Origin of the sequence: Streptomyces monomycini, assembly GCF_022271435.1 — a bacterium.
GTDB classification, from domain to species: domain Bacteria; phylum Actinomycetota; class Actinomycetes; order Streptomycetales; family Streptomycetaceae; genus Streptomyces; species Streptomyces monomycini.
Genome location: NZ_JAFIQY010000001.1, coordinates 403,701 through 519,043, shown reverse-complemented (window position 1 = coordinate 519,043; position 115,343 = coordinate 403,701). Strand labels below are relative to the sequence as shown.

Annotated in this window: 93 protein-coding genes and 6 pseudogenes (1 of these 99 only partly in view); 50 read left to right on the top strand and 49 right to left on the bottom strand. The window is 73.0% G+C overall.

The features are described 5' to 3' along the window. A protein-coding gene (locus JXZ78_RS02130) for a DUF7144 family membrane protein (protein ID WP_030018548.1) crosses the window boundary here: on the bottom strand, positions 1–266 show its 5' portion. The gene continues 157 nt to the left of window position 1, outside the view; only the first 266 of its 423 coding nucleotides appear in the window; the start codon lies at positions 264–266; its stop codon lies off the left edge, out of view. A 188-nt stretch (positions 267–454) separates the two neighbouring features. Here JXZ78_RS02130 and JXZ78_RS02125 point away from each other — a divergent pair, with 188 nt between their 5' ends. Further along, entirely contained in the window at positions 455–1,864 is a 1,410-nt protein-coding gene (locus JXZ78_RS02125; protein WP_030018547.1) for an MFS transporter, read from the top strand. 159 nt (positions 1,865–2,023) lie between these two features. Here the strand turns inward: JXZ78_RS02125 and JXZ78_RS40980 are convergent. From JXZ78_RS40980 to JXZ78_RS02110, 3 genes and pseudogenes are all read right to left on the bottom strand, one after another. Continuing rightward, positions 2,024–2,257 (bottom strand): annotated as a pseudogene (locus JXZ78_RS40980) (RDD family protein); the annotation flags it as partial. Positions 2,258–2,358: 101 nt separating this feature from the next. Beyond that, positions 2,359–2,988 (bottom strand): hypothetical protein, encoded by a 630-nt coding sequence (locus JXZ78_RS02115; RefSeq protein ID WP_157851484.1) that lies wholly within the window; start codon positions 2,986–2,988, stop codon positions 2,359–2,361. A gap of 101 nt (positions 2,989–3,089) precedes the next feature. After that, positions 3,090–4,400 (bottom strand): phytase, encoded by a 1,311-nt coding sequence (locus JXZ78_RS02110; protein WP_030018544.1) that lies wholly within the window; start codon positions 4,398–4,400, stop codon positions 3,090–3,092. A gap of 336 nt (positions 4,401–4,736) precedes the next feature. Between JXZ78_RS02110 and JXZ78_RS02105 the strand changes: the two genes are divergently transcribed. After that, complete coding sequence (locus JXZ78_RS02105) at positions 4,737–4,973, top strand: hypothetical protein (protein WP_238782619.1); 237 nt, start codon at positions 4,737–4,739, stop codon at positions 4,971–4,973. Between the two features lie 94 nt (positions 4,974–5,067). Here the strand turns inward: JXZ78_RS02105 and JXZ78_RS02100 are convergent, their stop codons facing one another. Next, positions 5,068–6,249 (bottom strand): PP2C family protein-serine/threonine phosphatase, encoded by a 1,182-nt coding sequence (locus JXZ78_RS02100; RefSeq protein ID WP_030018542.1) that lies wholly within the window; start codon positions 6,247–6,249, stop codon positions 5,068–5,070. Between the two features lie 81 nt (positions 6,250–6,330). Between JXZ78_RS02100 and JXZ78_RS02095 the strand changes: the two genes are divergently transcribed. Beyond that, positions 6,331–6,873 (top strand): MarR family winged helix-turn-helix transcriptional regulator, encoded by a 543-nt coding sequence (locus JXZ78_RS02095; protein ID WP_030018541.1) that lies wholly within the window; start codon positions 6,331–6,333, stop codon positions 6,871–6,873. Positions 6,874–7,057: 184 nt separating this feature from the next. Beyond that, positions 7,058–7,474: an STAS domain-containing protein gene (locus tag JXZ78_RS02090; protein WP_078624025.1), complete on the top strand. Its 417-nt coding sequence runs from the start codon at positions 7,058–7,060 to the stop codon at positions 7,472–7,474. Positions 7,475–7,566: 92 nt separating this feature from the next. Here the strand turns inward: JXZ78_RS02090 and JXZ78_RS02085 are convergent, their stop codons facing one another. Then, positions 7,567–7,992 carry an SRPBCC family protein gene (locus JXZ78_RS02085; RefSeq protein ID WP_030018539.1) on the bottom strand — a complete coding sequence of 142 codons (426 nt, stop codon included), beginning with the start codon at positions 7,990–7,992 and terminating at the stop codon, positions 7,567–7,569. A gap of 312 nt (positions 7,993–8,304) precedes the next feature. On the opposite strand from JXZ78_RS02085, the gene JXZ78_RS02080 reads away from it, so the two are divergent. Continuing rightward, positions 8,305–8,742, top strand: a complete 438-nt coding sequence (locus tag JXZ78_RS02080) for an ATP-binding protein (RefSeq protein WP_030018538.1) — start codon at positions 8,305–8,307, stop codon at positions 8,740–8,742. On the opposite strand, the pseudogene JXZ78_RS02075 reads toward JXZ78_RS02080, so the two are convergent. The 5 genes and pseudogenes from JXZ78_RS02075 to JXZ78_RS02055 form a co-directional block, all read right to left on the bottom strand. Next, positions 8,734–9,900, bottom strand: a pseudogene (locus tag JXZ78_RS02075) (PP2C family protein-serine/threonine phosphatase); the annotation flags it as partial. The gene JXZ78_RS02080 and the pseudogene JXZ78_RS02075 sit on opposite strands and share 9 nt — an antisense overlap. Positions 9,901–10,475: 575 nt before the next feature. Next, positions 10,476–11,477 (bottom strand): SpoIIE family protein phosphatase, encoded by a 1,002-nt coding sequence (locus JXZ78_RS02070; protein WP_030018536.1) that lies wholly within the window; start codon positions 11,475–11,477, stop codon positions 10,476–10,478. A 14-nt stretch (positions 11,478–11,491) separates the two neighbouring features. Beyond that, positions 11,492–11,980 (bottom strand): ATP-binding protein, encoded by a 489-nt coding sequence (locus JXZ78_RS02065; RefSeq protein ID WP_030018535.1) that lies wholly within the window; start codon positions 11,978–11,980, stop codon positions 11,492–11,494. Next, positions 11,964–12,374 carry an STAS domain-containing protein gene (locus JXZ78_RS02060; RefSeq protein ID WP_030018534.1) on the bottom strand — a complete coding sequence of 137 codons (411 nt, stop codon included), beginning with the start codon at positions 12,372–12,374 and terminating at the stop codon, positions 11,964–11,966. Before JXZ78_RS02060 ends, JXZ78_RS02065 begins: the two co-directional genes overlap by 17 nt. Then, the gene (locus tag JXZ78_RS02055) at positions 12,371–13,255 is read right to left on the bottom strand and encodes an STAS domain-containing protein (RefSeq protein ID WP_030018533.1); all 885 of its coding nucleotides are present in this window, start codon (positions 13,253–13,255) and stop codon (positions 12,371–12,373) included. Before JXZ78_RS02055 ends, JXZ78_RS02060 begins: the two co-directional genes overlap by 4 nt. Before the next feature lie 283 nt (positions 13,256–13,538). Here JXZ78_RS02055 and JXZ78_RS02050 point away from each other — a divergent pair, with 283 nt between their 5' ends. Continuing rightward, positions 13,539–14,423 (top strand): RNA polymerase sigma factor SigF, encoded by an 885-nt coding sequence (locus JXZ78_RS02050; protein WP_078624055.1) that lies wholly within the window; start codon positions 13,539–13,541, stop codon positions 14,421–14,423. A 174-nt stretch (positions 14,424–14,597) separates the two neighbouring features. On the opposite strand, the gene narI is transcribed toward JXZ78_RS02050, so the two are convergent. The 9 genes from narI to JXZ78_RS02000 form a co-directional block, all read right to left on the bottom strand. Next, on the bottom strand, positions 14,598–15,308 hold the full coding sequence (gene narI / locus JXZ78_RS02045) for a respiratory nitrate reductase subunit gamma (protein WP_030018531.1): 711 nt from the start codon (positions 15,306–15,308) through the stop codon (positions 14,598–14,600). Beyond that, a complete protein-coding gene (narJ, locus tag JXZ78_RS02040) occupies positions 15,305–15,919 on the bottom strand; it encodes a nitrate reductase molybdenum cofactor assembly chaperone (RefSeq protein ID WP_030018530.1) in 615 nt (204 codons plus the stop codon). Before narJ ends, narI begins: the two co-directional genes overlap by 4 nt. Further along, a complete protein-coding gene (narH, locus tag JXZ78_RS02035) occupies positions 15,916–17,517 on the bottom strand; it encodes a nitrate reductase subunit beta (protein WP_030018529.1) in 1,602 nt (533 codons plus the stop codon). The genes narJ and narH overlap by 4 nt, the downstream gene beginning before the upstream one ends. Next, positions 17,517–21,224 (bottom strand): nitrate reductase subunit alpha, encoded by a 3,708-nt coding sequence (locus JXZ78_RS02030; RefSeq protein ID WP_030018528.1) that lies wholly within the window; start codon positions 21,222–21,224, stop codon positions 17,517–17,519. Before JXZ78_RS02030 ends, narH begins: the two co-directional genes overlap by 1 nt. 559 nt (positions 21,225–21,783) lie before the next feature. After that, the gene (locus tag JXZ78_RS02025) at positions 21,784–22,365 is read right to left on the bottom strand and encodes an acetoacetate decarboxylase family protein (protein ID WP_078624054.1); all 582 of its coding nucleotides are present in this window, start codon (positions 22,363–22,365) and stop codon (positions 21,784–21,786) included. Between the two features lie 807 nt (positions 22,366–23,172). Beyond that, positions 23,173–24,273, bottom strand: coding sequence for an aminotransferase-like domain-containing protein (locus JXZ78_RS02015; protein WP_030018525.1), 1,101 nt, complete (start codon positions 24,271–24,273; stop codon positions 23,173–23,175). A gap of 185 nt (positions 24,274–24,458) precedes the next feature. Further along, complete coding sequence (locus JXZ78_RS02010) at positions 24,459–25,562, bottom strand: alpha-hydroxy acid oxidase (protein ID WP_030018524.1); 1,104 nt, start codon at positions 25,560–25,562, stop codon at positions 24,459–24,461. Positions 25,563–25,752: 190 nt separating this feature from the next. Then, positions 25,753–26,520: a TSUP family transporter gene (locus JXZ78_RS02005; RefSeq protein ID WP_030018523.1), complete on the bottom strand. Its 768-nt coding sequence runs from the start codon at positions 26,518–26,520 to the stop codon at positions 25,753–25,755. 137 nt (positions 26,521–26,657) lie between these two features. Beyond that, positions 26,658–27,647 carry a TauD/TfdA family dioxygenase gene (locus JXZ78_RS02000; protein ID WP_030018522.1) on the bottom strand — a complete coding sequence of 330 codons (990 nt, stop codon included), beginning with the start codon at positions 27,645–27,647 and terminating at the stop codon, positions 26,658–26,660. 697 nt (positions 27,648–28,344) lie between these two features. Here JXZ78_RS02000 and JXZ78_RS01995 point away from each other — a divergent pair. Both JXZ78_RS01995 and JXZ78_RS01990 read left to right on the top strand, forming a co-directional pair. Further along, positions 28,345–28,719: an STAS domain-containing protein gene (locus tag JXZ78_RS01995; protein WP_050502149.1), complete on the top strand. Its 375-nt coding sequence runs from the start codon at positions 28,345–28,347 to the stop codon at positions 28,717–28,719. Positions 28,720–28,796: 77 nt separating this feature from the next. Then, positions 28,797–29,723 (top strand): DUF5995 family protein, encoded by a 927-nt coding sequence (locus JXZ78_RS01990; RefSeq protein ID WP_050502148.1) that lies wholly within the window; start codon positions 28,797–28,799, stop codon positions 29,721–29,723. On the opposite strand, the gene JXZ78_RS01985 is transcribed toward JXZ78_RS01990, so the two are convergent. From JXZ78_RS01985 to JXZ78_RS01960, 5 genes are all read right to left on the bottom strand, one after another. After that, entirely contained in the window at positions 29,678–30,208 is a 531-nt protein-coding gene (locus JXZ78_RS01985) for a hypothetical protein (RefSeq protein WP_063726033.1), read from the bottom strand. The genes JXZ78_RS01990 and JXZ78_RS01985 overlap by 46 nt on opposite strands. Continuing rightward, positions 30,189–31,499, bottom strand: a complete 1,311-nt coding sequence (locus tag JXZ78_RS01980) for a phenylacetate--CoA ligase family protein (protein WP_030018517.1) — start codon at positions 31,497–31,499, stop codon at positions 30,189–30,191. The genes JXZ78_RS01985 and JXZ78_RS01980 overlap by 20 nt, the downstream gene beginning before the upstream one ends. Next, positions 31,496–32,818, bottom strand: coding sequence for an FAD-dependent oxidoreductase (locus tag JXZ78_RS01975; protein ID WP_275127321.1), 1,323 nt, complete (start codon positions 32,816–32,818; stop codon positions 31,496–31,498). The genes JXZ78_RS01980 and JXZ78_RS01975 overlap by 4 nt, the downstream gene beginning before the upstream one ends. 392 nt (positions 32,819–33,210) lie before the next feature. Next, positions 33,211–36,003, bottom strand: coding sequence for an AfsR/SARP family transcriptional regulator (locus tag JXZ78_RS40090; RefSeq protein ID WP_050502145.1), 2,793 nt, complete (start codon positions 36,001–36,003; stop codon positions 33,211–33,213). A gap of 238 nt (positions 36,004–36,241) precedes the next feature. Then, entirely contained in the window at positions 36,242–37,117 is an 876-nt protein-coding gene (locus tag JXZ78_RS01960) for a LysR family transcriptional regulator (RefSeq protein ID WP_030018514.1), read from the bottom strand. Between the two features lie 194 nt (positions 37,118–37,311). Here JXZ78_RS01960 and JXZ78_RS01955 point away from each other — a divergent pair, with 194 nt between their 5' ends. From JXZ78_RS01955 to JXZ78_RS01945, 3 genes are all read left to right on the top strand, one after another. After that, positions 37,312–38,268 carry an MBL fold metallo-hydrolase gene (locus JXZ78_RS01955; RefSeq protein ID WP_238782617.1) on the top strand — a complete coding sequence of 319 codons (957 nt, stop codon included), beginning with the start codon at positions 37,312–37,314 and terminating at the stop codon, positions 38,266–38,268. A 225-nt stretch (positions 38,269–38,493) separates the two neighbouring features. Beyond that, positions 38,494–39,384, top strand: coding sequence for an ATP-grasp domain-containing protein (locus tag JXZ78_RS01950; protein WP_030018512.1), 891 nt, complete (start codon positions 38,494–38,496; stop codon positions 39,382–39,384). Beyond that, complete coding sequence (locus JXZ78_RS01945; protein WP_030018511.1) at positions 39,381–40,184, top strand: ATP-grasp domain-containing protein; 804 nt, start codon at positions 39,381–39,383, stop codon at positions 40,182–40,184. Before JXZ78_RS01950 ends, JXZ78_RS01945 begins: the two co-directional genes overlap by 4 nt. A 653-nt stretch (positions 40,185–40,837) precedes the next feature. Here the strand turns inward: JXZ78_RS01945 and JXZ78_RS01940 are convergent. Then, a complete protein-coding gene (locus JXZ78_RS01940; RefSeq protein ID WP_030018510.1) occupies positions 40,838–41,650 on the bottom strand; it encodes an APH(3'') family aminoglycoside O-phosphotransferase in 813 nt (270 codons plus the stop codon). A 78-nt stretch (positions 41,651–41,728) separates the two neighbouring features. Between JXZ78_RS01940 and JXZ78_RS01935 the strand changes: the two genes are divergently transcribed. The 4 genes from JXZ78_RS01935 (at position 41,729) to JXZ78_RS01920 (ending at position 45,148) form a co-directional block, all read left to right on the top strand. Next, positions 41,729–42,202 carry a MarR family winged helix-turn-helix transcriptional regulator gene (locus JXZ78_RS01935; RefSeq protein WP_030018509.1) on the top strand — a complete coding sequence of 158 codons (474 nt, stop codon included), beginning with the start codon at positions 41,729–41,731 and terminating at the stop codon, positions 42,200–42,202. Positions 42,203–42,279: 77 nt separating this feature from the next. Further along, complete coding sequence (locus tag JXZ78_RS01930; protein WP_078624023.1) at positions 42,280–43,056, top strand: alpha/beta fold hydrolase; 777 nt, start codon at positions 42,280–42,282, stop codon at positions 43,054–43,056. A gap of 116 nt (positions 43,057–43,172) precedes the next feature. Further along, on the top strand, positions 43,173–43,883 hold the full coding sequence (locus JXZ78_RS01925) for a TetR/AcrR family transcriptional regulator (protein WP_372498388.1): 711 nt from the start codon (positions 43,173–43,175) through the stop codon (positions 43,881–43,883). A gap of 122 nt (positions 43,884–44,005) precedes the next feature. Then, positions 44,006–45,148, top strand: a complete 1,143-nt coding sequence (locus JXZ78_RS01920; protein ID WP_030018506.1) for an FAD-dependent oxidoreductase — start codon at positions 44,006–44,008, stop codon at positions 45,146–45,148. 8 nt (positions 45,149–45,156) lie between these two features. On the opposite strand, the gene JXZ78_RS01915 is transcribed toward JXZ78_RS01920, so the two are convergent. The 6 genes and pseudogenes from JXZ78_RS01915 to JXZ78_RS01890 all read right to left on the bottom strand — a co-directional run bounded on the left by JXZ78_RS01915 (position 45,157) and on the right by JXZ78_RS01890 (position 50,482). Next, positions 45,157–46,347 (bottom strand): GDSL-type esterase/lipase family protein, encoded by a 1,191-nt coding sequence (locus JXZ78_RS01915; protein WP_030018505.1) that lies wholly within the window; start codon positions 46,345–46,347, stop codon positions 45,157–45,159. Between the two features lie 103 nt (positions 46,348–46,450). Then, positions 46,451–47,032 (bottom strand): TetR/AcrR family transcriptional regulator, encoded by a 582-nt coding sequence (locus JXZ78_RS01910; RefSeq protein WP_030018504.1) that lies wholly within the window; start codon positions 47,030–47,032, stop codon positions 46,451–46,453. A gap of 98 nt (positions 47,033–47,130) precedes the next feature. Further along, positions 47,131–47,644, bottom strand: a pseudogene (locus JXZ78_RS01905) (transposase). 46 nt (positions 47,645–47,690) lie between these two features. Next, positions 47,691–48,173 (bottom strand): DUF3515 family protein, encoded by a 483-nt coding sequence (locus tag JXZ78_RS01900; RefSeq protein ID WP_078624021.1) that lies wholly within the window; start codon positions 48,171–48,173, stop codon positions 47,691–47,693. A 122-nt stretch (positions 48,174–48,295) separates the two neighbouring features. Further along, entirely contained in the window at positions 48,296–49,870 is a 1,575-nt protein-coding gene (locus JXZ78_RS01895) for an amidase family protein (RefSeq protein WP_030018501.1), read from the bottom strand. A 114-nt stretch (positions 49,871–49,984) separates the two neighbouring features. After that, positions 49,985–50,482 carry a MarR family winged helix-turn-helix transcriptional regulator gene (locus tag JXZ78_RS01890; protein ID WP_050502141.1) on the bottom strand — a complete coding sequence of 166 codons (498 nt, stop codon included), beginning with the start codon at positions 50,480–50,482 and terminating at the stop codon, positions 49,985–49,987. Positions 50,483–50,693: 211 nt separating this feature from the next. Here JXZ78_RS01890 and otr(B) point away from each other — a divergent pair, with 211 nt between their 5' ends. The 3 genes from otr(B) (at position 50,694) to JXZ78_RS01875 (ending at position 54,075) form a co-directional block, all read left to right on the top strand. Further along, positions 50,694–52,343, top strand: a complete 1,650-nt coding sequence (gene otr(B), locus JXZ78_RS01885; protein ID WP_030018499.1) for an oxytetracycline resistance efflux MFS transporter OtrB — start codon at positions 50,694–50,696, stop codon at positions 52,341–52,343. Between the two features lie 138 nt (positions 52,344–52,481). After that, positions 52,482–53,012, top strand: coding sequence for a DoxX family protein (locus tag JXZ78_RS01880; RefSeq protein ID WP_030018498.1), 531 nt, complete (start codon positions 52,482–52,484; stop codon positions 53,010–53,012). 112 nt (positions 53,013–53,124) lie between these two features. Further along, positions 53,125–54,075: a DUF5829 family protein gene (locus tag JXZ78_RS01875; protein WP_238782615.1), complete on the top strand. Its 951-nt coding sequence runs from the start codon at positions 53,125–53,127 to the stop codon at positions 54,073–54,075. A gap of 42 nt (positions 54,076–54,117) precedes the next feature. Here the strand turns inward: JXZ78_RS01875 and JXZ78_RS01870 are convergent, their stop codons facing one another. Beyond that, positions 54,118–54,477, bottom strand: coding sequence for a cupin domain-containing protein (locus JXZ78_RS01870; RefSeq protein ID WP_030018496.1), 360 nt, complete (start codon positions 54,475–54,477; stop codon positions 54,118–54,120). On the opposite strand from JXZ78_RS01870, the gene JXZ78_RS01865 reads away from it, so the two are divergent. Beyond that, on the top strand, positions 54,476–55,966 hold the full coding sequence (locus tag JXZ78_RS01865) for an aminotransferase-like domain-containing protein (RefSeq protein ID WP_050502140.1): 1,491 nt from the start codon (positions 54,476–54,478) through the stop codon (positions 55,964–55,966). The two genes, JXZ78_RS01870 and JXZ78_RS01865, sit on opposite strands and share 2 nt — an antisense overlap. On the opposite strand, the gene JXZ78_RS01860 is transcribed toward JXZ78_RS01865, so the two are convergent. Then, complete coding sequence (locus tag JXZ78_RS01860) at positions 55,921–57,357, bottom strand: DUF4334 domain-containing protein (protein WP_238782614.1); 1,437 nt, start codon at positions 57,355–57,357, stop codon at positions 55,921–55,923. The genes JXZ78_RS01865 and JXZ78_RS01860 overlap by 46 nt on opposite strands. Before the next feature lie 254 nt (positions 57,358–57,611). Here JXZ78_RS01860 and JXZ78_RS01855 point away from each other — a divergent pair, with 254 nt between their 5' ends. From JXZ78_RS01855 to JXZ78_RS01840, 4 genes are all read left to right on the top strand, one after another. Then, a complete protein-coding gene (locus tag JXZ78_RS01855; RefSeq protein ID WP_050502139.1) occupies positions 57,612–59,180 on the top strand; it encodes a prenyltransferase/squalene oxidase repeat-containing protein in 1,569 nt (522 codons plus the stop codon). Further along, complete coding sequence (locus tag JXZ78_RS01850) at positions 59,177–60,568, top strand: cytochrome P450 (protein ID WP_050502138.1); 1,392 nt, start codon at positions 59,177–59,179, stop codon at positions 60,566–60,568. The genes JXZ78_RS01855 and JXZ78_RS01850 overlap by 4 nt, the downstream gene beginning before the upstream one ends. 98 nt (positions 60,569–60,666) lie before the next feature. Then, positions 60,667–61,452 (top strand): SDR family NAD(P)-dependent oxidoreductase, encoded by a 786-nt coding sequence (locus JXZ78_RS01845; protein ID WP_238782613.1) that lies wholly within the window; start codon positions 60,667–60,669, stop codon positions 61,450–61,452. A gap of 133 nt (positions 61,453–61,585) precedes the next feature. Continuing rightward, positions 61,586–62,332 carry a class I SAM-dependent methyltransferase gene (locus tag JXZ78_RS01840; protein WP_030018490.1) on the top strand — a complete coding sequence of 249 codons (747 nt, stop codon included), beginning with the start codon at positions 61,586–61,588 and terminating at the stop codon, positions 62,330–62,332. 80 nt (positions 62,333–62,412) lie between these two features. Here JXZ78_RS01840 and JXZ78_RS01835 read toward each other — a convergent pair whose 3' ends face one another. From JXZ78_RS01835 to JXZ78_RS01815, 5 genes are all read right to left on the bottom strand, one after another. Beyond that, positions 62,413–62,622, bottom strand: coding sequence for a hypothetical protein (locus JXZ78_RS01835; protein WP_030018489.1), 210 nt, complete (start codon positions 62,620–62,622; stop codon positions 62,413–62,415). A gap of 183 nt (positions 62,623–62,805) precedes the next feature. Next, positions 62,806–63,519 (bottom strand): GAF and ANTAR domain-containing protein, encoded by a 714-nt coding sequence (locus JXZ78_RS01830; RefSeq protein ID WP_050502137.1) that lies wholly within the window; start codon positions 63,517–63,519, stop codon positions 62,806–62,808. 83 nt (positions 63,520–63,602) lie between these two features. Next, complete coding sequence (locus JXZ78_RS01825) at positions 63,603–64,334, bottom strand: ANTAR domain-containing protein (protein WP_030018487.1); 732 nt, start codon at positions 64,332–64,334, stop codon at positions 63,603–63,605. 346 nt (positions 64,335–64,680) lie between these two features. Further along, complete coding sequence (locus tag JXZ78_RS01820) at positions 64,681–65,877, bottom strand: FecCD family ABC transporter permease (RefSeq protein WP_078624019.1); 1,197 nt, start codon at positions 65,875–65,877, stop codon at positions 64,681–64,683. Then, positions 65,874–66,962: a FecCD family ABC transporter permease gene (locus JXZ78_RS01815; RefSeq protein ID WP_372498384.1), complete on the bottom strand. Its 1,089-nt coding sequence runs from the start codon at positions 66,960–66,962 to the stop codon at positions 65,874–65,876. The genes JXZ78_RS01820 and JXZ78_RS01815 overlap by 4 nt, the downstream gene beginning before the upstream one ends. A 142-nt stretch (positions 66,963–67,104) precedes the next feature. Between JXZ78_RS01815 and JXZ78_RS01810 the strand changes: the two genes are divergently transcribed. The 4 genes from JXZ78_RS01810 to JXZ78_RS01795 all read left to right on the top strand — a co-directional run bounded on the left by JXZ78_RS01810 (position 67,105) and on the right by JXZ78_RS01795 (position 73,678). After that, a complete protein-coding gene (locus JXZ78_RS01810; protein WP_030018484.1) occupies positions 67,105–68,079 on the top strand; it encodes an ABC transporter substrate-binding protein in 975 nt (324 codons plus the stop codon). Between the two features lie 157 nt (positions 68,080–68,236). Next, positions 68,237–68,467, top strand: a complete 231-nt coding sequence (locus JXZ78_RS01805) for a phosphopantetheine-binding protein (RefSeq protein WP_030018483.1) — start codon at positions 68,237–68,239, stop codon at positions 68,465–68,467. Continuing rightward, the gene (locus JXZ78_RS01800) at positions 68,464–72,408 is read left to right on the top strand and encodes a non-ribosomal peptide synthetase (protein ID WP_238782632.1); all 3,945 of its coding nucleotides are present in this window, start codon (positions 68,464–68,466) and stop codon (positions 72,406–72,408) included. The genes JXZ78_RS01805 and JXZ78_RS01800 overlap by 4 nt, the downstream gene beginning before the upstream one ends. 181 nt (positions 72,409–72,589) lie before the next feature. Further along, positions 72,590–73,678, top strand: a complete 1,089-nt coding sequence (locus JXZ78_RS01795; RefSeq protein WP_030018480.1) for a YncE family protein — start codon at positions 72,590–72,592, stop codon at positions 73,676–73,678. A 214-nt stretch (positions 73,679–73,892) separates the two neighbouring features. On the opposite strand, the gene fes is transcribed toward JXZ78_RS01795, so the two are convergent. The 3 genes from fes to JXZ78_RS01780 form a co-directional block, all read right to left on the bottom strand. Next, positions 73,893–75,176, bottom strand: coding sequence for an enterochelin esterase (fes, locus tag JXZ78_RS01790; RefSeq protein ID WP_030018479.1), 1,284 nt, complete (start codon positions 75,174–75,176; stop codon positions 73,893–73,895). A 683-nt stretch (positions 75,177–75,859) separates the two neighbouring features. Then, positions 75,860–76,981 carry an epoxide hydrolase family protein gene (locus JXZ78_RS01785; protein WP_030018478.1) on the bottom strand — a complete coding sequence of 374 codons (1,122 nt, stop codon included), beginning with the start codon at positions 76,979–76,981 and terminating at the stop codon, positions 75,860–75,862. Positions 76,982–77,033: 52 nt separating this feature from the next. Further along, positions 77,034–78,509 carry an MFS transporter gene (locus tag JXZ78_RS01780; RefSeq protein WP_030018477.1) on the bottom strand — a complete coding sequence of 492 codons (1,476 nt, stop codon included), beginning with the start codon at positions 78,507–78,509 and terminating at the stop codon, positions 77,034–77,036. Positions 78,510–78,560: 51 nt separating this feature from the next. On the opposite strand from JXZ78_RS01780, the gene JXZ78_RS01775 reads away from it, so the two are divergent. From JXZ78_RS01775 to JXZ78_RS01770, 3 genes and pseudogenes are all read left to right on the top strand, one after another. Next, positions 78,561–79,145, top strand: coding sequence for a CGNR zinc finger domain-containing protein (locus tag JXZ78_RS01775; RefSeq protein WP_030018476.1), 585 nt, complete (start codon positions 78,561–78,563; stop codon positions 79,143–79,145). Then, a pseudogene (locus JXZ78_RS40625) lies at positions 79,142–79,616 on the top strand (cation:proton antiporter regulatory subunit). The gene JXZ78_RS01775 and the pseudogene JXZ78_RS40625 overlap by 4 nt, the downstream one beginning before the upstream one ends. A gap of 64 nt (positions 79,617–79,680) precedes the next feature. Then, a pseudogene (locus tag JXZ78_RS01770) lies at positions 79,681–80,130 on the top strand (cation:proton antiporter domain-containing protein); the annotation flags it as partial. Between the two features lie 207 nt (positions 80,131–80,337). On the opposite strand, the gene JXZ78_RS01765 reads toward JXZ78_RS01770, so the two are convergent. Next, positions 80,338–80,703, bottom strand: coding sequence for a hypothetical protein (locus tag JXZ78_RS01765; RefSeq protein WP_030018475.1), 366 nt, complete (start codon positions 80,701–80,703; stop codon positions 80,338–80,340). 340 nt (positions 80,704–81,043) lie between these two features. Between JXZ78_RS01765 and JXZ78_RS01760 the strand changes: the two genes are divergently transcribed. The 4 genes from JXZ78_RS01760 (at position 81,044) to JXZ78_RS01745 (ending at position 84,311) form a co-directional block, all read left to right on the top strand. Next, positions 81,044–81,610: a DUF2690 domain-containing protein gene (locus JXZ78_RS01760; RefSeq protein ID WP_050502136.1), complete on the top strand. Its 567-nt coding sequence runs from the start codon at positions 81,044–81,046 to the stop codon at positions 81,608–81,610. 269 nt (positions 81,611–81,879) lie between these two features. After that, positions 81,880–82,557 carry an ANTAR domain-containing protein gene (locus JXZ78_RS01755; protein WP_157851483.1) on the top strand — a complete coding sequence of 226 codons (678 nt, stop codon included), beginning with the start codon at positions 81,880–81,882 and terminating at the stop codon, positions 82,555–82,557. 56 nt (positions 82,558–82,613) lie between these two features. Then, on the top strand, positions 82,614–83,393 hold the full coding sequence (locus JXZ78_RS01750) for an ANTAR domain-containing protein (protein ID WP_050502134.1): 780 nt from the start codon (positions 82,614–82,616) through the stop codon (positions 83,391–83,393). A 45-nt stretch (positions 83,394–83,438) separates the two neighbouring features. After that, entirely contained in the window at positions 83,439–84,311 is an 873-nt protein-coding gene (locus JXZ78_RS01745; protein ID WP_030018471.1) for a DUF4190 domain-containing protein, read from the top strand. Positions 84,312–84,663: 352 nt separating this feature from the next. On the opposite strand, the pseudogene JXZ78_RS01740 reads toward JXZ78_RS01745, so the two are convergent. Next, positions 84,664–85,287, bottom strand: a pseudogene (locus JXZ78_RS01740) (GPP34 family phosphoprotein). Between the two features lie 413 nt (positions 85,288–85,700). Here JXZ78_RS01740 and JXZ78_RS01735 point away from each other — a divergent pair. Together JXZ78_RS01735 and JXZ78_RS01730 are read left to right on the top strand one after the other, a co-directional pair. Beyond that, positions 85,701–87,065 (top strand): MBL fold metallo-hydrolase, encoded by a 1,365-nt coding sequence (locus JXZ78_RS01735; protein WP_030018470.1) that lies wholly within the window; start codon positions 85,701–85,703, stop codon positions 87,063–87,065. A gap of 70 nt (positions 87,066–87,135) precedes the next feature. Further along, positions 87,136–87,882, top strand: coding sequence for a sulfite exporter TauE/SafE family protein (locus JXZ78_RS01730; protein ID WP_030018469.1), 747 nt, complete (start codon positions 87,136–87,138; stop codon positions 87,880–87,882). Positions 87,883–88,010: 128 nt separating this feature from the next. Here the strand turns inward: JXZ78_RS01730 and JXZ78_RS01725 are convergent, their stop codons facing one another. Further along, a complete protein-coding gene (locus tag JXZ78_RS01725) occupies positions 88,011–88,289 on the bottom strand; it encodes a metal-sensitive transcriptional regulator (protein WP_030018468.1) in 279 nt (92 codons plus the stop codon). 152 nt (positions 88,290–88,441) lie between these two features. Between JXZ78_RS01725 and JXZ78_RS01720 the strand changes: the two genes are divergently transcribed. The 5 genes from JXZ78_RS01720 to JXZ78_RS01700 all read left to right on the top strand — a co-directional run bounded on the left by JXZ78_RS01720 (position 88,442) and on the right by JXZ78_RS01700 (position 100,482). Beyond that, positions 88,442–89,014, top strand: a complete 573-nt coding sequence (locus JXZ78_RS01720) for a rhodanese-like domain-containing protein (protein WP_030018467.1) — start codon at positions 88,442–88,444, stop codon at positions 89,012–89,014. A gap of 756 nt (positions 89,015–89,770) precedes the next feature. Then, positions 89,771–97,927, top strand: coding sequence for a non-ribosomal peptide synthetase (locus tag JXZ78_RS01715; protein WP_238782612.1), 8,157 nt, complete (start codon positions 89,771–89,773; stop codon positions 97,925–97,927). 155 nt (positions 97,928–98,082) lie between these two features. Then, positions 98,083–98,892: an SAM-dependent methyltransferase gene (locus JXZ78_RS01710; RefSeq protein ID WP_030018464.1), complete on the top strand. Its 810-nt coding sequence runs from the start codon at positions 98,083–98,085 to the stop codon at positions 98,890–98,892. 159 nt (positions 98,893–99,051) lie between these two features. Further along, on the top strand, positions 99,052–99,681 hold the full coding sequence (locus JXZ78_RS01705; RefSeq protein ID WP_063726032.1) for a uridine kinase family protein: 630 nt from the start codon (positions 99,052–99,054) through the stop codon (positions 99,679–99,681). 69 nt (positions 99,682–99,750) lie between these two features. After that, positions 99,751–100,482, top strand: a complete 732-nt coding sequence (locus JXZ78_RS01700; RefSeq protein ID WP_157851482.1) for an SMI1/KNR4 family protein — start codon at positions 99,751–99,753, stop codon at positions 100,480–100,482. Between the two features lie 278 nt (positions 100,483–100,760). Here the strand turns inward: JXZ78_RS01700 and JXZ78_RS40085 are convergent, their stop codons facing one another. Further along, positions 100,761–100,883: a hypothetical protein gene (locus JXZ78_RS40085; RefSeq protein WP_275127318.1), complete on the bottom strand. Its 123-nt coding sequence runs from the start codon at positions 100,881–100,883 to the stop codon at positions 100,761–100,763. A 77-nt stretch (positions 100,884–100,960) separates the two neighbouring features. Here JXZ78_RS40085 and JXZ78_RS01695 point away from each other — a divergent pair, with 77 nt between their 5' ends. Both JXZ78_RS01695 and JXZ78_RS01690 read left to right on the top strand, forming a co-directional pair. After that, positions 100,961–101,728, top strand: coding sequence for a hypothetical protein (locus JXZ78_RS01695; protein ID WP_030018461.1), 768 nt, complete (start codon positions 100,961–100,963; stop codon positions 101,726–101,728). An 86-nt stretch (positions 101,729–101,814) separates the two neighbouring features. Continuing rightward, positions 101,815–102,612 (top strand): inositol monophosphatase family protein, encoded by a 798-nt coding sequence (locus tag JXZ78_RS01690; RefSeq protein WP_030018460.1) that lies wholly within the window; start codon positions 101,815–101,817, stop codon positions 102,610–102,612. Positions 102,613–102,807: 195 nt separating this feature from the next. On the opposite strand, the gene JXZ78_RS01685 is transcribed toward JXZ78_RS01690, so the two are convergent. Beyond that, positions 102,808–104,427, bottom strand: coding sequence for a fibronectin type III domain-containing protein (locus tag JXZ78_RS01685; protein ID WP_157851481.1), 1,620 nt, complete (start codon positions 104,425–104,427; stop codon positions 102,808–102,810). A 410-nt stretch (positions 104,428–104,837) separates the two neighbouring features. Between JXZ78_RS01685 and JXZ78_RS01680 the strand changes: the two genes are divergently transcribed. The 4 genes from JXZ78_RS01680 to menC all read left to right on the top strand — a co-directional run bounded on the left by JXZ78_RS01680 (position 104,838) and on the right by menC (position 109,137). Further along, positions 104,838–105,857 (top strand): dipeptidase, encoded by a 1,020-nt coding sequence (locus tag JXZ78_RS01680; protein ID WP_030018458.1) that lies wholly within the window; start codon positions 104,838–104,840, stop codon positions 105,855–105,857. 282 nt (positions 105,858–106,139) lie between these two features. Continuing rightward, positions 106,140–107,222, top strand: a complete 1,083-nt coding sequence (locus JXZ78_RS01675; protein ID WP_030018457.1) for a M20 family metallopeptidase — start codon at positions 106,140–106,142, stop codon at positions 107,220–107,222. Then, complete coding sequence (locus JXZ78_RS01670; protein WP_030018456.1) at positions 107,219–107,989, top strand: hypothetical protein; 771 nt, start codon at positions 107,219–107,221, stop codon at positions 107,987–107,989. Before JXZ78_RS01675 ends, JXZ78_RS01670 begins: the two co-directional genes overlap by 4 nt. A 38-nt stretch (positions 107,990–108,027) precedes the next feature. Further along, positions 108,028–109,137 (top strand): o-succinylbenzoate synthase, encoded by a 1,110-nt coding sequence (menC, locus tag JXZ78_RS01665; RefSeq protein ID WP_030018455.1) that lies wholly within the window; start codon positions 108,028–108,030, stop codon positions 109,135–109,137. On the opposite strand, the gene JXZ78_RS01660 is transcribed toward menC, so the two are convergent. Further along, positions 109,115–110,650, bottom strand: coding sequence for an amidase (locus JXZ78_RS01660; RefSeq protein WP_078624050.1), 1,536 nt, complete (start codon positions 110,648–110,650; stop codon positions 109,115–109,117). The two genes, menC and JXZ78_RS01660, sit on opposite strands and share 23 nt — an antisense overlap. A 180-nt stretch (positions 110,651–110,830) precedes the next feature. Between JXZ78_RS01660 and JXZ78_RS01655 the strand changes: the two genes are divergently transcribed. Next, a complete protein-coding gene (locus tag JXZ78_RS01655; protein WP_030018453.1) occupies positions 110,831–111,427 on the top strand; it encodes a TetR/AcrR family transcriptional regulator in 597 nt (198 codons plus the stop codon). 123 nt (positions 111,428–111,550) lie between these two features. Here the strand turns inward: JXZ78_RS01655 and JXZ78_RS01650 are convergent, their stop codons facing one another. Further along, entirely contained in the window at positions 111,551–112,393 is an 843-nt protein-coding gene (locus JXZ78_RS01650; protein WP_050502132.1) for a helix-turn-helix domain-containing protein, read from the bottom strand. 142 nt (positions 112,394–112,535) lie between these two features. Here JXZ78_RS01650 and JXZ78_RS01645 point away from each other — a divergent pair, with 142 nt between their 5' ends. Next, positions 112,536–113,453 (top strand): NmrA family NAD(P)-binding protein, encoded by a 918-nt coding sequence (locus JXZ78_RS01645; RefSeq protein WP_030018451.1) that lies wholly within the window; start codon positions 112,536–112,538, stop codon positions 113,451–113,453. Positions 113,454–113,610: 157 nt separating this feature from the next. Beyond that, on the top strand, positions 113,611–115,299 hold the full coding sequence (locus tag JXZ78_RS01640; protein WP_238782611.1) for a PucR family transcriptional regulator: 1,689 nt from the start codon (positions 113,611–113,613) through the stop codon (positions 115,297–115,299). Positions 115,300–115,343: the final 44 nt, after the last annotated feature.

The window sequence follows — 115,343 nt, the reverse complement described above, 5'->3', positions numbered from 1 at the left end:
CAGGTGGCCGCCGTGAACAGACCGAGGCTCACGATGACGGCGACCGCGCCGAAGGCCAGGTGGATCCATCCCCAGCTGGTCAGGTCGAACTTGAACACGTAGTTGGGGGTGTTGAGGAAGACCTCGTTCTCGGCGATGCCCATGATGCCCCGGAAGAGGTCGAGCACACCGGAGATGAACAGCATCACGGCAGCGAAGATCGTCAGGCCGCTCGCGGCGGCCATGGCTCCTGCCGAGCGGTGGTGCGGGCTGGTCGTGGTGGCCATGACAGGCCCTCCGTCTCCGAGGCGGGTGCGGATTGCCCCGCGTCGGCGCCGAGGGTGCTCCGGGAGGCAGGGGTACGTCGTCACCCCCGGCGGGTGACGACGCGCGATCACTCCGGCCGGGACGATGAACGGCGCCCGGCGGACGGCCGCACGTCGTCCGCCGGGCAGCAGCGATCGGAGGCCAGACGATGACCGTACCGACCGGCCCCACCGGCCCCGGGACGGGGACCCGCGGACACGTGCCGAGCACACCGCGCCAGGTGCTGGTGCCGCTCGCGCTCGCCCAGTTCATCTGCAGCTTCGCCGGCTCCAACATGAACGTGATGATCAACGACATCAGCGCGGACCTCGACACCACCGTGCAGGGAGTGCAACTCGCGATCACCATCTTCCTGCTGGTCATGGCGGCGCTGATGATTCCCGGCGGCAAGCTCACCGACCGCCTCGGCCGCAAGCGGTGCCTGGTGGCCGGTCTGATCGTCTACGGCGTCGGCGCCCTGCTCAGCGCGGCCGCGCCCGGCCTCGGCGTACTGATCCTCGGCAACTCGATCCTCGAAGGCGTCGGTACGGCCCTGCTCATCCCGCCGGTCTACATCCTCACCACGCTCTTCTTCACGGACATCACGGCCCGCGCCCGCGCGTTCGGTGTGATCATGGCGATGGGCGGTGTCGGCGCCGCCGCCGGGCCGCTGATCGGCGGGCTCATCACCTCGGGGCTGAGCTGGCGGGCGGCCTTCGTCTTCCAGGCGCTGGTGGTCGTGGTGATCGTCGTACTGAGCCGCCGGATCGCGGACCCGCTGCCCCCGGAGCCCGCCCGGCCCTTCGACATCGGCGGGGCGGTCCTGTCGGCCGCCGGTCTGATCCTCGTCGTCGCCGGAATCCTCGCCGCCGACGACAACGGCTGGCTGATGGCGGGGCTGCTCCTGCTCGGCGTCCTCGTGCTGGCCGGGTTCTTCCGGTGGATCAGGACGAGGGAGCGCGCGGGCCGCGAACCGCTGCTGTCCACCGGCCTGTTCCGCGACCGCACCTCCAACCTCGGTCTGCTCACCCAGAATCTCCAGTGGCTGATCCTCATGGGGGTGTCGTTCGTGGTGGCCGCCTACCTCCAAGTGGTCCGCGGCTACGACGCCATCCGGACCGGAGTGATCTTCACGGCGGCCACCGCGGGCCTCCTCGCGGCCTCGCTCGCCGCCGAGCGCTTCGCCAAGCGGCGCACGCCGCGGGCCCTGGTCATGACCGGCTTCGCCGTGACGGTCTGCGGCATCGTGATCCTCCTCGTCATGGTGAACGCCTCCCCGAGCGCCTGGGCCGCCACCCCCGGACTGCTGCTGATCGGCCTCGGACTCGGCGTGATGCTGACCCCCTCGGTGAACGTCGTGCAGTCCAGCTTCCCCGAGGACCAGCAGGGCGAGATCTCCGGACTGTCGCGCAGCGTGTCCAACCTCGGCTCCTCACTCGGCACGGCGGTCGCCGGCACCATCCTCGTCGCCGACCTGGCGTTCGGCTCCTACGCCGCCGCGCTGATCGTGCTGGCCGTCGTCGGATGCGGCGGCTTCCTCGCCGCCACGCTGCTCCCGCGGCAGCCGGCGCCGCGCTGACGCGACGGCTCCCGTGCCCCGGGCGGCCCGTCCGCCGTACCAGTCGTGCACGACCGCGCTGCGGACGACGAGATCGGCCACGGACGCGCCGCGCCTGCTCGGCACCGCCCAGAACAACCCCAGCGGCAGCGCGACGCACAGCACGGCCCGGAGCAGGGCGCGGCCCGGCCGGAGCCGCCGTCCCGAGCGGTGCGCCACCCGCAGTCCCATCAGCCGACCGCCCACGGTCCGGCCCGTCACCGACCAGCCCACCGCCAGGTATCCGACGGCGAGGCAGCCCCCGAAGGCACCCGTGAACCCGTCCGACGGCCTCGGTACCGCGAACGGCGGCCCGGACACGAGGAAGCGGACGGCTCCGAGGGCCAGTCCGGCCAGCACGGCGATGCCCAGCACGACCAGGGCGTCGGCGACGGCCGCCAGGGCGCGGGAGACCAGGCCCGCGGTGCGGCCTTGCAGGTGGGAGGGGCTGAGACCGGCGGCGGGCGAAGGAGGCGTCACGGGGCGGTCCGGCCGGTCGGCGCGCCGGGCCCGGAGCCCTCGACGGCCTCGCCGCCCCGGGGCGGCGGTGAGGGTGGTGATGACGACGGCGGTGCGGACGACGGCGGTGAGGGTGCTGACGACGGAACGCTACCGTTCCGTCGCAACAGCCGGTCGGTGAAGGCGTCCACCAGCCGGTCGGCACGCGCGCTCCGCAGCCGTACGGCGTCCACCGCGTCGCCCGTCAGACTGCCGCCCGTGTCCCGGACGAGCCGGCCGATGTCGATCTCTTCGAGCACCTGCCGGGCGAGACCGACCGGATCGGCCCGGACCAGCAGGGCGTCGATGTCGACCCGGCGCGCGATCCGTTCGACGTCGACCCGGTCGGCGACGCGGTCCACCGCCACCCGCTCGGCCACCTTGTTCACGTCCACCCGCGCCACCAGAGCGTCCAGGTCCAGCTGGGCGACGACCGCGGCGACGACCCGCCGCAGCGCGGCGCGCCGGGCGCGGCCGACCCTGTCACCGATCCGTTCGGCCGCCGCGCCCACCGCCGTACCCACGGCGACCACGGCCCGCAGGGCCAGCCGTGGACCGAGCAACAGGACAATTCCCGGCGCGCACTTGGCGCCGTGGTGTGCACCCATGGCCGCATCGCAACGCCGCGGGGCGGGCCCCGCTTCATCCGCCGCGGGTGAACCGTGCCCGGGGAGCCCGGCCCGGAGGCCGGTGCCCGTCCGGGGGCGGGTCAGTCGTCCACCGCCTTCAGTACGTCCCGGAGGTCCACGAACTTGAAGCCGGTGGAGGGGCGTTCGGTGTCTTCGGGAGTGTCGTGGCCGTCCTGCACGACGAGCAGACCCTTCGGGTACCTGGCGCCCAGCGGTGCCGCCAGCGCGGCGGCGCCGTCGCACTCCTCCGAGCCGTCGAGGGTGGCAGAGGCGGCGGTGACGCGGAAGCCGCCCTCGTACTCGTTGTCGTCGGAGATCTCGCGGTCGTAGGCCACGAAGGTGTTGTCGCCCTGACTGGACGCCAGCAGGTAACCGTCGCCGTCGGACTCCGTGACCAGCGTCAGACCCTCCACGTCGGCCGTCAGCCGCTTGCCGCCGTAGCCCGGGTCGGCACCCGCGACGCACTCCTCGGTCGCCTCGTCGTACGTGGCCGGGACGCCGTACTCGCGGACCTTGTCGACGAGCTTCGGCGTGCCGGTCAGGTCGGCGCGCAGCCGCCAGATGCCGACGTCCTCCTGGCCCGCGTACAGCGTGCCGTTGTCCGGGTCGACCACCATGCCCTCGACCTGCGGCAGTTCGCCGGGCTCGGCGCAGGGGGACCACGACTTCCCGTTCGGGAGGCGGAAGGCGGCGGGCAGGTCCAGGGTGCGGACCTTGCGGTAGCCGACCGTCCCGCCGGAGCCGGGGACGAGTTCCACCAGCGCGACGGTTGTCCGCTCACGGCGGCTGACCAGCGCATACGAGCGGCCGCTGGCCTTGTCGGTCCAGGTGGCGAGGCCGTAAGCGGTCCGCTGCCCGTCGATCTCCTGCTGCGAGGCGGAGAAGACGGGCGGGGCCGCGGGGTCCGTCACGTCGGTGAGCGGGCCGCCGGCCCGGTCGCGGTCGATGCGGTAGAAGCGCAGCCGGTCGTTGCCGCGGTCGCTGGTCACCGCGAGGTCGGCGCGGCCCGTGGACAGCCGCAGGCCGGATATCAGGTCGACGTTGTTGAAGCGGCCGGGCGCGTGGCCCGGGCCGGGCGCGGCGGGTGCCGGCACGGACTGCACCTCGCGCGCGTCGAGGTCGTAGACCCGCAGGCCGCCCTTTTTCGCGGTGGCGATCACCAGACTGCGGTCCGGGTCGGCGGCATTGCGCCAGATCGCCGGGTCGTCCGCGTCGGCGTCGCCGCCGGCCGCGTCGTCGTGCAGGGCCGCGGTCTCGGCCCGCGGGGTGACGGCGGGCGGTGCCGCGGCCGGGGCGGCCCCGGCCGGGAAGGGCACGGCCGCGGCGGCGAGTGCCGTGAGCGCCGTGGCGAGCGCGAGCGTTGCCGTCCGGGCGCTGCGGGAGGTGACCACGTGGAAAGCTCCTTGGTGTGGGGAGGGCGGGGAAGCACGGGGAGTCTGGAGCCCGCGAGTGACCACTTACCAGTAGGTAACGTCTCCGGCACCCCTCCGGGACGTGAACAGCCGGAGCCGGACCGCCGCGCGGGGGCCGCAGCGCCGCGTGGTCCACCCGTACGGATTCCGTGTCCGTGGCAAACGGTGCGACCACGGGCCGGACGGCGTTTCCCGCGGCGGGTCGGCTCGTTGGGCGGGGTCGAGTCCTTTCGCGCCGCTGGTCCCCGACGAGCTGCCGGAAGGCTCACGCGCGTCCGGAGCGCTGGGTTCCGGCGCGAGGAGACCCGAGGAGGGATGACGACCATGCGACGGATGACCTTCGCCCTGGCCGTGGCGGTTGCGACGAGCGGTGTGCTGTTCACCGGAGCGGCCGCCGAGGCGGCCGCGACGGTTCAGCCCCGGGCGGAGCAGAGCGGGCCCCCGTTCCCGTACGCCGACTGCCTCAAGGAAGTGAAGAAGCAGTACAAGGGGAAGAAGGACCCGGTGGCCACGTGCGACGCCCTGGTGAAGAAGGGCTGGATCAAGAAGTAGGGACAGGGGAGGGGCCGGGGCTCCGGACATCCGGGGAGCCGGAACACGGAGAAACCCCGGCCCCTGCGATCGTCGCCGTCTCAACGCCCCCGTCTCACCGCCCGCGGTTCCCCGACTTGCCGAACCAGTCGAGGCAGAGCACCAGCGCGTCGTCCATCGACTCGGCGTCGCGGTGTTCGGCCAGGTCGCGCAGGACGGCCCGGGGGACGCTGGCCGCGGGGAGCAGGCTGGTGGCGTGGATCGCGCGGGCGAGGGAGTGCTCGCCGTACTCCTCACCGGGCGGCGAGACCGCCGCGTACACGCCGTCGCTGACGAAGAGGAGCCGGTCGCCGGGGAGCACCTCGAACTCCTGGGCCACGTACTGCGTCTCCTCGAACATGCCGAGCGGCAGCTGCGGTTCGAGGGGGACGCGGCCGATGGTCCGGCCCCGGCGCCGCCACAGCTGCGGCGAACCGGCGTCCACGACCTCCACCCGGCCGGTCGCGAGCTGGAAGCGGAGCAGCAGCGTCGAGACGTAGGCGGAGCCGCGGTACTGCCCGTAGAGAGCCTGGTCGGCGAGGGCCGCCTGGTCCGCGATGCCGATGCCCGCGCGGCGGGCGTTGCGCAGCGCGTTGACCGCGAGGTGGGACAGGACCGACGCCTCGACGCCGGTGCCCATGCCGTTGGTGACGGCGAGGGTCAGCTCGTCCGCGTCCGCGGCCCAGTCGTAGTTGTCGCCGTGGATCGCGTAGGCCGGCTCCAGCTGGGCGCCGATGGCGTACTCCTCGGCCACGCAGGCGCGCGCGGGCAGCAGCTGCCACTGCATCTCGGCGGCGAGGGTGAGCCGGGTCGTACGGCGGGCCCGCTGGTAGACGTCGGTGTCGCGCTCGGCGACGAAGATCTCGTGGCCGAGCAGATCCGCCGCGTGGGCCAGGCCGTCGGCGACCCCGGGCAGGTTGCGGTCGCCGGGCAGCCGGACGGTCAGGATGCCGAGGCGTTCGCCGCGGACCGTCACCGGCAGGTGGTGGTCGACGGCGCCGTCCGTCCCGGCCTGCCGTTCGTGCCGTTCCTGGCTGCCGAAGGCGCGCCCCTCCGGTGTGTTGGAGATGGACAGCGCGGCCGCGGGGTCCTCGCCGAGCGAGGAGAACGGCCTGAGCACCGTACCGCCGTAGTCCGCGAGGAACAGATGCACGGCCGTGGCTCCGTAGGCCGCGGCGAGTGCTGCGCGCAGCGCGTCCACCAGGGCGTGCGGCGCCGCCGCGCGAACCGCTCTTTCGACATCACAGCTCAGGGTCACGGTTTCTCAAACATTCTTATTTCGGTGGATCTCGACATGGCCGGGCTGACGCGGGCGGCCGGAGGGTGACAGAGTGGTCGTGTGTCCCGTTTCCCCGGTCAGTCGTACCCACGCGAGCAGGTGACCGAGGCCACCCTTGCCGCCTCCGAGTTGCTGGAGGTCTTGTGGGGCCGCGGTCAGGAGACGGCACGCTCGGCGCAGGTCTCGCCGTCCCAGTTGCGGGCTCTTCTGGTGATCGAGGAACACGAGGGTACTAATCTGCGCGCTCTCGCCGACGAACTCGGCTCGCGACCGCCCGCGGTGAGTCGTCTCTGCGACCGTCTGGAGGCCATGGGGCTGGCCGAACGCTGTCAGAGCCCGACGAGCCGGCGGGAGGTGGAGCTGCGGCTGACGCTGCGCGGGCGGGCCTTCCTGGAGGAGTACCGGGCGGCGCGTACCGGCGAGGTCGCGGCCATCGTGGCGCGGATGGATCCGGCGCAGGTCGCCGATCTGGCGTCCGGGCTGGCCGCCTTCCGCAGGGCGGCGGCCTTGCACCGTACGGCCCAGGAGGCGAAGGACGCCAAGGACGGCCGCCCGGTCGCCGGACGCCGTACGTTCGGCGCGGACAGCGCGGACACCGCATGAAGTCATTCAGGCCCCGCTTCTCGATCCGAAGTCACTCCGGGCAGAGCCGTGTTGCTCAGTGACGGGGACAAGATTGTTGCCTTTCTGGAATATTGTCAAACGGCAACAATCGCTTCTATTGTTGATCATCCGATCCGGCCGGACAGCAGTCCGGATCCGGCCACCGATCCCGTAACCGCCGAGGATGACCGTGCAGTCACAGTCCAGCCCAGACCGGCCGACACAGGTCGTGGTGCGGGAGGGCCACCGTGCCGAGGACGCGGTGGTCGTCACCGTCACCGGACCGCTCGACATCGACACCGTCGCACCCCTGGAGGAAGCCCTTCGCGCGACGGGCGGCGACACGCACGGCACCGGGCCCGCCGGAGGTGAGCCGCGGCCGGTCGTCGTCGATCTGTCCCAGGTGGACTTCGCCGACTCCACGACCGTCAACGTGCTGTTGCAGCAGCACGCGGCCCTCGGCACCCGGCTGCGCCTGGCCGCCCCGTCACCCGGGCTGCGCCGCCTCTTCGAGATGACCGGTCTCGACGGGGTGCTCCCGCTGTACGAGACGGTGCCGGAGGCGGCGGCCGCCGACGGCGTGGCCCGCCCGGGGGCGTAGCCGGTGCGGGGAGGGGGCCGGCGTGGGGAGGGGGCCGGCGCGGGCGGAGTGCGGCTGTACGTGCCGCCGGACGGCCGCCGGGCCCGCCCGGTTCAGCCCGCCGCGGCGGTTTCCGCGAGTTTCCGGAATTCCCCGAGGTCGTAGTTGGCGAGGGCGGAGTCCAGGTTGGTCGAGGAACCCAGATGTTCCACGAAACCTTCCGGTGAGTACTCTATTTGCAGCGTGACACGGCTCGATGTGTCACTGAGCCGGTGGAAGGTGACGACGCCCGCGTGATGGACGCCCTCCGTCGTTCTCCAGGCGATGCGGTCCTGTGGTTTCACTTCTGTGAGTTCCGCCACGAAATTCTTGTCCGCGCCCGGCAGCGAGAGCTGCCAGACGAAATGCGTGTCGTCCAGGCGCTCGACCATCCGCACATGGCTCAGGAACTTCGGCCAGTGCGTGACGTCCGCCCACAGCGCCCAGCTCACCGCGACGGGAGCCTTGATGTCCACACTCTCCAGCAGCGAGGACGACATGGCGTATTCCTCCTTGATCTCCTGAGCGGTCGTGGGCGGACACCCGCCCGCACGGCCGCGCACGGCCGTGCCCAGGGGTGTCCGGTTTTCCCGGCCGGCCCTGTCGTGAACCGGGCCGAGGTTGCCCTTGTACCCCGCTCCGGACGGGGTACCCGGTCTGTGGGGCAGCGCTTACGAGTGGCCCGCCGGGGCCGGTGAACACCTCATGGGGAACGTACGGTTCCCTGTACATCGGGGTGATTGCGCCGTGGTCCGGCGGGAAAGCTGCCTACTTGTACGCCTTACGGTCCAACGGGAAACGAGGTGAGCCCGATGAGCAGCGCCACGGCCCCGCACAGGGTTTCCGCTGCGCCCCCACTGGTGGTGACGCTGGAGAACAACCCCGAAGCGGCAGCCGTCGCACGGGACGAGGCCGGCGACTTCCTGAAAGGTCTGGGGCCGCCGCTGGACCGGGACGCCTCCGACGCCGTCGTGCTGATCGTCTCCGAGCTGGTCACCAACGCCGTCCGGCACACCCTCACCCGCACCTGCACGCTGAGCCTGGCGGCCGGGCCCGACACCGTCACGGTGGCCGTGGCCGATGCGAGCCCCCGGCCGCCGTGCGAGCGCAATCCGGACGTACGGGGCGAGGGCGGCGGCTTCGGCTGGCCGATGGTCCGCCGCCTCGCCGCCTCCACCTCGGTGGAGACCTCCCCCCAGGGCAAGACCGTCAGCGCCGTCGTCGCCCGGCGGAGCAAGCGCTCAGCTTGAGCGCGGCGACAGCCGGACGGCCAGGGCGAGCGTGTCGTCGGAGTGCAGGATGACGGTGTGCATGTCCTCGGCGATGGCGCCGGGGATCTCCCGGACAGGCCGGTCGCGGTGCTGCCGCGCGCTCTCGGCCAGCCGCTGTTCGCCCTCCCTGGGGTCCCGGCGGCTCTCGGTCAGTCCGTCGGTGTACAGGACGAGCAGGTCCCCCTCGTCCAGCTTTGCGTGCAGCAGCCGCTCGCTGCCGGGGAACGGATAGCCCACCCCGCGCCCCCGGACCTCCAGATACTCCTCCCCGCCGGCGGCCCGCACGACCAGCGCCGGCGGATGGCTGCCGTTGGCGAGCAGCAGATCCCCGTTGGCCGGGTCGATCCGGGCCAGCAGCACCGTGGCCATCAGCTCCGGGTCGAGCGGAGCGAGGATCTCGTCCGTCCGGGCCACGATGGACTTCAGCGGGTGGCCCTCCAGTGCGAGCGTCCGTACGGCGTGCGTGACGTTCAGCGCACTGCGCGTACTGCGCACGCCGTGCCCGAGCGCGTCGACGACGGTGATGTGCACCGTCCCGTCCGGCAGCATGAACCAGTCGTAGAAGTCCCCGCCGGTGGGCGCGTCGGTACCGGCCGGCGCGTAGTGGACGGCGAGTTCCAGCCCGTCCACCGCGATCGGCGGCGGGCGCAGCGCGTCCTCCAGCTCGCGCAGGATGTGGCCGTGGGCCGTGCGCAGCTGTTCGTCGCGCTCCTCCAGCTGGACGTAGAGGGCCAGTACCCCGCTGTTCGTCTCGGCCAGCTCGTGCGTCAGCCGGCGCTGGTCGGCGGCGAGGGAGTCCACCCGGGCCAGCGCGACCCGCAGCTCCTCCTCCAGCAGACGGTTCTCGGTGGCCGGATCGGTCGCCGTACCGTCCCCGTTGCCGTCGGAGGCGACCGTCGGCAGGGGAGCGGGGCCGCTGCCGCGCAGTCGGCCGCTGCCGCCCGTCGTCGCGCCGTCCGGCCCGCGTACCGAGGGGATACGGACCTCCGGCGTCCCGGACGGCAGCGGTACGTGCCAGGTGGCCGCGTCGGGTGACACCTCGGCCGGGAGCAGCAGGGTGGCTCCGGCGGGCGGGGTGAGCACGGGGGCGGGAGTGCGCAGCGTGACGGCGAGGAAACCGGATCCGGTGGCGGAGGAGCCGGCCGGGGCGTCCGCGGACGGTGGGGCGGCGGGGCCCTCGGAGGCGCCCGAGGCACCCGAGGCACCCGAGACACTTGAGGCATTCGAGGCGTCCCCGGCACTCCGGCCAGCGGCGGGCGCGGTGTCGTCGTCGCCCGAGCGGGCCCGGGGGACCCCGCCAGCGGCCCCGGCACGGTCCTGCTGCCCGGCCCCGACCTCAGCCCCGTTCCCGGGACCGCGGCCATTACGGGAAGCGCCGTCCCCGGAAGCGCGGCCACGGGAAGCACCGCGGCGGGAACCGGCGCCCGGCCCCTCGGCGTCCTGAGAATCGACCGTGCCACCGGCGGCGCTCCCCGCGGCCCCGCCAGGACCGCGGAAACCCGCGTCCGGGGAACCGCCCGAGGAGGAACGATCCGTCGCACACGTACGGGACGACTCCAGCGTGACCCCGTATCCGGCCTGTATCACCGTGTCCGCCAGCGCGCTCACGGACAGTACGAGGCGCGCCCGGGTCTCGACGGGCAGGGCGTTGGCCGCGCCCAGCCGGCGTACGGCGTGGCGCAGCGGCGGCAGCGCATGGAAGGTGTGGCGTCTCACGGAAGTCTCTGGTGGAGGTTGGCGGTGAATACGGTCGCGTCGTCCCGGCTGCGGCGGTGGCCGTGCACGAGGGCCGTGGCCAGCAGCGGCGCGGGCAGCCGGAGGACGAAGGGGTCCGGGCTGTACGCCCAGCGGTGGTCGATGCCGTCGGTGTGCAGGAGGGCGGTCAGGCGCGGCTCCCACGGGATCTCGCGGACCAGCGGCTGCGGCATCTCCAGTCCCGCCACACCGGGCTGCCCGGTGTGGCGGTTGCGGATGTCCTGCTGCGAGAGCGTCAGGCACCGTACGTTGCCGATGCCGCAGTACTGGGCGCGTCCGGCGTGCAGCCGCAGCAGCCCGACGGCCGCGCCCCGGCTGCGCCGCAGCGCGCGGTGGACGGTGGTCATCAGCCCGGGCAGCGGCTGGTCCGGCGCCCTGGCGAAGGTGCGCAGCGCGAGCTGCGCCGCCTCCGCCGCCTCGGGACCGTGCCCGAGGCCGTCGACCACGATCGCGGTCAGCCCGTGCTCGGTCTCGGTGACCGTGCACGCGTCGCCGCTGACCTCCTCGCGTTCGGCGGGCAGGCAGACGGCGCCGATCGCCCGGCGGCCGGCATCCGCGTCCTCGGGCGGCGTCAGCCGGGCACAGGCCACGGTGCCGCCGGGCTCGTGGGTCCGGACGGTGAAGCTGGTCGCTATGCGGTTGACGCCGCCCATGCCGGCACCGAGCGTCTCGGTCGTGGTGTACCCGTCGGCCAGACAGCGCTGGAACTCCCGCATGCCGGGACCCCGGTCGGCGGCGAGGATCTCCACACCGTTGCCCAGCGGCAGGGCCTGGACGTACAGCGCCCCGTCCACCGCGTGCTTGGCGAGGTTGCTGCCCAACTCGGACGCGATCACCGCGGCCTGGTCGGGCAGCGCCCCCTGGAGCCCGCAGCGCTGCGCCACCGACCGTGCGGCCTGGGCGGCCAGGTGCACGGCGCTGTAGTGGTCGACCGGGATGTACGCGGTCGGGTGGTGCACAGCAGGGGAGAGGGTCAACGGTCGGCCCACCGCGTCGCGGTCACGGTCGTACCGCCACCCTCCCGGGTACGGATCTCGAACTCGTCCATCAGGCGCTGCGCGCCGCCCAGCCCGTGTCCGAGACCCGCGCCGGTGGTGTAGCCGTCGGTGAGCGCCGCGTCGATGTCGGCGATACCGGGTCCGGAGTCGTCGACGGTCAGCCGCAGACCCACCGCGCCGGGCCGGGTCGGGTACTCGATCCGTATCGTGCCGCCCCCTCCGTGGATGTAGGCGTTGCGCGCCAGCTCGCTGGCGGCGGTGACCACCCGCGTCTGGTCGACGATGCTGAAGCCCACCGTGAGGGTGGCGTCGCGCACCGCGTGCCGGATCGCGAGCAGGTCCTGTTCGCTGCGCACGTGCAGCACCGTGGGCTCGGTCGGGAGGCCGACCTGCCCGGCACTGTCACCGGTCAGCGTCGTGGTACCGGTGGCGCCGGTACCGCCGAATTCACCAAGTCCCGTCATCTGGAACCTCTCCTGAGGGACGGGGACTCTGATGCCAGCCCAGGGCCGCCATGCCGTGCTCCGTGTTCAGGGCGGTCTCCACTCCGGCCAGCCGCAGTCCCAGTTCGGCCAGGGTCATGGCCACCGGTGGACGCATACCCGCCACGATCACCCGGGCACCCAGCAGCCGCGCCATGGTGGTGAGTTCCATCAGCGTCCGCGCCACGAACGAGTCGATGATCTCCAGGCGGGAAATGTCGATCAGCACGCCGCGGGCCCGGTCGGCCGTGATGCGGGTGGTCAGCTCCTCGGTGAAGGCGACCACCGTGGCGTCGTCCAGCTCGTTGAGCAGCCCGGTGAGCAGGACGTCACCCAGCCTGAGGATGGGCACGCCGGCCGTGGGCCGGGCATTCATCGCTTCTCCTGCGCGCCCGCGGACGTGTGGGCGGATGCCTGGTCGGTCAGTTTGACGGCGGCGGCCAGCGCGTCGGCGAGGGTGGTGCGGGTCAGGATGGTCGACAGGTCGATGCCGAGCTGCGCGATGGTCTGCGCGATGGACGGCCGGATGCCGCTGATCACACAGTCCGCGCCCATCAGCCGTACCGCGTTGACGGTCTGCATCAGGTGCTGGGCGACCGCGGTGTCCACGGTCGGCACACCGGTGATGTCGACGATGGCGACCAGTGCCTCGTGCTCCTGGATGGCCTCCAGGAGGTTCTCCATCACCACCTGGGTACGGGTCGTGTCGAGCGTACCGATCAGTGGTACGGCCAGGACCTGGCGCCACAGCCGGACGACCGGCGTGGACACCTCCAGGAGCTGCCGGCTCTGCCGACGGATGATCTCCTCGCGGCCCTCCACGAACGTCTCGAAGGAGAGCGTGCCGGCGCGGTCCAGCAGCCGGTTTATCAGGACGGCGGTGATGAACAGCTCCTCCGAGTCCCGGGTCTGCCGCTGCACCGCCTCCAAGAGGGCTTCCTTGAGCGAGAGGACGGCCAGCGACGTGACGGTCGGCATGGCGCCGTTCCGCGCCCTGCGCATGGAGAGATCGATCACGGCCTGGCGGAGCGGCCGGTCGGTGGCCACCACCCGGTTCGCCGGAATGTCGCTCTCCAGGCTCCGCAGGAGGGCGCCCAGCAAGGCGTCCGCTTCCTCCCGCAGTTCGCTCTCGCTGACGATGTCGCGCATCTCTTCCTGCGCCAGCTGCAGCTGTACCCAGCGGTCGGAGACGGTGTCGGTCTCTGCGCGCAGCGCGCCGATGACACGCTCGCGTGCCGCGGCTTCGGTGAAACTCAACCCATGGTCCTTTCTCGGTGGTTGGCGGGAGCACAAGCGCGCATCGTGTGCTGCCCGTGCGGTGTGCATTCAACCGCACGCGATCTTCGATTGCCGTCCGGCAAATGTTACCGAGAGCGGGCGAGGGCCTGAAGGCCGGACCGCCGCTGCCGTTCCCCGTACCCTGCTCCGGCCGGCGGTCCGCCCCCTCATGAGCAACTGTTTCCCACTGGCAAGGGTTGAACACCTAAGACTAGGGCAGGTGCACCTGACCGTACGTACTGTGAAGGGTGAAGACGTGACCATGCTTGCCGTGCAGAACAGTGCAGCGGGGACGACGCGGGTGGAGCCGGCGGGGGTGCCGCCGCAGGCGCCCGAGCTGCCCCGCGTCCCGGACGCGACCAAGGTGGCCCCCCGGGACGCCCGGGCACTGTCGAAGCTGTTCCTCACCCGGCTGGCCGAGCTGGAGGAGGGGACGGCCGAGTACCAGTACGCGCGCAACACCCTCATCGAGATGAATCTCTCACTGGTGCGGTTCGCCGCCTCCCGCTTCCGCGGCCGGGGGCAGGACCTCGGGCACTCGGAAGACATCATCCAGGTCGGGACCATCGGGCTGATCAAGGCGATCGACCGGTTCGACCTCTCGCGCGAGGTCGAGTTCTCCACCTTCGCCGTCCCGTACATCGTGGGTGAGATCAAGCGCTTCTTCCGTGACTCCACCTGGGCCGTGCACGTCCCCCGCCGGGTCCAGGAGCTGCGGGTCGAGGTGTCCAGGGCGGGCGAGACGCTCGCCGCCGACCTGGGCCGCGAGCCCACCGCCGCCGAACTGGCCGCCCATCTGAAGATCGGTGAGGACGAGGTCGTCGACGCGATCGCCGCCAGCAACGGCTACACGGCGGGTTCGCTGGACGGCACCGGCGACGGCTCCGGCGCGGCCGGTGACAGCCGCGCCATCGCCGACGTCATGGGCGACGACGACCCGGCGATGGAGCTGGTCGAGAACCTGAACGCGCTCGCCCCGCTCCTGCACGAGCTGGACGACCGGCGCCGCCGCATCATCGAGATGCGCTTCGTCCAGGAGATGACGCAGGCTCAGATCGGTGCCGAGCTGGGCATCTCCCAGATGCACGTCTCGCGGCTGCTCTCCCGGACCCTGGACCAGCTGCGCAAGGGGATGCTGGAGCAGTAGCCGTACGCCGGCGGGCCGTCGGCGCCGGTCTGCGACCGGTGTCCGGAGCGCGGTACCGGCCGGTGGGGCGCGCCGCAATGGGGGTGGAAAGCCTCATTGTGAACGGTGTACCCACTTCGTCCCCGCCGAACCGGTGCGATCGTCCCGGCGCGCTTCGGACAGATGTCCACCCTCTCACCGACGGACGCGGCCGACGCCGTTCCCCCGCGCACCGCGCGACCGGTAGACGATGTACGGGCGGAACAGATGGCCGACGGGCGCGGTGAAGGCGTGCACGAGACGGCTGAAGGGCCACAGCGCGAACAGCGCCATGCCCAGCAGGGCGTGGAGCTGGTAGACCAGCGGCGCGTGCGCCATGACCGGCACGTCGGGGCTGAAGGTGAACAGCGAGCGGAACCAGACCGAGACACCCTGACGGTAGTCGTACGGATGATCGTTGGTGGTCGTGGCGGTGGCGGCCAGCCCGGCGAGCAGGGTGACGACGAGCAGCGGGTGCAGGACCCGGTCGGTACGCAGGGAGGCGGCGCGTACCGCGGGGACGCGGAGCCGCCGGTAGATCAGTACGGCCAGGCCGGCCGTGGTGACCAGCCCGGCCACGCCGCCGACCGCGAGTGCGTTGGCGTGGTAGAGCCACTCGTGGATGTGGATGCGCTCGGTGAACGTCTCGGGGATGAGCAGCCCGGTGAGGTGGCCCGCGACGACGAACAGCAGCCCGTAGTGGAACAGCGGCGAGCCGATGCGCAGCAGCGTGCTCTCGTGCAGCTGGCTGGAGCGGCTGGTGAAGCCGAACCGGTCGTAGCGGTAGCGCCAGGCGGTGCCCGCGACGAGCAGGGTCGTGACGACGTAGGGCAGCACGCCCCACAGCGCGGTGTGCAGGGGGTTCACCGGCGGGCTCCTCGGGGTTCGGGGCCGGGGAACGGGTCCAGGCCCACGGTCTCCACGGGCGGGGGCCCGGTACGGGCCAGGCGGCGGGCGGCGGCCCGGTCGGCGGGGCGCGGCCCGGGCAGGGTGCGGCAGACGGCGTCGAGGACGTCACCGTAGGGGCTGCGGTGGTCCTCCAGGGCGAGGCGCAGCAGTTCCAGTGCGGCCCGGTGCTCGCGCAGCAGGGCGCGGCCGACCGCCGGGACGCGGGCGGCGAATTCCAGCATCAGGGGAAGGTGGTCGGGCAGTTCGTCCGGGGCCGGCTGCCAGCCCTCGGCGCGGTAGCGCGCCTTGATCCGGGCGAGCGTGGCTCCGCGACGCCGGGTGTCGCCGTCGGTGTAGTACGTCAGGTGCAGGGTCCGGCGGGGGCTGCGGTCGAAGGCGGCGACGTACTGCGCGGCGAGGGCCAGCGTGGGCACGTCCTGGACGCGGGTGCAGAACCGCAGCAGGAGAGCGGCCGGTCCGTCCGTCTCCGGCCGCAGGGCGGCGCCGACGTTCCGGAGCCGGGCGGGCCAGTCGGGCCCGGGGTAGGACAGGAGCAGGGACGCGGCCTGGTGGACGAGGGGGGCGTTCACGACTCTCCTCGCCGGCGGGGGAAGAGGCCGGTGGGGCGTCCGCGGCCGTTCCAGTTCAGGAGGTTCACCCGGTCCCGCAGCGAGGTGCCCGCGTGCTCCGCCGGGGGCGGCGCGGCGGGCGGGGCGTGGAAGCCTTCCGGGTCGTACATGCCCGGCGCCCCCTCGCCCTCCAGGCTGCACCCGAAGTCCGCGGCATCGGGACCGGTGACCGCGTAGCTGGTGGGGATGACGTAGCGCTCCTCGTACTTGGCCACGGCCAGCAGCCGGTACATGGCCTCCAGCGACGCGGTGGTCATGCCCGCCGAGGCGGCGATCGCCGGGTCCTGCTCCTCGCCGAGGTTGGCGCGCCGCATGTGCGCCCGCATCGCGGCCAGCCGGCACAGGGCCGCCTCCACCGGCGCCGTGTCGCCCGCCGTGAACAGGTGGGCCAGGTACTCCTGCGGAATCCGCAGCGCGTCGATGGCGGCGAACAGTTTGGCCGGATCCTCACCGTCGTGCCCGGTGGCGGTCAGCGACTCCACCACCGGCGACAGCGGAGGGACGTACCAGACCATCGGCATGGTGCGGTACTCCGGGTGCAGCGGCAACGCCACCCGGTACGTGCTGATCAGTGCGTACGTGGGGGAGTTGCGGGCCGCGGTGACCCAGTCGTGCGGGATGCCGGAGGCCTCGGCGGCGCGGGCCACCTCGGGGTCGGACGGGTCGAGGAAGCAGGAGAGCTGGGCCTCGTACAGGTCCCGCTCGTCGGGGGTGGCGGCGGCCTCGCCGACCCGGTCGGCGTCGTAGAGGACGACGCCGAGGTAGCGCAGCCGTCCCACGCACGTCTCGGAGCACACGGTGGGCTCGCCCGCCTCCAGCCGCGGGTAGCACAGGGTGCACTTCTCGGCCTTGCCGGTGCGGTGGTTGAAGTAGACCTTCTTGTACGGGCAGCCGGTCACGCACATCCGCCACCCGCGGCAGCGGTCCTGGTCCACCAGGACGATGCCGTCCTCGATGCGCTTGTAGAGGGCGCCGGACGGGCACACGGCCACGCACGACGGGTTGAGGCAGTGCTCGCAGATCCGCGGCAGATAGAACATGAACGCCTGCTCGTACTCCAGGCGCACCCGGTCGCTCATCTTCTTCAGCACGGGGTCGCCGGCGAGGTGCTCCGGCCCGCCTCCGAGGTCGTCGTCCCAGTTGGGGCCGCCGGTGACGGCGGTGGGCCGGCCGTCGGTCAGGGAGCGGGGCGGCGCGGTGGGCACGTCGTCGCCGAGCGGCGCGTCGGTCAGGATGCCGTAGTCGTACGTCCACGGCTGGTAGTAGGCGTCCAGCGTGGGCAGCCGGGGGTTGGCGAACAGCCGGGCCAGGCGGCGGGCCCGGCCGCCGCTGCGCGGCACCAGCCGGCCGTGCTTGCGCTGCCAGCCGCCCTGCCAGACGTCCTGGTCCTCGTAGGTGCGCGGATAGCCCTGGCCGGGCCGGGTCTCGACGTTGTTGAACCAGACGTACTCGGTGCCGGAACGGTTCGTCCAGGTCTGTTTGCAGGTGACCGAGCAGGTGTGGCAGCCGATGCACTTGTCGAGGTTCATGACCATCGCGATCTGTGCCATCACACGCATCAGTAGCTGACCTCCTGGGAGCGGCGGCGGATGGTGGTGACCGCGTCGCGCTGGTTGCCGGTGGGACCGTAGTAGTTGGGGGCGAAGGACAGCTGGGCGTGGCCGCCGATGAGATGGGTGGGTTTGATCATGAGCCGGGTCAGCGCGTTGTGGACACCGCCACGCCGTCCGGTGGTCTGCGACAGCGGCACGTTCACCAGGCGCTCCTGCACGTGGTACATGAACACCGTGCCGGGCGGCATCCGGTGCGAGACGACCGCCCGGGCGACGACCACGCCGTTGGCGTTGACCGCCTCGATCCAGTCGTTGTCCGCCACGCCGACGGCCTCGGCGTCCGCCACGCTCATCCAGATCACCGGGCCGCCGCGGGCCAGGGTCTGCATGAGCAGGTTCTCCTGGTACTCGGAGTGGATGGACCACTTGGAGTGCGGCGTCACATAGCGCACCGTCACCGACCGCTCGGCGGACGCACCGGGGCGCGGCTGCTCGCCGAGCGCGGCCAGGTCCAGCGGCGGCCGGTAGACGGGCAGTTGTTCACCGAACTCGGCGATCCACTCGTGGTCGAGGTAGAAGTGCTGGCGGCCGGTGAGGGTGTGCCAGGGCTTGCGGTGCTCGGTGTTGACGGTGAACGGCGCGTACCGGCGCTCCGGGCCCTCCTTGCCCGACCACTCGAAACTGGCCGACACCTGCACCGGACGGGCCTGGGTGTCGGCGAAGACGACGCGCCGCTCGGCGACCGAGGCGGCCAGCTCCTCCAGTCCGCGGCCGGTGCCGCAGCGCCCGGAGAGCGCGCGGAAACCCTCGGCGGCCAGCCGTCCGTTGGTGGTGCCGGACAGGGCGAGGATCGCCTCGCACAGCTTCACGTCGGTGTCGAGCAGCGGCAGGCCGCGCGCCGCGCCGTCGGCCGCCGTACCGCAGCGCTTGGCGAGCCAGTCCGTCTCCGGCCCGGCCTGCACGGTGACGCCCTTGACGGTCATGCCCTGTTCCCGCGGCAGCGGACCGAGGGCCGCCAGCCGGTCGGCGAGCGTGGTGTAGTCCCGCTCCACGAGCGTGTAGCGCGGCGCCGTCGGCCCCGAGGGCGGCGTCTCACCGGCCGCCGTGTCGTGCTGGAGGGCGGTGGCCACCAGGTCGTAGGCCGTGTCCAGGTGCCCGGTGGCCAGCCGGCCCACCTCCCGGGCGAGCCCGTGGAAGATCTCGAAGTCGGTACGGGCCTGCCAGGGCGGGCTGATCGCGGGCGAGAAGGCGTGCACGTACGGATGCATGTCCGTGCTCGACAGGTCGTGCTTCTCGTACCAGGTCGCGGCCGGCAGCACGAGATCGGCGAACAAGGTCGTGGACGTCATACGGAAGTCCAGCGCCAGCAGCAGGTCGAGCTTGCCGCGCGGCGCCTCCTCGCGCCAGGTGACGTCCCGCGGGCGCACCTCCGGAGGCACCTCCTGCGCGCTCGCGTCGTCGTCGGCCCCCAGCAGGTGCCCCAGGAAGTACTCGTTGCCCTTCGCCGAGGAACCGATCAGATTGGCCCGCCACACCGTCAGCACGCGCGGCCAGTTGGCCGGTGCGTCCGGGTCCTCGCAGGCGAAGGAGAGCCGGCCGGCGTCCAGCTCGTCCGCGACCCACCGGCCGGGGTCGGTTCCGGCCGCGCGGACCCGCCGACCGAGGTCCAGCGGATTGGCGTCGAAGGTGGGGTACGACGGCATCCACCCCCGGCGGACCGAGCGGGCCACCAGGTCGGCGGTGTGCTGCCCGGCGAACAGGCCCCGGCCGGCCGGGGAGGCGAGCGCGTCGGCCGGGGCCCGGTCGTGCCGCCACTGGCCGGTGTGCAGGTACCAGTACGGCGTCCCGGCCATCTGCCGGGACGGGCGCACCCAGTCGGCGGCCGTTGACAGCTGCTGCCAGCCCGCGTAAGGCCGCACCTTCTCCTGGCCCACGTAGTGCGCCCAGCCGCCGCCGTTGACGCCCTGACACCCCGTCAGCAGCAGCAGGGACAGGAACGACCGGTAGATGGTGTCCGAGTGGAACCAGTGGTTGGTGCCCGCGCCCATCACGATCATGCAGCGGCCCCGGGTCTGCTCCGCCGTACGCGCGAACTCCCGCGCCGCCCGCACCGCGGCCCGCGCGGACACCGACGTGAGGGTCTCCTGCCACGCCGGGGTGCACGGCACGTCCGCGTCCTCGTACGAGTCGGGCCACTGCCCGCCCAGACCGGCGCGCCCCACCCCGTACTGCGCCAGCAGCAGGTCGAAGACCGTGGTCACCAGCCGCCCGCCGACACGCAGCGCCGGAACCTCCCGCTCCAGCGTGCCCCGCTCCTGGTCGAAACGCGGCAGCACCACCCGCGCGACGGTCGCGTCCGGCCGCCCGTACAGACTCAGCTGCGGATCGATCCCGCCCAGGTCCAGGTTCCAGCGCCCTGCGCCGCCCGCGCGCCAGCGGTCGCCCAGCGTCCCGGCCGGTACGACGGGGTCGCCCGTGGCCGTGTCGACGAGGACGGGCATCCAGCGCCGGGCCTCCGCTTCGGCGTCCGCGGCCAGCCCGGCGTCCTGCGCCGTGAGGAACGGGCCCGGCACCATCCGGGCCGCTGCGCCCGTCGCTGCCTCCGCCCTGATCCCTCCCGACTCTCCCGCCCCGTACTCCTCCAGCCCGACGAGGAACGGCAGGTCCGTGAACCGCTTCACGTAATCCGTGAAGTACGGCACCCGCCGGTCCACGAAGCACTCGCGCAGGATCACATGGCCCATCGCCATCGCCAGCGCCCCGTCCGTGCCCGGATGCGGATGCAGCCACTCGTCGGCGAACTTCGTCGCGTCCGCGTAGTCGGGGGAGACGACCACGACCTTCTGGCCGCGGTAGCGGGCCTCCGTCATCCAGTGCGCGTCCGGCGTACGGGTCACCGGCACGTTGGAACCCCACAGCATCAGGTACGCCGCGTCCCACCAGTCGCCCGATTCCGGTACGTCGGTCTGGTCGCCGAAGACCTGCGGCGAGGCGATCGGCAGGTCCGCGTACCAGTCGTAGAACGAGAGCATCGGCGCGCCGATCAGCGACATGAACCGGGCGCCGACCGCGTGCGAGGCCATCGACATCGCCGGGATCGGGGAGAACCCCGCGATCCGGTCGGGACCGTGCTCCCGCAGGGTGTGCACATGGGCGGCGGCCGCGATCTCCAGTGCCTCGTCCCAGCCGATCCGCACCAGCCCGCCCTTGCCGCGCGCCCGCTGGTAGCGCCGTCGCCGCTCCGGATCGCCGGTGATCTCCGCCCAGGCCGCCACCGGGTCGCCGAGCCGGCCCCGCGCCTCCCGGTACATCTCCACCAGCACGCCGCGCGCGTACGGGTGGCGCACCCGGGTGGGGGAGTAGGTGTACCAGGAGAAGGACGCGCCGCGCGGGCAGCCCCGGGGCTCGTACTCCGGGCGGTCCGGACCTGTCGTCGGATAGTCCGTCGCCTGCGTCTCCCAGGTGATGAGCCCGTCCTTGACGTACACCTGCCAGGAACAGGAGCCCGTGCAATTCACCCCGTGGGTGGAACGCACCACCTTGTCGTGGGCCCACCGTTCCCGGTAAGGCGCGTCATTCACCCCCTGGTCCGTACGGAAAACCGCCCGTCCGTCCTCCGAAACCGGCGCCCGGCTCAACAGCCGGCCGGCCGCCATGAGCCGTTCGGCCGCGTCCGCCGCGGCACGTTCCGCCTTCGCCCTGCCACGCCACATACGAGGGCTCCTCCTGGGGCCGTGTGGCGGACTCGCTCGGCACGCCACTCCACGAAACGTCCCCAGATTCCTCCCGCACCGGGCGGAAAGAGGGACGCTTTTTCGCCAGTTGGCCAGGTCTGGAAGTTATTTTCCCCGTGCTTTGCCGTGGTTGCCGCGGGGATACCTGAATGACACGTTCTCGTGTTCGATAAAGGAGGGAGGGCGCGCGAGGGCGGTTACGGTTGCCGCGATCCACGGCCGTTCCGGGAATCGTCCGCCCGGCGACGCCGTACGGACCATGTCGCCGCTGTCCAGGGGTGACACGTGATGGACCTGCCCCCGACCGCCCGTCCGCCGGCGCCGTGCAGGTGACTTTTCCGCCGCGCGCGCATTCACCGGTGTGCAGCAGCGTCGCGAATGCTCCAAACGGAGCTGCCTTTTCCCTCTTCGCCGACCGCCCTTTTCTTCCCGTCCGTCGAACGACCGTCCGAGGCCGATTGCCGATAGGTGTAAACCCTTACCGGGCCGCGCCCGGATGCGTTCTCCCGCCGTCGGACCAGCGGATGAACGCGGTGGTTCAGGCGGCCGGCGGAACGGGGTGGAGCGTGGGGGCGGGCATGAGCATGGTGAAGGAGGCCGCGCGGAAACCGGGGCGGGCGCCGCCGTGGCGGAGTGCGGGCAGCCGCGCCGGCCACTCCTCCACACGTACCGAAGCGGCCCCCGGGCGAGCCGTGAACCGTGCGGTGAGGACCGTCCGCGCCCCGTCGAGGGTTCCGAAGCCGGTCATCGGCAGGGGAAGCCTGGGGAGTGACGGGCCCTTGGCCGACAGACGCAGAGCGGCGACAAGGCCCTGCCCGTCGGTCACCCGGACCCGCGGCCCCTCCCAGCGGAACTCCGCCAGTTGCTTGGGCACTCCCCAGATACGGCGCCCGCCCCACAACGACTGCGCGTCGTCGACCCAGATCCAGTGCACGTACAGACCGGCCCGCCGGCCACGGCGGGCGGGCGTCCCCACGATCAGCTCGTCGTAGCTGAGGGTCCCCTCGCGGTACCGGATCACGAACACGGCCAGCGAACGGCCCGTCAGAGGGGAGAGGCCCCGGGGAAGGGGCGGGGCCGCATCCGTGGCGAAGCGACCACCCCACAGATGGCCTCTCATGCGCCAGGGCGGCGGCGGGTACGGACCCGGCGCGGCTCCGGTATCGGTACCGGTCACCGTCAGCTCTCGTCTCCTCCCGGGCCAGGGACGGCCGGCGTCGGTCGGACTCGGCCGGACGTGTCGGACTCGGCCGGGACCGGTCGGGTCACTCGGGGTCAGGGACCCCGGGTTCAAGGGTACGAGACCACCTTCGAGGGGACGGTGCCCGTGCCGGAGGCGGGGGCACCGGTGTCGTTGACGACATGGGTGGCACTGGCCCTGAGGGCCGGCCGGCCGCTCCACTACGCCGTCTCGCGTACCACCAGCTCCGGCCGGAGGACCACCGACGGCGGGGAGGCCGGTCCCGGCGATCTTCCGCGGCAGTGTGCCGTGCGGGTGCGAGGAGACCAGGACCACCCCGTCCACAAGCCCCTGACGCAGGTAGGACAGCACCTGACCGCAGAACGCCGCGTTGTCCGCGAGCATCAGTACGGTCTGCACACGGGCCGGACGCAGCACCTCCGTCAGCCCGCCGACCACCCGTCCGAAGTGCGGGGTCGGTGAACATCCGGCCGATGAGGGGGCGGAGACGACGGAACGCCGTGCGCGCTCGGAGATCACCAAGGCTGTGGAGTGCGTGCGCCAGGTCATCAGGGAGCGGGCGGCGGGCATCGGACGGGGCTGCCGTGACCACGGTGACGAACGCCGTCGGGGCGTCGGAAGGTGGGGCCGCAACCGGGGGCGGCCGCTCAGGGCTGCTGGTACCGGCCCGTCCGAGGCCGCGGGCGGTCTTCCTCCCGTCCGCGGCCCTGAACCGGTAACCGCAGGTCAGCCCTTGGACGCCACCGCGGCCAGCCGCTCGACGCCGGCGGCGAACTCGTCCGGCTCGAAGGACTGGAACGGCAGCCGCAGGAAGACCTTGCCCTCCGGCGGCGCCGCGTCGCCCGGGTAGAAGCCCGAACCCCGGGTCAGCTTCAGGCTCTCGGCGGCCGCGGCCTTGAGGAACGTGCCCTCGTCCGTGGCGACGGGCAGATGCACGCTCACGTAGTAGCCGCCGTGCGGTACGGCGAGGAGCGCGTCCTCGCCCAGCAGTTCGCGGACGGCCTTGACCGCACCGTCGTGCCGGGGCCCGAGCAGCTCGCGGATGGCCGCCACGTTCTCCTGCGCCAGGCCCGCTTCCAGAGCCTGCGCGGCGACCGCCTGGAGCAGCGGGGCGGGAGAGAGGTACGTGCCCTCGGCGAGCGCGGCCAGGGCGCCGAGCGTCTCGGGCTCGCCGATGACGTACCCCACGCGCAGGCCGGGGCTGAGGATCTTGCTCAGCGAGCCCATCGTGAGCACCCGCCCGGCCGGCGCGAGCTCGAAGAACCCGGCCGGAGCCTGGCCGCCGTACCGCAGCTCCCGGTAGGGGATGTCCTCCAGGATGAGGAAGTCGTGGGTCTCGGCGAGCTGCACGAGGCGGCGGCGCTTGTCCTCGCTCATGGTGACGCCGCTCGGGTTCTGGAAGTCCGGGATGACGTAGACGAGCGCCGGGACGCGCGTCGCCAGCCGGGCTTCGAGGGCGTCCAGGTCGAGACCGTCGTGCTGGAGGGTGATGCCGGAGACCCGGCCGCCGTGCCGCTCGAAGATCTGCACCGCGCGGTCGTAGGTGGGGGCCTCCACGTACACGTCCTTGCGGTCGCCGGCCAGGAGGTGCGCGGCGAGCAGGTCCAGCGCCTGGAGGGAGCCGTTGGTGACGAAGATCTGGTCGGCGGCGACCGAGTGGAAGGCGGCGAGCTGCTCGCGCAGGGCCGCGTCGCCCGTGTGGTTGCCGATCGGCGCGTACTGGAACACCCGGGCCTCGCTGTCCCGCAGGACGGCGGCGGTGTGCTCGGCGAGCTGCCGCGAGGGGATCGCTTCCTGCGGGGGGATGCCGCGCGAGAAGTGGAACATCGTGGGTCTCCGTTCTCGGAAAGTCTTCGTGCGGGGACGTCGTACGGGGACGTCGTACGGGGACGTCGTGGTGCGGGTACGTCGTGCGGATACGGGCTCTTGCCGCGGGTGTGGTGCGGGCGGTGGTACGGGCCGACAGGCCGCCCCGCCCGCTCCCCGCCCCGGCGTCGGCGGTGGTACGGGCGTCAGGCCGCCCCGGCTCCCGCCCCGGCGCCGGCCTTGGCCACGAAGTGCGGCCCCAGCTCGCCGACATCGGCCGCGCCGAGCTGCCGGAGGGTGTCCTCGATCTCCCGGCGCAGGAGCCGCAGCACCGCTTCGACCCCTTCGCGCCCGGCGACGCTCAGACCCCACAGGTACGGGCGCCCCAGGCAGACCGCGTCGGCGCCGAGCGCGAGGGCCTTGACGACGTGCACGCCGGAGCGGATGCCGCTGTCCATCAGGACGGCGCACCGGCCGTCGACCTCGGCCGCGACCTCGCTCAGTGCGACGACGCTGGGCACCGCCCCGTCCAGCTGCCGTCCGCCGTGGTTGGAGACGATGACGCCGTCCGCGCCGCTGTCCAGGCAGCGGCGGGCGTCGTCGGCCCGCAGTACGCCCTTGACCAGGAGGGGGAGCCGGGTCCTGGCCCGGATCCACAGCAGGTCCTCCCAGCTCAGCGACAACCGGTCGATGCGGGCGCCGGCCGGTACCTCGCCCTCCAGGATGCCGAGCGCGCGCAGCGTCCCGAAGTCCACGTGTCCGGGCGTGGCGAACCCGGCGCGCTGGGCGTGCACCCGCAGCGCGGCGTGACTGGCGTCCACGGTGACCACCAGGGCGGAGGCACCGGCGGTCTCGGCCATGTCGATCGTCGCGGCGATGTCGTCGCGCGACCGGTAGGCGTAGAGCTGGAACCAGCCGGCCCGGCCCGACGCCTTGGCGATCTCCGGGAACGGGACGTGGCTGTCGGTGCTGACGACGGGGACGACGCCGGCCGCCTCGGCGGCGAGCGAGGTGGCGATCTCCGCGTCCTCGTGCAGCAGCCGCTGCGGGCTGGTCGGCGCGAGCAGGACGGGCATGGACATGCGGTGCCCGAGAACCGTCACTTCCGTGCGGGGCTCGGTCGTCGTGCTGGCCAGGACCCGTGGTCGGAGCCAGATGTCGTCGAACGCCGCGATGTTGGCGCGTACGGTGCGGTCGGTCCCGGCGCCGCCGGCGACGTAGGCCCGGCAGCCCTGGTCGAGCACCGCGTCGCTGGCGGCCTCGAAGTCCGGCAGGGTCAGTAGTTCAGCGAGATTCCGTACGGGGTCCATGGTGGCCTCCGGTCTCTCGTAGCGTGGGTGTCGGATGTGTTCTCGCGTGGTTCCCATCAAGTGCTGGACGTGCTGGACGTGCTGGACGTGCTGGACGTGCTGGATCAGGACGTGCAGGAGGTGCGCGGGAGCGGGAGAAGCGCGGGACGTACCGGCCGAGCGGGACGTGCTGCCGGGCTCGGCCGCCGTCTCACGCGAACTGGTCGAACGCCATCTTCGTCACCATGCCGATCACCACGAGCACCAGCACGGTACGGACGAATCCGGACCCCTTCTTCAGGGCCATGCGCGAACCGATCAGCGCACCGGTCACGTTGCCCACGGCCATCCCGAGCCCCAGCGCCCAGAGCACGTTGCCCTGGAGCGCGAAGACCAGCAGGGCGCCGAGGTTGGACGAGGCGTTGATGACCTTCGACATCGCCGCGCTCTCCAGGAACTGCGTGGCGAGCAGCGTGGTGAAGGAGATGATGAGGAAGGTGCCCACGCCGGGCCCGAAGAGCCCGTCGTAGAAACCGACCACACAGCCGGCGAGGAGCACGGCGACGACGCGCCGCCGCCGGGTCACCTCGCGGGCCAGTGTCTGGGTGCCGAAGCTCGGCTTGAACGCCACGAACAGGGCGACCGAGATCAGCAGGACCATGATGACCGGGCGGAAGTACGCGGTGGGGACGGTGGCCGCCGACAGCGCGCCGAGCGCGCCGGCCGGCACCGCGCAGGCGGCGGCCGGTATCAGGATCTTCCGGTCCAGGGCCGTGCGCCGCGCGTACATGTAGGCGGCGGTCGCCGTGCCGGTGATCGCGGCGATCTTGTTGGTGCCCAGGGCGGTGGCCGGCGGCAGATGCGGGAAACTGAGCAGCAGGACGGGGATGAGCAGCACCCCGCCCCCGCCGACCACCGCGTCCACCCACCCGGCGGCCACCGCGGCGGTGAGCAGCCCTATGACGTCTGTGAAATCCAAGGTATTCCGGTCCTCAGTGCAAGGGTGCGCAGTCCTGGGCGACTGCACGGGCAGGACGAATCGGACGGATCCCGGGCCGGGCGGCCGCGCGGGGGGCGGTCACGCCCGGCGGGGTCCGCGAGCGCGCGGAGCGCGGCTCAGAGCACGCCCTGGATGTCCTCCATCGTCGGGATGACGCGCTGACGGGGCATCATGTGCTGCGTCCAGCCGAGGATGGAGCGCACGGAGTAGAAGCGGCGCAGCCAGCGGTCCCGGCCGTCGTAGCGCGGGACGAACGCGCTGCGGCCGTGCGCCGCCACGTGGTTGTCGACCACGACGAGGTCGCCGGGCTCCAGCACGACGTTGTGGCAGACCGCTTCCAGGGCCTCGGCCAGCGCTTTGAGCGCGGCGGTCGCCTCGGCGCCGGCGGCGTGCGTGGTGTGCGAGTTGAAGCGCATGAACGGCCGGTCGTACGGCCCGAAGACGGCCGGGTGCGGGCCGGAGCGCGGCACCGGGCCGGTCCGGCCCCGGGTGAAGGACGCCGGGTAGGAGCTGTAGAACTGCGGGGTGCGCAGGATCGCGACCTGCTCCTCGGTCAGGTGCCGGACGGCCTCGCGCACCGAGGCGACACGGGTGGCGGCGACGCCCTCGTGGTCCTGGCGCAGGCACAGCAGGCCCAAGTAGTCCGGGCGCAGCGGGTGGTGAACGTTCTCGGTGTGGAAGTCGAAGGCCACCGATCCGCTGTTCTCGATGCGCTGCTCCTCCCCGGGCACGGCGTGCACGTCGTGGATGAGCGCGCCGTCCTTCTCGTCCAGGTAGCCGACGAGCGAGCCGAGCAGGTCTGCCACGAGGGTCAGGGTGCCGTCGGTGGGGTGCCCCTGGAGGGCGCCGGAGTGGTGGACGGTGGGGGTGTCGGGGAGGTCCCCGACGGTGACTCCGCGCAGCAGGAGGAACCCCGAGTCGGCACCGGCCTCGGCGAATTCGAGCAGGGCGGTGCGCACGGATTTCGGCAGATCGAGAAGTAGACCGGAAAGCGCCAGCGCAGATGCCTCCGAGGCGCCGGCGGCGAGCTGGGAGAGCCGCCAGAGCTTGTGTGTTTCGGCCTCGGTCAGGCGGTAGGTCTGCTGTTCGGCGAGTGCGGGGGTCACCGTTTCTCCTTGTACTTGAATGCTGCGTTCGAGCTGCCTCTTCAGGCCGCGCAAAGGCGTGAACCTGGTCGGCAAACGACAGAAAACATGCGCACGTGCAAATGGTGAACGGGTGATGTCCGCTCACTATGAGCTGAAAGGAGGGATTGGGCCGGAATTTGCACGTAACAGTAGAGACCGCATTTCCGGACTGTCAACGAAAGATTCCGGTCACCGGGAAAAGCCGTCATGCCGGCGCCGGTCGGCCGCGCTTGCCCGTACATGACATGGTTGGGAAGGTACGCCGGATTTGTTCGATGCAGAGGTTGTAGAGGACCTGTGATGATCCTGTGATGGGCGTCGGAACTGCGGCGAGGGCGTCCGGCAGGGCGCCAAGTGGCGCCGTCTCACCCACTGGACACCGGCGGTGCGGCCGAGTTGCGACCCCCGGTTCACGCCACCGGCAGCGCACCACTTTTGGTCAACACGATCACAACCGGCCATTCAGGATGACCAAAATGCAGCTCTGGCCGGGGCTTCGGGCGGACCGGCCCGCCGTGGCCGGCGCCGGCGGCGGCGTTATGCTCGGCGGCGAGGGGCTGATCGGCTTCCTCGCCGCCCGTACCCGCCGGCCCGCTCCCGCGGCCGGTGCCACCATGGACGGCGTCCCTGTCCCGCCCCCATCTCGCCCCTCCGGGCGGAAGCCGGAGAACCGACCGTGAACGACATCTTCCGCCTGACCACCCGGCGCGCCGACGGTGACCTCGCCCTGGCCGCCCTCGCCGGCGATCTCGACCTGACCACCGCGCCCACCCTGCGCGCCGAGGCCCTGGACCTCATCGGGCGGGGCCACCGGCACCTGGTCCTGGACCTGGAAGCCGTCTCCTTCTGCGACTCCTCCGGCTTCAACGCCCTGGTGGCGATCTGGCGCTCCGCGCAGGAGGCCGACGGCACCCTCACCTTGGCCGCCGTCTCCGGCAGGCTCGCCCGCCTGCTGAACATCACCGGCCTCGACACCCTGCTGCCGGCGTACCCCACCGCCTCCGCGGCCCTCGCCGCGCACCGCCGCGGAGGCGAAACCGGCGCCCCGTGAGTGCGTGACCTTCGCCGCGCCCGATCGTTCGGTAGGCGGGGGGATGTGTCGGGCGGGCGACAAGGAGGCGGGGGAGTATGGCCGGTACGCGTGGCGTGTTCTGCAAGCTGTCCACTGCGGTAGTGGCGGGGACGGTGTTTCTGGCCGGCGGCCCGGCCCTCGCCGCGCCATCACCGCGCGACGACGCCCGACGCCTTTCCTGCGCGGGGCCGGCGGTCGGATGCGTACGGGAAGCACGCCAGACCCTGACCCGGCTCCGCGACGCACTGGGATGCGACCACCGGGCCCCCTTCTCCGTGATCTACGTCCAGCTCGAACGCGCCCTGGAAGCGGCCGCGGCCGAGCCGGATTCCTTCGACGACCCTGACTGGCTGGCCGGAGACCTCAACACCGGCTTCGTCAACCTGTATCTGGACGCCTACCACGCCGACCGGGAAGGCCGGCCGGTTCCGCAGGCGTGGAAGACAGCCTTCGGGGCCGCACGCACGGGTGACGTGAACGCGGGCCAGGACGTCCTGCTCGGCGCCAACGCGCACATCCAGCGCGACATGCCCTATGTGCTGGCCTCCGTCGGTCTCACCCGCCCCGGAGGCGCGTCACGCAAGGCCGACTACAACCGTTTCCAGACGGTCCTGGATCGCGCGTACGCACCCGCGGTCCAACAGATCGCCCGCCATTACGACCCGGTACTGGCCCTGGCCGACGCGCGGTGGAACCCCATCGCCGGGTACACCGCAGGCCGGCTGTTCCGCATCTGGCGGGAGCAGGCGTGGGCGCACGCCCGACAGCTCGCCGCGGCCACCACGCCCGCCGCCCGGCACGTCGTCGAACGGCGGATCGAGGCCAACGCGGCCCGCTGGGCGCTGCTGCTGAACACCGTGCACGTCCCCGGATACCGCGCCGTGCGCGACACGTACTGCCGCACCCACCGCCCCGGAGACCGCGCGGCGACCGGTGGTCAGACCACGCCCACGACGGCCGGGTTGAACCGTTCCGCGACATAGACCGGATACCGGTCCGGGCTCCTGATCACGTACTCCTTGAAGGCGCACCGGCCGAAATGCGGGGCCTCGGGCGCGGGCCCGACACCGCAGCGCAGCAGTTCCCGGTGCTGCGCACGGCGTTCCTCGCGCAGCCGCACACCGAGCGGCGTGGGGTCCGTCGGCGGCGGCAGCTGGCCGGTCGCGGCCACCGCGGAGACGACACGGTTGCGGCTGACCGGCCGCCCCGCGGGGTCGACCAGTTCGGACAGCCGCTCCAGGAGCCGGGGCATCCGCTCGGCCGCGAGGGCCCGCCGAATCGCGGGCGGCACCGCCGCCGTGTCCACCACCCGCTGCTCGACCACGCGCACCCGCAGCGGCACGTCGAGCAGCGCTTCCAGCATGACCGTCGTCGCGCCGTCCCCGGTGAGGAGGATGCGGGTGGCGGAGGGGAGCGCGGCCAGGCCGTACGCCGGGGCAAGGGCGGCATCAGTAGTAGAGGAGACCACGGGACCAGTCCTCGTCGGGGCCGAACAGGCTGCGGGGCTTGAGTACGTCGCCGGGCGCGGACAGGACCTCGTCGGGCATCAGCGTGCCCGGCGGCACGGGAGCCACCTCGCAGTCCACGCCCAGCCGCGCCCGTACGGCACCGGCCAGCTCGGCGCAGGCGTCCGCGGCGTACGCGTCCGCGACCTCCACCTCGGCGACGAGCCGCCGCGCTTCGGCGCGCGCCCGCCAGAACAGCACGCCGTACGCGGCAGGCAGACGGAACACCAGTTCTTCCAGTTGCAGCTGGGAGATCTGCCGCCCCGCGACGTCGAACGCCTGCGTCGCGCGGCCCGTGAGCCGGACGACGGGGAGCCAGCTGCCGCAGGCGCACGGCTCGTGGCTGAGCTGGACGGTGTCCTCCAGGTTGTACCGGAGCAGCGGCATGGCCTCGCGGTACAGCGGGGTGATGACGAGGTCACCGGTACCGTCCGGGGTGATCTCCCCGGTGGCGGGGTCGAGGACCTCGGGCACCACACGGTCGGCGTAGAAGTGCCGTCGGCCGTAGCGGCAGGCGGAGGCGAGCGGTCCGGCCTCGGTGGCGCCGTAGTCCTCGATCACGGACGCGTTCCACAGTTCGCCCAGCCGCGCACGGCGCGCGTCGCTCAGCGGTTCGCCGCAGACCAGGAGCGCGCGCAGGTGCGGGAAGTCGGTGCGGGGGTCGAGCCCGGCGGCGCGGGCCGCCGCGGCCCAGATGAGCGGCTCGGTGGGATTGGACCAGGTCAGGGTGGTGCCGAGGTCGTGCAGCAGCCGGACGACGCGTCCGTACGGGGTGGCGAAGCTGCGGCTGTCGGCGGGCACCACGGTCGCGCCCCGCGTCCGGGCGCCGAAGTGACCGATGTGCCCGGCCAGCACCATGGCGTACGGGATGCGCACCAGCAGGGTGTCGGCGGGGCCGATGGAGACCGGCATGCGGTTGAAGCGCTCACCGATGTCCACCCAGTCGTCCTCGGTGCAGAACGAGGACGTGGCCCGGCCCGAACTCCCGCTGGACTCGTGGTAGGTGGCGACCCGCTCCCTCGGCACCGCCAGCATGCCGAACGGGTAGGCGGCGCGCAGGTCGTCCTTGGTGGTCACCGGGACGTCGGCGAGGCTGCCGGGCATCGTCCCGCCCTGGCGCAGGCGGAACCGGTCCCGGTAGAAGGGGGCGTGCGCGGCCTGGCACAGGGTCGTGCCGATACGTTCCCGCTGGAGCGCGTGGAGCTCCTCGAAACTGCTCCACTTGCGGGACAAGACCGATGGCGTCGGTGTCATGGTGCGGTCTGCCTCTCCTGTGGTCCTGAGTGGTGGCCCGCGCGCCCCTGCGGCCCCGAAGGCGGGCCCGCGGCTGCCGTGTCGAGGTCCGGGCGCGGCCGGCCAACGGCTCCCTCGTCGTCCAGCAGCGAGAGCGGCAGGGCCGAGCGGAACGCGGCGGTCCGGGAGCGGCGGAGCTCCTCACCGGCCGCCGGCCGGCGGAGCGGGACGAGGGCCTCGGCGAGCCGCGCGGGGTCACGGGTGTCGAAGACGAGGCGCTTCAGATCGGTCGCGAGCGGCGAGAACTGATGCAGGAACGCGGCCCGGCCGGCCTCCGCGTAACGGTCCAGCACGCCCTCGCCGCACCGCCCGAGAAGGACGGCGGCCAGCGCCTCGCCCAGCGGGAAGGCGGCGTGCAGCCCGGCGGTCAGGCCCATGCCGCCGGTCGGGTTGGTGACGTGGGCCGCGTCGCCGGCCAGCAGGACACGGCCCACGCGGAACCGTGCGGCGGCCCGCTGGTGCGCGCGGTACGGGGCGTGCGCGACCAGTTCGTAATTCCGTGGCCGTGGCCCGGGAAGATTACGTGCGAGGAATTCCGCCAGTCGACGTGGGAGGGATTCTTCCGGGAGGGACGCGCACTCCGTCCAAGCCACCCGCCACAGATTCCCGGAGTCGATACGCACGATGATTGCCCCGTCGTCCGGATCGATGACGAAATTCGCGTCGGCGTAACCGTGGGCCGCGAAGTCGTAACGGATGTCCGTGGCGACGAAGCGGTCCGGCCAGGTGAATCCCCCGAATTCCACACCGAGGGCTTTCCGTACGGTACTGCGGGCCCCGTCCGCGCCCACGGCCCAGCGTGCTTCGATCCGTTCGCGGCCCTGCTTGTGCGTGTAGCCGACGCGAACCGATTCGCCGTCCTGCCGCACCGTGTCGACCGTGCAGCCGAACCTCACCTCGGCGGTCGGGAAGCGGAGCAGCTGCCCGAGGAGGATACGGCTGAGCCCGTCCTGCCGCAGGATCAGGTTGTACGCGGGGACCGGGCCGGTACGGAGATCCGGTGTGGAATGACGGATGCGCTCGCCTGTGCGGCGTACGACGAAATCCCGCGCGCGCAACGGTGTTCCCGCCCGCACGACGGCGTCGAGCACGTGGAGGCGCGCGAAACCCTCCAGCGTGTGGCTCTGGTGGACCAGAGCGCGGGCGGACGCGGCGATGCCCGGAGCGCTCTCCAGGACGGTGACGCCGACCCCGGCGGCCGCCAGCCCGAGGGCGGTGGTGAGACCCACCGGCCCCGCCCCCACGACACAAACGTCCGGATGTCTGGATCCGGAAGACATGAGCATTCCCCCTGCCGTGCCATGGCACGGAACCATCGGCATGAACCTGGAACGAGACCGGCTGCCGTGCGCCGGTGATACGCCCACGCGGCGAAGGCGCGGGGAAGGCAGAATTCCGCCCCGTCCGCACACGGCCACGAAAGGGCCGGAGTGCGGACGGCCGGTCAACTCCCCGCGGAACACGGCAGCAAGCGGGTTGAAAGCACGAGAAACCTACGGTGCGTCCCGCGGTAAATCCAAGGTTCCGTTTTGACGGTTGGACAGCTGAGCGCGGAGAGGCGGCCGATGCTCGCCGGGTCACGCCGTCCCGTACCCGGCGGCCCGCCGGGTACGGCAAGCTCCGCCTGCCCCGCGCTCAAGAAATGAGCGCGGGACCACTCCCTGCCGGGCGGTCAGCCCGCGACGATGCGGAGCTTCCCGCCGGGGGCCCCTCCGCCGCCCACGGGCAGGCTGCCCTGTCCGGCGGCCGGCCCTTCCACCGGCAGCGGCGGTCCGGCGAGGGCCGCGGCCTCGGTGAAGCAGCGCCGGGCCTCGCTGTCGCGGCCGAGCGCCTGCAGCGCCTTGCCGCAGGTGTCCAGGAGCAGCGCCCGGCGCTCGTCCGACTGTTCCTCGGGGGCCAGCGCGAGGCCCTGACGGCAGTGGGTCAGGGCCTCGTCGGGCCGGCCGACGGTCAGGCAGTGGGCGGCCAGGTGGTAGAGGGACAGGGACTCGGTGTGCGGGTGGTCGAGGGTGTGCGCCATCCGCGCTGCCATCTCCCGCCGGGTCCCGGCACCGGCCAGGTCGCCGACGTGCTCCAGCGCGGCCGCCCAGTTGATCAGCGCGATCACCTGACCGCGCGGGTCCCCGGCCCGTACGGCCAGGTCCGGGGCGCGGCACAGGTGTTCCAGCGCCGCGGTGTGCCGGCCGTTCTCGGTGAGGACCCAGCCGAGCAGCGAGCACAGCCGTGACTCGGCGTCCGGGTCGCCGAGCGCGGTGGCGGCGGCCAGGGCACGTTCGAGGGCCGGTTCCCAGCCGTCGTGCACCTGGCGCACGACCAGCGGCCACAGTTCGACGGCGATCCGCCAGGCCAGTTCCGGATACCCGGCGTCGGCCGCGGCGGCCACCGCGGAGGTCAGGTTGGCGCGCTCGGTGACGTACCAGGCCATCGCGTCGGCGCGGTCGGCGAAGACCGGCGGCGCGACGGGCGGCGTCACGCCCGGGGGCAGGGTGCAGCAGGGCTGGCTGCCGGGTTCGGCAGCGGCGGCCGCGGCCTGGGCGGCGGCCAGGTAGTGCACCAGCAGCCGGTGCAGTCCCGCCGTGTCGGCCCGTGCCACGGCGGAGCGCGCGTACAGCCTGGTGAGGTCGTGCATCAGATACCGGTCGCCGGTCCACTCCTCGACGAGGTGGGCGGTGGCCAGCTCCTCCAGGGCGGCGCGTGCCTCGGCCGGCGGTAGGCCGGTGAGTGCCGCCGCGGCGCCGGCGTCGAGTTCGGAGCCGACGTGCAGGGCCAGCTGGCGGAAGAGCAGCGCGCCGGCCGGCGGCAGTTGCTGCACGCTCAGGCGCAGCGTCGCCTCGACCCCGAGATCCTCGTTGGCCAGCAGGGACAGCCGCCGGTGCTCGTCGACCAGGTCGTCCGCCATCGCCCGCAGGGACAGCCGCGGCCGGGCGGCGAGCCGCGCGGCGGCCAGCCGCAGGGCCAGCGGCAGGCCGTCGCACAGGGCGGACAGGTGCGCGGCGGCGACCGGCTCGGCGGCCACCCGGACGTCACCGATCACGGTGCTCAGGACCCGTACACCGTCCGGCGGCGCCAGCCGTTCCAGCGGCAGCAGCCGGGCGCAGTCGGTGGCGGCCAGCCCTTCCAGCCGGTTGCGGCTGGTGACCAGCACGGTGGAGCCCGGCGTGCCGGGCAGCAGGGGTCGCACCTGCGCCGAGTCGCGCGCGTTGTCGAGCAGGACGAGGACGCGGCGGCCGGTGAGCAGCGAGCGGTACAGATGTTCCGCGGCGCGCGTGTCGGCGGGCAGGCGTTCCTCGGGGACGCCGAGCGCCTGGAGGAAGTCGTGCAGGACGCCGACCGGCTGCGGGCCGGTGCCGTCGGGTTCCGTGGCGTGCAGGTCGGCGTAGAGGATGCCGCCGGGGAAGTCACCGGCGTACGTGTACGCCCAGTGGACCGCCAGCGAGGTCTTGCCGACTCCGGCGGGGCCGGTGACCACACACAGGGCCGGGGTGCCCGACCGCGCGGCTTCGCAGAGGCGCGCCAGCTCGTCCGAACGGCCCACGAAACCGGCCGGGGCGCGGGGGAGGAGGGAGAGGGGCGGGGGAGTGTCGGTGGGGACGGGGGTGTCAGGTGTGGCGTGCGTGGCGCTGGGTGTGGTGGGCCGGAGGGGCGGAGCCGGCGGCGGTGCGGGGGTGTGCCCCGGCACCGGCACCGGCACCAGCGTCGGCGCGCCCCGCTTCGTCTTCGGCTGCCGGTCCGCGGCCGGCCGGGAACGGAGGATGGCGAGGTACGCCTCGGACAGCGCGGCCCCGGGATCGACGCCCAGCTCCTGGGCGAGCAGGCGCTGCGTACGGTGGTAGAGGTCGATGGCGTCGGCCTGGCGGTCCGCGTCGTGCAGCGAGCGGACGGTGGCCGCGATCAAGGACTCGCGCAGCGGGTGGCGTTCGACGGCGGACCGGAGCGGCACGAGGGCTTCCGCGCCCCGGCCGCAGGCGTGCAGGGCCGCGGCGAAGTGTTCCAGCGCGGCGAGCCGTTCCTCCACCAGCCGCTCGGCCGCCGCGGCCATCAGCGGTGTGTCACCGGCCCCGCCGAGCACCCGGCCCCGCCACAGCCCGAGGGCCTCCCGCAGCAGGCCGGCCGACTCCTCGCCGGAAGAACCGGCCGTGGCCCGGCGCACCAGGTCGCGGAAGCGCCACACGTCCACCGCCTCCGGCGCGGCATGCAGCGCGTAGCCGCCGCCCTCGGTGGCGACACAGGCCGTGGGCGCCGCGTGCAGGAGCCCCCGCAGGGCCGACACATGGCCGTAGACGATGGTCCGCGCGTGGGTCGGCGGGCGGGTGTCCCACAACGCCTCGATGATGCGCTCGGCCCCCACGGGCGCACCCTCGGCCAGCACCAGCAGCGCCAGCACGGCCCGGCGCTTGGGAGGCCCGATCGGCACCGGCACGTCCCCCGAGAAGGCCGACACCGGCCCGAGCAGCCGGAAGTCCATCAGCGTTCTCTCCCCTTGGCCGAGTCGTTACGGCGGGAATCTTACGAGGTCAAAGAGGCGAGGGCGTACCAGAAGGGGCGCCGGGGCCGGAAATGGACCATGGCGTGCGGCGGGCCCGGGTGGCGGGCCTGGGCAGCGGGCCTGGGCAGCGGGCCCGGGTGGCGGGCCTGGGCGGGCCCCGGCGGCGGACCCGGGTGGCGGACCTGGGTGGTGGACCTGGCCGGTGCGAACCTGGCCGTCAGGCCGCAGCGGCCTCACCGTGGCGCCAAGTCGCCGTCGCGACGCGCACGAAGGAGCGGACGAGCGGTCCGGGACCGGAGCCGTTCCAGGCGATGACGAGCTGACTGGGCGGCATGTCGGCCAGCGGAACGGCGATGAGCCCTTCGGGAAGGGAATGGCCCAGCGGTATCAGCCCCACCGTCCCGCTCCACAGGACGGACTGGAGGCATTCCTGGGCGGTCCGTACGACGGGACCGCTCCGGCGGGCGGTGTGCCGGCCGCCCCAGAACGCGGCCCACACGGGATCGGTGCCGTCCGGGAAGCGGAACCACGGACGGCCGGCGAGGTCGTCGAGCCGCAGGCTGTCGCGCCCGGCGAGCGGGTCGTCGGCGCGCAGGACCGCGCCGACCGCGTCCGAACGCAGTACCCGGGTGGTGAGCCCGGTGGTGTCGAACGGCGCGCGGGTCAGGGCCACATCGACCAGCCCGGCACGCAGCCCGGTGCTCGGATCGGTCAGGTCGGCCTCGCGGACACGGACCTCCACATGGGGGTGCCGGGCCCGGTAGGCGGCGGCGAGCCGGGTTCCGGCCTGCCCGGCACTGTCGGCCAGGGTGCCGACGGTCAAGGTGGCCGAACCCGCCGCGGCCGCCACTTTGACGCGGGTCCGGTCGGCCCGCGCCAGCAGCGTACGGGCCTCGTCGAGGAGCACGGTTCCGGCGGGCGTCAGGGCGGCCCCCGTGGGCGAACGGTCCAGCAGGACGCAGCCCAGGTCGGCCTCCAACTGCCGGATCGCCCGGCTCAGCGGCGGCTGGGTCATCTGCAGCCGTACGGCGGCCCGGCCGAAGTGCCGTTCCTCGGCGACGGCGACGAAATAGCGCAGCACGCGTAGCTCCATCCAGCAACGATACCCGCGCGGTATCGGGGAAACGGGATCGGTGTTGGACGCCGCGGGGAGCCGGGCGGTGGACTCGACGTCGTGGCGGATCCGGCAGGCGTACCTCCGGACATACCGCTCACACCGCGCATGCCACACGCCACACACCCGTGTGTGGTGAATGACGTATATGCCCTGTATCGCAAGGAGTCGACATGGCTGAATTGCCGGAGACGGCCGAGGTGGCCGACATGGTCGAGCAGGCGCTCCCGGACCCCGCCGTACACGTCGCGGCGGCCCGGGAGATCGCCCGGGACGTGCTGGTCGTCCCGGACCGGGGAGTGCCGCTCGTACCGAACATCGGGATCATCGGCGGCCGCGACGCGGTCCTGGTCGTCGACACCGGGCTGGGCCCGCGGAACGCCGAAGCGGTACGGGACTTCGCGGCCGACCACGCACGGGGGCGCCGGCTGTACCTGACGACGACGCACTTCCACCCCGAGCACGCCTTCGGGGCGCAGGTCTTCGCCGGCGCGGCCACCTACCTGGTCAACGGGGACCAGGCCGAGGATCTGCGGGAGCGGGGGCCCGGGTACCTGGAGATGTTCCGGCAGCTGGGCGAGCCGGTCGCGCGCCGGCTGGCGGACGTCGTCCCGGTGCGGCCCGACCACGTCTACGACCGGTCCCACGACCTCGACCTGGGCGGCCGGGTGGTGCGCCTGCGGGCCACCGGGCGGGCCCACAGCCGGGGGGACCAGGTGATCGAGGTGCCCGATGCGGGAGTGCTGTTCACCGGAGACCTGGTGGAAGCGGGACAGTTCGCCATCTTCCCGTGGTTTCCGCCGCACGACACCGACGTCTCCGGCACCCGCTGGCTCGCGGTCGCGCGGCGACTGGCGGCCCGCGATCCGCGGATCGTGGTACCCGGCCATGGCGAGGTCGGCGGCCCGCGGTTGCTCACCGACGTGTGCGACTACCTCGAAGCGCTCCAGCGCGAGACATGGACACGCCGCGACGCGGCGGTCGGTGAGCAGGCGATCGCCGACGAGGTGGCGGAGCTGATGGTCCGGCGGTACCCGCAGTGGACCGGGCGGGAGTGGATCGGGAAGGGGGTGGGCTGCCTCTGCTCCGAGTACGCCGACGGTGAGCGGGAGGTCCCCGCCGGCAACTGACCCCGTCCCCACGCCCACCGGGTCTTCGCCCCGTCGTCGCCGACTTGCCAGGGTCGGCGGCAGGAGCCGTCCCTCCCCGTGCCGTGGCCCCGTACGGCCACCCACCACCGCGAAGTCCGCGGAGCGGGCCGGCCGGGCGCCGGAGGAGGCGCCGCCGACCGGTCATGACATCCTGTGATCTCGCTACGCGTGCCGGGCCGACTCGGCGGATTACAAGGAAGATCGATGAGGCTCTGCTTCCTGGTGGAGGAACACTACCGGCACGACGGAATGCCGAACGAGGTGATCCGTCAGCTGCAATCCTGGGGGCACCAGGTGGACGTGCTGCGGCCCGGCGGCTCCTTGCTGCGCATGACCGAGGCGCTACGGGCGGGTTCGCACGACGCCTGGGTGCTCAAGACGGTCTCCGGCGGCCCCGGGCTCACCCTGCTCGAAGCGGCGGCCTCGGCCGGGCTGACGACGGTCAACGACGCCCGGTCGATACGGCGCGTACGGGACAAGGCGCTGGCCGCGGCGATCGGCCGCAGCCGTGGCCTGCCCGTACCGCCGACCTACGCCGCGGCCCGCCCCGAACTGCTGGCGGAGCTGCCGGCGTCGGAGTACCCGCTGGTGGTCAAGCCCGCCGACGGCAGCTCGGGGCGGGCCGTGCATCTGGTGGCGTCGCCGGACCGGCTGGCCGCCATGGCCCCCGAACTGGCGCGGGAGGGCCTGCTCATCGCCCAGCCGTACGTGGCGAACTCGGGCATCGACCTGAAGGTGTACTGCGTCGGCGGCGAGCTCTACGCCACCGAGCGCTGCTCCCCGCTCCACCCGGAACTGGGCATACCCGAGCGCCGCGTGCCGCTGCCCGCTGAGGTGGCCGCGATCGCCGGGCAGGTCGGGGCGGTCTACGGCCTCGACCTGTACGGCGTGGACGTCCTGCTGGGGCCCGACGGCCCGGTGGTGGTCGACGTGAACGACTTCCCCAGCTTCCGGCAGGTCCCGGACGCGGTGGCGCGGGTGGCACGCGCCGTACTCGGGCTGGCCGGTGCGGGGCAGACGCCGGGTCCGGCCCCGACCAAGGTCCCCGCCCCGTCTCCGGTGCACGTGTCCGCGACGGCGGGAGAGAGCGCATGAGAATCGGCCTTGTCACAGGCGATCCAGGCCATCCTCTCCTGGCCGCCACCACCGCCCTGCTCGCCCCCGAGCACCGGGTGGAGACGCTGGACCCGGACTCGGTGGAGAGGGCTTCCGAGCGGCCTGCGGACGTCTACCTGCTGAAGTCCCGTACGCCACGGGCCCTCGCCCTCGCCCGCGCCCTGGAGGGGCGCGGTGCCCCCGTGGTGAACTCGGCCGCGGCGACCGCGCTGTGCCAGGACCGTACGGCGATGGCGGACCACGCCCGGCGGGCCGGCCTCCCGTTCGTGCCCACCCGTACCTTCGGCACGCTCGCGGAACTGGCCGACGGGCCGGGGCTTTCCGGCCCGGTGGTGGTCAAGAGCCGGCACAGCCGTAAACAGGATGTGGTGGCCCGCCTGGACGACGCCACGCACCTGCGCCAACTCGCCGCGACCCGGCCGCAGGAGCCGGTCGTGGTCCAGGAGTTCGTTCCGAACAGCGGATGGGACCACAAACTCTGGGTGGTCGACGGCCGGCTCTTCGCCGCCCTGCGCCGCTCCGAACTCTCGCCCGGAGGCCGGGGCCCCGACCGGCCGCTCACCCCCGACGCCCTGCCGGCCGGCTGGCCGGACCTGGTGCGCCGGGTCGGTGAGGTCTTCGCGCTGGACGTCTACGGCGTGGACGTCATCGACGCGGGCGACGGCGCACCGCTCATCGTGGACATCAACGCCTTTCCCGGCATCCGGGGCCAGGCCGGCGCCCCGGAGGCCCTGGCAGCCCTGGCGCTGCGCCGGGCCGTCAGGTCGCCGACCGTCTGAGAAATCAGGGCACTTGGCGGCCAGTTCGCCGGTGCCGGCGGTCTCCTTGGCGCCGCCCTGCGTCTTCAGGCCGACCCGCGGGGTGTTGCCGCCCGTGCCGCCGGCGCCTGGCTGGGCGTTCTCTTCGGGCTTGCTCGGCTTGATCGGCTTCCCGGGCTTGTCCTGTGCCGGGAGGACGGTGAAGTAGTACTGCCCGTTTTCGAAGGGCTAGGCGAGTGCCGCTCGGCCCGTCGTCCCCGGAATGTGATCCGCCGGTCGTGGTGCCCGGCTCGGTCTTGGGGTCCTGGCCCGGCTGTGTTCCGGTGCCTTGACCCGGCTGCGTTCCCGTTCCCTGGCCGGGCTGCGACCCGGTGCCCGGGCCGGGCCGGGGCGTGGTGTCCTTGCCGGGTGCGGGGCCGGTGCCGTTCCCCGTACCGGACTTCGGGTTTCCGTCGGTTCCGGTGGCCGGCTTCTCGCCCCCGGAGGGCCCGCCCGCTTCCGTTGCGTCGCCCGGCTGCTGCCGCGGCAGCCATCAATGTCTGGCGGGACGTCGTCACCGATACCTTTCCGGGGTGTCGCCTGAGATGCCACGCACGTACGCCTAGGGGACTCCTGTAAGGCAAATCGTTGTGCTGGGACGCGAGTTGTGGATGAGCCTCACGGTCTCGCGCCCCTCATCCCCAGGTGAGGGGGTCGAGATGCAGGTAGAAGCGCTCCCGGGCACGGTCGAGCGTGATCCCGTAGCGCGTGGCGAACGCTTCCTCCGCCGCGGCCGCCTGCGTGTCGTCGTCCCACGTCTCCCGGGCGGTGGCGAAGAGGAGCGCGAGATCGGCGTACGGATCGGCCCGGCCGAGGCGGCCGAGGTCGATGAAGCCCGACACGGTCAGGGTGACCGGATCGAGCACGATGTTGGGCAGGCACAGGTCCCCGTGGCAGACGACGGTCTCCGCGGCCTCCTGCGTCAGGCGCCGCGCGAGCTGCGGAGTGAGGCGCGCCAGCAGCGCGTCGGGAGCCGTCCGCTGCTGGGCGACGGGGAGGAACTCCGGGTTGACCGCGCCCCGGGCCACGACGTCGCGGGCCGTCGCGTACATCAGGGTGAGATCACGCGTGTACGGGCACTGCGACGCGGGGAGGCTGTGCAGTTGGCGTACGGCGTCCGCGATCGGCCCCCACGCCGCCCGGAGCTGCGCTGCCGGTATGCGGTCGGCGGGCACGCCTTCGACGGTGGTGGTCACCAGGGCGGCACCGTCGCTGCTCACGCGCCAGCCGAGGACGCGCGGGCCGGGCACGTCCTGCGTGCCGAGCCAGTCGGTGCGGTCCCGTTCCGTCTCCAACGAGGCCGTCTGACCGGCGGGGACGCACTTGGCGTACCGCTTCCCGTCGGCGGACCGGAAGACGCTGGCCGCGGACTCCCCGTCCGTGACGGGTTCCCATCCGCCACCGTCGGCGGGCAGCAGTGTACGGAATTCGGACGACGCATCGCTCACATCCGTCAACCTAATGGGCGGAGCCGATCAGCCGCACCATGATTCACGACATGGCAACCACGGTGTCATGATGGGGGAGTGAGCGAGGAGAACGGCACGCAGGCGACCGAGGATCCGGGCGACCGGTTCGTGGAGATCTTCAACCTGGTGGGGCCGCTGTACCGGCGTGCCCAGCGCAAGGTGGAGCAGGACGCGCCCCTCGAAGGGCTGTCGGTGGGGGTGCGGGCGGTCCTCAACATGCTCCGCGAACACGGGCCCATGACCGTGCCGCAGATGGGCCGGGCCCAGGCGTTGAGCCGTCAGTTCGTGCAGCGGATGACCCATGACGCCGCGGGGTTCGGGCTGGTCGAGTTCCACCCCAACCCGGCACACAAGAAGTCCTCGCTCATCGCCCTCACCGACAAGGGCAGGGCCGCCATCACCGCCGTGATCGACCGTGAACGGACGGCGCTGCGCCAGGCCGGCGCCGACCTCACGGATGACGAGATCACCGCCTGCGTCCGGGTCCTCTCCCGCCTCCTGCACTCCCTGGACGACGTGGACGTGAACTGAGGCGGCCGTCCCGCTGCCCACCGGGCGATATGACAACCCGGTTGTCGTGTGGGCAGGTCTATGCCACCTTGGTTGTCATGGATGACCTGTTCTGGCTCGACACCGGCAGTGGCCGCCCGCTCGTCCTGCTCCACGGCGGCTTCCTCGATCACCGCATGTGGGACCGTCAGGTCCCCGCCTTCGCCGCGAAATACCGCGTCATCGCCCCGGACGCCCGCGGCCACGGCCGCTCCGCCAACGCGACCGGGCCGTTCCGGCCCGCCGACGACGTCGCCGGGCTGCTGCGCCACCTGGGCACCGGTCCGGTGATCCTGGTGGGCCTCTCCATGGGGGCGGCCACCGCCGTCGATGTCGCGCTGGAGTATCCGGAGCTGGTCAGCGGTCTGGTCGTCAGCGGCGCCGGCACCAGTGAGCCGTACTACTCCGACCCCTGGACCACCCGGACCATGGGTGCCTGGCACGCGGCGATGGCTTCGGGCGACCTGGACGCGTCCGTGGAGGCGTTCATCCTTCTCGCCGCGGGTCCGCATCGCGGGCCCGACGGTGTGGACCCCAAGATCGTGGACGAGCTCCGCGACATGAACAAGGGCACCCTCGCCAAGCACAGCAGCGGCGAGTCCAGCCCGATCCTCCCGGTCCGCGACACGTGGGAGCGGGCCGCCGGTATCGAGGTCCCCGTGCTCGCCGTCAACGGCGGCCTCGACTCGCCCGACAACATCGGCATGGCCGAGCGCCTCGTCGGCACCGTCAAGAACGGCCGTGCGGTCTCCGTCGACGGGGCGGCCCACTATCCCAACATGGAGCGCCCGGACGAGTTCAACGAGATCGTCGGCGGCTTCCTGGGCGCTCTCTGAGCGTCCGGCCCGGGCGGAGGAGTGCCGGCCGCGCCGTGACTCCCGGTTCCACGGTGACGCGTCACCACCGCAACGAACTTGTTCGTGACGAACATGTTCGTTACGGTGGTGAGGTGATCCCGCGCCCCCCTGAGCAGATCCCGGCACGCGCCCCTGTCCCCCGCAGCCGCCGCGAGCGCCCCGCCAAACCCGCCCTCACCCACGAGGGCATCGTCGAGACCGCCGTCGCCCTGATGCGGTCCGAAGGGCTGCAACGGGTGACGATGCGCCGCCTGGCCCAGCAGCTCGACACCGGCCCTGCCTCGCTGTACGTGTACGTGGCCAACACGGCCGAGCTGCACGCCGCGATCCTGGAAAACCTCCTCGGCGAGGTCGATCTTTCTCCGGTCCGTGCGCCCGGTGACTGGCGTGAACGGCTGGTGACCCTCCTCGGCTCCTGCACGCACACCCTCTTCCGGTACCCCGGCCTGGCGCACTCCGCGCTGGTGGCCCGCCCTTGCGGGCCGAACTACCTGGCCCTGGTCGAGTCGATCCTCGCCCTGCTGCACGAGGGCGGGGTCCCTGACGCGCAAGCCGCCTGGGGTGTGGACGTCCTGCTCCAGGTGGCCACGGCCACTGCCGCCGAACAGTCCACCCGCGACCGTGCCGCTGCCGCCGAGGACGAGCACGAGGCGCTTGTGCGCGTGCTGCGGCAGGCCGCTTCCGCCACCCACCCGCGGATCGCCGCCATCGGTGACGACCTGTTCTCGGGCAGCCCCGAACAGCGGCTCGCCTGGATCTTCCGCGCCGTCATCAACGGCACGGAGACCACTCCCCGCCAGTACTGAGCCGCCTCGCCCGAGCACTGATCCGCCTCCCCCGAGCGCAGCCCGCCCCGCCTGCCCGAGCGCAGACCCGCCTCGCGTACGCCGCCGCACCGGCCGCGTCGCCACGGAACGGAGAGACCACCATGACCGGCACCCCCGCCCACCACCCCGTCGCGATCGTCGGAGCGGGCCTCGGCGGCCTGACGCTCGCCCGCGTCCTGCACGTACACGGCATCGACGCGGCGATCTACGAACTGGAAGCCGGCCGGCACGCCCGTACACAGGGCGGGATGCTCGACATCCACGACGACACCGGCCAGGCGGCCCTGCACGCCGCCGGCCTGCACGATCGTTTCCGTGTCCTCGTCCACCCGGGAGGCGAGGCCACGCGCGTCGTCGATCCCCAGGGCACCGTCCGCTGGGAGGAGGGGGACGCGGGCGACGGCATCCGCCCCGAGGTGGACCGCGGACAGCTGCGCGACCTGTTGCTGGACTCCCTGCCCGAGGGCACCGTACGCTGGGGGAGCAAGGTCACCGGCGCGCGCCCGCTGGACGGCGGCCGCCACGAGGTGATCCTCGCCGACGGCACCGCCTTCACCACCGACCTCCTCGTCGGCGGCGACGGCGCCTGGTCGAAGATCCGGCCGTTGGTCTCGCAGGCCACTCCCGCCTACACCGGGATCTCCTTCGTCGAGTCGGACCTGCTGGACGCCGACGCCCGCCACCCGGAGAGCGCCGCTCTCATCGGCGGCGGCTCCTTCTTCTGCCTCGGGGACGGGAAGGGCATCCTCGCCCACCGCGAATCCGACGGCAGCGTGCACATCTACACGGCGCTCAAGACCGGCCCGGACTGGCTCGGCACCGTCGATTTCACTTCCGGCACCGCCAAGAAGGCCGTGCTCGCCCACTTCGAGGGCTGGGACGACGGCCTGCGGGCGCTGATCGCCGACGCCGACGGCGTGCTCGTCCCGCGGCACATCCACGCCCTGCCCGTCGGCCACCGCTGGGGCCGCGTGCCCGGCGTCACCCTGCTCGGCGACGCCGCCCACCTCATGTCCCCGTTCGCCGGTGAGGGCGCCAACCTCGCCATGTTCGACGGTGCCGAACTCGGCCGGGCGGTCGCCGCTCACCCCGGCGACACCGAAGCCGCCCTCGCCGCCTACGAGGAGGCGCTGTTCCCCCGCAGCGAGGAGTCGGCCGCGGAGTCCGCCGCCAACCTGGAGATGATGTTCGGCGACCGGGGCCTGGAGCGCCTGCTCGACCTGTTCGCCGCCCACGGGCAGTAGGTCCGGCGTCAGGCGCCGCCGTTCCCGTCCGCGAAGGCGCCGCCATCGGTGAAGGCCAGCTTGGCGAAGCGTTCGCCGATCCGGCGGTGGGCGGCGGCGTCCGGGTGCAGGTCGTCGGGCAGCGGCAGCTCGGCGAAGTCCGCCTCGCCGTACAGCTCACGGCCGTCGAGGTGGTGCAGGTGCGGGTCCTCGGCCGCGCGCTGCGCCACGATCCGGGCCAGTTCCTCCCGGATGACGTTCAGGGTCAGCTTCCCGGCCGCGCGTTCCGCCGGGTCGCCGGTGGCCCGGAAGCGCAGCTGTCCGGTGCTCATCGAGGAGAAGTCCGGGGCGCTGGGCCCCGGGGTGTCCTCGTGGATCGGGCACAGGATGGGGGAGACGACCAGCAGCGGGGTGGTCGGGTGGCCCTCGCGGATGGTGTCGAGGAACCCGTGAACGGCGGGTCCGAAGGCGCGCAGCCGCATCAGGTCGGCGTTGACCACGTTGATGCCGATCTTGACGCTGATCAGGTCGGCGGGGGTGTCCCGCAGCGTACGCGCGGTGAACGGGTCGAGCAGCGCGGCACCGGCCAGCCCCAGGTTGACGAGCTCCACGCCGCCCAGGGAGGCGGCCAGCGCGGGCCAGGTCGTGGTCGGTCCGGCGGCGTCGGAACCGTGGCTGATCGAACTGCCGTGGTGCAGCCACACCTTGCGGCCCCGGTCCGGCGCGGGCTCGACGGGGGCGTCGGTGCGCAGGGTGAGGAGTTCGGTCGTCTCGTTGTGCGGCAGCCAGATCTCGATGTCCTTGGGTTCGCCGGACAGACCGTCGAAGCGCAGGGTGCCGGCCGGGCCCGGCCGGTGTTCGAAGGTCCCGGCGGACATGTCGATGGTCAGCGTGTCGCCGCCCGCCACCGTCGCGTGCCCGGCCGGGCGACCGTCGACGAGCAGTTCGTACACGCCGTCCGGACGGGGCGGGACGCCCGTGTAGACCCGCTTGGTGGGCCGGGTGTCCAGTTCGAGGGCGGTGGCCCGGGTGCGGAAGGCCAGCCGTACGCCGGAGGGCTGGGACTCGGCCATGGCCAGTTGCCCGTCGTTGTTCTGCGCGCGGGCCCAGGCGGGCAGCCGGTGCGGCAGCACGCCCTGCTCGGTGTGCTCCACGTCCAGGGCGCCGCGGAGGAGGCCCGCGGTGATGGGGGTGCTGGTCCAGTTGTCGTCGGTGTGCATGGCCTCAACCTGTTGATCGAAGTTTTCGGGGGGTCGGCGAGTGACGCGGGAGGTCCGTACGGCCCGTGTGTCCGTGGCTCGCGTCGCGTCGCGTCGTGTTTCGTCAGGGCAGCCGTGGCGCGGGCCAGTTCCGCAGCAGGGCGTCGAGGGCGTCCAGGACCCGGGTCCAGGTCTCGTCCGAGTCGGGGGCGCTGTGGCTGAACCCGCCTCCCAGCTCCAGGCTGACATAGCCGTGGAAGACGCTGCCCAGCAGCCGGACCGCGTGTGTCTGGTCGGGTTCCGTCAGGTCGTATCCGCGCAGGATCGCCCGCGTCATCTGGGAGTGCCGGACACCGGCGCTGGCGGCGGCCGCCGCCGGGTCGAGCCTCAGCTGCGCCGCCGCGTACCGGCCGGGGTGCTCGCGTGCGTAGTCACGGTAGACGTTGGCCAGCGCGGCCAGGGCGTCCTTGCCCGCCCGCCCGGCCAGCGCGGCGGCGCCCCGGTCGGCGAGTTCTTCCAGGGCGAGCAGGGCGATCCGGGTCTTGAGGTCGTGCGAGTTCTTCACGTGCGAGTACAGGCTCGCGACCTGGACGCCGAACCGCCTGGCGAGCGCCGAGACGGTCACCTCCTCGAAGCCGGCCTCGTCGGCCAGCTCCGCCCCCGCCCGGGTCAGTCGCTCCGGGGTGAGCCCTACGCGTGGCGCCATGGCCTTCCTTCCATTTGGCTAAAGCGATCGAGCGTTTGCCTAATCGAGTATGCACTTGCCTAAAGCTTTTAGGCAAGTGTTCGTGGCGTCCCGGTTTGCTACCTGGCGAGTCGCCGGTAGCGGATGAGGGCGGCTGCGATGCCGGCGAAGGTGAGGAAGTGGTCGGCCTTGCGCTCGTAGCGACGGTGCAGACGGCGGCATCCTGCAAGCCAGGACATCGTTCGTTCGATCGTCCAGCGGTGGCGCCCGAGCTGCTGGGAGGACTCGATGCCTTTACCGGAGATGCGGAGTGTGATGTGCAGGGAACGGAGCCACTGTCGCAGGTGGCGGTTGTCGTAGGCCTCGTCCGCGTGGAGCTTGGCCCACACTCGTGCACCCGGGCACCCGGGCCTGACTCCACTCCGTGGAGCGTCGGCACACCGTCGACCACGACGGACCGAACGCCTCGGGGGTCTGCCGCCAGGTACAGCCGGAGGTAGCCACGAACAGGACGGCGGCAAGTACCTCCCGGTCGCCGTGGCGCCGTCGTCCGCCGCCTTGCGGACGCACCGGCGCCACCGGCACCACCCGGTGGAACAACTCCCGCAAACCGTCCGGGACCAGACGCTCCATGATCGTCACGCCCGAACACTACTCAGCACGCCAAATGACACGACGTCTAAACGCACTTGGATGTCTGCGGGATCGCCTTCACCGCGTCACCGAGGTCGACCAGCGTGTCCCCCGCCGAAGTCGCCGCCTCCGCCGCCACGGTCACTTCGACGGCGGGATCGCGTCCGTAGGTGATGAGGGTCTTCCTGCTCCCACCTGTTGCGGTGCTCCGCAATACCCAGTCCACCCCGTTCACGTCGAGGCACAGGTCGGTGGTCGGCCCGGGGGATTTCATGCCGCAGCGGAGAACGACGGTCGAATCTCCCCAGACCGCGACTCCGGCCCCTTTCGCCTCGGTTCGATCCTCTCCCAGGAGCTGGGGCGGGTAATGCCGGGCGAGATCACCGCAGAGGGGATGGCTCGCGTTCGGCGCGCTCGCGATGTCCGGTGGTGCGGTGAGGAACGAAAAGGCCAGAACTCCCGCCGCGGCGAGGGCGGTTCCGCCCACGGCCCCGGCGGTGACGAGGGTCTTTTTCGACGGTGGAACCACTTCTCGCCACGCCTTCTTCGGTCACACGGGAACTCTTGCCGTGGCGGGCAACCTTAATGGCTGTTCGGGGTGAAATTCCCATAAGGCCGGTCAGGTCGGCAAGGCCGAAGCGCTGATCCTGCTCACGCCGTCCGGGCCGGCGGCCGGCCGGGCCCGGGCAGGTGCCCCGCGAGCTGCTGTGCCATGGCGACGAGTGTGCGGTCCGCCAGGTAGGGGCCGATGAGCTGGACGGCCAGCGGCAGCCCGTCGGCGGTCCGGCCGGCCGGGACGACCAGGGACGGCAGGCCCACCAGGCTCGCCAGGTTGAGCCAGCTCGTCTGGTCGAAGAACGGGCGCTTCGCGCCGTCCACCGTGATGAACCGCTGCGGCGGTGGGGTGCCGGTCTGGTCGGGTACGGCCGCCGTCGGTGCGGCCGGGGCGATCAGGACGTCATGGTCGGCGAAGTAACCGGCCCACGCGGCCCGCAGCTGCTGCCGTGCCTCGTCGGCGACGCACCAGTCCCGGTGCCGCATCGTCCGGGAGCGCAGAAACTGGCCGCCCGGGTCGTCGGCGGGGATCTTCTCCGCGGCCGCCACGTCGGCGGCGAACGCGCTGTCCGTGGCGGTGGCGGAGCCCGTCGCGAACAGGAGCCGCTCGAACAGCGTGTTGCTCCCGGCGAAGTCGACGGGCCGGGCGGTGTCGTCGACGCTCGCGCCGACGGAGCGCAGCAGCGTGGTGACCTGATCGAGGAGCGCGCGGGTCTCTGCGTCGACGCGGCAGTAGGCGTCGTCCGGCCAGACGCCGACGCGGTACTGGGCCAGCCCGCTCTTGGCCGGGGCCGGGAGGGTGATCGTCCATCCGTCCCGGTCGGCGGGGGCGGGCGCGACGAGTACGTCCAGGAGGAGGTCGAGGTCGTCGGCCGTACGGGCCATCGGGCCGAGGGTGAGCATGTCGCTGCTGGTGGCCCAGCCGGGCAGGCGGGGGACGTGGCCGCGGGTGGGCACGACCGGCGCGGTGCCGCGGGAGGGGCGCAGCGCGTGGACACCGCAGTACGCGGCCGGCAGGCGCAGCGAACCGGCGAGGTCGGAGCCGACTTCGAGACTGGTGAGACCCGTGGCGACGGCGGCGGCCGCGCCACCGGAGGAGCCGCCCGCGGTCCTGGTGTCGTCGTACGGGTTGTCCGTCTTCCCGAAGAGGGGGTTCGACGTCTGGATGTCCTGGCACATGACCGGCGCGTTCGTCTTGCCGACGAGGACGGCGCCGGCGGCACGCAGGAGGGCGACGGCGTCGGCGTCCCGGTCCGGTATGTGGCCGGAGAGGTCGGGGGAGCCGCTGGTCGTGCGCAGGCCCTCCGTCTCCAGGGCGTCCTTGACCGTCATCGGGAGCCCGTGCAGCGGCCCGAGGGGCCGGCCGGTCTCGGCGAGGTGCCGGTCGGCCCGGTCGGCGGCGGCGCGTGCGGCCTCGGCGTCGAGGGTCACGATGGCGTTGACGTGCGGGTTGACCTGCGCGATGTGCCGGAGGTACTGCTCCAGGAGGTCACGGCTGCTGATCTCGCGTCGGCACAGTGCGGCGACCTGGTCGCGGGCGGGCGCCAGATGGAGCGCTCCGGCATCGGCCTTCGCGCCGCCGGGCCGGGGCCGCGGGGAGGAAGGCGCGGTCGCGGCAACTGGTGTGGTGATGCCGGTGGAGGCGGTGAGCAGGGTGCGGCGGGGGATCACGTGGGGGCTCCTGATGCGTTGCTCGATGCTCGGTGCTGACGGGGTGTGAGTGCTGGTGCGGGGGCGTCGGCCGGGACAGCGAGGCGCCCGGAGGACGGAGAAGCGCCCCCGGAGTCAGGAGGGCCGCTGCTCCGCGCCGGGCTCCACTGCCGAACGGGCGTCCAGCACCGGCCGGGCGTCCAGGTTCTCCCGCAGTCGGCGCAGCACCGAGAGGGCGACGTGCAGGTCCTCGGGCGGGATGCCGCCGGCCAGGTGCTCCAGCCAGCGCTGCTCCAGGGGGCGCAGATCGTCCAGAGCCTGCCGTCCGCCCGGGGTGAGTTCGACCAGCGGGCTGCGCTGGTCCTGCGGGTTGGGGCGGGTCGTCACGACACCTTCGGCCCGTAGGCGGTCGACGGTCTGCTGGACCGCCTGGCGCCGCAGCCCTCGTTCCCGGGCCAGGCGGGCCACCGTCGACGGCCCGTCCAGCAGCAGCCCCGCCACCTGCCAGCGCGCCGAGGTCAGTCCCGCGTGGGCGGAGAGCCAGTCCCCTTCGCGCAGCAGGCGGCCGTTGACCGCGAAGACCTCGGCGGTCACCTCGACCAGGGCGTCCACGTCCGGGGGAGAGGAATCCATGGCCACAGCGTAGATCCCCGGCCTTGCGCGGCGTTCCGTGCCTCTCCTGGTACGGCCTGCCGGAGCGCCCCCTCCCGGGAAAACGACAAGGGCTTGTCGAAATCCGTTCCGGTGATTACGCTCGGCGTCCGGCCGGGGCGCCGACCGTGAGCCGGCAGGGTGCGGGCTGCGCGGACGGTGCCGTGACCCCCGGCCTGGAGAGTGAGGAACCGTGTCATCCGCGCATCCGGGCACCGCCGGCGAGGCGGCCCAGGCAGGCGGGACGTTCACCCACCGGCAGAGGGCGACGGCCATGTCGGGGCTGCTGCTGGCCGTCTTCCTCGCGGCACTGGACCAGACGGTCGTCGCCACCGCGATGCGCACCATCGCGGACGAGCTGCACGGCCAGACCGAGCAGGCGTGGGCGACGACCGCGTATCTCATCGCCTCCGTGCTGGCGATGCCCTTCTACGGCAAGCTCTCCGACATCCACGGGCGCAAGCCGATGTACCTGGTCTCGATCGCCGTGTTCGTCGCCGGATCGGTCCTGTGCGGTACGGCCGGGTCGATGACCGAACTCGCCCTCTACCGGGCGGTCCAGGGGCTGGGCGGCGGCGGGCTGATGTCCCTGCCCACCGCGGTCGTCGCCGATCTGGCGCCGGTGCGGGAACGCGGGCGCTACTTCGCTTTCCTTCAGCTGGCCTGGGTGGCGGCCAGTGTCGTCGGTCCGCTGGCGGGCGGGGCCTTCGCTGAAGCCGGTGCGGTCTTCGGGGTGGCCGGCTGGCGCTGGGTGTTCCTGCTGAATGTGCCGCTGGGATTGCTGGCCCTGGTCACCGTACGCAAAGCCCTCACCCTGCCGCACGAGCGCCGCGCACACCGGATGGACGTACTGGGCGCCGCGGCGCTGGCACTGTTCCTGGTACCGCTGTTGATCGTGGCCGAACAGGGCCGGTCCTGGGGCTGGACCGCGCCGGTCTCCCTCGTCCTCTTCGCGCTGGGCGCGGCGGGACTGGCGCTGTTCCTCCGCGTCGAGCTGCGGCGCGGCGACGAAGCCGTGCTCCCGCTCCGGCTGTTCCGGCGGGGCGGCATCGCCCTGTGCTCGGCGGTCAACTTCACGATCGGCGTCGGCATCTTCGGTACGGTGACCACCCTGCCGCTGTTCCTCCAACTGGTGCAGGGACGGACCCCGACCGAGGCGGGGCTGGTGGTCATTCCCTTCATGGTGGGCACCATCGCCTCCCAGATGGTGTCCGGCAGACTCATCGCGGCCTCGGGCCGGTTCAAGAAGCTCGCCGTCGTGGGCCTGGGCTCCATGGCCGGAGCGCTGCTGACCCTCGCCGCGGCCGGCGCCACGACGCCGATGTGGGGCATCGTCCTGATCGTCGGCTGGCTGGGCACCGGCATCGGACTGTCCCAGACGGTCATCACCCTGGCCATGCAGAACGCGGCCCCCAAGAGCCAGCTCGGGGTGGCGAACGCCGCGTCCGGCCTGTGCCGGCAGATCGGCGGTTCCACCGGCATCGCGGTCCTGTTCTCCGTCCTGTTCACGGTGGCGCTCGGCCGGCTGGCCGACCTGCTGCGCTCCGGCCGTTTCGCGGGCCTCCTCACGGACCCGGCGGTCACCGGCGACCCCGCCAACCACCGCTTTCTGGCCATGGTCGAGTCGGGGCGCGGTACGGGCATCGACCTGGACGACACGTCCTTGCTCCGCGGCATCGACACCAGGCTGGCGCAGTCGGTCACCGAGTCCTTCGCGCACGGTTTCCACGTCATGTTCCTCGCCGCCGGAGCCGTGCTGCTGGCCGGTTTCGTCCTGACCTGGTTCCTGCGTGAACTCGACGACGGCACTCGGACGCCGGAGCGCGCGCGGGCAGGGAAGTAGGCCACACGGAGGGGCGAGGTCCCCTCCGCGACCCCCGTCACCCGAACGGCCGAGTGGGCGAGCCCGTGGCGCGCCGGGGGAGGGAGGATGGGCACGCGGGAGGGGACCATCCCTGTTCGGCTGCCCCGGGAGCCCATCGTGACCTGTTTCGACCGACGTGATGTCGGCCTGCTGCTCCTGCGTGTGGGAACCGGCGGTGTGCTGGCCGCGCACGGCGCGCAGAAGCTCTTCGGCTGGTTCGGCGGAGGCGGTATCGAAGGCACCGGCCAGTTCATGGAGTCCGTCGGCTATACGCCGGGCAAGGCCAACGCCACGGTCGCCGGGCTCACCGAGGCCGGCGGCGGTGTCCTGCTGGCTCTGGGGCTGGCCACCCCAGCCGCCGGAGCGGCCGCGGCGGGCGCGATGGCGGGTGCCGCCGCCGTCCACGCCCCGAACGGGTTCTTCGCGCAGAGCGGCGGCTACGAGCACCCGGCCTTCCTCGGACTGACGACGATCGGACTGGGCATCACCGGGCCCGGCCGGATCTCCCTCGACCACGCGCTCGGCCACTCCGTCAACCGCGGCTGGATGGTCCCGGTGGCCCTCGCGGTGACCGGGGTGGCCACGGCGCTGGTCGTGGGCGCGCGCAACAAGCGGGCACGGCAGGTGGCGGAGGACGGGCAGGGGTGACGTCCGCCGTGTGATCACGACCGTGCCGTCGCAGCGTTCAGGAAGCATCGTTTTTGCGACGTCCTGACCGGACCGGCAGCGTCCGTGTCGACCTCCGCCTACGCTCGCCCGCATGCTGCTTCGCCGGATGTCGCGCCTGGCCGTGACCGTCACCGTGGTCCTCGCCGCCGCCCTCACCGGGGCGGCCGAAGGGAGCACCGGCGCGGCGCGTGCCGCGACGGCCGCGCCGCAGACGGGCCGGCAGCTGTTGTTCTACAACCACGCCTACGGAGTGCTCGACCGGGCGACCGCCGACGCGATCGAACACTCGGCTTACCTGCGTGACTTCGCCGACTTCGAGGTCCGTACCACCACGGGCAGCGGTGGCGAGAGCTGGACCGGCCGTTATCTGAGGGGCCGGGAGACCTACCTCGAACTGTTCGGGGTGGGGGACCTGCCCGGCCAGAGCGGCGCCCTCGGCTCCACGGGGACGGGAGTCTCCGTGGAGCGCGCCGGCGACCTGGCGAAGGTGACCGGGCGGCTGAAGGAGGAGGGGGTCACCGAACCCGTCGAGTTCCGGCAGACGCGGGACTTCGGCGACGGTGTCCCGGTGCCGTGGTTCGACGGCGCCTTCACCACGCTCCAGTACGACGTCTTCGCCGCCTGGGCGATGGAGTACCGGCCGGAGTACTTCGCCGACCCGCGCGGTAGGACGGGACCGGCCCGGTATCCCGGCGACGTCGGCCGCGAGCGCTATCTGCCCGATGCCTACCGGGACCACCTGATGCGCGACGTGACGTCCGTGCGCCTCGCGGTCACCCGGCGGGACATCGCCAACACGGTCCCGCTGCTGCGGGCCGGCGGGTTCGTCGTCCAGCAGGCGGCCGACGGAGGCGTCGTCGCCCAGCGTGGCGGCACCCGCATCCGGTTCGACGCGGTTCCGCTCGGTCAGGCGGGGCTGCGACAGGTCACGTTCGCGCTCAACCGGCCGGTCGAGCGGCGGCACGAGGAACGGGTCGGCCGGTCTGCCCTCGTCGTCGGCCCGGGCGCGCACGCGGTATGGAATTTCGGCGACCCGGAGTAGAGCCGCGCGCCGCTGCTCGCGGAGCGGCGGCGCCCGCGGGTGTCAGCTTCCGTACTGCTGCGTGTCGGGGTGCTCGATGAGCAGCGCGTGCGCGCTCTCCTCCGCCACGGGCCGGTGCCGTGTCCCCCTGGGGACGACGAACAGCTCGCCCGCCTTCAGCACCACCGGGTCCCGGCCTTCCAGCTCGATACGGAAGGTGCCGTCCCAGCACAGGAACAGTTCGTCCTCGTCGTGGTGGTGCCAGGGGAAGGCACCTTCGAACCGTGCGAGACGGACGGCGGTGGTGTCGTTCACCCTCGCCAGGGTGTGCTGCTGGTAGGGCCCGGGGAGGGCGGCGACGGCGTCGGCGACCGATACCGCTGCGGGGGCGTGAGGCCGGGCTTCGTGGTGTGTGGTGGTCATGCCCACGGACCCAGCCGCACTGGCCGACCGCCTGGGCCGGTGGTCGGCCGGCCGCGGGCCGCTGTACCTCCTGCTCGCCGCGCGCCTGCGACGCCTCGTGGACGAGGGCGAGCTGCCTGCGGGTACGGCGCTGCCGCCCGACCGGGCGCTGGCCTCCGCGCTCGCCGTAGGACGCGGCACGGTCGTCGCCGCGTACGAACAACTCCGCCGGGAAGGCCGGATCACCCGGCGTCAGGGGAGCGGCACCCGGGTAGCAGGGACACCGCGTACCGGGCTCCAGGAGAGCACCAAAGCCCCGGTCTTCCTCCACCTCCTGGAGCCCCGCGACGACGACACGATCTTCCTGGCGTGCGCCGCCCCCACCGCGCCACCACCGGTCCTGCTGACCGCGTACGAGCGGGCCCTGTCCCGGCTGGCCACGGTCGAGGACGACATCGGGTACCACCCGTCGGGCCACCCGCTGCTGCGCCGCGCCGTCGCCCGGCACTACGCGCGGCGCGGAGTGCCGACCGAGCCCGAGAACGTCCTGATCACCAACGGCGGGCAGCAGGCCCTCTCGCTGCTGGCCCGCGCCTTCCTCCAGCCCGGCGGCACGGCGCTGATCGAGGCGCCCACCTATCCGGACGCGCTGGAGGCGCTCCGTGAGCACGCCGTGCGCCTGCGGACCCTTCCCGTCGGCCTGGACGGTTTCGAAGCGGCAGTACGCGCCTCGGCACGCCGCCCCGGCCTCGCCTACCTCGTGTCCACCCACCACAATCCGACCGGCGCGGTCCTGCCGCAGCTCGCGCGCCGGCGTCTCGCCGTGGCCGCCGCCGACGCGGACGTCCCGCTCATCGACGACGAAGTCCTGGCCGACCTCGCCTTCCCCGGGCACCGGACGCCCTCACCGCTCGCCGCGTTCGGCGCGTCGGTCGTCTCCGTGGGCTCGCTCAGCAAGAGCGTCTGGGGCGGGCTGCGCGTCGGCTGGGTCCGGGCGGCCCGGCCCGTCGTCGACCGCCTCGCCCGGCTGCGCGCGGTGCACGACCTCGGCGGGAACCTCCCCGCCCAACTGGCCGCCGCCGAACTGCTCCCGGGCCTCGCAGAGCACTGCCGGGAGGCGGCGGCCGACCGTCAGGCGCGCCACGACCAGCTGCGGGCGCAGCTGGCGCGGCAGTTGCCGGACTGGGACGTGCCGTCCGTGACCGGCGGAACGACCCTGTGGGTGCGCCTGCCGCACGGCGACGGGGACTCCTTCGCGCAGACGGCCTTCCGGCACGGCGTCGTCGTGCTGCCCGGCCGGGGACTGGACGCCTCGGGAGGCAGCGGGGAATTCCTCCGCATCCACTTCCTCGCCGGCGCCGACCGGCTGACCGAAGCGGTACGGCGGCTGGCGGCCGCCTGGCACGACCACGGCGGCGGGCGCGGCGCGGGCGTCCCGGCGCTCCGGTCACCGGCGGTCCGGCGTCAGTCCCGTACGTCGGCGTCCGGTACGCGCGTGAGGTGGAAGTAGAAGTCCTCCGGATCCCCCTTCTTGTCCATCACGCACAGCAGGACGTCGTCGGTGAGACGGCGGAAGTGGTCGATGATCGGCAACTGGTCGTAGACCATCGCCGCGGACTGCTTGCCGCGGTGGACGACCTCGCGCAGCGAGGCCAGGCCCATCTCCGTGTACGAGTGGACCGTGCCGTCCTCGTCGCGGCAGAGCAGCGGTTCCACGTGGTCGGTGTCGACGAACCGTTTGCCGTACCACCGCATCTTCGCCAGCATCGCGGCGTTCTCGCTGGTGTGCTCGAAGGCGCCGCCGCGCCATGTGCCGAGCAGGTCCGCGGTGCCGACGGGCTCCAACCGGTCGAAGAGGTCCGCGAGTTCCGCGGTGCCGTACGTGCCTCCGGACGCGACGGCGTCCAGGACTTCCTGCTCGATACCCATGGGCGGGGCCTCCTTCGGCCGGGGGACGAACGGGGCGGGCGCGGTACTGCCCGGCAGCGGAGGGGCGGCGGTCCGGCCGGGCCGTACGGGGTCGAAGCGGTGGTACATCCGTGCGTGCCAGATCACCACCCGCTCCAGCGCCACCGCGGAACCGTACCCGGACGTGCTGAGCGGAGTCAGGGTCCGCAGGCAGCTTTCCAGCCCCGCGTCGGCGCGCTCGTACGCCTCCCGTTCCGTCAGGCCGAGGGCCAGGGCGTCGGGCTTGCCCTCGGCCTGCTCCCGGTGGTGGCCGCGGAGGTCGTTGAGCAGGCGGATCGCGATCGCGGCCTCGTGCAGCGCGGTACGCAGCACCGGCAGGCCGCGCCCGGCCGGGTCCGGCTCGTCGAGAAACGCCCACAGGGCGGTGACCTGCTGTTCGATGCCGATGCTCCAGGCGCCGTGCCGCAGGTAGTCGGCCAGCGGGGGCGCCGTGCCGCCGACGGCCGCCGTCCGGGCCGTCTCGTGTTCGTACCGCATGCCGGTCAGGGTCTGACGCATGCTTTCCCGCCACACGGCGGCGCGTTCGGGCCGTCCGTTTCCGTCCACGTCCCGGACGATCCCGGCCAGAGCGCGCGCCACGGGATCGTCGCTGCCGTCGTCGTGCCCGTCGAGGATCCGGTGCCAGGCGTCGACGCGGGCCGCGGGCCAGTCCGGGCCCGGCGTGCCGGGCGCTGCGGGCGCGTCCAGGACGTTGTCGATCGCCATCAGCCAGACCGTCAGCCGGGACATCCGGAGGCAGGTTTCAGGCGGCAGCCACGGGGTGAAGAAGGCCGTCTGCAGGCACATGAGGGGGACCAGCGCCGTGTCCACGGGTAAACCGAGCTTTTTGAGCCAATTTTCCAGTCTGGGCATGTTCTGCAAGGCGGCGGAGCATGTGTCCGCCATGGAGACGATCTCCCGGGGAAGGTGGCCGGCCGGCCGTGAGGTGTACACGCCGTCAGGCTACGTCGCGCGGGCCCGGACGCGGTCCGCCGCCCCGGGGCCCGACGTGCCCCGAAGCCGCCGCGCAGGGCCGGGCCGCCCGGTCGTCCCCCGGCCGCTCGGCGGTACGCGGGACCGGCCGTCGGGTTGACGGCGCGTATGCACCAAGTACAGGCGGGACCACCAGAAATCGAGGCAAGATGTCAGCAGGACGCGTGTTACCGCACCTACCGGTCGCCCGCTTGTCGCCCACGCTCGTACCACGGGTGAACCGTTCCCTCGCCCTCGCCACCCGGCATGCCCTCACCACGCAGCGCGACAACGGCTCATGGCTCGCCACCCCCGACCCCCGGATCACCGAGACCGCGCTGTGCACGCTGGCCCTGGCGCGGTCACCCCGACCCGGCGCCGGTCACGCCGCCGAACGGGGCCGGGCCTGGCTCGCCGCCGGGGCCGCCCCGCAGGACCACCACCCGGTGGCCCGTGCGGTGGAAAGCGCGCTGCTGTCCCTGGCCCTGGGCACCGACGGGCCGGTAGACGTCGGTCACCCCGCCTTCGAGGACCCGGCGCTGTCGGCCCGGGCCCGGCTCCTCCAGGCCCTCGCCCTGCACACCGGCCGGACGGTCCGCGGCGGCGCCGGACCCGACGCCCTGCGTACGCAGCTGGCCACCGCGGTCGCCGCCCCGGGACGGCTCAAGCGCTGGTCGCGCGTGGAACTCTGGTCCGCGCACGCCCTCGTGGCAGCCCACTTCGGGGACCAGCGGGCCGCCCTGTACGCCGCCCGTACGATCGCCGACCAGCAGTCCCCGGCGGGCGACTTCTCCGCCAACCCGGTCACCACGGCTCTCGCGGGGCTCGCCCTCCAGGCCGCCGCTCCCGGCACCGCCGCCGCCCGCCGCTGCACGGAGTACCTGCTCACCAGCCAACACGCCGACGGCACCTGGCGCTTCTCCACCAGCGACGTCTGGGACACCGCGCTGGCCGTACGCGCCTTCCGGGGCGCGGCGGACTTCGACCGCCACGCGCTGCCCGCAGCCGTCGGGTACCTCGTCGCTGCGCAGAATCCGGACGGCGGCTGGCCGTACCGCCTGGGCGTCGAGTCCGACAACGACACCACCGGGGCCGCCCTGATCGCCCTGCACGGCGCGAGCGGCGCTCCCGGCGGGGTGATCCGGGCGGGGGTGCGGCACCTGGCCCGGCAGCAGCGGGACGACGGGCTCTGGCGGACCTGGCAGTCCGCCGGAGATCCCCCGGTGGACGACGTGATCGCCCACGTCGTCACCGCGCTGGCCTGCCATTCCGGCCGCCACCGCGTGGACTTGGGCACGGCACGCGCCTGGCTCACCGAACGCCTCGACGGCCGGGGACGCTGGCACGCCGGCTGGTACCGGGGCCTCGCGTACGCGACGGCCGAGGCCCTGCCCGCCCTCGACGCCTCCGCCTCGCCGGACGGCCACCCCGCCGCCCGCGCACTGGCCGAAACCCGTAACCCCGACGGCGGCTGGCCCGTCGAGGCAGGCGGCCCGAGCACCCCCGCCGCCACCGGCCTGGCACTCGCCGCCCTGGAACGGGGTGGCCTCCACGACGAAGCCCTCTGGGCGCCAGGACTGACCTACCTCGTGGAGACCCAGCGCGACGACGGCACCTGGCCGGGCGTACCGCTCATGTACGGCCCGCGGCCGCTCCTCACCCACTTCCCCACGCACACCCACGCGTTCACCGTAGAAGGCCTCTTCGCCGGGCAGCGCAGGCTACGCGCCGCAGCGCGAGGCGGCTGCCTCCCGTCGCAGGGGGAGGAGCTGTCCTGCGGCCGGACGGGAGGAGGACCGGCGTGAACAGGAGCGGTGCAGGACCGGCCGCGCGCCCCGCGCGTTCCTCCGCCGACGCCCCCACCGGAGCGCCCGTCGCCCCCGGCCGGGTACCGCTGGCCGGGCACGCCCCGCGGTTCCACCGGGACGCCCTGCGCTTCGTCCGCGAGCAGCGGCACCACGGGCCGGTGACGAAGGTCTACATCGGCCCGCGGCCGGTGCACGTCGTCAACTCCGGCGAGCTGGTACGGGAACTGCTGACCGCCCAGGCCCGTTCCTTCGACAAGGGCGCGATGTTCGACGCCCTGCGCGTCCCGCTGGGTGACGGGCTGATCACGGCTGCCGGGGACCGCCATCTGCGCCACCGCCGTACGATGCAGCCCGCCTTCCACCACGACCGGATCGCCGGTTACGCCCGCGTCATGTCCGACCGCTCCCTGGCGAGGGCCGCCGCCTGGGAACCCGGCACCCCGCTCGACCTGGTGCCGGAGATCCACCGTCTGACCCTCGACATCCTGCTGCGCACCCTCTTCGCGGACCCCCAGGACCCCGAGCTGCGCACGGCCGTCACGGACTGGCTGACCGTCAAATACCACTCGATGCGCCTCGCCCTGTCCCCCCTGCACGCCTGGGCGCAGCGCCTTCCGCTGCTGCCGGGCTGGCGGCCGCCGGACGCCGGCCCGCTGCGCAGGCTGGTGGCCGTCCAGCAGCGGATCATCGACCGTTACCGTGCCGACGGCCGGGACCGCGGTGACCTGCTTTCGATGCTCCTGCTCGCGGGCGGCCCGGAAGGCGCCCTGACCGACACCGAGGTGACCGACGAGCTGATCACCCTCTTCCTGGCCGGCACCGGCACCGTCAGCGCCTCGTTGGCCTGGGCCCTGTACGAGATCTCCCGCCGCCCCGACGTCCAGCGGCGCCTGCACGAGGAGTTCGACACCGTCCTCGCGGGGCGGCCGCCCGGCTTCGAGGACGTGCCCGCACTGGTCCGCACACGGCAGGTGCTGACCGAGACACTGCGGCTGCACCCGCCGTCGTGGCTGCTGATGCGCCGCGCCGTACGGCCGGTCACGCTCGGCGGCGTACGGCTCGCCCCGGGCGCCGAGGTCTTCTTCAGCCCGTACGCCCTGCATCACGACCCGCGACTGTACGAGGACCCCGGCCACTTCCGCCCCGACCGCTGGCCGGCGGATGCCGCCGCGAAGCCGCCGCGGCACACCTATCTGCCGTTCGGTGCGGGCAGCCGGCTGTGCATCGGCGAGGACTTCGCCTGGACGGAACTGACCCTGGCGGTGGCCGCGTTCACCGCCGACCGGCGCCTGGTTCCGGTCGCCGATGCCCCCGTACGGCCCCTGGTCGGCACCGTCCTGCGTCCGGACCGGCTGCCGCTGACGGCGCACGCCCGCACCACCTGACCGTATCCATCGCTTTTCGACCGCGCCTGTCCGTTGCCGCCCGCACCAGCCCTCTTCACCGCACCCCACCACCTTCGCCCCACCCAGAGGAGCCGCACATGCCGACGCCCCCGCACATGCCCGACGACGGAACCCGGCCCGGACGGCTGCGGGACCGGGTCGCCCTGGTGACCGGCGCCGCCTCCGGAATCGGCGCCGTGTGTGCGGAGCGGCTGGCCGCGGAAGGCGCCGTGGTGGTGGCGGCGGACCTCGACGAGGACGGTGCCGCCCGGGTGGCCGGACAGATCACCGCGGCCGGCGGCACCGCCCTGGCCCGCCGGGTCGACGTGACCGACCTGGACAGCGTCACCAGTGTCGTCAAGGAAGCCGCCACCCTGGGCGACGGCCTGCGGATCGCGGTCAACAACGCCGGGATCAGCGGCCCCCTCACGCCGCTGGCGGAGCTGTCCCCCGCCGATTTCGACACCGTGACGAAGGTGAACCTCTACGGCGTCTACCACGCGATGCGCTGCCAGCTCCCCGCGATGGCCGCGACCGGCGGCGTCATCGTCAACCTCTCCTCCATCGCCGCCCATTCGGCCTTCCGCGGCCACGCCGCCTACGCGGCGGCCAAACAGGGCGTCCTCGCCCTCACCCGGACCGCGGCCCGCGAGTACGCGAACCACGGCATCCGGGTCCTGTCCGTGTCACCGGGCGTCGTCGGCACCCCGATGGTCACCTCGCTGCCGCCCGGGAGCACCGACCACCTCATCGCCTCCGTCCCGTTGCAACGCATCGCGCAGCCGGCCGAGGTCGCCGCCCTCATCGCGTTCCTGGTGTCCGACGACGCCTCGTACATGACCGGCAGCGACCACGTGGTGGACGGCGGGTATCTCGCCAAGTAGGCATTAACCGCTGGCGATGTTGATCTCGCGGCACCTACGCTGCGTCGGCGGTCGCTGCCGTCACCCGCGCGGCAGCGGCCCTCGGCTCCGGTCCGCGAAGCCGATCCTCCACCGAAAGGGCCGGCGAACGTCCGTGCACCCAGCTGATTTCTACACCGGCCTCGTCGCCGAGTCCTTCGCCCCGTTGCGGTCGTTCTCCCCGGATCCCGAGATCTATGCGGCCTTCCTCCGCGAAGTGGACGGCCCGGCCCTGGAACTGGGCTGCGGAGACGGTGATCCGCTGCTCGCGCTGCGCCGCGCCGGGCTGGACGTCGAAGGCGTCGACTCCTCTGCCGACATGCTGGAACGCTGCCGCCGCCGGGCCGACGCGGCGGGCCTCACCGTCACCGTCCACCACCAGCGGATGGAAGCGCTCAGCCTGTCACGCCGGTTCCGGGCGGTCTTCCTGGCCGGGCCCACCTTCAACCTGCTGCCGGACGACAGCGTCGCGGCGGCCGCTCTGCACGGCATCCGCCGTCACCTGGCCGACGACGGCACCGCGTTGATCCCGTTGCACGTCCCGCCGCCGACCCCCGCCGACCGGATCGGTCAGGTCCGCACCGCCCCCGCCGACGACGGCGCCGAGCTGCGGTTCTCCATGGTGTCGGAGGAGCGCGACGAGATCGCGCGCACCAGGACCGCCGTGCTGCGCTACGAACGTCACGGCCCCGACGGGCCCACCGTCGTGGAGCGTCCGTGGCTGCTGCACTGGTACACCCGCTCCGGCTTCGAGAAACTCGCCGCCGGAGCCGGGCTGCGTACGGTGTCGGTGACCAGCGCGGACGGCGCAGCCGTGGAGGGCGACGCCCCGGACATGGTCTTCCGCCTTCGCGCCGCCTGATGCTCTCGCGCCTGCCGGTGTCTCCGGACCGGCCGGCACCTCCGCCCGGTCGCGTGCCGTGTCCGAACGGCGGGGCGGGCTCAGGCGAGGCCGGTCATGATGCGGCCGACGAGTTCCCGGTTGCCCTGGGGCACCGCGCCGAACTCGGTGCCGGCCGGACCGGCGCCGGGGCCGACGCCGGTCTTCGGGGCGGTGCCTGCCGGGCTGTCGTCGGCCACGGCGGCGGACGCCGCGGGCAGCACGACGGCCGCGGCGAGCACCGCGCCGGCGAGGGTGAGACGTACGCGCATGCGGATCACTCCTGGGTACGGGGGAGACGGTAGCTGGACCTCCAGCACAGCCGTTCCCCCCGGGGCTCGCATATTCTCCGGGGCACCCGGGTGGTCGGCGGAGCGACGCACCCCGGCAGAGCCGGGGTGCGGTGCCCGTCGTACTCCGGCTGCACCTGCGGGAACCCGGCCGTGCCCGGACCGTCACGACGAGCCGTTGTCGAGGCGCAGGCGGTGCGCGATGATGTCGCGGGCGACGTCGAGGAGGGCGCGGTCCTGGGAGTACGCGTGGGCACGCAGCCGCAGGAGGGCCTGGTCGAGGGCGACACGTAGCTGGACGGCGAGGACGCCGGTGGCCTGGTGGACCTCGGCGCGGTGCAAGGTCAGCCCGGCGCCGTGCTCACCGGTGAGCAGCCGGGCGGGGGAGGTGTACAGCAGCAGATTCAGCGCGGCCCGCGCGAAACGGTCGGTCGCCTCCACCTGCTGGGCGCTCGGGGCACCGGGCCGGGTGCGGTAAGCGGTCAGGACGCCGACGGGTACGAGGCCCAGGAGCAGCGGGACGGCCACCACCGTACGGACATCGCTACGGGCGGCGGCGGGCAGGAATTGCGGCCAGCGGCCGACGGGCGTGTTCCTCAGGTCGGGTTCGGTGACGGTACGGCCGGTGCGGAGCGCTTCCAGGGTGGGTCCTTCACCGAGGGTGTACTGCAGGTCGTCCAAGGCCGGGCCGAGCTGTTCGGCGGCGTCGTCGGACCACAGGAGCTCCAGGTGGCCGCGGGGAGTGGCCAGGCACAGGGTCAGGGCGTCGTGTCCGAGCAGTCGTGCGGCGGTCCCCGGGCTCACGCCGTTCAGGCCCTGACCGGAGCGCGCCGCTTGGCGCAACCGGTCGAAGAGCATCTCCAACTCGGCGCGTGGCATGATCTACCTCTCGTGGCGGGCGTGGCAGGTGCGCTCGGCGTCGCCGCTGCGCAGGGGGCACGGTCCGCCCGGCCGGCGTTTCATCACGGCTCGGACAGTTCGGAGGGCACCGAGCCCTGGGCGACGCTCGCCGCCAGGTCGGTGAGTTTGAGTTGCCGGGCTCGGGCGTGTGCGCGCAGCCGGGCGAAGGCGTCGTCCAGGCTCACCCGCAGCCGCTCGGACAACACCCCTTTGGCCTGCTCGATCACCAGGCGGCTGTCCAGCGCGGTGGACAGCTGCTGGATGAGGACGGCCTGGTCGTGCAGATCGTGCTGGTGGCCGAAGCAGGCGGCGGTGGCGTCGGCCAGTGCCTGGGCGACGCGCAGGTCGTTGGCGGTGGGTACCTCCGTCTCCCGGCCGCTCATCAGGTTGAGGGCGCCGGCGGTGAAGCCGGGGGTGCGCAGCGGGACCGCGGAGACCACGGTGACGCCGACGCGCCGGGCGCGGCGGGCGAAGCGGGGCCAGCGCATCGCCGCCGGGCCGGTCAGCGGGGCCGGAGCCAGGGCGGTGCCGCCGCGGGTGGCGTCGAGGCAGGGCCCCTCGTCCAGTTCGATCTGGACCTCTTCCAGGCGGCGGCAGCGTTCGTCGGAGGCGGTCGCGTACTCCACCCGCCCCAGGTCGTCGAGGACGGTGACACCGGCTCCGGCCACCGGAAGCAGGGCCGTCGCGTGTTCGGTCAGATCGTGCAGCAGTTCCAGCGGATCGAAATCCGCGCTGCGGTGTACCAGGTCGCGCACCGTTTCGGCGATGCGCGCCTCACGTTCGGTCGCGGGCATGAAGGGCCGCCGATCGGCAGGCTCCCGCCTCCACGACGTGGCTGCGGGGTCCGGGCGCGCTCCCGCGGCGGTGGGAGAAGGAAGTCCGGTCTCCGGGACCGCTGATGCCCGCTGACAGGAACCGCTGGCCGCCTCGCCTCTCACCTCGCCCGTCCGAAGCCGTCACGGCGGCCGGTTCCACCCGGCTCTGGACGGCCTCACGGTGCTCCCTTCACGGTAGCGCTCCGGCAAGGGCGCGGACAGGGAAAGGCGGTACTTCCGTGGTCCGTCGGTGACGCGGGACACCGGCCGCCGTACACCTGGCACCCGGGCGCAGTGGCCACCGCCACGCGCACGGCACCGGCTCCTACGGCCGGCTGGCGCCCCGGTCCGGGCGGAAGAGGACCCACAGCAGGAAGGGACCGCCGAGCACACTGGTGACCACGCCCACCGGAATCTCCACGGGGGCGATCACCCGGCCCAGCGCGTCGGCGCCGGCGATCAGCGCGCCGCCCACCAGGCCGGAGGCCAGTACCGGCACGCGTGCCCGGCCGCCGAGGCGGTCGGCCAGTACGGGAGCCGCGAGGGCGACGAAGGCGATGGGGCCGCCGATGCCCGCGGCGACGCCGGAGAGGACCACCGCGAGCGCCAGGGCGAGTGCGCGGATCCGCCGTACGGGTACACCGAGCCCGGCGGCGGTGTCGTCGTCGAAGCGCAGCAGCTGGAGCCGGTTCCCGGCGGCGAGGGCGAACGGGAGCAGCACGAGCAGGATCAGCAGCAGCGGCGTCCCCACCGACCAGTCGCGCCCGCTGAGGCTGCCGACCGTCCACAGGAAGACGCCACCGGCCGTGTTGTCGTTCTGGCGGGACATGACGAGGTCGGTGACGGCCCCGACGACGGTCGAGACGCCGATGCCGACGACGAGGACGCGGTGCCCCCGATGGCCCGCGCCGCCCGCGCACAGGACCACCAGCGCGGCGGCCAGCACCGCGCCGACCGGCCCGAGCCACCACTCGCCGATCATGCCGGTGGACGAGCCGACGACGGAGGCGACGACGGCCGCGGTGGCGCCCTCGTTCACACCGATGAGGTCGGGGGTGGCGAGCCGGTTGCCGGCGAGCGTCTGGGTGAGGCAGCCGGCGATGCCCAGTGCCGCGCCGACCAGGACGCCGACGGCGATCCGGGGCAGCCGGAAGTCCTGGACGAGCATCACCGTCGCGGGGTCGCCCGTGCCGGACAGGCCGGCGAGCGTCTCGGAAAGACTCATGCCGGTGGAGCTGGCGAACGTACCCAGCGCGACCAGGACCAGGATCAGCACGCCGAGCGCGACGGCGACCAGTGAGCCCCGGCGGGGGAAGAGCCAGGAGAAGGCGCCGGTCCGCAGGACGAGGCTGTCGGGCGGCGTGACGTCGGCGGCGGGGGCCGCGTCCGAAGTGACGGCCGTAGCGGGGGCTGTGGGAGCTGCGGGAGCTGTGCGGGTCGCGAGGTCCGCGGGGGAGGGGACAGCAGCCTTCCGGCCGTCCGTGGCCGGCTCCGACGACGCTCCGTGTGCCGGTTCCGTCATGCCGTGCCTCCTGCGGTGGACATCCGCCGGGAGCGGGCGATCCCTATCAGCAACGGCCCGCCGACGAAGGCGAGGAGCACGCTCACGGGGGTCTCCCAGGGACGGATGGCGACCCGGGCGAAGATGTCCGCCGCGATCATCACATCGGCGGCGATCAGCGCCGACAGGGCGAGCTGTGCGGCGATCCGGGGGCCGGTGACGGTGCGGGCGGCGTGCGGGGCCATCAGGCCGAGGAAGGCGATCGGGCCGGCGATCGCCACCGCCGACCCGGCCAGCAGGGTCACCGCCCCCGCGACGACCACGCGGACCAGCCCGGGGCGGTGTCCCAGGGACCGCGCGCTGTCGTCGCCGAGCGCGAGGGCGGCCAGCGGGCGGGCGGCGCCGAAGGCGATCAGCAGGCCGGCCGCGACAAGGGGGACCAGCGGGTAGGTGTCCGAGGTCTTGATGCCCGCCAGGGAGCCGATGGTCCAGTAGCGGAACGTGTCGAAGGTGGACTGGGTGCTGAGCAGCACGTAGGAGGTCATGCCGTGGAAGGTGGCGCCGAGCGCGGAGCCGGCGAGCACCAGCCGCAGCGGGGACGCCGCGGCCCGGCCCGAGGCGGCCAGCAGCAGGACCACCGCGCTGGCGGCCATGCCGCCGGCGAGCGCCCAGCCGAGCAGGGCGTAGGAGGAGTTCACCCCGAAGTAGGTGAGGCCGACGACGACGCCGAGCGCGGCGCCGGAATTCACGCCGAGCAGTCCGGTTTCGGCCAATGGGTTGCGGGTGACGGCCTGGAGGAGGCAGCCTGCGGCGCCGAGGGAGACACCGACGAGGACGGCGGCGAGGGTCCGCGGGAGCCGTACGTCGAGGACGGCGAGCCGGAGTTGGGCGTCGGCGCGGGCCGTCGGGTCGCCCATGAGGAAGTCCCACGCGCGCGCGAGGGGGCTCGATCCCGTGCCGATGAGCAGGGACAGCAGCATCAGGACGGCCAGCAGCACGGTCAGGGCGACCGCGGCGGTCAGGATGCGCCGGCGGTGACCGGACGCCCGTGACGGAGGGGGCTGGGTGTCGCCCACGGGGGGCCCGGCCTCTTGCGCAACCAACATAAGGTTAGCCTAACCTAAGGCCTGACCGGGGCTTCCGTCGCCCGACAGGCCCGGACGCCGGGGTCGTCCCGGCATGCCCGGCACTCGCTGTTCCGTCAAACGCCGTCCCGGCGCCGGACTTCACCACTCGGAGACCACAGACATGTCCACGCACACCCTGCCGCGCGTCCGCCGGACCGCGGCGGCCGCCGTCACCACCGCCCTGGCGCTGGCCCTCACCGCCTGCGGAGGAGACGAGTCCGGTTCCGGGCAGGCGAAGACCGGCGGCGCCGGCAAGGTCACCGTCACCGACGCCACCGGCACCGAGGTCGAGGTCCCCGCCAAGCCCGCCAAGGTGGTCGCGCTCAGCGAGATGGACCTCGACTCCGCGCTGGCCCTCGGGGTGAAGCCGATCGGTCTGACCGCCGGGCGCGGCCAGAAGGGCGCCCCCGAGTACCTCGCCGGCCGGGCCGGGGACATACCGGTCGTCGGTGCCGTCACCGGCCCGGACATCGAGAAGGTGCTGCGCGCCAAGCCCGACGTCATCCTCGCTGGGCAGCTCGCCGACCCGAAAGTGCTCCAGCAGCTGAAGGCCGTCGCGCCGACCGTCGTCACCATCGGCAAGGACAAGGACTGGAAGAAGGCGCTCGACCTCACCGGCCGGGTCCTCGGCAAGCAGAACGAGGCCAAGACCTTCCTCGCGGGTTACGAGAACAAGGCCGCGGCCCTGAAGAAGAAGCTCGGCCCGCGCGCCGGCGCCACCGTCTCCGTGGCCCGCTACTCCGCCAAGGGCACCGCCGTGATGCAGCAGGGCGTGTTCATCAGCGACGTCCTGAAGAACCTCGGCTTCAAGCGTCCCGGCATCCAGAACGAGCGCGGCCAGGGCCACTCCACCCCCATCAGCGACGAGGACATCCAGCAGATCGACGGCGACCGGCTGTTCATCGGGACCCTCGCCGCCAAGGGCAAGGACGCCGACCTGTTCGCCGAGCTGAAGACCAAGCCCGCCTACCGTCAGCTCCGCGCGGTCCGCGAGGGCCACGCCACCGAGGTCGACGGCTCCAAGTGGACCAGCCTCGGCGGCGGCCTCGCGGCCCTGTCCGTCCTGGACGACATCGAGAAGGCCATGGCCAAGTGACGCATGGCGCCCGGCCGGACGGGCACGGTCCGCCCGGCCCGGCGCCCACCCGTGGCCGCGGCTCCCGGCCGTCCGTCCGTACCGGCGAGCCCCGGCCGCCCGCCGGCCCCCCGCACCCGGTTACCACCGGCCCACCCCTCAAGGAGAACCACCTGTCATGGCTCTGACCATCGACCACCTGCGCGCGGACGTCGCCGACGTGCTGGGCGAGGACCCGGCCGACATCCCCGTCGACGAGAACCTCGTCGACTACGGCATGGACTCGGTCCGCATCATGGCGCTCCTGGAACGGTGGCGGCGCGATCACGGCACCCGGGCCGGTTTCGTGGACCTCGCCGAGCAGCCCGCCATCGAGGCGTGGGCCCGCATCCTGGGCGCGGACTCGTGACGGCGCTGCTGGACGCCACCGCGGACGGCCGGCACATCGCCGCCGAGGGGCTGCCGCTGACGGCCGCCCAGACCGGCCTGTGGTACGCCCAGGCCCTGGATCCGGCGAGCCCCGCGCAGAACACCGCCGAGTACCTGGAGATCCACGGCCCGGTGGACCCGGCGCTGTTCTCCGACGCGCTGCACCAGGTGGTCGCCGAGGCCGACGCGCTGCGCGTCCGTATCGTCGAGACGCCCGAGGGCCCCCGTCAGCTCCCGCTGACCACCGGCCCGGCGCCGCTGCCTCTCCATCTGGCGGACCTGCGCGCGGAGGCCGACCCGGACGGCGCGGCGCGCGCCTGGATGCACGCCGACCTGGCCGAACCGTTCGACCTGGCCGCCGGGCCGCTGTTCGCGCACGCGCTGTTCCGGGTCGGCGACACCCGCTGGCTGTGGTACCAGCGCGTCCACCACGTCGTCATGGACGGCTTCGGCTACTCTCTGCTGGCCCGCCGCACCGCCGAGGTCTACACGGCGCTCGCGTCCGGCGAACCCGTGGGCCCCGACCCCTTCGGGCGCCTCACCGACCTGGTCGCCGACGACGCCGCGTACCGCGCCTCGGACACGTACGAGGCCGACCGGCAGCACTGGAACGAGGCGTTCGCGGACCGGCCCGAGGCCGTCAACCTGGCCGGGCGCACCGCCCTGCCCTCCCGTACGCATCTGCGCCGCACCGCGTACCTGGGGCCCGAGGTCACCGAGCGGCTCAAGGAACTGGCCTCCTCGGTCCGCGCCACCTGGCCCGACGTGCTGATCGCCGCCCAGGCGCTGTACCTGTCCCGGGCCACCGGCGCCGAAGAGGTCGTCCTCGGGCTGCCGATGATGGGCCGCATGGGCTCGGTGGCGCTGCGCGTCCCCGGCATGGTCATGAACGTGCTGCCGCTGCGGCTGACCGCCGGCCCGCGCGCCACCTTCGCCGAACTGACCCGCCAGGTCGTCCTCGGCATCCGCGCGGCCCGCCGCCACCAGCGCTACCGCTACGAGGACATCCGCCGTGACCTGGGCCTGCTCGGCGCCGACCGGGCGCTGGTCGGGCCGCTGGTCAACGTCATGCCCTTCGACTACGGCCTGGACTTCGCGGGCGTCCCGGCCACCGCGCACAACCTGTCCACCGGCCCGGTCGACGAGCTGACCGTCAACGTCTACGACCGCGCCGACGGCCGCGGTCTCCGCCTCGACTACGACGCCAACCCCGCGCTGTACGAGGAGACGGACCTCGGGCACCACCAGGAACGGTTCCTGGACCTGCTGTCCCGCCTCGCGCACGCCGACCCGCACGTCCCCCAGGGTGAGCACGGCATCGCCACCGCGGCCGAACGGTCCCTGGTGCTGGAGCAGTTCAACGCCACGGCCCGCGCCCTGCCGCCCACCACGCTCGTCGGGCCCATCGAGGCACAGGCCGCCCGCACCCCCGACGCCACCGCGCTGGTCTTCAGGGACACCACCTGGACGTACGCCGAACTCGACGCCCGCGCCAACCGGCTGGCCCGGCACCTGGCGTCCCTGGGCGTACGGCCCGGCACCCTGGCCGCCGTCGCCGTACCGCGCTCCGCCGACCTCGTCCTCACCCTGCTGGCCGTGCTCAAGGCAGGCGGCGCCTACCTGCCGCTGGACCCCGACTACCCCGCCGACCGGCTCGCGTACATGCTCGACGACGCGCGGCCCGTGTGCGTGGTCACCGACCGGGACGACCGCGTGCCCGGCGACGGGCAGCTGCCCGTGGTCGTCCTGGAAGGGCTCGACCTGGACCCGTACCCCGGAACCGTCCCGCCCCGCCCGCTCACCCCGGACCACCCCGCGTACGTCATCTACACCTCCGGCTCCACCGGCCGCCCCAAGGGCGTCGTGGTCAGCCACCGGGCCATCGACAACCGGCTGCGCTGGATGCAGGGGGAGTACGGTCTGGATCCGGGCGACCGGGTGCTCCAGAAGACGCCCTCCGGCTTCGACGTGTCCGTGTGGGAGTTCTTCTGGCCGCTGCGCCAGGGCGCCACGCTGGTGGTGGCCGAGGCCGGCGGTCACCGGGACCCCGCGTACCTGGCCCGCGTCATCCGCGAACAGGCCATCACCACCTGCCACTTCGTGCCCTCCATGCTCCAGATGTTCCTGGCCGAGCCGGACACGGTGAACTGCACCGGACTGCGCCGGGTGTTCTGCAGCGGCGAGGCGCTGCCGCGCGAGACGGCGCGGGAGTTCGCGCGGGCCCTGCCGGACGTGGAACTGCACAACCTGTACGGCCCCACCGAGGCGGCCGTCGACGTCACGTACCACGCGTGCGCACCCGACGGCGAGGGTCCGGTGCCCATCGGGGCGCCCGTCTGGAACACCCGCCTGTACGTCCTGGATGCGGCCTTGCAACCCTGCCCGCCTGGCGTCCCCGGCGAGCTGTACCTCGCGGGTACCCAGCTCGCCGACGGGTACCTGGGACGGCCCGGCCTGACGGCGACCCGCTTCGTCGACGATCCCTACGGGCCCGACGGCGACCGGATGTACCGCACCGGCGACCTCGCCCGCTGGACCGACCGCGGCGAACTGCTCTACCTCGGCCGCACCGACCACCAGGTCAAACTGCGCGGCCAGCGCGTCGAACTCGGCGAGATCGAGGAGGCCCTGGCCGCCCTGCCCGCCGTCGCCGCCGCCTGCGCCGTGGTACGCGAGGACCGCCCCGGCGACCAGCGGCTGACCGGTTACGTCACGTACGAGCACCGCGACGGCGACACCCCGCCCGACCCGGAGGAGCTGCGCGCCGCGCTCGCCCGCACCCTGCCGGAGCACATGGTGCCCACCAGTGTCGTCGCCCTGGACGCGTTCCCGCTCAGCCCCAACGGCAAGCTGGACCGCAAACAGCTCCCGGCCCCCTCCTTCGAGACCGGACCCGGCCGCGCCCCGCGCACCCACCGGGAGGAGACCCTCACCCGGCTGTTCGCCGAAGTGCTGGGCCTGCCCCGGGTCGGCGTGGACGACGCGTTCTTCGACCTGGGCGGCACGTCCCTGCTGGCCGCCCGCCTGATGGCACGGCTACGGGACACGCTCGGCACCAGCCTGGCCATCGGCGCCCTCTTCCAGGACCGTACCCCGGCCGCGCTCGCCGCCCGCCTGGACGGCGACGGGGCGGGCGGTGACGCCCTGGGTGTCCTGCTGCCGCTACGCCCGGCGGGCGACCGGGTACCGCTGTTCGTCCTGCACCCGGCGGGCGGCATCAGCTGGTGCTACTCGGGCCTGCTCTCGCGGCTCGATGCCGCGCAACCGGTGTACGGCCTCCAGGCGCGCGGCCTGGCCCGGGACGAGCCGCTTCCGGCGACGATGGAGGAGATGGCTGCCGATTACGTACGGCAGTTGCGTACCGTCCGGCCGCACGGCCCGTACCGGCTGCTCGGCTGGTCCGTGGGCGGCGTCCTCGCCCACACCGTGGCCGTGCGGCTCCAGGAGGCGGGGGAGCGCGTCGACTTCCTCGCCCTGCTGGACGCCTACCCCTCCGACCAGTGGCGCGACCAGGCCGTCCCCAAGGAGACCGACGCGCTCACCGCCCTGCTGCGGATGGCGGGGTTCGAGCGGACGGACGAGCTGACCCGCGAGGACGTGCTGGAGACGCTGCGCCGCGAGGGCAGCGCGCTGGCCGGGCTGTCCGACCGCACGCTGTCCGCCGTCGTCGACATCGTCGTCAACAACGCCCGTCTCATGCGGGAACACCAGCACCGCGTGTTCACCGGCGACGCGCTGTTCTTCACCGCCGCCGCCCCGCGCGCCGAGGACTGGCTGACGCGGGACGCCTGGACGCCGTACATCCAGGGCGGACTGGCCAACCACGACGTGGACTGTCTGCACCCGCAGATGACGCAGCCGCGCTGGATGGACGGGATCGCGGCGGTGGTCGCGGCACGTCTGGCCGCGCTGGACGCCTGAACGGGCCGCCCGGCCGGGCGGGTCGGGCACGCCGTTCCGGTGTGCCCGGCTCGCCCCCTGCGTCTCGCGGGTACCGCCGATGGAGCGCAACTTAGGTAAGGCTAAGCTAACCTTTGACCGGGTCGGGCGGATCTCCCCCGACCTCCCTGCCTCGCCCGCCTCTTCAGGAGGAGTCCAGACCATGAGCGCCCCCAAGACGCCGCAGCCCCGCACCGCCTCCCGCCGCCTCGCCCGCACCGCCACGGCCCTCGCCGTCGCCGCCGGCAGCGCCCTGGCGGTGAGCGGCACCGCCGTCGCGCACGACCGGCCCGCGCACCAGGCGTCGTACCGGGTGGACACCGCACAACTGGCCACCGGGCTCTACCAGTCCGCCTACTCCGAGCGCCACCACGTCCTGTGGACCACGACGGCCGTCGGCCGGCCGCCGGTCACCCAGTCCAGACTGCTGAAGGTCGACCCGAAGACGCTCAAGACCAAGGCCGCGTACACCCCGCCGGTCACCGACCAGGCGACCGGCGCGGTCGAGGCGGTCTACGGCGTCGCCGTGGACGACGAGCACGACACCGTGTGGACCACCAACACCCGTAACAACTCGGTCGCCGTCTACAACCAGCGCACCGGCAAGCACCTCGCCACCCTGCCGAACGTCGCCCACGCCCGCGAGATCGTCGTCGACAAGCGCCACGACCTCGCCTGGGCCAGCGGCTTCGGCGACGGCTCGGTCGTCGCGTTCGACACCCGCACCTTCAAGGAGAAGAAGCGGGTCAAGGTCGAGGGCGCGGGCACCGCCGGACTCGCCGTGGACACCCGTACCGGCACCGCTTACGCCACCGACCTGACCAACGACCGGATCATCGTGGTCAGCCCGTACAAGGCCGAGCCGCGCTTCATCCCCACCGGCGACGCCCCCATCGGCATCGAGCTGTCCGCCGACGGCCGTACCGCCTACACGGCCAACCAGGCCGCGGGCACGCTCTCGGTCGTCGACCTGCGCAAGGGCACCGTCACCCGGACCGTCCCCACCGGCGCCGGCGCGATCTCCGTCGCCGCCGACCACCGCTCCGGCCGGGTCTTCGTCGCCAACCGCGGCAGCGGCACCACCACGGTCGTGGACCCGAAGAAGGGCACCGTCCTGGCCGACCTGGCCACCGGCCCCAACCCGAACCACGTCACGGTCCGCCGCGGCACGGCCTACGTCGTGGACAAGTCCGCCGCCGGCGCCGACCGGATCGACTCGGTGCACCGGATCAGCCTGACGCGTTCCCACTGAGGCTGCATCGGCCTCACGCGTTTCCGTTGAGGCTGCATCGGCTTCACGCGCTCGCACCGAGACCGCATCAGCTTCACGCGTTCCCACTGAGACCGCATCAGCTTCACGCGTTCCCACTGGGACCGGCTCCGCCGTGCACACTCCCGGTGCGGCGGAGCCGTCCCTGGGGACGCCCTCGGGCCCGGCCGCACCCCAGCGGCCGGGCCCGAGGGCGTCAGCCGGCCGAGGGCCCGGCCGTCCCCGGACCGAGCAGGTCGCACAGCCCGTCCACCAGCTCCGAACGCCAGCACAGGTAGTCGTGGCCGCCGTTGAACTCGCGGTAGACCACGTCGGTGTACCCCTTCGCCGCCAGGGTGTCGCGCAGCCGGCGGTTCGCGGGCAGCGCGACCCACTCCTGCTCGCCCGCCGACAGCCGGAACCGCACCGGCAGCCGCGGGGACTCCGCGATCCGTCCGGTCAGCCACTGCGCGCCCGGACCGTTCGGCCACCAGAAGGAACCGGACTGCGCCAGGACACAGCCGAACCGGCCGGGCGCGGACACCGCGGCGTACGCGGCGGTGAGGCCGCCGAGGCTCTGGCCCGCCACGACGGTACGGGCCGGGTCGGCGGTCAGCGGCAGCTCCGCGCCCGCCCAGGGCAGCAGCTCGTCCGTGAGGAAGCCGGTGAACCGCGGGTCGCACGTCATCTCGGCCCAGCGGGTGTCCGCGCCCAGCGATTCCGGAAGCAGCGCGACCAGCGGCGGGATCCGCCCGTCCGCGACGAGGTTGTCCAGCGCGGTGGCGACGTCCAGGCCCGGCTGCCACATCTCCCCGTCCAGGAGGACGAGGACGGGCAGCTCCGCGCCCGCTGCCGCACCGCCCGCGGCCACGTACCGCCACACCCGGCGCTCGTTGCCGACCAGCGCGCTGCGGACGGTGTGGACGGACACGGTGCCACGGGGCACGCCGGGCCGCTCCCGCCACTCCGTGCTGTCCGGCGCGCCGGACAGCACGACGCAGGAGGCCGGAGCCCCGCCCCAACGGCTCGCGAGCGAGTGCGGGTTGAACGGATCGACACGCTGTTGTGTGCGCAGCCACGGCCAGTACGCGGCGGCGTCGTCGGCCGGGCCGTCGCCCTCGTCCACACACAGCGTGTACGTGGCGTGCCAGTCCTGGCGCATCCGCACCGACCAGTGCCACACGTCCGTACCGGGGACGCGCTCCATGAGGTTGCCGGCCGGGTCGCGCGGATCGGCGAGCTTGTTGGGCGACACCAGGACCGCACGGGTGGCGGGGGAGCCGCGCCACAGGAACGTGACCAGCGCGTGGTCCGCCGCACCGTACGGGTCCGGGCCGGTCAGCGGCGTGCCCTCGCGCTCCACCGCTTGCCAGAACTCCGCCCCGGACAACTCGGCCGCCCGGCGGACGACACGCTCGTCGGTGACGCGCGGCACGGGGGAGGGCCGTGGTACCCGGGGCGGGTGCCGGGGGGTGTCGGAGGGCGGGGCGGTGACGGTCATCGAGGCGGTCTCCGTGTCGGTGGCGCGGGGAGCGAAGCACCGGAGCTGGCCGGTGGTGGGTAAGGTCACCCTTACCTTACGTCCCGTGCGGCTCGCCGTCCCGGCCGCGGGGCGGGCCTGACCGGCGCCGACGACGGCCAGGGGCGTGGCGGGTCGCGTTGCAGGACAAGCGGGCCGAGGCGGAGCTGGAGAGCATCCGCGAGCGGCAGCAGGCCATCGTTGAGGCGTTGAGCGGGAACTACCGCACGGTGCTCCAGCACATCGACGCCGACGACCCCGTCCAGGCCGCGCGGGAGAAGACGGCCGCGTTGGCGGCGGGAATCCTGTGGGTGGCCACCCAGCTCGACCAGGACGGGGAGGCCTGCGCTGTGGCCACGCGGCTCGGCGACCAGCTCGCGCCCGCCCGCCGCCACAAAGACCCCTACCTCGACAACCTGCTCTCCGAGACGTCGGCTGGGAGATTGACCCGAGGACCTTGCCCCGATCTCGTCGTACCTGACCGACCGAGCACATCCGCTGCTTCGGCGAATGCTCCACCCACGAACTCGGCACCCAGCCGGAGGCGTACGACCCGCACCTGGACGTCGACTTCAGCCCGCTGCGCGGCCGTCGTTTTGCCGGTACCCCAGGGGGCGGACAGGACCATCCCCGGGCGCGGGCTTCCCAGGGGATTGCACGGACAGTCAGCGGAACAGGCGGAAGAATCCGCGTACCTGCTCGACCAGCGACTCCGGCTGTTCCAGCGCGGCGAAGTGGCCGCCATGCGGCAGCTCCTCGAACCAGCGCAGGTCGGTGAACCGCAGCTCGGCCTCCCGCCTGGACGGGCGGGTGATGTCGCGCGGATAGACCGACAGCCCGGACGGCGCGGTCACCTTGTCCCGGAAGTTGGCGAAGCTCTCCCAGTACAGGCGCGCCGACGACGTGGCCGACGCGGTGAACCAGTAGACCGAGATCTCGTCGAGGATCGTCTGCCGCGACAACGCGTCCTCGGGACGGCCGTCGTTGTCCGTCCACGCCCAGAACTTCTCGGCGATCCAGGCGGCCTGCCCCGCCGGGGAGTCGGTGAGGCCGTAGCCGAGCGTCTGCGGCCGGGTCGCCTGGATCGCCGAGTACCCCCGCCCGGTGCGCCGCATCTCCTTCGCGGCCTGGAGATTCGCCAGCTCCGCGGGCGTCGGGTCGTCGAACGTGCCCGCCGCCACGGATCCCAGGTTCAGGTGCACGCCGGCGACCCGCTCGGGCGCCACCTCGCCCAGCGCGCCGGACACAGCCGAACCCCAGTCACCGCCCTGCGCGCCGTACCGTTCGTAACCCAGCGAGACCATCAACGAGTCCCAGGCGCGCGCGGTGCGCCTGATGCCCCACCCGGTCGTCGACGGCTTGTCACTCCAGCCGTACCCGGGCAACGACGGCGCGACCACGTGGAACGCGTCCGCCGGGTCAGCGCCGTGCGCGCGCGGGTCGGTCAGCGGGCCGAGGACCTTCAGGAATTCGAGCACCGAACCCGGCCACCCGTGCGTGAGCACGAGCGGGAACGCGTCCGGCTCCGGCGAGCGGACGTGCAGGAAGTGGATGCCCAGCCCGTCGATCGTGTCGCGGTACTGCGGGAAGACGTTCAGCCGCTCGGCGAACCCGAAGTCGTAGTCCTCGGCCCAGCTGCGGCACAGCTCCTGCGCATACGCCAGCGGCAAACCCTGTGACCAGTCGTCCACCGGTTCGCGCTCGGGCCACCGTGTCCGTCGCAAGCGTTCACGCAGGTCCGCGATCTCGGCTTCGGTGATGCTGATCTCGAATGGCTCGGCGGTCATGGCAAGGCTCCTTACTGGGCGAGGCGTTCTCGGATCAGATGCAGGCAGACCGTCATCGCGGGCTCCCGCGCGTGGCGTCGGGTGCGGGGCGGCGGCCGGCGGCAGGGCGCCGGGTCAGGCTGAGGACGAGTCCGGCCAGGGGGAGTGCCGCGAGCACGGCGAGAGCCACCGGCGCCGGCACGATGCCGGACAGACCCGCGACAGCGGCCGGACCGATCCCGCCACCCAGGGCGTTCATGAAGTTGAGCAGGCCCTGTGCGGTGTCGCGGTCGTCCGCGGCGACCAGGTCCGGCGCGAGGCTCACCAGTACGGCTTGGGCGCCGGCGAACCCGCACACGGTCAACGCCGTGCCGACGACGATGGGGATCGGCCCGGTGAAGACCGCGACCACGAGCACGCCGACGACGGTGAGTGCCGCAAGCCCGGCCGACACCTGCCAGCCGGTGAACCGGTCGGTCAAGGTGCCGACCAGCCGCCCGGCCGGCACCGAGCAGGCGGCGGCAGGGACCAAGAGCACGCCGGCTTCCAGGGGGCCACCGCCCGTGGCCTGCTCGATCAGGGACGGGGCGCGGAACAGCACCCCGTAGTAGCCGGCGAAGACGGTCCCGCCGATGAGCCCGGCCGCCAGGAAGCCGCGGGATGCGATCACCCGCCGAGGTACGAACCCGTCGGGTGTGCTGCGCACGCGCCACCACAGTCCCACGGCGGCGAGTGCCCCGGCGGCAGCCACGACGAGCGTGACCGGAGCGGGCAGGCCGACCGAGTGTGCCTGCAGCAACGTGATCAAGGAGCCGGCGAGTACCGACAGCACGGCCGCGCCGACGATGTCGAGTCGCCCGGCCGAGCCGTTTCGCTCGCCCCTACCCCTACCCCTACCGCTACCGCTACCGCTACCGCTCCGCGTCAGCGCGCGCCTGCTCGGCAATGCGGCCAGCAGGAGGGGCAGCGCGAGGGCCGGGATCGCGAGCACGGCACGCCACCCGAGCCATGCGGTCACCGCCCCGCCCAACAGCGTCCCGCACCCCGACGCCGTCGCGCCGGCGGCCGCGATGATTCCCAGGGCGCGGATCCGTTGCCGCCGGGGAAGGGCGGTGGCCGCGGCGAAGACGGCGATCACGGTCGCGCCCGCCCCGGCGCCGCCGATCAGCCGGCCGACGATCACGACGGACAGGGCCGGCCCGGCCCCGGCGAGCGCGGAGCCCGCGGCGAGCGTCACGACCCCGGCGACGAGGATCTGGAAGGGGCTCCAGCGGACCAGCAGCCGACCCGCGACCGGCATCGCGAGCGCGGAGGTCAGCGACCACGCGGCGAGAATCCACGCGGTGGCCCCGAACGGCACCGCGAGTGCGCGGCCGATGGCCGGCAGGGCCACCGACGGCGCTCCCAGTGCCACGTACATCGGCAGCACCAGCATCCCCAAAGTCAGCCCCAGCCGACGCCCGTCCGGGGCGTCGGTTCGCTCGGGTGTGGGGGCCTCTTCAGACGGGATCTCCTGTGGCGTCGTCCCCTGCCGGGTATGTTGTGACATGCTAAAGCTCCTTTGCGTGTAACGCTACGGAGCAGTGAGGAGACACGTCAAATGCGGGATGCGTATTACAGCCCCTTGGTGGTCCAGACGGCCGTCGACCTGGCCAACACCTTGAGGCCGATCAAGGGAGAGGACGCGCTCGAAACCGTGGAGCAGCTCCGGGACTTCCTCGACGGCCATCCCGCGGCTGAGCCTCCGAGTGCGGCCGCGAACCAAGGGACCGGTCCGCGGCGTCTCACCCGCGCCGACCTGGCGGAAGTCCGCGCGTTGCGCGAGACGGTGCGTGCGGTGCTCGAACGGGCGAACACGGACGCGGGCGAAGCCGCGGCTCTGATCAACGACGGTCTGCGTCGCAGCCGCGCCACCCCGGTACTGCGCCACGAGGGCGACCGCTGGTGGACCGAGGTCACCTCCGACGCCGACCGCTGCTCGGCGCACCTTGCCGCGACCACGCTCAGCGCACTGGCCTCCGTGATCGCCACGCTCGGTCCCGCTCGTCTCGGCGTATGTGCCGGGCAGGCCTGCCGGGCCACTTTCGTGGACCTCTCGCGCAACGGCTCGAAGCAGTACTGCACCCGAACCTGCTCACACCGGGCCAGCGTCGCGGCCTACCGGAGCCGGCGCAGCCCGCGTTGAGCGCCGGCACCCCGTACGACTTCGCCACGCGTGGCGGGCGGCAGCTGGCCGTCGTCGTCCACCAGGACGGGTGCCACTTCCTGGGGTTCTACTCGGCGGACGTCTCGGACGCCTGCCAGGAATCCGTCCCGCTCGAACCGGACGAAGCCACCGAACGGGCCCGCCTCGTCACCCCCCGCTGGACGCGGTGCCCACCGACGGACTCGACCTGGTCACCGGGCACGTCCCGCTCGACGCCCGTTCGCCGTACGGCGGGCGCCCCCTGGGGGCCATTGGGGCCCGTGCCCGCACCGGCGCCTCGACCGTCGCCGTCCTGCGCCGCACCAGCGCCCGCCCCACCCCGCCCCCGGCCCCGACTTCCGGCTCGCCATCGGCGACACCCTCATCGCAGTCGGCGCCCGCGGGGGAGTCGACACCCTGGCCGCGATCATCGCCGGAGGCCGGCCGTGCACGACACCAGCGCGCTGCTGATCGAACTGGGCGCCCTCATCCTCGCCCTCGGCCTCATCGGACGCTTCGCGGCCCGTACCGGACTGTCGCCAAGGTCCTCACCGGCCTCGGCCGCCTCGGCGACCGCGCAACCCCGGTCGCCCTCGGCCTGCTGGTCCTCGAAGCCCTCCCCATGGCCGTCTGTCTGCGGCCGTCTGCCCGCCGCTGCTCACCCTCCTGCTGGCCGGGCGTCGTTCGCCGGCGGCAGTATCACCCTGCTTATCGCCCTCGCCCTCGCCCTCGTCCTCGCCGCCACCGTCTTCCACCTCGCCCTGCACCACGGCCGGCTGTTCATCCGCGCGGTCTCCTCCCGCGACCCCGAGATGCTCCTGCTGGTAGTCCTGGGTCTGACCGTGCTCGTCGCCGGAGCCGCCCAGCGGCACAGGCCTCCGTCGCCGTCGGCGCGTTCCTCGTCGGCATCACCCTGTCCGGCGAGGTCGCCGAAGGCGCCCGTACCCTCTTCACCCCGCTGCGTGACCTGTTCGCCACGGCCTACGTACCGATCACGGTCGTCCTCGGCACACTCACCGCCCGCCGGGCCGGCCCCGCCATCCATCGCCTGCGAGTCGCGCTGCGCCGCCGCCCGTACCGGACAGCGACCGATCCGCCGGCCACGGCGCCACCGGAGGGCGAACGGGTCACCAACCGCCTCCCGTCCGACGACCCACGGCCGACTCGGGGCGCCACCTGACCGTGCGGCCACTCACGAACCGGCGGGAAGGGGCCCGCTCGCGCCCGCCGCGTCCGATGCCTCCTCATGGCCCGGTGCTTTCGCGACGTCCGGTGGATCCAACGCGTCCGGGGCCTTCGCCGCGCCCGGCGCTTTCATCACACCCGGCACCTCCGCGGCATCCGGCACCTCCACGGCCGTCGGCACCTCCGCGGCCATCGGTATCTCCGCGGCGGACGGCGCGTCCGCCGTGTCCGGGGGCTTCCGCCCGTCCGTTGGGGAGCCCGTCGCGGCGCGGTCGCCCGCGCTCTCCTGCGCGCCGGGACGCTTCCCGGCGAGCTCCCTGGCCAGCTTCTCCGAGAAGAGGCGCATTTCCGCCTCGGCCTTGAGGTCGAACACGATTCCTCCCCCTCACCTCTGTTTCCCGGCTTACCGGTCGGCGCCACCGACACCCCTGGTGTGACGTCCGGCAAGCCCTGCCCCACCTGCCGCTATACCTGTTCTTTACCTTCCGGCCGCGAGCGGCAAACGACGCGCGTACGACCTGACATCGCCACTTGGCGCACACCGGAAGCAAAGCGCCCCCAGCGCGCGCCGCAGGCATCACACCCCGGTGCCGCACCGGCGATGTTCATGTGCCGGACTGCGAAAGGGACTTCGCACGGGGCGTGAATCTTTCTTACGGCGCACCAGGGAGCCGCCGATGCTGGTGGGGCAGCGGAGGGCTCCGGGAGGCAGGGTGAGTGATTCCGAGGTCGAGGCCGAGGGCGACGGCGCGCCGGACCGGTCGCCGCGGCGCCGGGTGTGGAGCTGGCTGCGTGCGCACAGTACGCACGCCCTCCTGGTGGCGGTCGCGGCGGCCGTGGTGGGCGGTGTGGTACCGGTCCTGCTGACCGGGGTGTTGCAGGACTGGCTCTCCCCGCCCCCGCCGGCACCGGCCACCTGCCCGGGAGCCGGATGCGACGGGAAGGACCCGCAGAAGGAGGGATGTTCCGCCGATGCTCTCACCTGGCTCCCGCCGAAGGACAACCCGGTCTCGCTGCACGTGCGGCGCAGCAAGCGCTGCGGGGTCGTGTGGGGGCGGATCACCAGCGCGGAAGTGGGGGACGTGGTGACCGTCCGGGTGGAAGGCGGCTCGGCCCGCAGCGCCGTCGTGGAGTTCGGCAAGGACCAGTACACGCCGATGGTGTCGGTGGGCAAAACGTTTCGGGCCACGGCCTGCGCGGAGCCGACCGTCTCCGCCTCACGCACCGGAAAGTGGAGCAAGTACTGCATCGTGGTGACGGACGGCACGGCCTGGAAGTAGGCCTGTCGGCCACCGGAGGCAACGGCTGTCCGTTCTGGTTCCTCCCCTCGTTCGCCCCCTTGTCCTACCGCTCGCCGGTGTCCGCCGCACACCCGGCCGCATGCCGCGGCCGAACGGAAGCGCTGCCGAATCGTGTCCCGTCGGGAGCGATCGCTGTTCCAGGAACGGCTCCCGCGAGAGCGGTGAAGAGTAACCTTCAGACACGGAACGTGGCCGTCTTCGGTGCAGGTCCGCCCTTCGGCGCGGAAGGCTCAACGATGGAGCACCGGGTGTCTGTACAAGAATTGCTCGTCGGTCTGGAGCGAGCCGTCGACTCGGGAGAACACCGGGTGTGGGCCGTGCGGTGCGCGCACGCGCTGGGCCTGGAGGGCATCGCGGTCTCGCTGCGGTGGGGTGCGGAACTGGTGTGGTTCAGCGACGACATCAGTGCGCGGCTGGAGGACGCGCAGTTCACCTTGGGGCAAGGGCCCGGGATGACGACGGACTTCAGTGAGGTGCCCTATCAGGTGGCGGATCTGGGCGCGGGCGCGGGCGAACGGTGGCCGCACTTCGTCGTCGAGGCCCGGTCGCTGGGCGTACGGGCGGTGTTCGTGTGGCCGGTACGGACCGGAGGCGCACGGTTCGGCGCGCTGACCGGGTACCGCAGGTCGCCGGGGCCGCTGTCCGCACGGCAGGCGGCGGACGGGCTGCGGGTGGCCGACGCGCTGGCCGGCCGGCTGCTGACCTGGCGGCCGGACACCGGTGAGTCCGCACCGCACGACGGGCCGGGCGCCGCGGGCGCGGTCGACCTGCACTGGGTCGAGGTGCACCAGGCCACCGGCGTGCTCAGCTGCCGGCTCGGCGTGCCCTTGGAAGAGGCGCTGATCCGGCTGCGGGCCCGGGCGTTCGCGTCCGGCCGGCCCCTCACCGAGACCGCCCGCGACGTCCTTCAGGATCTGCCGCCGTGACCGCCGACCGGCACGGACCTGCCGTGGCCCGCGCCCGCACACCGAGGAGCAGGGACATGAGCAGGGAAGACAAGATCGCCCAGACCTTCGTCGAACTCGCCGACACCCTTGTCGCGGACTTCGACGTCATCGACTTCTTGCAGCAGCTGACCGTCCGCTGCCGTGACATCTTCGCCGTCACCGACGCCGCGGTCGTACTGGCCTACCCGGGACCGCAGATGTACAGTGCCGCGCCCTGCGACCCCAGCCCGGCCCTGTCCAAGGTGGTGGACCTGGCGCTGCACGAAGGGCCTGCCCTGGACGCCTACCGCACCGCCGAGCCCGTCGCCCCCGGCGACCTCGCCCGAGCCCCCGCCGCCTGGGGCGACTTCACCAAGCAGGCCCGGGACGCCGGATACACCTACGCCTGCGCCGTCCCCCTGCGGCTCCGCCGGGACACCCTCGGCAGTCTGCTGCTCCTGCGGGCCACCGACAGTCCGGTCCCGCTGGACGACCTCGCCATGGCCCAGGCCTTCGCCGACGCGGCCACCATCGGCCTGATCCACGCCCGTACCCTCCGGCACACCGACACCGGCACCATCAACGAACAACTGCACGGCGCCCTGCACGGCCGCATCCTCATCGAACAGGCCAAGGGCTACCTCGCCGCGCACCGGGACGTCTCCCTCGGAGACGCCTTCGACCTCATGCGCGACCACGCCCGCCGGAACGGCCTGATGCTGTCCACCGTCGCGCAGAACGCCATCGACGCCGGAGATCTGCCCAGGCCGCCGGCCCCGCCCCGGCCTCCCGAGAGCAGGACCAGAGAGCGGCCGAACCGCCGGCTGCCTGACTGATATGGTCAACGGCTTGTCCGTTTCGACCCCTTACGAGGACTGTACGTGACCGTATCCACCCCGCCCGACGGTGCCCAGCCCGTCGCCCCCGCACCGGACGACCGCGACCCGTGGCGCCCGCCGCCCCCCGGGCAGGCCCCCGCCCACTGGGGCCCGCCCGCGACGGCCCTGCCGTTCGCGCCGCGGCCCGGCAACGGCTTGGCCGTCGCGGCCCTGGTCCTCGGCGTCCTCGGCGTCGTCCTCGCCCTGCCCCTCGTCCTGTTCTGGGTCTCCTGGCTGCCGGCGCTGCTGGCCTTGGTCTTCGGCTCCGTCGGGATCGGCATGGCACGCAAGGGCCGGGCGCGGGGCAAGGGCATGGCGCTGGCCGGTGCCCTCCTGGGCGGGGTCGGACTGCTGGCCGCGATCGCCGGCGGGTTCTTCGTCGTCACCTTGGTGCAGAAGGCGGACGACGAGGCGCGTGCCCGGACCGAGAAGGCGAAGTCCTCCGCCGAGGCCGAGAGGAAGGCGCGGCACCCGTCGTTCGGCGGCTCCTACACCTTCGGCAACGGTCTGAAGGTGACGGTCGCCCAGCCGCGGCCGTTCGTCCCGGACGCCTACGTACTGGGACACGCGAAGGGCAACAAGGCCGTCCAGGTGACGGTCAAGGTGGTCAACACCGGGACCGAGCGGGTCGAGATCGAGACGGGACTGCCCTCGGTCAACGACGCGGACGGCGCCTCGACGGAGCTGGTGATCGACGGCAGCGGGCGGCAGAAGGTCCTCAAGGGGTACGTCCTGCCGGGCCGGGAGGCCGTGGGCAGGTACGCGTTCTCGCTGCCGCCGGACGCCGCCGACCGCATGGAGGTCGAGTTCACTCCCGACGCGAAGCGGTGGAAGCGGGCCTACTGGAGCGGCCCCACCGGACTGACGGGGAAGTGACCCGGGCGGCGTTCCTTCCCCTCCGCGAGTTGTCGCGGGCCCGTCCGTGCGCTGTCACAGGCCTTCGGTCGGCCGTCTCCTGTGTCGCCTTCACCTCGCTGCGCGCCGACCTCGTAACGGGCTCGTAACGGGCGACACCAGCGCCGCGATGGACATCCGCGTACGGCGCTTGCGCTGACGCAGGCGGCAGCGCGAGGGGATCACGCGGGCGGTGTACGGGGTCCTCCGCCGCGCGATGCCCGCACCGCTCGACGCCTTCCGCCGGGCGATGCCCGCGCCGCCCGTCGTCTTCCGCCGCCGCCCGACGGGCTCACGCGGCCCGGCCCTTTCCGTCGCGCGCCTCGCCTCCCCGTCACAGGCCTCGCCAGATGTTGTCGAAGGCCGCCTGCTCGACGGAGCGTCGCTGCCGTACGCCCTCCAGCTCCACCACCGCCTCGTTGACGGCGGCGAGTACGGTCACGACCGCTTCGTCGGTCCCGCTCAGGGAATCGCCGGCCGGCGCCCCGCGCATTCCGGCGGCTGCGGCGAGGGCGGCGAGGACGGGTTCGCCCGATGCCCAGCGGCCGGCCGCGTGGGCGCGGGCGGACGAGGCGGGCACCGCCGTCCGGCCGGTGCGGAACAGCAGCCGGCGGCGCTTGCGGGTGAGGAGTCCCTCTTCCGTCAGGGCGGCCCGGTAGGCCGCGGACAGGCCGCGGCCCCGGCGTCACAGCCAGTCCTCGACCGACTCGTGGGGCGCCCGCCGGACGAGCGCCGACGCGGCCGCCTCCAGCAGGCGGTCGGCCGGTGCCCGCCGGTCGCGGTCGTCGGGCACGATGCGGTCGCCGTCCACGGCGAGGACCCCGGCGCGCAGGAGGTCGATCAGCTCGGCTCCCGCCAGGGCGAGGGAGAGGTCGCCCGGGTCCACCGGGCGCGGCGGGTCCGTGTCCATGGTGAGGACCAGGGCGACGATCTGGAGGTCCCGCGGTGTGGTGGTCATGGCGAAGGCTCCGTGTCAGAGGTACCCGCGGCGGTACGGCGGCGAGCGGCCGGCTGCCGGGTGCGGGGAGGAGGCCGGGGCAGGGCAGAGGCCGGGCGGCCGGCCGGAGGCGGGGGCGAACCACGGACAACGGGCGGTGGCCCGTGCGGAGTTGACTGTATCCCGGTCCGCGCTCCCGCGGCGGCGCCGCGCGCCGCCGACGACACGGGCCCGGAGCGGATTCCCTGATACCCCACCGGGTACCCGTCGCAGTGGGGCGCTGTCGGACGCGGGCGTTCCGATCCCCCGGAGTCGCCCGGGTGCCCGGGCGTACCATCACTCCGGAATACCCCCCTGGGTATCGCTGTTATGGTGGGTGACAGATACCCCCGGGGGTACACCCGTCACGTCCGTTCCATGGAGGAGGCACCACTGTGTTCTTCGTCGACACCTTGACGTTCGAGGGCCTGGGCAACCGCAGCTACCTGGCCGGTGGCGACGGGGCCGCGGTCGTGATCGACCCGCCGCGCGACATCGACCAGGTGATCGCCGCCGCGGCGCGGCGCGGGGTGCGGATCGCGTATGTCGCGGAGACCCACATACACAACGACTACGTCACCGGCGGTCTGGAGCTGGCCCGCGTCACCGGCGCCGCCTACCTGGTCCCGGCCGCGGCGAGCGTGTCGTTCGCCCGCACTCCCGTCACCGACGGCGACACGGTCGCGGTGGACGAGGGCCTGGTGCTGCGCGCGATCGCCACCCCCGGCCACACGCCGCACCACACCTCGTACGCGCTGGAGGACGACGGCCGGGCGGTGGCGGCCTTCACCGGCGGGTCGCTGCTGATCGGTACGGTCGGCCGCCCGGACCTGGTCGAGCCGCGACTGACCGAAGGGCTGGCCCGCGCCCAGCACGCCTCCGCCCACCGCCTTGCCGACGAGCTCGACGACGAGGTCCCGGTGCTGCCCACGCACGGATTCGGCAGCTTCTGCTCCTCCTCCCAGGCCGCGGGCGACACCACCACGATCGGCAAGGAACGCACGGTCAACGACGCGCTCACCCTCGACGTGGACACCTTCGTCGCCCGTACCCTCGCCGGCCTGGAGGACGTACCGGCCTACTACGCCCACATGGGCCCCGCCAACGCCGCGGGCCCCGCCCCCGTCGACCTGACCCCGCCCGAGCCCGCCGACGCGCGGCGGATCGCCGAGCGGCTGGCCGCGGGGGAGTGGGTGGTGGACCTGCGCAGCCGCGTCGCCTTCGCCGCCGGACACGTGGCCGGATCGTTCAACTTCGAAGGGGACGGCAAGCTCGCGACCTACCTGGCCTGGCTGATCCCGTGGGGCAAGCCGGTCACCCTGCTCGGCACGACACCGGAGCAGATCGCCGCCGCCCAGCGGGAGCTGGCCCGGGTCGGCATCGACCGCCCGGCCGCTGCCGCCACCGGCGACCCGGCCGGCTGGATCCGCGACGGCGAGGAACTCGCCTCGTTCCCGCGCGCCGCCTTCGCCGACCTCGCCACTGCCCGTGCGCGGGGCGCGCAGGTCGTCGTGCTCGACGTGCGCCGCGCCTCGGAGCGCGCCGACGGGCACGTCGAAGGCTCGGTGCACATCCCCGTCCACGAGCTGCACGGCCGGGCCGACGAGATCCCGCCGGGCGTCGTGTGGGTGCACTGCGCCGGAGGAATGCGCGCGGCGATCGCCGCTTCCCTCCTGGACGCGGTGGGACGGCAGGTCGTCGCCGTCGACGACGGTTTCGAAGCCGCGGTCGACGCCGGCCTGACCGTGGCCGGCTCCTGATGCCCGTCCCCGATCCCGGCGCTTGTGCCCCACCGGTCACCGGCGTGCGCGGGCCGGGCGGGCCGGCATCATGAGCGCACTGATCCTGGCCCTGGTCGCGGGCGGTGTGGTCGGACTGGCGCTCGGCGCGCTCGGCGGCGGTGGCAGCGTCCTGGCCGTACCGGCGCTGATCTACCTCCTCGGCTTCACTCCTGCCGAGGCCACCACCGCGAGCCTGCTCATCGTCACCGCCACCTCTCTGGCCGCGCTGTACGCACACGCGCGGGCCGGACGCGTGCGGTGGAAGGCGGGGGCGGCGTTCGCCGCCGCCGGAGTCCTGCCGGCGGCCCTCGCCGGAGCCGCCGCCGCCCGCCTTCCGCAGGCCGCCCTCACCCTCGCCTTCGCGGGCGTCGCCGCCCTCGCCGCGGTCATGATGCTGCGCCCCGCCGCGGCGGCGGACGGGAACCGCGAGGTACGGAAGGGGCGGGCCGCGGGGGCCGGCGCGGGGCTCGGCGCCCTGACCGGGCTGCTCGGCGTGGGAGGCGGCTTCCTCGCCGTACCGGCCCTGGTGACGGTGCTGGCCTTCGAGATGCGGGCGGCCGTCGGCACCAGTCTGCTGGTGATCACCGTCAACTCCCTGTCCTCGCTGGCCACCCGTTTCGGGGCGGCCGGCTCCCTGGACTGGGCGGTCGTCGGCCCGTTCACCGCGGCCGCCGTCCTCGGGGCCTGGGACGGCAAACGCCTCGCCGGGAAGGTCTCCGGTCCACGCCTGCAGCGCCTGTTCGCGTTCGCCCTGCTGGCGGTGGCGGCCTTCATGCTCGTCGAGGCGGTGACATGACGTGCCCGGCGGGGCGGCGGACGGACGTCTCGGGCCGGCGAGCGGCGGGACGCCTCGGAACGGCGAGCACACACAGGCTTATCAGGTCGGCGAGCGGACAGACGTCTCAGGCCGAGCGGGCGGACGTCTCAGGCCAGCGAAAGGAACAGCTTCTCCAGCCTCGCCCGCATCTGCTCCCGGTCACCGCCGGTCTGCTCCCCGTCGGCCATGCAGTGCTGCAGTCCCGTCGCGATGATCGCGAACCCGGCCCGGTCCAGCGCGCGGGAGACCGCGGCGAGCTGCGTGATGACATCCTCGCAGTCGCGGCCGTCCTCGATCATCCGGATGATTCCGGCGATCTGTCCCTGTGCCCGTCGCAGCCGGTTGAGCACGCTCTTCAGCTCGTCGGCCGCCATCTCCAGCTCCACATTTCCTCCTCCGCGGCAGACCCGCGTCCGGGGACACCCGGGGCGTCCCGGGTGTGGCTCCGGGCGCTCCGGATACCCCCGCGGGTATTCTAGTCCGTCGGGGCCCGCTTCCCCGGGGCCCGGGGGACGCAACGAAAAGGAACCCCATGCACATGATCACCCAGGCCGCCGTCCTCCCCGAACAGGCGGCGGGCCGGCTGAGCGCCTACACCGTCGTCGACGTCCGCACCCCCGGCGAGTACGCCGCGGGCCATCTGCCCGGCGCCCACAACATCCCCCTCGGCCACCTCGCGAGCGCCCTGCCCGCCATCGAGGCGGCAGCCGCCCGCGGTGAACTGCTCATGGTCTGCGCTTCCGGCAACCGCTCCGCCACCGCCTGCGAACAGCTCGCCGCCGCGGGCATCCCCGCCGCCACCCTCACCGGCGGCACCGCCGCCTGGGCCGCCCAGGGCCACCCCGTCGAGCGCGAAGACGGCACCGGCACCAAGGCCGCCTGGCCCATGGAACGCCAGGTCCGCCTCGCCGCCGGCTCCCTCGTGGTGGCCGGCCTCGCCCTCGGCGCCCGCTACCGGCGTGCCCGCTGGCTGTCCGCGGCGATCGGCTGCGGCCTGGTCTTCTCCGCCGCGACCGACACCTGCGGCATGGCGGCCCTGCTGGCCAGGCTTCCGCACAACCAGCCCCGCGCCGCCGACCTCGAAGTCACGCTCGCAGCTCTCGCGAGGTGACCGGACGACGCCGCCTGCCTGCCGTCTCCCCGTACGGGCCCGGGTGCCGCCCGCGCGTCGCCCGGCCGCCCGGGAAGTGGCGCCGGGTGTCGTGACACTTTGCTGCGGAACAGCCTCCGCAGTGACGGCAGCACTTTCCATGTGCTCTGGCGGCGCGGGCGCGCGGTGTCTATTCCTGGAGCCGCATTCGCTTTCCGCGCGTGCCGCTGGGCGGGGTTGCCGCTGCCCCCTCCGCTGCACCATCGTCGGCAGTATGCTCGGCGGTTTCGGTGCGTACCGGGACGGCGTGGAAGCCCTTCAGGCCGCGCTCGCAGAGGAAAAACCTCTTCGTGGACGGAGGCGCCGGCCACTGCGACCAGTACCCCCGTATCGGGGCGTTGTCCGGAGTGCGGAAAACGCCCAGTTGGACGCGCACACACCAAGTGCTCGTCCAACTGGCTGCTGTTGACCCCGTACTTCGCCGACCGCAAAGTGAGGCCAACCGGCCCCTGAACAACGGTACGCCGATCGGTCTCGGACCGACGGGGAATGCGCGGACGTCGCGGAATTCGCCGCGCCCACGGCCGTGGGGCCGCCGGTCCTTTCGGTCGTTGCCACCCAAGGGGGAATCATGAACGGCCTGGCGTCCACCGAACTGCCCCTGACCCTGACCCTGACGACGTCCTTTCCCTCCCGTCGGAATGAAATAAGGGCAACGGCCCACTCCGAACGAAATATGCGCGGGAATTGCCGTCGGCCGGGCACGGGGACCGGACGATGACCGGGCCGGAGCGCGTGCTCGCCGGGACGCAGGCTGTTTCGGTGCCCGAGCTGATCGGCCGCCAGGCGGCCCGCACGCCGGACGCGGTGGCGGTGGCGGACGCCGGACGCAAGGCCACGTACGAGGAATTGGCGGCGGCGTCGAGCCGGCTGGCCGTGTACCTGACCGCCCGGGGCGTGCGGCGCGGTGACCGGGTCGCGGTGGCGCTGGAGCGGTCGGCGGGTCTGCTGACGGCGTTGTTGGGCGTGTGGAAGGCAGGGGCCGCGTACGTTCCGGTGGACTGCGGATATCCGGCGGACCGGGTGGCGTTCCTGCTGGCGGACTCGGCCCCGGCGGCGGTGCTGTGCTCGGAGGCGACCCGTCCCGTGACACGGCATCTGGTGCCGGGCGGTGCGGAAACGGTGGTGCTGGACGACCCGCAGGTGGCGGCGGCGGTGGCCGCGTGCCCACCGGACCGTACCGGGGTGACGGTGGGCGCGGAGGACGCCGCGTACGTCATGTACACCTCCGGATCGACGGGGCTGCCGAAAGGCGTGCTGGTCCCGCACGGGAGTGTGACGGGCCTGGTGAGCGACCCGCGGTGGGGAGTGGGCCCGGACGACGCGGTGCTGGCCCACGCGCCGTACGCCTTCGACGCGTCGCTGTTCGACCTGTGGCTGCCGCTGGCGGTGGGCGGCACGGTGGTGATGGCGGAGCCGGGCCCGCCGGACGCGCGGCGGCTCGCCCAGGCGGTGGCCGACGGTGTGACGGCAGTGCAGCTGACGGCAGGGCTGTTCCGGGTGATCGCGGAGGAGTCGCCGGAGTGCTTCCGGGGGTTCCGGCAGGTCATGTGCGGTGGGGACGTGGTACCGGCCGTGGCGGTGGCACGCGTGCGGGACGCGTGCCCGGAGGTGACCGTGCAGCATCTGTACGGGCCGACGGAGGCCACGCTGTGCGCGACGACGCGCCCGGTGCGGCCGGGCGACGAAGTGCCGGACGTGCTGCCCCTCGGACAGCCGCTGACCGGCCGCCGCCTGCACGTGCTCGACTCGAGGCTGCGGCCGGTCGCACCGGGGACGGACGGGGAGCTGTATCTCGCCGGGGGCGGGCTGGCCCGCGGATACCTGGGGCGCGGTGGGTTCACCGCGGAGCGCTTCGTGGCCTCCCCGTTCGCGCGCGGCGAGCGGATGTACCGTACCGGGGACCTGGTGCGGTGGACCGCTGACGGTGAACCGGTCTTCGTCGGACGGTCCGACGAACAGGTCAAGATCCGTGGGTACCGGGTGGAGCCGGGCGAGGTGGAAGCGGCCCTCGCCGCGCATCCGGCGGTCGGGCAGGCCGTGGTGGTGGCCAGGGAGGACCACCCGGGCGAGCGGCGGCTGGTCGGGTACGTCGTTCCGGCCGCCGGGCCGGTGCCGACGGACCCGGAAGAGCCCGCCGGCCGCTCCGATGACGAGGGCGGCCGGCAACCGCGAGAGCCAGTCGCGCGGTCCGACGACCGGTCCGACAGCCTCCGCACCGGCGCGCTCCTCTCCGTTCTGCGGGACCACTTGGCCGCGACGCTGCCCGAGTACCTGATCCCCGCCGCGCTCGTACCGCTGGACCGGCTGCCGCTCACCGCGCACGGCAAGGTCGACCGCAAGGCCCTGCCGGCGCCCGGCTTCGGCGGAGCCGCGCCGGAGCAGCCGCGGACAGTGGCCGAGGAAACGCTGTGCGACTTGTTCGCCGAGGTGCTGGGGCTGGACCGGGTGGGGGTGCGGGACGACTTCTTCACGCTGGGCGGTGACTCGATCAGCTCGATGCAGCTGGTGTCCCGGGCCCGGCGCGCCGGGCTGGTCCTGACGTCCGGTCAGGTCTTCGGCCTCCTGACGCCCGAGCGGCTGGCGGCGGTGGCCGAGGCCGTCGCGGACCGGCCGGAACGTGCCCCGCAGGACGACGAGGGGACCGGGGACGTGCCCTGGACCCCGGTGATGCGGGCGCTGGGAACGCGGGGAGCCGGCCGCGGGTTCGCACAGTGGGTGACCGTCGGCGCGCCGGCCGGGCTGACCCGGGACGTGCTGGCGGGTGGGCTGGCCGCCGTACTGGACACCCACGACATGCTGCGCGCCCGCATCGTGACGGACGGCCCGGAACCGGTCCTGACGGTGGCCGGGCGCGGCACGGTCGACGCGGACTCGTTGATCACCCGCGTCGCCACCGAGGACGGCCACGGTCTGGACGAAGCCGCCGAACGGGCCGTAGGGGACGCCCGTCGGCGGCTCGACCCCGCCGCCGGCACGCTCGTCCAAGTGGTCTGGCTGGACGCGGGTCCCGGGCAGGACGGCCGGCTGGTGCTGGTCGTGCACCACATGGTGGTGGACGGGGTCTCCTGGCGCATCCTGATCCCCGACCTCCGGGCTGCTTGCGAGGCGGTCGCAGCGGGACGGCCGCCGGTCCTCGACCCCGTCGGAACGTCCTTCCGGCAATGGGCCCAACTGCTGGCGGCACAGGCCACGGACGAGCACCGCACCGCGGAACTGGCCGGCTGGCAGGCGCTGCTGGCCGGCGGCGACCTGGCCGTGGGCACGCGGCCGCCCGACCCGCTGCGGGACACCGCCGCCACCGCACACCGTGCGGAATGGACCGTTCCGACCGGCCACGCGGCAACCCTGACCGGCCGCGCACCCGCCGCGTTCCACTGCGGCGTGCACGAAGTCCTGCTGTCCACGCTCGCCGGAGCGCTCACCCACTGGCGGCCGGACAGCGTTCCGGCCGCCGGACTGCTGGTGGACGTGGAGGGCCACGGCCGCGAGCCGGTGGCCGAAGAAGTGGAGCTGGCCCGTACGGTGGGGTGGTTCACCGACGTGCACCCGGTCCGGCTGAACGCCGCCGGTGTCGACCTCGACGAAGCCCTGGCGGGCGGCCCGGCGGCCGGCGCGCTGCTGAAGGCGGTCAAGGAACAGGCCGGAGCGATGCCCGGCGACGGACTCGGCCACGGCCTGCTGCGCCACCTCAACCCCGGTACGCGACCGGCGCTGGCCGCGCTTCCGGCCCCTCAGGTCTCGTTCAACTACCTGGGCAGGTTCCTCGCCGCCGGTACGCACACCGGCCCGGCCGAGCCCTGGCAGCTCACCGGCCACGCCACGATCGGCGAGTCCGCGGACCCCGCCATGCCCGTACTGCACGCCCTGGAAGCCGAGGCCGCGGTACGGGACACTCCCGACGGCCCGGAACTGACCCTCGCCCTGAGCTGGTCCGACCACCTGCTGGACGAGACCGCCGTACGGACGCTGGGGCAGCTGTGGCTCGACCTGCTCGGCGGCCTGGCCGCCCACGCCGGCACCACCGGAGCGGGCGGGCACACGCCCTCGGACTTCCCGCTGCTCACCCTCACCCAGCAGGACGTGACCGAGCTGGAGCAGGAGGTACCGCAGCTCGCGGACGTCTGGCCGCTCTCGCCGTTGCAGGAAGGGCTGTTGTTCCAGTCCGTCCACGACGAGCTGGCGCCGGACGTCTACAAGAGCCGCTGGACACTGGAACTCGACGGGCCGCTGGACACCGGCCGGCTGCGGGCCTCCTGGCGGGCCCTGGTGGACCGGCACGCCACCCTGCGGGCGAGCTTCCGCCGCAGCGCGTCCGGCCTGGCCGTACAAGTCGTCGCGCGTGACGTGCCGCTGCCCTGGCAGGAAGCGGACGTGTCGCACCTCCCGGAGGACGAAGCGTCGGCCGCGGCCGCGGAGCTCGCCGCACGGGAACAGGGCGGGCGGATCGACCTGGCGACGGCGCCGCTGTGGCGGCTCCTGCTGATCCGCCTCGGCGCGGAACGCCACCACCTGGTCGTCCTCACCCACCACGTCCTGATGGACGGCTGGTCGCTGCCGGTGCTGGTCACGGAGCTGTCCGCGGCGTACGCGGCGGGTGGCGACGACCCCCGGCCGGGCCCGGTCACCTCGTACCGGGAGTACCTGGCCTGGCTGGCACGGCAGGACAAGGAAGCCGCGCGGGACGCCTGGCGCGCCGAGTTCCACGGCGCGGGCGAACCCACCCTGGTGGCGCCGACGGCACCACAACACGGCGCGACCGATCCCGTACACCTGCACGCCGACCTCCCCGCCGGGCTGTCCCGCCGGCTGGAGGAACTGGCCCGCACCCACGGCCTGACCGCGAGCACCGTGGTACTCGGCGCCTGGGCGCTGGTCCTCGCCCGGCTGGCCGGCCGTACGGACGTGGTCTTCGGCGTCACCATGGCCGACCGGCCACCCGAACTGCCGGGCGTCGAGACGATGGTGGGCCTCCTGATCAACACGCTGCCGGTACGGGTGCCGCTGGACGCCGCGCAACCGGTGCTCGCCCTGCTCAAGGACGTGCAGGAACGCCAGTCCGCCCTCCTGCCCCACCGGCACCTCGGCCTGTCCGAGGCGCAGAAACTGGGCGGGCCCGGCGCGCTCTTCGACAGCATCGTGGTCTACCAGAACCTGCCCCGGCCACCGGCCGCCCCGGACCGGCCCGGCGCCCTCACGATCCGCCTCTCGGACGTGACCGACGTCGTCCACTACCCGCTGGGCCTGAACATCACCCCCGGCGAACAGCTCCACGTCCACCTCGTCCACCAGCGCGGACTGCTGCCCGCCGACGTCGTCGAAGCACTGCCCGCCCGGCTGGCCCAGGTTCTCGCACAGCTGGTCACCGACGGCCCGGCGCCCGTCGTCGGGCGGGTCGGTGTGCTGGGCGCGGAAGAACACCGGCTGGTGGTGACGGGGTGGAACCGTACGGAGACGCCGCTGCCCGCCGTACTGGTACCGGAACTGCTTCGCCGCCGCGCGGCACGGTCGGGTGACACCGTGGCCGTCCAGGATGCCCGCAGGACCGTGACCTACCGGGAACTCGCGACCACGGCCGGACGCCTGGCGCGCCACCTGATCGGCCTCGGCGTCGGCCCGGAGCGCCGCGTCGCGGTGCTGCTGCGGCGGTCGGCGGAGTCCCTGACCGCCGCGCTGGCCGTCATCATGGCGGGCGGCGTCCTCGTACCCGTCGACCCGGACTATCCGCCGGAGCGCCGCGCCTTCCTGCTGCGGGACGCGGACCCGGCCGTGGTGCTGTGCGACGCCGACACCCGGCACGCGGTGCCCGGCGACTGTGCCGCCCGGGTGGCCGACCTGGACGACCCGGCCGTGGCCGGGGCCCTGGCGCGCCACCGAGGCGGCTTCGTGACCCAGGCGGAGCGCCGCACGCCGCTGGCGGCGGACCACGCGGTGTACCTCGTCTACACCTCGGGGACCACCGGCGTACCGAAAGGCGTCACGGTCACCCACCGCGGCCTGCGCAACCTCGTCGCCGACCGGGTGGCCCGGTTCGGCCTCGGCCCGCACAGCCGGGTCCTCCAGCTCGCCGCCCCCACCTTCGACGTGTCGATCGCCGACACCTGGCCCGTCCTGTGCGCGGGCGGACGCCTCGTCCTGGCCCCGCCGGGGCCGCCGCCCCTGGGCGAGGACCTGGCCTGCCTGCTGCGCGCCCACCGGATCACCCAGCTCGGCGGCACCCCGTCCTTCCTGCTGCACCTGCCACCGGAAGACCTGCCCGACCTGCGCGTCGTGGTGACCGGCGGCGAACCGCTGACCGAGGAGCTGCGCAGGCGCTGGGCCCCGGGGCGGCAGGTCCACGAGGAGTACGGCGTCACCGAAGCCACCGTCGTACAGAGCTCCACCGCCCCGCTGACCGGCGCCGAGACGCCCACGGTCGGCCGTCCCGTCGCCAACACCCGGCTGTACGTCCTGGACGCGTTCCTCCAGCCGGTGCCGCCCGGCGTGCCCGGCGAACTGTACGTGGCGGGGGAGAGCCTGGCGCGCGGCTACCAGGGACGGACGGCGCTGACCGCGCAGCGGTTCGTGGCCTGCCCGTTCACGCCCGGCACGGGGGTCCCCCCGGCCGAAGGCTGGGGGAGGATGTACCGCACCGGGGACATCGTGCGCTGGACCGGCGACGGCGAACTGGTCTTCGCCGGGCGGGCCGACAGCCAGGTCAAGATACGCGGCTACCGCGTCGAACTCGGCGAGGTCGAGGCCGCGCTGGCCGGCCACCCCGCCGTCGGCGAGGCGACGGCCGCGGTCCGCGAGGACCGGCCGGGGGAGCGGCGGTTGATCGGCTATGTGGTGCCGTACGGGGCGGCGGGCGGCCGGACGGCCGACGGCCGGCCGGTGAACGGTGGTCCGGTCGATGACCGGCCGGTGAACGGCCACCCGGTCGACGGCCGGTCGGTGCGGGAGCACGTCGCCGGGGCGCTGCCCGAGTTCATGGTGCCCGCGGCGGTCGTGGTGCTCGACGCGCTGCCGCGCACTCCGAACGGGAAGGTGGACCGCGCTGCCCTGCCCGTACCCGAGTTCGCCGCGCGGGCCGCGGGCCGCGACCCGCGCACCCCGGCCGAGGAGATCCTGTGCGCGCTGTTCGCCGAGGTGCTGGGGCTGGAACGGGCCGGCGTCGAGGACAGCTTCTTCGAGCTGGGCGGTGACTCCATCATCTCCTTGCAACTGGTGGCACGGGCCCGCCGCGCCGGACTGGTGCTGACCTCACCGCAGGTGTTCGAAGCGAAGACGCCCGAACGGCTCGCCCTGCTGGCCCGTACGGCGGACGACGGGACCGGCCCGTCGGCCGCCGTGGACACGGGCGTCGGCCGGATTCCCCGTACCCCGCTCATGCGGAGGCTGGGCGAGAAGATCACCGGCGGCAGGTTCGCGCAGTGGGCGATCGTCGCGACACCCGCCGCGCTCACCAGGGACGCCCTGACGGCCGGACTGCGCGCGGTACTGGACACGCACGCCATGCTGCGGGCCCGTGTGGTGCCGGACGGGGACCGGGGGTGGGCGCTGGAGACGGGCGAACGGGGTGCGGTGGATGTCGAGCCGCTGATCAGCTGTCTGCCGGTCGGGGGCGGGCTCGACGGGAGCCCGGAGAGCCCGCAGAGCGCGGAGAACCCGGTGGCTCTCGAAGCGTGCCTCGACGAGGCTGCGGAACGGGCGGCGCGGGACGCCGTAGAACGGCTCGACCCGGCAGCGGGCCGCATGGTGCAGACGGTGTGGCTGGACGCCGGGCCCGGCCGGACGGGACGTCTGGCGCTGGTCGTCCATCACCTGTCGGTCGACGGGGTGTCGTGGCGCATCCTGCTCGCGGACCTGCGGGCCGCTTGCGAGGCGGCGGTGAGGGGCGGCGTGCCGCAACTCGACGCGGTCGGTACGTCGTTCCGGAGTTGGGCCGCGGCGGGGCCGGAGGCCGACGGTTCGGGGGCTGCCGTCGAGCGGCCGCTCGACGGGCGAACCTGCCCGCAGCCGTCCGACCCGCTGCCGGTCGGCCGGAATCTCGACCCGGCCGTCGACACCGCGGCGACCCTGCGCGAACAGACCTGGGTGGTGCCGGCCGGGCAGGCGGAGATTCTGACGTCCCGTACTCCGGCGGCGTACCACTGCGGTGTGCACGAGGTGCTGCTCGCGGCGCTGGCGGGGGCCGTCGTGGACGCCCGGCCGGGCGCGGGAGGCGGGACCGTTCTGGTGGACGTCGAAAGGCACGGCCGTGCGGCGGCCGACGGAACCGACCTCTCCCGTACGGTGGGCTGGTTCACCACCGTACGCCCGCAGTGGCTGGACCTCGCCGGCGTCGACCTGGCCGAGGCGTCGGCCGGCGGCCCAGCGGCCGGCCGGCTGCTCAAAGCGGTCAAGCAGCAGTCCCGGGCGGCAGGCGAAGACGGACCGGGCCACCTCCAGGGCAGCACCGACGCAGCCGGGCGGGCACACCGTCCGTCCGCCCGCATCAGCTTCAACTACATGGGCCGCTTCCTCGCCGCCCACCCCCGGGCGGGCACGCCCGAACCCTGGCAACTGACCGGCGAACCGGCCATCGGTTCCTCCTCCGACCCCGGCATGCCTGCCCCGCACGTACTGGAAGCGAGCGCGGTCGTCCGGGACACGGTGGGCGGGGCGGCTCTCAGCCTCACCCTCACCTGGCCGCACCGGCTGCTGGACGCGGCGGTGGTGGCCCGTCTCGGCCGTGCCTGGCTGGACCTGCTGGACGGCCTGGCCGTCCACACGGACAGCCCGGCAGCCGGCGGGCACACGCCCTCCGACTTCCCCCTCCTCGACCTGGATCAGGACGAGATTGAACAATTCGAGGCGATCGCCGACCGGTTGAGTGACGAAGAGGCACGGTGAACAGGGCGTGACCGTTCCGGCCCGGTCAGTTCGCCGCGCAGGCGCCCCGGCCCTGGGCAGGCATACCGCACCGGCCGGGCCGTATCGGGTACCGCATACACTCACCGTGGCGCCGGACCGTCGTGGCGCAAGTACAACCGTAAGGAGCAAGGGTGTTGGAGCAGGGCTACCCCGTGGACCGGATCGACACCGGTACGGCTCACTCGGCGCGCGTGTACGACTACATCCTCGGCGGGAAGGACCATTACGCCGTGGACCGCGAAGCCGGTGACGTGATGTGCGAGGAGTGGCCGGCACTCCCCGTCCACATGCGGGCCAACCGCAAGTTCATGCACCGCGCGGCCCGCTACCTGGCCCGTGAGCAAGGCATCGGACAGTTCCTCGACATCGGCACCGGCCTGCCCACCTCCCCGAACCTGCACGAAGTGGTGCAGGAGGTACGGCCCGACGCCCACGCCGTGTACGTCGACAACGACCCGATCGTGCTGACCCACGCGCGGGCGCTGCTCACCGGCTCCGCCGAGGGCCGGACCGCGTACGTCGACGCCGACATGCGCGACCCCGAGGCCATCATCGGCTCCGACCAGTTCCAGGAACTGCTGGACCTCCGGCAGCCGGTCGGCCTGATGATCATCGGCATTCTGCACTTCATCCTCCCGCCCGACGACCACAGCCTGGTGCGCCGCCTCCTGGAGCCGCTGCCCGCCGGGAGCTTCCTGGCCATGACCATCGGGACCGCCGACTTCGCGCCGCGTGAGGTCAGCCGGGTCGCCGACGAGTACGCACGCCGGGGCATGCCCATGAAGCTGCGCACCAAGGCCGAGGCCGCGGCGCTCTTCGAGGGCCTGGACCTGGTCGAGCCCGGGCTGACGCAGGTCCACCACTGGCGGCCCGACGCCGACCAGGAGCAGGTCGACGACCGGGACATCGCGATGTACGGGGCCGTCGCCCGCAAGAACGCCTGAGGCCCGGCCCCGCCCCACCCCGCCTCACCTGATCCCACCCGGCCCCGTCCGATCCGCACGTCCGCCGGCTCCGAAGAGAAGACAGTGAGCCGGCGGACGGCGGCCCGGCCGTACGGCGTGACCGGCACGACCAGTAGGCCGAGTGGATGGGGGAACCACATGCTGCTGACGCTGACCGGAGGCTCCGGCGCGGGCAAGACCACGCTGGCCGACGCACTGACAGCCACCGCGCCCCGGGTTTCCACCCGCGTCCTGCACGGTGACGACTACTACTTCGGCGCACCGGAACACGGCGGCGAATGGACGTACGACGACGCCGGGGTACCGCACCTGGACTACGGGTCTCCCCGGTCGATGGATTTCGAGCGCCTCACCCACGACACGGACGCCGCGCTGGCCACGGCCTCCGTCGTCATCGTCGAGGGACTGTTCGCCGGCCATGTCGCACCGTCGGCACGCTGCCCCCGCCTCGACATCTTCGTCGACCTGCCGGCCGACCTCCGGCTGGTACGCAAGATTCAACGCAAGTGCCTGCATCACGGCTTCCCCCTCGACGTCCTCCTGCGCAACTACCTCCACCACCGACGCGACGCGCACGCACGCCACGTCGAACCGGCCCGCGAAGACAGCGACCTGATCCTCGACGCGACGCAGCCCGCCGACACTCTGGCCCGTCACGTCTGGTCGGAGGCCCGCACAAAACTCCGGCACCACCTCTCACCGAAGGCGAACTCAGCCGTACCGACGCACCGGTACCGCGGGACGATCGTCGATTTCCTGAACACTTAAGATCGAACGATGACTGACAGGCACGGCCCGGCCCGGGCATTCGGCACCGCGCTGACCGGACGGACGGCGGTGTGGAAAAGCATCGAGGCATTCGCGCGGGCGTGGGCGCGCCCTTTGACACCCGCGGACGGAATTCCGCCGGGCGAAGTGCGGAAGGCGGAGCAACGGCTCGGACTGCGCCTCCCGGCGGCCTTGTACGAAACCTATGCGCTTTTCGGCCGGCGCCAGGACCTGACCGCCGTGCAGAACCCGCTGCTCCTCCCTGACGAGTTGCTGCTCGACCCGTCGGGCGAACTGCTGGTGTTCCGCAGCGAGAATCAGGGTTGTGCGGGCTGGGGAATTCCCCTGGAAAAGCTGGCGCACGACGATCCGCCGGTGAGCCTGTTCTCCGACTGCCTGCCGGACGCCAGCTGGTTGCCCTACCTGGACCGCGTGTCGTCGGCATGCGCCGAACTGGTGCTGAGCGAAACGGTCATGGCGCGGCGGTACGGCCCGTACGGACGCGAGTGTCCGGCTACCGCCGTTGTCGTCGCGGCCGTCGAGGCCATGTGCGCGCCTGTCGATCTGCCGCCCTGTCCGGCGTGGTACCACCCGGAGGGGGACCCGGTGCGCTGGTACTCCGCTCCCGGGAAACTGCTGTGTCTGGAACCGGATCCGGACGAGTCGGTCCCGGACGGATCGGTCCTGGTCGTCGTGGGCCGGTCGGAAGCCGACGTGCGGGAGGTCGTCGCGGCCGTTCCCGGCGACTGGCCCGCGGCCGAGCCGGTGCCGCGGGCGGAGGAGCCGTTTCCTGGCTGGTGAGACGGGGAGAGCGGGAACTCACCGGTCAGCGTCGGTCGTTCGCGTCCCGTGGGCGGACGCTCCCCGGCACAGCGGGCACCGGTCCCGGCCGTCCCACCGGTCCCATCCGAAAGCCGCGGGGGAGAGGGGCTGCCCCTCCAGCTCCGTGCGCACCGCGACCCGGTAGGCCCAGACCGTGCCGATGTACGGGTGGTAGGCGTCATGGAAGGCGGGTGAGGCCGGTTCGGCGCCTGTCGACCTCCCTCACCGCGCCGTGATCACGACGTCGGGACCGGAATCTACGCGCCGTCACCGGCGAAGAACAGAGGCTGGGCCGCTGAGCTGTCGACCGCGGAAAGTCGCCACGAAGTCACCGGAAAGTCGCCACTTTGCTGGTTGTTGACTGTTTCTTGGTCGTTCATTGCCGGTAGCGTCCCTTCTTGATCGGCGAACCCGACCAGGGCCGTAACGTGAGCCGTTGGATGTCACCGGAGGATGTATGACCTCTCGTATCACCACCGCCATAGCCACCTGTGCGCTCAGCCTCGGGGCCCTCGCCGCGGGCGTGGGCACAGCCGCAGCGGCCCCCTCGGGCCCCGCCGCCGGTGCGGACGTGTCGTCGCCGAGGGCCGCGGTCGACGCGCGCGCCGCGGCCGTCGACCGGTGCAGCTACCAGGTGGTCCGCTCCGACGACTCCCGTTACGTCTACTCCGTGAGCGGGGCCGTCGGCGGCAGCACGCGTGAGTTCCCGGTGCAGAAGGAGGACTTCGTACGGTTCTCCGACGCGTGGTTCAAGGTCGCCCAGGTCGACGTGTGCGCGGGCGGGCAGAGCCAGGCCCCCGCCACGCTCCGCGTCACGGGCAGGCTGGACCGCCCGGAGCACTACGACCCGTCCGTGCCGCGGACCATCCGCAGTGGCACCCTCCGGCCCGCTCCCTCGACCGTGATCCCGAAGGCCCCGCGGCTGACGTCCGTCGACCGCATCGACGCGGCCACCGTCCGCGTCAACTGGGAAGCCGTTCAAGGCGCCCCGGACCAGGTGATCGTGCTGGAGCGCAAGCCCTTCTACAGCAGTGAGCTGGGCCTGTGGCACCCCTACACGTTCCAGTGGAACGCTCCGAACGGCGCCACCTCGATGGACCGGAAGCTCCAGCGTGACCCCGACGTCCCCGCCGGGGTCCGGTCGCACTCCTACTGGATGCGCGTGGTGAAGGGCGGCTTCGTCAGCGACCTGCGCGCCGAGCAGCCGACCACCGTCGAGCCGTAACGGGCAAGCGCCACGAGGGCGCCCGGCCGGCACAAGGCCGGGCCGGGCGCCCTCGCGGCACGGGACGGGCCCGTAATCTCTTCGGCATGATCAACTCCTTTGCAGACCTTGACGATGCCGGAGTCGCGGCCACCGCCGCGCGTGCCGGTGCGGACGTGGTGCGCGACATGTACGGACAGCGGCTCGCCCGCATCGACAAGGGGGGCGGGGACTTCGCCACCGCGGCCGATGTGGCGGCCGAGCAGGCGATCCTCGATGTCCTCCGTGCCGCCCGGCCCGACGACGCGGTGCTCGGCGAGGAGGGCGGGCAGCAAGGTGCCGCGGACGCCGTACGGCAGTGGCTGGTCGATCCCCTGTGCGGCACGCTCAACTACGCCGTCGGCACGATGCTGGTCGCCGTCAACGTGGCGCTGCGCGGGGGCGCGGCGGCGGTGGCCGATCCGTTCAGCGGCGAGGTCTTCCGCACCGACGGGGAACGGGCGTGGGTACGGGACGAAGGTGCCGACCGGCGGCTGACACCCACGTCCGCCACCCGGCTCGTGGACGTCAACCTCGACCCGCCGTTCCCCGGCGCCCCCGGATTCCGGACTGTCGACCTGCTGGCCCGGCCCGCGTTCGCGGAGCACTTCCGTCCTCGCGTGGTGTCCACGACGCTCGCGCTGGCCTGGGTCGCGGCGGGCAGGCGCGCCGCGTACGTTACGGACGGCGGCGACCTGTCCGGCAGTGTCCACTTCGCCGCCGGCATCGCTCTGTGCCGGGCCGCGGGCTGCGTCGTCACCGGCATCGACGGCACCCCGGCCGGCCAGGGCGGCCGCGGACTCGTCGCGGCCGCCGACGCCGAGACCCACCGGCTGCTGATGGCGATGGTGCACAGTCGGAAGTAGCCGAGAAGCCCTCCGGAAGCGGCCGTGAAGCCCTCCGGAAGCGGCTGTGAAGCCTTCCGGAAGGAGTCGAGAAGCCCTCCAGGAGCAGACGAGAAGCGTTCTGGAGGCTGTCACGCGTCGGCGCCGACGATGGTTCCGTACGGACGAACGGCCGCACACGAGGCGGCCGTTCGCCGGACGGGGAGGGGCGGGTCGTCAGCCTCGGGACTGCGCCCCGACGGTGGGGGTGGCGCCGTTCTTGTAGAGGGCGATGAGCTTGCTGAAGTCGAACGGCCGCTGGTCCACGCAGGTACAGCGGTAGGTGTCGCACTGCTCGCAGCCGACGGTGCACGGCGGCTGGACGTCGGGGTTGCCCTGGTTGTGGTCACGGGTGGCGTCCCACCCGGAGAGCGCGCCGAGCTGGTTCTCGTGGGCGAACTCGACCAGGCTGCGCTGGTTGTCGAGGGTGAAGACCCGCTTGTTGATGTTGCAGCCGAACATCGGGGTCGCGCCCGTACGGTTCCAGGTCTTCGCGGCGTCCCAGGCGGGCCACAGCGAACCGATCTGCCCGTGCATGGCCTTGAGGCCGATGACGCAGCACTCGTACATGTCGGGCGGCGCGCTCTGGCCGAACTCCATCAGCATCCCGTTGACCAGGCCGGGCTCGATCCCGGCGGCGGCCACCTTGGCCAGGAACTTGACGCCGACCGGACTGAAGCCCGCCGACCCCTCACCGGGCTGTGCGTCGGCCGGAAGCGTGTAGGAGATCTTCAGGCCGGGGTGCTTGGCGAGGAGCTGGGAGACCGCCGCCGTGTGCCGCAGGTGCGCCGCCTCGTCGGACAGGAAGTCGCCCTCGAAGTCGAAGTCGAGGCGCGCCACGCCGTAGTTGCGCAGGAACGCCTCGTACTGCTCGACGATCCGCGGGACGCTCGTCTCGACGGCTTCGAGGGGCCTTCCGGAGGCTCCGCCGCAGGAGAAGGCGACCTTGCCGCCGGTGGCGGCCAGCTGCTGGATGTCCTTCTTCCCGTACGAGCTCTGATCGACCTCCCAGTCGGGGCCGTCCTGTCCGGCCCATGCCAGCTTCTTGTTGTTGTTGGCGACGATGAAGCCCAGCATGAAGCCGTCCACGCCGGATTCCTGGGCGTACTGCGGCAGGCTGGGGTTCGGCCAGGCCATGTAGTCCACGTACGGCGCGCGCGGCATGTCCCAGGGGCCGCCGTCCGGGAGCTTGTCGGTTGTGCTGAACTCCAGCGGCTGGGACTGGTCGGAGCGGTTCCCCGCGAGGTCCACAGCCGTGACCCGTACCGTGTACGCGGTCGTCGGGGTGAGCCCGGAGAGCACCGCCGTCTCGTCCTTGACCCGCAGGGGCTGCGGGCCGCCGTAAGCCACCTCGTAGCCCCGCACGCCGATGTTGTCGGTGGAGGGGGCCCAGGAGAGCGTGGCCTGGGTCGGGCCGAGGGTGTCGACCTGTATGTTCGTCGGCACGCTCGGCGGCGTCGTGTCGTCGGGCACGTCGGCGGACTGGCCGTTGATCTTGAAGTCGGTCGGCAGCGGACCGGGGCCCGGCATGGACCGGGAGAAGCCGAGCCTGAACTCCTGAGTGCCGCGCCGGGGCGGAACGGTTTTGCGCTCCGGCACCAGCCGCCCGGTGATGACGTTGCCCGACCGCTGCCAGACGAGCCCGTAGACGTTGGTGACGTTCTGGTCCGACTGCACACGGAACGAGATTTCCGGATCGACAAGTGGTTCGCTTTCGAAATTCCAGACCGTGGCCTTCATGGTGCCGTACCACTCGCCAGGGGATTCCCATTCCGGCGTGACGTACTGCTTTGCCATGTCCACACCCCTCGGTTCCGACGTCCGGTTCCCGGACGTTCCTCCCCCCGTCGCGACCCCGTTGTGACTCCGTTGCGACCCCGTTGCGACAGGGAACCTAGGCACGGCACATTCCTGCGTCAATCACGGAAATCGGCCAGTGCGGGACCGGCCGGATCGGTGCACGGGAACGGCGGAATTCCGGGGTGACTCCGCGGAGCGTGGTGCGGATGTGTTCGGTGCACATACCGGAAAGAACTGCGCCGATGGTGAGGGAAGAGACGTGGGGGCCGCGGAACCCGGTGGTGGCCAGTGCCCCGGCTTTGTCCAGACGCACAGCACATGCCCTGCTGGTTCGTCCTTCCGGACCAAGCACCCGGAGACCGCCCTTCGTACGCTGCGGCACAGTTCTCCACGCGAAAGGCTCCGTAGTGTCCTTGGACCTGCACCACCGTGCCGTCGTCGCCGATGCCCACAACGACCTCCTGATGGCCGTCGCCGCTCGCCCCCCGAAACGCTGGGGCAGCTTCTTCCGGGACCGGTGGCTGCCGCAGCTGCGCGAGGGGAGCATCGACATCCAGGTCCTGCCGGTGTTCATCGACGACCAGTACCGCCCCGAGGGCGCGCTCCGGCAGACCCTCCGCATGATCGAGTGCGCTCATGTCCTCGCCGAGGCCAACGCCGAACACGTCGCTCTGTGCACCGACGGTGCCGACATCGACGAGGCGCTCGCCGAGCGCAGGATCGCCCTGGTGCTCGCTCTGGAGAGCGCGCCGGGCATCGACGCCTCCGTCGAACTGTTCGCCACCCTGTTCCGGCTCGGCGTACGGATCGCCTCGATCGCCCACTGGGGACGCACCCCGCTCGCGGACGGCAGCCGCGAGGACGCCACCGGCAGCCGGCTGACCGCGCCCGGCGTCCAGGCACTGCGCGAGATGGAACGCCTGGGCATGCTCTTCGACATCTCCCACCTGGGGGCGAGCGGCGTCTCCCACGTACTGGAACTCGCCACCCGCCCGCTGATCGCCACCCACTCCTGCGCCCGCGCCCTACGGGATCACCACCGCAACCTCACCGACGACCAGATCCGCGGGGTGGCCGGCACCGGCGGCGTGGTGTGCGTCAACTTCGTGCCGGACTTCCTCACCGACGACGAGTCGAAGGTGAGCGTCGACCGGGTCGTCGACCACATCGAGCACGTGATCTCCGTGGCCGGGGCCGACCACGTCGGCCTCGGCTCGGACTTCCTCCGCGAGGTGGTGGCGGACGTGACACCGCCCTGCTGCGAGAACGACGAGGACGACCCGCAGTTCGACTTCGCCGACCTGGCGGGCCCGGCCGACATGCCCCGGGTCACCGAGACGCTGCTCCGCCGCGGCCTGCCCGAGGAGGACATCCTCAAGGTGCTCGGCGGCAACATGCGGCGGCTCATGAGCAAGAACATGGGCTGACGCCCGGCCCGACGGCGCCCGACGGCGCCCGATGACACCCGACGACGCCCGGCAGAGCCGGTCGGCCTCCGGCCCGCACACCATGTCGGCGCCGGCTCCCGCGGGCCACCGCCCCCAGGACTCCTCAGCAGTCACCCCGTCACCCCGGCCCCGCCCGTTCACTCGACACCTCACGGAGGACACCCCGTGCCGCACGACTCCGCACGCCGTTTCGCGCCGGCGGACGACACATCGACCGCACAGGGCACACCGATCACACCGGTCACACCGTCCCTGGACGTCATGCTCGCCGATCTCGAAGAACTGGTGACCTGCGAGTCCTTCTCCGACGACCACGCGGCCCTGGCCCGCAGCGGTCAGGTGGTCGCCGAGCAGGGCCGCCGGCTGCTCGATGCCTCGCCCCGGACACTGACCCTCGACGGCATCACCCATGTGCGGTGGACGTTCGGAACGCCGCGCGTCCTGCTGCTGGGCCACCACGACACCGTCTGGCCGACCGGCTCCCTCAAGACGCATCCCTGGTCGGTGGAGCAGGGTGTCGTCCGCGGGCCCGGCGTCTTCGACATGAAGGCCGGTCTGGTGCAGATGTTCCACGCTCTCGCGTCGCTGCCCTCCCTCGACGGCCTCTGCGTGCTCGTCACCGGAGACGAGGAGACCGGCTCGGCCACCTCCCGCTCGCTGATCGAGGACGTCGCCCGCCGGTGCTCGGCCACGTTCGTCCTGGAGCCCTCGGCGCCCGGCGGAGCGCTGAAGACCGGCCGCAAGGGCGTGTCCCTCTACGACATCACCGTCCACGGCCGGGCCGCCCACTCCGGACTGGAGCCGGAGAAGGGTGTCAACGCGGCCACCGAACTCGCCCACCAACTGCTCGCCCTGGGCGGCATCGCGGGCACCGTCAACGCCTCCACCGGGCCCGGTACGAGCGTCACCCCCACCGTGATGCGGGCCGGCACCTCGAACAACACCGTGCCCGCACAGGCCGAGCTGAGCGTGGACGTCCGCGTGCCGGACGCCACGGCCCAGGACGCGGTCGACCGGCTCATCAGGTCCCTGACCCCGCGGACTCCCGGCGCCCGCCTGCGGGTCGACGGCGGCCCCAACCGGCCGCCCCTGGCCCCCGACGCCTCCCGGGACCTGTTCGCGCTGGCCGCCGAAGAGGCCGTACGGCTCGGCCTCGGCCCGCTGCGCCGAGCGGTGGTGGGCGGGGCCTCCGACGGCAACTACACCGCCGGGGTCGGATGCCCCACGCTCGACGGCCTCGGCGCGGTGGGCGACGGCGCACACGCCGATCACGAACACGTCATGGCCGCCACCATGCCGGACCGCGCCCGGCTCCTGGCCCGCCTGGTCGGAGCAGTGCGGTGAAGGGGCCCACCGTACGGGAGCTCCACCGCATGGCGGACTTCGACGCCGTCAGCCTGCTCTACGCCGACATCTGGGGGACCCCGCCCGCCCACTCACCCATGTCCGCCGAGGTGATGCGGGCCCTCTCGCACGCCGGCAACTACGTGGCCGGAGCGTACGAGGACGGCCGGCTGGTGGGCGCCTCCGTCGGCTTCTTCGGCCAGCCCGTGGGCACCTGCCTGCATTCGCACATCACCGGCGCCGTCATGGGCCGTGGTGTGGGCCTTGCCCTCAAGCTGCATCAGCGGCAGTGGGCGACGGCCCGCCGCCTGGAACGCATCACCTGGACCTACGATCCGCTCATCCGCCGCAACGCCTACTTCAACCTCGTCAAACTCGGCGCCCGGCCGGAGGAGTACCTGACCTCCTTCTACGGCGCGATGGACGACGTGATCAACGGCGGCGACGAGTCCGACCGGGTCGTGGCCGCCTGGAACCTCACCGCACCCACCCCGCCGCCCGAGACGACCGACCTGCCCGCCGGCGCCGCGCACGTGCTCCGCAACGACGGGGGCCGTCCGCAGACCGTGCCGTCCGACGCCACGGCCGTCCTCGTCGACCTGCCCGACGACATCGAGGCCCTGCGCGGTACGGACCCCGGCGCCGCCCGGGCCTGGCGGCTGGCCGTACGGCACACCCTGGGCGGCCTGCTCGCCGAGGGCGCCCGCGTCGTCGGCTTCCACGAACGCCGCCGCTACGTGGTCCGGCGCCCCCACGCCCGCCCCTGACCGCTTCCCGCTTCCCGCTTCCCGAGGAGTCACCCGTCGTGAAGACGAAGATCTCCGGCGTCGAACTGCGCCGGATCGCGATGCCGCTCGTCGCCCCGTTCCGTACCTCCTTCGGCGTGGAGACCAGCCGCGATGTGCTGCTGGTCCGCGTCGTCACCGCCGAGGGCGAGGGGTGGGCCGAGTGCGCCGCCATGTCCGAGCCCCGCTACAGCTCCGAGTACGTCGACAGTGCTCAGGAGGTCCTGCGCAAGTTCCTGATCCCCGCCCTGCCGAAGGACGGCACGGACGCGCACGGGGTGGGGCGGGTCCTGCGGCCCTTCACCGGCCACCGCATGGCGAAGGCCGCGCTGGAGACCGCGGTCCTGGACGCCCAGCTGCGCAGCGCCGGCGAGTCCTTCGGCTCCTGCCTGGGGGCCGCCCGGGAGCGGGTGCCCTGCGGCGTCTCGGTCGGGATCATGGACTCCGTACCCGAACTCCTCGACGCCGTGGCGGGGTACGTCGACGAGGGGTACGTCCGGATCAAGCTGAAGATCGAGCCCGGCTGGGACGTCGAGCCGGTACGCGCCGTACGCGAGCACTTCGGCGACGAACTGCTCCTCCAGGTCGACGCCAACGCCGCCTACACCCTGGTGGACGCCCGCCAGCTCGCCCGGCTCGACGCCTTCGACCTCCTGCTGATCGAACAGCCCCTGGCCAACGACGACATGGTCCAGCACGCCGAACTGGCCAAGCTGCTGCGCACCCCGATCTGCCTGGACGAGTCCATCGAGTCGGCCGCCCACGCCGCGGCGGCCATCTCCCTCGGCGCCTGCTCCGTCATCAACATCAAGCCGGCCAGGGTCGGCGGCTACCTCGAAGCCCGCCGCATTCACGACCTCGCCCGCGCCCACGGCGTACCCGTCTGGTGCGGCGGCATGCTGGAGACCGGCATCGGCCGCGCCGCCAACGTGGCCCTGGCCGCCCTGCCCGGCTTCACCCTCCCCGGCGACACCTCCGGCTCCAGCCGCTACTTCGCCACCGACATCACGGAGCCGTTCGTCCTGGCCGACGGCCACCTCGACGTACCCTCAGGCCCCGGCCTCGGCGTCGAGCCGCTGCCCGACGTCCTCGACGAGGTCACCAGCTTCAGTGAATGGGTGGCGCTGTGAGGGTGCCGTCGCTTCGGCGGCTCCCCGGGGCCACGCCGGGTGTGGCAGCGCCCGTGTGCTGTCCCGCCCACACCACCGGGGTCCGGTCCGACCACGGACTTGCCTGTTCGAGCTGGCCGGCGAGGCGGAAGAGACGGCTTTCGAGGCCGTACCCGGCGGCGAACTGCATACCGATCGGGAGCCCCGTCCCGGTGTCGGCCGTCACCGGCACGGACATGGCCGGCGTGCCCGCCACGTTGAACGGCATGGTGAACGGTGAGCGGTCGTTGAGGCGGTCGATCCAGCCGAAACCGTCCAGCGCCGCCGCTCCCTCGGCGTAGGCGCCCAGGGGCACGGGAAGCTCCGGAAGGGTCGGAGTGAGCAGCACGTCGTAAGCATCGAAGTACCGTGCCAGGCTCCGGGCGACCTGGTTACGGACCGTGAGAGCGGTGACGAACTGGGGGCCGCTGACCCGCTGCCCGTAGTGGTGGCCTGCGAGGGTCGCCGGTTCGAGGGTCGAGGAGTCGACGGGCCGGCCGAAGGCGGCCGCCAACGCGTCGACGGAGGCCGCGAGGTTCACCGTGAACAGGCGGGCGTTGGCCAGGACGAACTCCTCCCAGCCGACCCCGAGGCCGACCGTGACTTCCTCCACCCGGTGGCCGAGGGCTTCGAGCAGCCGCACGGTACGGGAGAGCGCGTCGGCCACGGGAGCGGTGGTGCGGCGCCCGCCCCAGGCCTGGGGGAGGACGCCGATACGCAGCGAGCCCGGGTGGCGGCTGACCTCTTCCGCGTAGGGCCGGGAGGGCTGCTGGGCGAAGTACGGGTCGCCCGGTTCCGGGCCGCGTATCTGGTCGAGCAGCGCCGCACTGTCGCGTACGGTGCGGCTGACGCTGCCGTGCACGGCCAGACCGCTGAAGGTCTCGTCGGCGTCGGGGCCCATGGAGACGCGGCCCCGGGTGGGCTTCAGCCCGAACAGGCCGGTACAGGCGGCGGGGACGCGCAGTGAGCCGGCGGCGTCGGTGGCGTGGGCGATCGGGACCACCCCGGCCGCGACGGCCGCGGCCGCGCCGCCGCTGGAGCCGCCCGCGCTCCGCGCCGGGTCCCACGGGTTGCGGGTCGCGCCGTACAGCACGGATTCCGTCGTGATGCTGTAGGCCATCTCCGGCGTCGCGGTACGGCCGAACGTCACGAGGCCGGCGTTACGGAAGCGCCGCATCAGGGCGGAGTCGGCACCGGCGACCAGGCCTGCCGCGAGACGGCTTCCCAGCTCCGTCCGCCTCCCGGCCATGGTGACTCCGATGTCCTTGATCAGGAAAGGGACGCCCGCGAGCGGCGCGCTGCCGGAGCGGGCGCGGGCGTCGGGGCCGGGTTCGTCGTCGGCCGGCCAGGTTTCCACCACGGCGTTGATCCGTGGATCGACCGCCTGCACGGCCTCGCGTGCGGCCGCCTCCAGTTCGGCGGGGGACACCTCGCCCCTGGCCACCAGCTCCGCAAGCCCGACAGCGTCAAAGCGCACGTATTCGGAAACTTTCACCATCACTCCCAGCGGAAGGAAAGATACCGTCTAGTGTCGAACGATACCCAACGGTATCGGGTGGGTCGGACTGGTACCGTAGCAGGAGGTGGGATCACCAACGGCTCATACAGGCCCCGCAGGCCCGGAGGGCCCACGGGCCCCACCGCCCTCACGACCGACCGGAGTCACGGAGCAGCCATGGCAGCGACCACCAGAAGGCCGGGCAGAGTGGCCAAACTGCCGCCGCGTGAGCGCATCCTCGACGCGGCGGAAGAGCTGTTCCAGCGCGAGGGGATCCGGCGGGTGGGCGTCCAGGCGATCGCCGAGCAGGCCGAGACCACCAAGATGGCGATCTACCGGCACTTCGAGACCAAAGACGCCCTGGTCGCGGAGTGGCTGCGGATCGTCGCCGCCGACTACCAGGCGGCCTTCGACCGGGTCGAGGCCGCACACCCCGGCCGCCCCCGGGAGCAGATCCTGGGCCTGGCCCGCTTCATCGCCGAGGGCCTGCCGGCGCTCTCGCACCGGGGCTGCCCGTTCATCAACTCCCTCGCCGAACTGCCCGACCGGTCCGACCCGGCACGGCAGGTGATCGAGGAGCACAAGGCCCGCCAGACCCGCAGGCTGGTCGGCATGTGCGCCGAGGCCGGCCTGCCCGATCCCGAGCAGGCCGCGGCCGAGATCACCTTCGTCCTGGAAGGCGCGCAGGTCAGCACGCAGAACGGAAGCATCGACCGGGTGGGGGAGCGCCTGATGACGATCGTCGAGGGGATCGTGGACCGGCACCGCTCCTGATCCGGTACCGCTCCCGACCCGTCACCGCTCCTGATCCGGCACCGGTGGCCGGGCGGGTACCGGCTGACTGTCACCGACCGACCGTCACCGGCTGACCCTCACCGACCAGCCACCGACCGACCCTCACCGACCGGCCGGCCCAGCCAGGCTGAGCAGGGCGGCCGAGGTCGCCTCGTCCGCCGGGTGGAAGGCCCAGATCCGGTGGCCGCCGCTCCCGGGAAGCTCCAGGACGTGCTGGTCGAGGGCGAGCGTTCCGGCCCTCGGGTGCCAAAGCCGTTTGCGGTCCATCGTCTTCTCGTGGAGGTGGTGCTCGCGCCAGGCGGCGCGGAAGGCGGCGCTGTGCGCGGACAGCTCTTCCACCAGGTGCGTCAGACGCGCCGATGCCGTCTCGGCGCCGGTCTGGGCGCGCAGGGCCGCCACCATGCAGCGGGCGACCTCGGGCCACTCGGTGAAGAACGACGGCGCGCCCGGGGCGAGAAACACCAGGCGGGCATAGTTGTCCCGGGGCTCCAGCCCCTCGTGCAGGCAGTCACCGAGCGGGTTGCCGCCCACGATGTCGAGCCATCGGTTGACCAGCAGCGCGGGCACCGGCAGGGAGTCGAGCAACTGGTGTACGGCCGCAAGGCGTTCCGTATCCATGGGGGACGCCTCTCCGTTTCCGTTCGGGGCGCCCTCAGCGTCGGAGAGTTCACGCAGGTGGCGCGCCGCCACGGCGTCCAGCAGCAAGGCCTTGGCCAGGCCCTCCACCACGGTGGGGGACGGCCGGCGTTCCCTCCCCTGTTCGAGGCGCACGTAGTAGTCGGTGCTGATCCCGGCCAGGAGTGCCACCTCGTCTCGCCGCAGCCCCGGCACCTGGCGCTGCGCCCCCGCGGCCAGCCGGTGCTGTTCGGGCCGCACCCGGTCCCGTCTGGCGCGCAGGAAGGCCGCCAGCGGTGGGCCTCCGCCGTGCCCCGTCGAAACTTCCATCCCACCAGGGTAAGGACGCGGCGCCGCTGCTCCGGGGTGGGTGCGGCACTCCTACCCGTACGGATCGCCGGGTGCCTAGCGTGTCGGATGCCTGCCGAAGAGCCCGGGGACCGGGCAACCACCAAGGAAAAGAGTGACCTCGATGTTCGTCATCACCGGCGCCAGTGGCCGCACCGGACGGGCCGCCGCCGAACACCTTCTCGCCGCCGGGCACCCCGTACGGGCTGTCGGCCGTTCGGCCCGGCGGCTCGCCGGCCTTGCCGCGCGGGGCGCCGAGGTGTGCGAGGCCGACCCGGCCGACCCCGGCGCGCTGACGGACGCCTTCCGGGGCGCGGACGGGATCTACGCGGTGATCCAGCCCAACTACCTCCCCGACCACCCCGACTTCGGCGCCTTTCAGGACCGGGTGGCGGCTTCCCTGACCGAGGCGGTCGCCGGGTCCGGTGCGACCCGCGTCGTCGGACTCAGCAGCTGGGGAGCCCAGCACGCCGTCGGCACCGGACCGGTCAGCGGGCTCCACCGCTTCGAGCAGCGCCTCTCGGCCGTCCCCGGAGTCGACACACTGTGGCTGCGGGCGGGCTACTTCATGGAGAACCTGCTGGACCACATCGGCACCGCCCAAACCCACCATCGCATCAGCGCCCCCTTCGATCCGGGCATTCCCCTGCCCTTCGTGTCCACGCGCGATGTCGGCTCGCGAGCCGGGGAACTCCTGGCCACCGGGGCCTGGCGCGGTACGGAGATCCTGGAGCTCCAGGGCGAACGCGACGTGAGCATGCGGGAAGCCGTGCGCGTGATCGCCGAAGCTGTGGGGGTGGACGACCTCGCCTATGAGCGGATCAGCCTCGCCGACTTCCACGCGGGACTCCGCGACGCGGGCGTTTCCGCCGGCGTGGCGGACATGATGACCGAGGCAGGCGAAGCCATCAACTCCCGGCGCATACGGATGCAGCAGCCGCGTACCGCCCGCACCTCCACCCCCACCTCCGTCGAACAGTTCGTCGCGGACGCATGCGCTCCCCGGTTCCGCACGGCTCCCCGGACCACCGAAGGCGGCTGAACGCGCCCCTGCCGCGGCTCGCCGGTTTGTGGAAACGGACAACAGGAACGTACGTTCCTGTGGGGATCGGCCAGTCAACCGGGCGCGTCCAGGAAGCAACCTGGGCTGACCGGGCAACTGCCTGGTCGGATCCGGGACGATGCGGTGAGGAGCACCTATGGACGCCTGCACGCTCGGCGACCTGATCGACATCGTCGGCAGCCCGCCCCTGCGACTGCACACCGCTCCGGCCGGATTCGCCGTCCCGGTCACCGAGGCACTGCTGTACGACGCGCACACCCCGCTGCCCCACGCGCCCGGCGCCCTGCTGCTCGCGGTCGGCGTACGGGCAGCCGCGGCCGGGCCGCTGATGCGGGCCGCGGCGGAGGCCGGAATGGCCGCCGTCGTGGTGCGGGGCACGGTCGGGCCGCCGGTCGCCGAGGCCGAGACGCACGGCATGGCGCTGCTCGCCGTCGACGAGGACGCGGCCTGGCACCATGTGCACCTGATGGTGGCGTCGGCGATCGGCGCCCGGTCCGCCCCCGGCGCCGCCGGGCTGGGGGACCTGTTCGCGCTGGCCGACGCGATCGCGGCGGCGACCGGCGGAGCGACGGCCGTGGAGGACCCGCGCCAGCGGATCCTGGCCTACTCCACCGTGCCGGGACAACCGGTCGACGAGGACCGCCGCCAGGGCATCCTCGGCCTTCAGGTCCCGGGCAGCGTGGACAACTCCGAGCAGGTCAGGAAGGTGTTCGCCGCGGACGGGCCGGTACGGCTGCCCTCGCTCACGCCGTGCGACCTGCCGCGGCTGGCCGTCGCGGTGCGGGCCAGCGGCGAGACCCTCGGCTCGATCTGGGTGATCGACGGCGGCACCCTCACCCCGGACGCCGAGGAGACCCTGGTCCAGGGCGCGTCCACGGCGGCGCTGCTCCTGCTGCGTGCCCGCGCGGCGCAGGAACTGGCCCGCCACCAGAACACCGACCTGCTGCGCCGGCTGCTGGACGGCTCGGCGGACGCCTCGACGGCAGCACACCGCCTGGGGTGGGACACGGTGCGCGTGGCCGCGTTCGTACTGGACTTCGCGGCGAGCGTGCCCGACGCCGAACGGACGTCGCTCAGGCTGCTGGACGTCGTACGCCTGCAGTGCGAGGCGCGCTACGGGCGGCACGCGTGTGTACTCCTGGACGGGGTGGTGTACGCGTTGCTGCCGGTGCCCAAGGAGAGCGCCGGAGCACGAGCGCCGCAGGAGCAGAAGGCCGCCCACCAGCGGCACCGGCAGCTGGCGGAGGACATCGTGCGCCGGGCCGGACGGTCGCTGCGGGTTCCGGTACGGGCGGCGCTCGGCGAGGTGGCACAGGATCTCGGTGAGGTGGCGGACTCGCGTGCGGACGCGGACCTGGTCCTGCGGCTGTTGCACGACGACCTGCCGGTGGCCACGGTCGACGAGGTGCGCCCCCGGGTGACGCTGCTGCGGCTCTCCGAAGTCATGCGCAGGCAGCGGGGGTTGCGGACGGGTGCCTGGGAGCGGGTGCTCGCGGCGGACGCCGAGCACGGCACCGACTACGCCCGGACCCTGGTGTCCTGGTTCGACGCGGGCTGCGACGTGGCGGGCGCGGCGAAGCTGCTCTCGGTCCACCCCAACACCTGCCGCTACCGCCTGAAGCAGGCCGGCCGGCACCTCGGGGTCGATTTCGGGGATCCCGACGAACGGCTGGTCCTGTGGCTGCAGTTGCGGGTGCTGGCAGGGCTCGGCGGTGCTGCCGGAACAGGAACCGGAACAGGAACAGGAACCGGAACAGGAACCGGAACAGGAACCGGAACAGGAACCGGAACAGGAACAGGAACAGGAACCGGAGCCGGAGAGTGACGGCCCCGGGCCACGTGGCGGCACCACGGTGCCGCCCACCTGCC

What these genes read in the sequence shown, in the direction of transcription:
- JXZ78_RS02125 (WP_030018547.1), top strand. Translation starts at nt 455, where the DNA reads ATGACCGTACCGACCGGCCCCACCGGCCCCGGGACGGGGACCCGCGGA.
- JXZ78_RS02115 (WP_157851484.1), bottom strand. Translation starts at nt 2,988, where the DNA reads ATGGGTGCACACCACGGCGCCAAGTGCGCGCCGGGAATTGTCCTGTTG.
- JXZ78_RS02105 (WP_238782619.1), top strand. Translation starts at nt 4,737, where the DNA reads ATGACGACCATGCGACGGATGACCTTCGCCCTGGCCGTGGCGGTTGCG.
- JXZ78_RS02090 (WP_078624025.1), top strand. Translation starts at nt 7,058, where the DNA reads ATGACCGTGCAGTCACAGTCCAGCCCAGACCGGCCGACACAGGTCGTG.
- JXZ78_RS02085 (WP_030018539.1), bottom strand. Translation starts at nt 7,992, where the DNA reads ATGTCGTCCTCGCTGCTGGAGAGTGTGGACATCAAGGCTCCCGTCGCG.
- JXZ78_RS02080 (WP_030018538.1), top strand. Translation starts at nt 8,305, where the DNA reads ATGAGCAGCGCCACGGCCCCGCACAGGGTTTCCGCTGCGCCCCCACTG.
- JXZ78_RS02065 (WP_030018535.1), bottom strand. Translation starts at nt 11,980, where the DNA reads ATGACGGGACTTGGTGAATTCGGCGGTACCGGCGCCACCGGTACCACG.
- JXZ78_RS02060 (WP_030018534.1), bottom strand. Translation starts at nt 12,374, where the DNA reads ATGAATGCCCGGCCCACGGCCGGCGTGCCCATCCTCAGGCTGGGTGAC.
- JXZ78_RS02050 (WP_078624055.1), top strand. Translation starts at nt 13,539, where the DNA reads ATGCTTGCCGTGCAGAACAGTGCAGCGGGGACGACGCGGGTGGAGCCG.
- narH (WP_030018529.1), bottom strand. Translation starts at nt 17,517, where the DNA reads ATGCGTGTGATGGCACAGATCGCGATGGTCATGAACCTCGACAAGTGC.
- JXZ78_RS02030 (WP_030018528.1), bottom strand. Translation starts at nt 21,224, where the DNA reads ATGTGGCGTGGCAGGGCGAAGGCGGAACGTGCCGCGGCGGACGCGGCC.
- JXZ78_RS02025 (WP_078624054.1), bottom strand. Translation starts at nt 22,365, where the DNA reads ATGAGAGGCCATCTGTGGGGTGGTCGCTTCGCCACGGATGCGGCCCCG.
- JXZ78_RS02015 (WP_030018525.1), bottom strand. Translation starts at nt 24,273, where the DNA reads ATGTTCCACTTCTCGCGCGGCATCCCCCCGCAGGAAGCGATCCCCTCG.
- JXZ78_RS02010 (WP_030018524.1), bottom strand. Translation starts at nt 25,562, where the DNA reads ATGGACCCCGTACGGAATCTCGCTGAACTACTGACCCTGCCGGACTTC.
- JXZ78_RS01990 (WP_050502148.1), top strand. Translation starts at nt 28,797, where the DNA reads ATGGCCGGTACGCGTGGCGTGTTCTGCAAGCTGTCCACTGCGGTAGTG.
- JXZ78_RS01980 (WP_030018517.1), bottom strand. Translation starts at nt 31,499, where the DNA reads ATGACACCGACGCCATCGGTCTTGTCCCGCAAGTGGAGCAGTTTCGAG.
- JXZ78_RS01975 (WP_275127321.1), bottom strand. Translation starts at nt 32,818, where the DNA reads ATGTCTTCCGGATCCAGACATCCGGACGTTTGTGTCGTGGGGGCGGGG.
- JXZ78_RS40090 (WP_050502145.1), bottom strand. Translation starts at nt 36,003, where the DNA reads ATGGACTTCCGGCTGCTCGGGCCGGTGTCGGCCTTCTCGGGGGACGTG.
- JXZ78_RS01960 (WP_030018514.1), bottom strand. Translation starts at nt 37,117, where the DNA reads ATGGAGCTACGCGTGCTGCGCTATTTCGTCGCCGTCGCCGAGGAACGG.
- JXZ78_RS01955 (WP_238782617.1), top strand. Translation starts at nt 37,312, where the DNA reads ATGGCTGAATTGCCGGAGACGGCCGAGGTGGCCGACATGGTCGAGCAG.
- JXZ78_RS01950 (WP_030018512.1), top strand. Translation starts at nt 38,494, where the DNA reads ATGAGGCTCTGCTTCCTGGTGGAGGAACACTACCGGCACGACGGAATG.
- JXZ78_RS01945 (WP_030018511.1), top strand. Translation starts at nt 39,381, where the DNA reads ATGAGAATCGGCCTTGTCACAGGCGATCCAGGCCATCCTCTCCTGGCC.
- JXZ78_RS01930 (WP_078624023.1), top strand. Translation starts at nt 42,280, where the DNA reads ATGGATGACCTGTTCTGGCTCGACACCGGCAGTGGCCGCCCGCTCGTC.
- JXZ78_RS01920 (WP_030018506.1), top strand. Translation starts at nt 44,006, where the DNA reads ATGACCGGCACCCCCGCCCACCACCCCGTCGCGATCGTCGGAGCGGGC.
- JXZ78_RS01915 (WP_030018505.1), bottom strand. Translation starts at nt 46,347, where the DNA reads ATGCACACCGACGACAACTGGACCAGCACCCCCATCACCGCGGGCCTC.
- JXZ78_RS01910 (WP_030018504.1), bottom strand. Translation starts at nt 47,032, where the DNA reads ATGGCGCCACGCGTAGGGCTCACCCCGGAGCGACTGACCCGGGCGGGG.
- JXZ78_RS01890 (WP_050502141.1), bottom strand. Translation starts at nt 50,482, where the DNA reads ATGGATTCCTCTCCCCCGGACGTGGACGCCCTGGTCGAGGTGACCGCC.
- JXZ78_RS01875 (WP_238782615.1), top strand. Translation starts at nt 53,125, where the DNA reads ATGCTGCTTCGCCGGATGTCGCGCCTGGCCGTGACCGTCACCGTGGTC.
- JXZ78_RS01865 (WP_050502140.1), top strand. Translation starts at nt 54,476, where the DNA reads ATGCCCACGGACCCAGCCGCACTGGCCGACCGCCTGGGCCGGTGGTCG.
- JXZ78_RS01870 (WP_030018496.1), bottom strand. Translation starts at nt 54,477, where the DNA reads ATGACCACCACACACCACGAAGCCCGGCCTCACGCCCCCGCAGCGGTA.
- JXZ78_RS01845 (WP_238782613.1), top strand. Translation starts at nt 60,667, where the DNA reads ATGCCGACGCCCCCGCACATGCCCGACGACGGAACCCGGCCCGGACGG.
- JXZ78_RS01835 (WP_030018489.1), bottom strand. Translation starts at nt 62,622, where the DNA reads ATGCGCGTACGTCTCACCCTCGCCGGCGCGGTGCTCGCCGCGGCCGTC.
- JXZ78_RS01830 (WP_050502137.1), bottom strand. Translation starts at nt 63,519, where the DNA reads ATGCCACGCGCCGAGTTGGAGATGCTCTTCGACCGGTTGCGCCAAGCG.
- JXZ78_RS01825 (WP_030018487.1), bottom strand. Translation starts at nt 64,334, where the DNA reads ATGCCCGCGACCGAACGTGAGGCGCGCATCGCCGAAACGGTGCGCGAC.
- JXZ78_RS01820 (WP_078624019.1), bottom strand. Translation starts at nt 65,877, where the DNA reads ATGACGGAACCGGCACACGGAGCGTCGTCGGAGCCGGCCACGGACGGC.
- JXZ78_RS01815 (WP_372498384.1), bottom strand. Translation starts at nt 66,962, where the DNA reads ATGTTGGTTGCGCAAGAGGCCGGGCCCCCCGTGGGCGACACCCAGCCC.
- JXZ78_RS01810 (WP_030018484.1), top strand. Translation starts at nt 67,105, where the DNA reads ATGTCCACGCACACCCTGCCGCGCGTCCGCCGGACCGCGGCGGCCGCC.
- JXZ78_RS01805 (WP_030018483.1), top strand. Translation starts at nt 68,237, where the DNA reads ATGGCTCTGACCATCGACCACCTGCGCGCGGACGTCGCCGACGTGCTG.
- JXZ78_RS01795 (WP_030018480.1), top strand. Translation starts at nt 72,590, where the DNA reads ATGAGCGCCCCCAAGACGCCGCAGCCCCGCACCGCCTCCCGCCGCCTC.
- fes (WP_030018479.1), bottom strand. Translation starts at nt 75,176, where the DNA reads ATGACCGTCACCGCCCCGCCCTCCGACACCCCCCGGCACCCGCCCCGG.
- JXZ78_RS01785 (WP_030018478.1), bottom strand. Translation starts at nt 76,981, where the DNA reads ATGACCGCCGAGCCATTCGAGATCAGCATCACCGAAGCCGAGATCGCG.
- JXZ78_RS01780 (WP_030018477.1), bottom strand. Translation starts at nt 78,509, where the DNA reads ATGTCACAACATACCCGGCAGGGGACGACGCCACAGGAGATCCCGTCT.
- JXZ78_RS01775 (WP_030018476.1), top strand. Translation starts at nt 78,561, where the DNA reads ATGCGGGATGCGTATTACAGCCCCTTGGTGGTCCAGACGGCCGTCGAC.
- JXZ78_RS01750 (WP_050502134.1), top strand. Translation starts at nt 82,614, where the DNA reads ATGAGCAGGGAAGACAAGATCGCCCAGACCTTCGTCGAACTCGCCGAC.
- JXZ78_RS01730 (WP_030018469.1), top strand. Translation starts at nt 87,136, where the DNA reads ATGAGCGCACTGATCCTGGCCCTGGTCGCGGGCGGTGTGGTCGGACTG.
- JXZ78_RS01720 (WP_030018467.1), top strand. Translation starts at nt 88,442, where the DNA reads ATGATCACCCAGGCCGCCGTCCTCCCCGAACAGGCGGCGGGCCGGCTG.
- JXZ78_RS01715 (WP_238782612.1), top strand. Translation starts at nt 89,771, where the DNA reads ATGACCGGGCCGGAGCGCGTGCTCGCCGGGACGCAGGCTGTTTCGGTG.
- JXZ78_RS01705 (WP_063726032.1), top strand. Translation starts at nt 99,052, where the DNA reads ATGCTGCTGACGCTGACCGGAGGCTCCGGCGCGGGCAAGACCACGCTG.
- JXZ78_RS40085 (WP_275127318.1), bottom strand. Translation starts at nt 100,883, where the DNA reads ATGAACGACCAAGAAACAGTCAACAACCAGCAAAGTGGCGACTTTCCG.
- JXZ78_RS01695 (WP_030018461.1), top strand. Translation starts at nt 100,961, where the DNA reads ATGACCTCTCGTATCACCACCGCCATAGCCACCTGTGCGCTCAGCCTC.
- JXZ78_RS01690 (WP_030018460.1), top strand. Translation starts at nt 101,815, where the DNA reads ATGATCAACTCCTTTGCAGACCTTGACGATGCCGGAGTCGCGGCCACC.
- JXZ78_RS01685 (WP_157851481.1), bottom strand. Translation starts at nt 104,427, where the DNA reads ATGGCAAAGCAGTACGTCACGCCGGAATGGGAATCCCCTGGCGAGTGG.
- JXZ78_RS01675 (WP_030018457.1), top strand. Translation starts at nt 106,140, where the DNA reads ATGCTCGCCGATCTCGAAGAACTGGTGACCTGCGAGTCCTTCTCCGAC.
- JXZ78_RS01655 (WP_030018453.1), top strand. Translation starts at nt 110,831, where the DNA reads ATGGCAGCGACCACCAGAAGGCCGGGCAGAGTGGCCAAACTGCCGCCG.
- JXZ78_RS01650 (WP_050502132.1), bottom strand. Translation starts at nt 112,393, where the DNA reads ATGGAAGTTTCGACGGGGCACGGCGGAGGCCCACCGCTGGCGGCCTTC.
- JXZ78_RS01645 (WP_030018451.1), top strand. Translation starts at nt 112,536, where the DNA reads ATGTTCGTCATCACCGGCGCCAGTGGCCGCACCGGACGGGCCGCCGCC.
- JXZ78_RS01640 (WP_238782611.1), top strand. Translation starts at nt 113,611, where the DNA reads ATGGACGCCTGCACGCTCGGCGACCTGATCGACATCGTCGGCAGCCCG.